Raw genomic sequence first — 115343 nt, forward strand, 5'->3', positions numbered from 1 at the left:
CGGTGGTGATTAGCATTGCTATTCTCACATTTATTTTGTGGTTTATTTTAGGGGGTGATAACGGTGTAGTACAGGGGTTGCTGGCAGCCGTAACGGTATTGGTTATTGCATGTCCCTGTGCATTGGGATTAGCTACTCCTACGGCTATAATGGTAGGCGTCGGTAAAGGGGCTGAAAACGGTATTTTAATAAAAGATGCCGAAAGCCTGGAATTAGCTAAAAAAGTGAATGCTATTGTTTTAGACAAAACAGGAACAATAACAGAAGGAAGACCGCAGGTAACAGGCATTGAATGGCTGAACAATAATGATACAACAAAAAATATTTTACTGAGCATTGAAAAACAATCAGAGCACCCATTGGCGGAAGCCGTGGTGAAACATTTGGAAGGAGTTGATACCACAACACTATCAATGTTCGATAGTATTACAGGTAAAGGGGCTAAAGCAGATTTCAATGGTGAAACATATTTTGTAGGTAATAAAAAACTACTCACAGAAAACAACATTAGTATTGCTGACCAATTACAACAGCAGGCTGATGAATGGGGAAAAAAATCCAAAACGGTAATTTGGTTTGGAAACAGCACGCACGCACTTTCTGTTATCGCTATTTCCGATAAAATTAAAGAGACATCCGTTCAGGCAATTAAAGAAATGCAGGAAATGGGAATTGAATTGTATATGCTTACTGGCGACAATGAAGCAACAGCAGAAGCGATTGCTGAACAAACAGGAATTAAACATTATCAAGCCGAAGTATTGCCACAGCATAAAGCCGATTTTGTAAAAAAATTACAGCAGCAAGGCAAAGTAGTAGCAATGGTGGGTGACGGAATTAATGACAGTACCGCATTGGCAACAGCCGATGTAAGTATTGCCATGGGTAAAGGGAGTGACATTGCTATGGACGTAGCCAAGATGACGATTATTTCGTCAGACCTTACCAAAATACCTCAGGCCATACGCCTGTCTAAACAAACTGTGGCCACCATTCAGCAAAACCTCTTTTGGGCTTTTATCTACAACCTGATTGGTATTCCTTTAGCTGCCGGAATATTGTTTCCGATCAACGGCTTTCTGTTAAACCCAATGATAGCTGGAGCTGCAATGGCCTTGAGTAGCGTAAGTGTAGTAAGTAACAGTTTAAGATTGAAATGGATGAAATAAACCAGTAAATATCACAAATCAAAAAGGGAATAGCGTAAAAAATAAAAGCAGAAAAATAAAGAAATTTGTAATACAAAAATTTATTTAAAATGAAAAATGTAGAATTGAACATACCTGGTATGCAGAGTGCACATTGCCAGACAAGGGTAAGTGACGCAATTAAAAATATAGATGGCGTAAAAGTTGAAAAGCTGGAGTCCACGAAATTATCCGCTTCTGTTGAAAGCGAGGAAATAAAAGAAGAACTGGTGGAAACTATTAAAAGAGCAGGCTACAAAGTAGAGGGCTATGACAGCGAAAAAGAGTCAGGTTCTTCAGCCAGTTGCTGCTCTAACTAGGAGTTTTAAGTTGATTTCAGGGATGATGCATCATACATTGGTCCCTGAAATTTTAAATACAGACTTATATTGCTTTAGAATTTAACGTCAATACTTAAAGCGGAAGTTATGTTATCAAAAAAATCATCCAATGACCGTTTAGAACTATTTAGCAAAGTTAAAAGCATTGCGGACCATATTATTCAGACCCGATTGGATACCGGTAATACTTTAGTTTTTGCTAAACAGATTGCCAGCGAATTGAAAGTAGATTACAACGTATTTGATAACCTGTTTTTATCTGAATATGGAATCACACTCGAAAGAGTTTATGTAATGCGGGTAGTAGAAAAAGTGAAAGAACTGTTGGTCTATACAGAACAGTCATTGAAGCAGATTGCAGGTGCATTGGGATATAATAATCCTTCTTCGCTGTCTGATATACTAAAATACAACACGGGATTTACACCCACCTATTTCAAACAAATAAGAAAAAATAAGCTGGAAATTATCAGGAAACAGCAAACTGAACAGAACGGAAATTGATGATCATTTTTGTATCATCCATGATCAACTGTTTGGCAGGTTTCGTAAATCAAATACGGCATATCATAACATTTTATTACCGCTAAAAACAGACTTTTGATTCCTTAACGTCAGGAATACTAAATATCTTTTTAAATCTATGAAATTATTAATTAAAGGCATGGTATGCGACAGGTGTATTTATGTACTTTCTGAAGAATTCCCAAAGCTTGGTGTGGAAATTTCTGATATTCGGTTAGGTGAGGTAATTCTAAAAGAAACGGATGAAATTACCATGGAAGAAGAAGTTATCAGAGTTATGCTCCAAAAGAACGGATTCGATCTGTTATACAGCAAAGATCAAAAGATTATAGAGTTGATTAAAAGTGCTGTTGAAAATGGCATACAGAAACAACTGGACACTGGTGCTGCCGTTAAATTTTCGGCATTTATCAGTAACGAATTGCATAAAGAGTATGATTCGCTGAGTGCCTTATTTTCATCTTTGGAAGGGTATACCCTCGAAAAATTTATCATTTCAAAGAAGATAGAAAAAGTAGAAGAGCTTTTAGTCTATACAGATCAGTCGCTGTCAGATATTGCTTACGCCTTGGGCTATGGCAGCCCGGCCTACCTGTCCAATCAGTTAAAAAAATATACAGGCTTTACTTCCAGCCACTATAAAAAAATAAGATATGATGGCGAACATAATTAATCATTCATAATACCTCTTATTCATTGTCATTAGACAAATTTTATAAAGTTATTTAAATAAAATCATCTTGCAGAACCCGTTCGTTATATGAGCAGGGTTTTCTGTTTTTAATAGGGTAGCCCCAAACATGATAATTGCCAACACGAATGTATGGTGATCTTTTATCATTCCTGAACCCGTAACTATTTAAAGCCGGAAATAGCAAAGCGTAAATCTTACAACTCTTACCTGTAATAGTCTGAAAACTGCGGCAGCCACGGCCTGTACCTTTGCTCTTAAGTTTTAATCGTCTGTTACATCATTAAACACAAGACCATGTTATACAAATCTAAAATACAAAAGGTAGGGATTTTAATTCCGTTATTGGGCATTTTACTGACTGCCTGTGAGAACAAGTCGGAAAAGGTTTCGACAGAAAAGGCAACAGCAAACGCAGATGCCGCCAAATTGCCGGTAGACATTATTGTAGCACAGGAAAAGCTGCTCAATCACGAAGAAGCTGTAGTGGGGACGATGCTGCCTTACAGGGAGGTTTCCATCGTTAGTGAAATCCCCCAAAAGATAACTAAAGTAGCCTTTAAAGATGGCGGCTACGTTAGCCAGGGTGCCGTACTTTATACACTGAATGATGCCGATATCAAATCCCGTTTAAAACAAATTGGTGCTGAATTGGAATTGGCAAAACTCAACAAAGAACGGATGAGCAATCTCTTGAAAACCGAAACCGTAAGACAGCAGGAATACGATGACGCATTGATGCGTTTCCGCTCCTTAGTGGCGCAACAGGATTTGCTTCGTGTTGAACTCGCCAAAACAGTAATACGTGCGCCATTTTCAGGGAAAATAGGTATTTCAAAGGTATTTCTGGGTGCTTATGTTACGCCTGGTGCTGAACTCGTAAAGCTGCAGGATCAAGGCAGTATCAAAATTAATTTTTCAGTTCCGGAAAAATACCTGCCTTTGATCCAGACTGGGAATAAAGTCAGATTTACTTCGGAGCTGTCAGACCAGGAGTATGTAGCAACCATCAGTGCTACTGAACCAAATCTTGATGCACAAGGCAGGAGTCTGCAGGTACAGGCCACAACCAATAATGCTCACGGGCATTTTCGGGCAGGACTTTCAGCAAAAGTTTATTTCCTTGCTAGTGAGAAAGGCGCAAAAGGGATTTTGGTTCTCACTGAAGCACTTGCACCTGGCGCAAAAGGGTATACTGTTTTTATCATTAAAAATGGCGTGGCAAAACCCACCGAAGTAACCATAAGTAACAGGACAGAAACCGATGCAGTTATTACCTCTGGTATTGCAGCTGGTGATAGTATCATTGTTTCAAATATGCTACGCTTAGGAGATGGTACTCCCGTAAAAGCCATTTTGTCCAAATAATTTATTTCAAATCTTAGCATTATGAGTATATCATCTTTAAGTATAAAAAAACCGGTTTTGGCCGGTGTGTTTTCACTCCTGCTCATTATTTTGGGAATAGTAGGATGGAAACAATTAGGGGTTCGCGAATTTCCGTTAACAGAACCGCCCGTAATTTCGGTCATTACGTTTTATCCTGGTGCAAGCCCGGATGTAATTGCATCGAAGCTTACCCGGCCAATGGAAGAATCTATTGCCGAAGCCAATGGAATACGTACCATTTCTTCTGAATCCAGGGAACAGGTAAGTATTATTTCGGTAGAATTTAACCGTGAAGTGGATCTTGAAGATGCACTGAATGATGTGAGAGACAAAGTTGCCAAATCCCGTAAGCAACTCCCTACCGATGTAGATCCACCCATTGTACAAAAGGCGTCTTCGCCAGACAATCTGGTAGCATTTCTTGAGGTGGAAAGTGACACCAAAGACATAAAAGAAGTAAGCCACCTTGCTTCTACGGTCATCAAAGACAAAATGCAGTCTATTCCGGGAATCAGTAATGTAGCCATTGTGGGCGAACACAAATACGCCATGCGTCTTCGCTTTGACCCCGCAAAACTTGCCTCTTACCAACTTACACCTGCAGATATTCGCAAAGCTTTGATGAGGGAGAACATTGATTTACCTGCGGGCCGGATAGAGGGAAGCAACAGTGAACTGAGCATCCGTACGATGGGCCGACTTACTTCGGTAAAAGATTTTGAAGAAATGCTCATCAGGCAGGTGGGCAGTACGGTAATTCGCCTCAAAGATATTGGCTCTGCCGAATTGGGGGAAGAAAACGAGCGTACGGCAATCATTAACGAAACAGGAAACCTAAACCGTATTGGCATTGGGGTGGCCATCCAGATACAGCGTGGTGCGAATGCCATCGAAGTGGTGGATGAGTTTTATAAGCGGTTGGAACAGCTGCGAAAAGAAGTTCCGTCTGAATACCGTTTGATAGTTGGCTTCGACTATACCAGTTCTGTACGGGAATCTATCAAAGAGGTAGAAGAAACCCTGTTTATCGCTTTCGGACTGGTGGTATTGATTATCTTTCTATTCCTTAGGGATTGGCGGTCAACCATCATTCCGGTATTAGCTATTCCGGTATCCATCATATCCGCATTTTTTATTATGTATGTAGCGGGTTTTTCCATCAATATTTTAACGCTGTTGGGATTAGTGCTTGCGATTGGATTGGTGGTAGATGATGCCATCGTTGTACTTGAAAATATTTATAAAAAGATAGAAGAAGGTATGACACCCATACAGGCTGCATTTAAAGGTTCGAAAGAAATTTATTTTGCAGTTGTTTCCACCACCATTACGTTGGCAGCCGTTTTTCTTCCGATTGTTTTCATGGGTGGAATAAGTGGGCAGCTTTTCAAAGAGTTTGCCATTGTAGTATCAGGCTCGGTAATGATTTCAGCTTTTGTGGCATTGACACTGACACCAATGTTGAGTGCTTATTTTTTAAAGAAAAAAGTAAAGCCAAGTTGGTTTTATCAGGTTACTGAACCCTTTTTTGTGCGTTTAAATAATGGATATGCCCGTTTGCTTACCACGTTTATGAAAGCCAGGTGGTTGGCCTGGATATTCTTAATAGGGACCACTGCACTCATTTATTTTGTAGGCAAAGAGCTTCCTTCAGAACTGGCGCCTGTCGAAGACCGCTCAAACATGAACCTCATAGCCGTTGCCCCGGAAGGTGTTTCTTTCGACTACATGAAAAAGCACATGACTGAAGTTGGTAAATATGTGAACGACTCTACCAACGGGCTGTATCAAACCTATTCGATGGTCGCAATTTCCTTCATCCCCGCGCCTGCACCTGTGAATGTGGCGGTACAAAGTATCTATCTCAAAGATCCTAAAGAAAGAAAGCACAGTGTCCAGGACCTGTACAATCAGTATGGAGCTGCATCAGGGCAATTCAGAGGGTTTCTTTTATTCCCTTATCTGCCGCCAACTATCGGGAGCCGATATGGTGGGGGTATGCCGATACAGTTTGTATTGCAATCGCAAAACCTCGACAGTCTGACGGCAGTGCTTCCAAAATTCCTGGCAGCGGCACGTCAAAGTAAAAAACTGATGTTTATAGATGCCGATTTAAAGATTAATAAACCGGAAGTAAAAATAAATATAGATCGTCAGAAAGCTGCCTTAATGGGTGTATCTATGGAAGAAGTAGCGCATACTTTGCAACTCTCTTTCTCCGGGCAGCGTTATGGATATTTCTTGAGGGACGACCGTCAATATGAAGTGATTGGACAATTAGATAAAGCACATAGAAATGATAAAAGTGACCTGAGTGCAATCTACGTCCGTTCGGCAACAGGCGAAATGATCCCATTGAGCAACCTGATCACCACAGAAGAAGCTGTAAGTCCTGCTGCCATTTACCGGTACGATCAATATACTTCTGCTACCGTATCAGCTGCAATGGCACCGGGAGTGAGCCTTGCTGAAGGAATACAGGAAATCGAAAGAATAAAGAAAGAAGTTTTGGGAGAAACTTTCAAAGCATCTTTAGCTGGCCAATCGAGGGATTATACAGAGAGCCAGGGCAACATCACCTTTACGCTTATTTTAGCATTGATACTTATCTATATGATTTTGGCAGCTCAGTTTGGAAACTTACGTGATCCGCTTACCATTATGCTTACCGTACCAATGGCTATAACCGGAGCTATTCTCAGCCTCTCATGGTTTGGTCAGAGTTTAAATGTATTCAGCCAAATTGGAATAATTACCCTGATAGGATTAATTACCAAAAACGGAATTCTGATTGTTGAATTTGCCAACCATCTTAAAAACACAGGACTTTCAAAACGGGAAGCAGCTATACAGGCCGCCGAGCAGCGTTTCCGTCCTATTTTAATGACGTCACTGGCGATGATATTCGGAGCATTGCCCATTGCGCTTACGCTTAACAGCCGTCAGTCATTAGGTATTGTGATTGTAGGAGGATTAGCATTCTCTGGAATACTAACCTTGTTTATCATCCCGGCTGTATATTCTTACTTATCAAGCAAAAAAGTGGAGAAAGTAGTTGTAGAAGAAGATACCGAAGAAGAGAGCAGATCAGCTGAAGTGTTATGATTCCAAATCTCAAAATAAGTAAAAAAATGAAAAAAAATATCTCATATATAGGTACAATACTGCTATTGATAAGCAGCGTAAATATACTGTATGCACAGAAGAGAACGATGTCTCTTACCGATGCTCTGGAAATGGCAAAGCAGGGAAATAAGGCTTTACAGGTACAGGTTTTAGAAGAAATTAATGCTAAAGAAAAAACCCGTGAAACAAAAGGCGCCTTACAGCCTACTATTTCGGCAAACTTTGGCTATTCCTATTATTTTGACAGGCAGGTTATATTTATGCCTGGTTCGTTCGCAGGTACCAGTAAGCCGGTGCAGGACATCGCCGTTGGCGGGAAAAATATTTATAACGGATTGATATCAGTCTATCAACCTGTTTTTACACCTGCTTTACATCATTTAACAAAGGCCTCAAAAATTAATGAAAAAATAGAAAATGAAAAGACGGGTGACCTGAAAAGTAAAGTTGCCCTTCAGGTTTCAACCCGTTATTTGGATATATTGATGATGAATAATCAATTGGGATTACTTGACCAAAGTTTGCAACGCAATTTCAAAGCACTGCAAGATTCGCGGGCCTTATTGGTGCAAGGAAAAGGCTTGAAATCTGATACGTTAAGAAGCTTTATTGCTGTAGAAAATTTGAAATCCTCTATTTCATATTTAAAAAATAACGCTGAGGTTTCAGGCATTGAATTAAAAAGGTTAATCGGACTGGATGACGCATCCGAATTAGAACTGACCGATGTCCTTGAATTGGGTATTGAAGCGGACAAGAGCGAGTTTTATCAAATTGATGAAGCATTCAAAATTGCAGTAGCCAATCGAAAAGACCTGAATATTCAAAAGTTATCTATTGATCTGCAACAAAAAAAATTAAAAGCTACGCAAGCTATGTTGTTGCCACAGCTTTCTCTAATTGGGCAATATCAGGTACAGGCACAGGCAGATGATATGAGATTTGGGGAATATTCTTTACCAAGAACTTCTTTTCTGGGCTTACAAGTGACTGTACCTATTTTTAACGGTTACCGTACCAGATCTCAGATCAGCCAGGAAAAAATTAAAGGCCAGCAAGAAGATATACGGTTAAACGATATAAAAGATAAGGTTAAAACAGAACTAGCAACCATTATAAGCAAATGGAAAGAAGCGAATACACAAATGGATATACAAGAAACAACGGTGCAATCGGCAGAGCTAAATCACCGCATGATGGAAGACCGCTTTAAAAACGGCTTAGGCTCAAGACTTGAATTGACGGATGCCGAATTGGCATTGACACAAGCAAAGATTAACTATCTGAATGCTGTATATAACCTGCGAACGCTCCATATAGAGCTGCAAAATGCACTGGGACTATTAAGCCTGTAACTATTCATCAATATTTTAAAAAATGAAAAAAAACATGGAACAATCAATAAATAAACCTGCAGCATACAGCAAACGCTGGTCGGCACTTTTCTTACTTTGTACTGCACAATTTATAGTAATTATGGATACCTCTATTATTGGGGTGGCTTTGCCGGCAATAAAGGCAGACCTGGGGTATTCGCAAAGTGGCTTGCAATGGATTTTTAATGCTTATGTTATTGCGTTTGGCGGCTTTTTACTACTTGGTGGCCGTTTGTCAGATTTGTTTGGCGCCCGCAAGGTTTTTATGTGGGGTTTTGCCATCCTTTCTGCCGCATCACTGTTGGCAGGTGTAGCTTGGTCAGAAGCAGCACTTAATACCGGAAGGGCTTTGCAGGGCCTGGGTTCTGCATTGATTGCCCCGGCAGCGCTTACTTTAGTGCTGTCCAAATTTACCGACCCGAAAGAACTCAATAAAGCATTAGGTTTTTGGGGTGCTTCTGCAGCAGCAGGTGGCTCTGCAGGTGTTTTCCTTGGTGGAGCTATTACCGAATGGCTTTCCTGGCACTGGGTATTTCTGATCAATATTCCTATAGGACTTGCTGTGCTGTTGTATAGCCGAAGCCTGTTGTTTAAAGGCAGTACCCAAAAAGGGAAAGTGGATGTTACAGGGGCCATTTTGGCAACTGCTGCACTGGTATTCGCAGTATATGGTATTGTGTCGGCTGAAGGTGCAGGATGGAAATCGCTTCAAACCATTGGGCTGTTGGCTTTATCTTTACTATTATTTGTTATATTCTTTGTCATCCAAAAACAGAAAAAGGAACCCCTGGTTCCGCTAACCATTTTCAAAGTGCCCAATCTTTCATCTGGTAATCTGGTCATGGCTTTGTTGGCTGCAGCGTGGATACCTTTATGGTTTTTCCTCAATCTGTACCTACAGCAGATGTTAAATTATTCTGCCTTCAACAGTGGGTTGGCATTACTGCCTATGACGATTGCTATCATGTTTTTGATGGTAGGTGTTACGGGCAAATTGGTAGCTAAATTGGGTTTCAAAACAAATCTTATAGCTGGGCTTGTTGTACTTGCCGCATCACTTCTCCTGTTTAGCACCATTCCTGCTGATGGAACGTTCCTGGTTAATGTATTACCTGCATCTTTGTTGGGAGCATTAGGTATGTCGTTAGCTTATATTCCGGGTACTATTGCTTCTATGTCTGGTGCAAAACCTGAAGAAACAGGGCTTGCTTCAGGATTGGTCAATACGAGTTATCAAGTAGGTTCGGCTTTGGGTCTGGCGATTATTGTTGCTATTTCTGCTGCAAAAACCAATGCTGTTAAAACAGCGGGAGCTCCAGATATGGCAGCGCTGAATGCAGGTTTTCAAACAGCATTTTTCTCGGCTGCTGTTATATGTGTAATTGCTGCAATTATTGCTTTCTTTTCTGTAAAAACACTTAAAAACTAACCAGCTGCATGGAGCGGTTTAGATATGGAAGAACTTATTTCCCAAAATGAAACAGGAATAATAATGATCCCGGATATATCCGGTTTTACAGATTTTGTTATCAATACCAATATATTTATAGGAAAATATATAACTGAAAATCTTCTGAAATCAATCATTGACAGCAATAATCTTTCATTTAAAGTTTCTGAGATCGAGGGAGATGCGGTATTGTTTTATAAATACCGCAAAATACCCTCGTTTGACGATACGCTAGCTCAGATTGTGGTAATGTACAAGAATTTCAAAAAAGAGCTAGGCAGGTTATCATTGGAGCTTACTATGGAAATTTCTTTATCATTGAAAATTATTGTGCACTATGGCTCTTTTACCCAATATACAATTGGCAGGTTTAAAAAACTTTACGGAGCTACCGTTGTAGAAGCTCATCAAATGCTCAAAAACCACATGGCAAAGTTTCCACCGTATGCTTTGTTCTCCGAAGCCTTTTTAAAAGCTAATTTCGAACAGCCTGCTCAGTCTATTATTGAATATGATAACTGCGACAACTGTATTTACCTGGCTAAAATTGGATACATCCATTACCTGTAATCTGAAACCAGGCCTTCAGTATCGTTAGCAGTACAAAATCTGCAATCAGTAAATCTTACAAATCAAAACCCAAAAACCGCAATAGAAATCGTGTTATTTGGCTCAACTTTGTATCAATAAATAATTTAAAATAAATAAAAATGGAAAATACGAATTTTCAGTTCAAAACAAACATCAATTGCAGCAGCTGCGTAGCAAAAGTAACCCCTTTTCTAAATGATGCCGAAGGGATCGGGCAATGGGAAGTGGACACTGCCAATAGAGAGAAGATCCTAACTTTGAAATCTGAAGGAATTACTGAGCAAAAAGTGATAGAAGCAGTTCAAAAGGCAGGTTTCAAAATTGAAACTATAAAATAATTAAGATGAAAAAGGTCATCAATACATTGTTGGGCGTAACGGTTTGCTTAGTCACTTTATCGGCCTGTAACAATGTAGAAAATAAAAAAAATAAAGATATGGCAACTCACGAGCATACAGACAAAGAAAGCGTTTACGCTTGCCCTATGCACCCGGAAGTAACCGGAAAACACGGGGATAAATGCCCTAAATGTGGAATGGATTTGAAAGCAGTTAATACTGAAAATGCAGTTGCGTATGAGGTGCAATTAACTACTTCGCCACAAAATGTGGAAGCAGGAAAACCAACTCAATTGACACTTGCTGTAAAGCAAAATGAAAAAAATGTAGCCTTGGATATTTCACACGAGATGAAACTGCATTTAATGGTAGTTAGTGAAGATTTAAGCTGGTTCCGCCACATCCATCCGGAAGAGCAGACTGACGGTGCGTATGCGATTACCGAAACATTCCCGAATGGTGGAAAGTATCTTCTGTTTTCTGATTTTAAACCGAGTGGTGGCGAACAGACCTTGAACAAACAGGAAATTGAAGTACAGGGAAAAAGCAGTCCGGTTAATAATGATATTTCAACCAAGTATATCTCAAAAGTTGATGGATATACCGTTACCCTTATCAATGGAAGTGATTTTAAAACCAATAAAACACAACACCTGGAAATCTCCATAGAAAAAGATGGAAAGAAATTAATCGAAAAGGATTTGCAGCAATATTTAGGAGCATCTGCCCATATAGTAATGATAGGCAAGGCAGATAAAGGATTTCTGCATATTCATCCTGTAACAGACAGCCGTTTTCCAATTTTTGCACAAACACATATCGAAAATGCGGGAGTTTACAGAATGTGGGTACAGTTTAAAATAGATGGGAAAGTGCATACCGCAGATTTTACCGTTGATGTAACCAAAGGAAAGAAAGACGAAAATGGAGAACAGACGCACGTACATCAACATTAGATTGTTTTAAAATCAGTAGAGAAATTGGTGATCATAACATGATTTTTTCTTCTTACTGAAGAATTTCCTATCAAAAGTACATTTACAAATAAAGTCAGGCACCGATAGAAATACCGGTGCTTTTTGTTTTTTTAAGGCTGGTTTTTGATGAAAAAAATCCTTCTTTTGACGTAATGCAGCCATTGTGTAGATTTCGGATAAACTGATCATGTGATTCCGCGGCAAGTTGGCCACCAGGCTTCTGGCGAAGTAAGTAATGTCATCAAAAAAATCCCACAAAACATGAATTTTGCGGGATTAATCAGCTTTTTTGATATTTGAAGAAGTAGCCAACTGCGTCAATCCTCCTGTTTTGTTTGGGAACAATTTTTCTCTCTCATCATCAGTGATATATTATAAATGATAGGGCAGGAGGATTAACTAATTTTTAAATAGTTCGCAGTTAATTGGCAATTTTATAGCCATAGAACGAGCTTACGACCACCTGATAAGTAGTTCCGCTGGTTACGGCTGCTGCTGAAGCCATGCTTACGGTTTCTCCGGCATTCAGATAGGTAATGCACGAAACATTGGTCCCTGCCAATATACCCGGACTCGATTGATAGGACTGAACCAATACATTATTGGGAGTGGTGCTGAAGTTTTTTACAAGATATAATATAGCCCATGCAAAATTGGGAGCACCGACAATCGCACCATTATCAAACTGGGTAGAGCCGTAAAACATATAATATCCACTGGTAGCGGCAGTAAACCTTCCATTGGCCGTATTCATTACATTTCCTGTATTGATGACTGTTCCTTCAGGATAGTTAATTTCGGCGTTGATATAAGGTCCGCTTACTGTAGCAGGAAGAGACTGTCTGGTTGTAGTGCTTATAGTGGAAAAAGCATAAGTGGATGCTGCTGCGGGCAGACTATTGGAGCTTGATAGTAAAATAAGTTCCCATGTCGTATTGGTAACCGTTCCCTTGCTTATGAAAAAGGCATAGTAACCCGGAGGAACACTTATAGAAGCTACTCCTGCACCGCTTTGATTGTCAATCAGCTCTGTTCCGCTGGCGGCAATAGATAATGTTGCTGTTCCTGTATTTTTGAAATGGTAGGTTCTTCCGATAAAGTTGCCGGATCCGGTTACAGCAGCAGGCAGAGTTAAGGTGCCATTACTGTTCCCGCTGTAGGCTATGTAGTAATCATTGGCATCAACAGGACCACTTGTTGTTGTGGTTTTGTAGGTGGCAGCAAATGAGCCATTGACGGTTAGTTTACTGCCCGGATCGCTGGTATTAATACCTATATTACCGGTTTGAGAATACATCACAGTATAGCTTAGAACTGCCAGTAACGGCAGTAAAAACATTTTTTTTCTCATATTTGATAAGATTAATGGATAAATTAGCGGGTAAAGAAATTTCACTTGTTGTTAATAGCCGGCATCTGTATCCGCTACAGAGAAAGCATGTTTAATGAACTGCCACAGGGATGAGGGACTTGAAGCAGTTCGGTTTTTCAGATTTATGTGTTTAGAATCATCTTGTATGTTTTTTCTTAATTTTGGAATTTCACAAAATCAAGGTAGAAAACAGGATTACCTACATTAAAACCACCTGGAATTACACCGTTGGTCTTAACAGCTAGAACAGTATAGGTTCCTGGAGTGGAAAAATATAATACCCGGTTTTGATCTCTTGGAGCCATAAAAATGGGCGTATTGGAGGTACAGTAACTTTTCCAGACATCTCCGATTCCGTTAATATAGAATGTATAATCATTACAGTCAGAATTTATGGCAATACCGCTACGGAAAAAGTACCATCCTCTCGCTGGAATAACCACCGAAATTCCTGTTGCCAGATTTCCACCTCCCGTAGATCCGGTAAAAGGATTAACCAGTGTTCCCGAATAAGATGTCCAGTTGTTGGCAAATGCTGTGGTGACCGTTGATGACCAGGTGGCTAAACCATTGGCGTCACTGGTCAGTACATAGCCTAGCTGCTGGGTGCCGTCTTTAATCTGTAATGCACCGTTATTAGTACCGTTGTCTATGACGATTTTAGAATTGGCGGATCCTGCAGGAACTGTATTGGTTCCTACCAAAATCTTTCCGGTTCCGTTGATACTCAGGTTGTTTCCTGCAGTAGCAATATTTGTTGGCTGAGATAGGGTGCCTCCTAATTTAACATCAGTGCCCGATATGGATAGACCGTTACTGGCGGTATAATTACCTGCCGAAGAACTCGCTGATACAATTTCCCAGGTAGAATTGGTCCCGGTAAGTCCTGTATTGATCAGCTGGATGCTTTGGTTGGCAGGGACTACAATGCTGGTATTTCCATTAATTGTTTCCGGTGCTGCGGAATTGAGTGTAACGGTAAAGTTTGTATTATTCTTAATAGTATACATTCGCCCCTTAAAATTTCCAACGCCATTGATGGCTGCCGGAAGGTTGAATACAGCGTTAGCAGTGCCATTGTAAGAGACATGAAAATCAGCTGAATTCAAATTGTATGATGCTGTATTTATTGCAGTGTAATTCGCCGCTATGGATCCATTAATATCTATTGTGGATCCAGGATTGGGAGTATTTATCCCTATATTGCCTGCCTGCGAAAAGACAAAGGAGGAGGCTAGTACTCCTAATATTTGTCCTAATTTTGTAATTTTCTTGATCATTTTTTTAGTTTTAAATTTTAATTCCCTGAATACAAGCTATGTATAGCATAATATATGAATAATATCGCCCCTGATTTATTAATTTCAGGTTAAGTATTTGTTGTTATATTGTAAATTTTATTATGTTATTTTTAAATAAAATGCATTCATAACGCAAAAGTATAGAAATGCTTCTACAAAAAACAATGTGTTTCGTAGAATAAAATAAAGAGTATTGTAGAAAATTTTCTACGTATAGGATTATGGGAAATCAGGTTATATAGGTTTGATATAATCTAATGAGGTCCGCTAAATTTTTCGTTTTAAGTTTGTTATGAATTCTTTTTTTATAAGTACTGATAGTAGGCATCTGGATGCTCATCTTATTTGAGATCTCTAAATTGCCGTTACCCTGCACCATTAAAATAAAGATTTCGTATTCTCTTACAGATAATTTTTTTATAGAATCCAGTGGAGACTGCTGAAGCAATTGCTGTACAATAGATGGGGGATAATAAAATCCCTCAGAAAATATTTTATTTACGGCATCTGAGATTTCCTCAGATTTGCTTAATTTACTGATGTATCCGTTGGCGCCCGCTTTTATATACTGTACGGCTACCTCTTCTTCATAGGCAGAGAATATCAGGATTTTTATGGTGGGATCCAGTGTTTTAATTTCGGAGATCATTTTTTTGTTTTTGCTTTCCGGCATATTGATATCCAAAATAACAAGATCATATTTCTTCCCGGAAATTTTTTCCAGGGCTTCCGGATAATCTTCAGCCTGGTCTATCACAACACCCTGGATTCTTGACTCTAAAATCAGGCTTGTTCCTACCAAAACAATGTCGTGATCATCAGCAATAAGAATATTCTTAGTCATCTTTTTTATTTGTTAAAATCAGTTTAAATGAAGTTCCTTTTAATTTATTTTTTTTGAAGGCAATTTTTCCTTCGATCATTTGAAGCAGCTGCAGGACAAGGTGAAGTCCCATTCCGTACTTTTGAAGCAGTAATTTTTCATTTTCAATATTATCCTGAAGTTTTGTATAATATTCTATTTTCTTTTCATCCATTCCAATACCGGTATCTGTTATCAATAGAATCACCGTATCGCCTTCCACACTGCTGTCTATTGTGATGGAGCCATTTTTTGTGAATTTTACAGAATTGTCCAGAAGATTGTGAAAAATTGCAGATAATATGTTTTTGCTGATCCATACAGACAGTGCCTTATCTACATTATTTATAATTACGGTATTATTGTTTTCTGCTATAGCATTGAAAAGTACCTTTTTTTCATCTATCAGCTTATACAGGGAATAGAGTTTTGTTTTGTTGGATCGGTGATGGGTATAAATATCCGCATATTCTTTTAAGGTAATGGTAAAATTATATAATTGATCCGAGGACTTGTAAATAGAATTCAGAATTTTTTCACTTTGCTGCCCGTTAAATTCATTTTGATTCAGGGCCTCTTTTGCTGTGAGCGCAATAAATTTTACCGGTGTTGTAATATCGTGGGTAATAGTTCCGATCAGCTTTTTTTGCTGTTCAATTTCTTTATGAAGCTTTATTTTTGTAATCTTAAGCTTTTCAACAGTATCAGAAAGGCTCTTTGTGCGGGAATTGACAATTTCTTCCAGTTCATGGTTTTTCTTTTTCAGAAAACGTAATCTCCATCTTACCACCATGTATAATAAGAACAGTATGATGGAGAAAATAAATAGTTTAAACCACACCGTCTGGTAAAAATAAGGTGGAATGATGATTTTTATTTTTTTATAAATGTATTTTCCATCATCAGAAACCAGTATTCTCACTACAAAAGTATGGTTTCCGTAGGTAAGATTTGAGAATGAAAATTTTCCGTCCTTTCCTATAGGTTCCCAGCTGTCATTAGACATGCCGCTTAGCTTAGCTTCTATAACCAGGTTGTCGGGGTTTGAATAATAGGGTATATCAATGAAAATATCAATACGGTTAGATTCCGGTTTTAGACGCAGCACTTTGTCGAAATATTTTTCTTTATTATCAATAATAGCTCTTTCTATGTAAATATTCTCAGGATAATAACTTCTTACTTTCGCCGGATCAAAAAAAACCAGGCCATCTAAGGACGGAAGTACAAATTCTCCATTTTTTAGCCTGCTGCCACAGATATTACTGCCGCCATTGAATTCATTGGTTTTGAAACCTGAATCTTTTGAAAACCGGTAATAGTTAACCCTGAACTGCCTGTTCTGAACATACTGAAGCAGCTGGCTTTCCCGAACCCTGTAAAGCCCGTTATTGGTAGGAATCCAGAAAAAGCCGTACGAATCTTCCAAAATAGTATGGGAAGAAGAAATATTGTTGTTGCCATCATAAGGCATTTTGATCAGGCGATTGTTTTTCAGCAGATAGAGGCCTTTACCTAAAGTGGTTATCCAGAAATTACCATCTTTTGATTTGATAATACTGCGGATGGATAATTCATTACCAGGATTTAAATTGAGTATTCTATTGGTCTTCAATGATACTTTGTATAAACCTTTTATCGTTCCTACCAACAGGTGATCCTCATCAAACTTCAGGAATTTGGAAGGCTGATTATTAAAAAAAAACTTTTTTTCTACCGATTTGAAAGACAGGTCTTTATAAATCATAAGGTTTCCGCTGTATTCGGTAGTTCCATCTTTTTTCTGCTGTATCTCCAGTGCGTAATATCTGTTGGCGTCAAAAAAAAAGTCTATAACGCAGAAATTTTTCTTTGTAATAGTTTCTGTGTAAGATGTTTTCTTCGGGTATATCACCAGGTCATTTGCCCTACGTGCAATAAGATTTTCCTTCTCATCATAAGCCATAAAGAAAGATGTGATGTTTTTAAAACTTTTATCCTCTACCAGTCCGTTATGGTTATAGCTCTCCCCGAAGGTTGTGATTACTGAAGACTCAGTGTAGGGGAGAGTGGCGTAAAAAACAGATTCCGGCTTTGATGAATGCCTCTGAAGGGTACTGAAATCTGAAAAACTGATGACCTGCAGTCCATTGGTGCTGCTTCCAAGATAAAGTTTTTGGTAAGATTTGTCATAATATATGCTAATTATATTCTCCGCAATATGGTCTAGCTGTGCAATTTTTGATATATTGAATTTATTTTGTTCATAAAGACACCTGTATATGCTGTTCTTATTGACTATAAAAACCTGGTTATTAATCCGACTCCAGTAAATTTTAGTATTACTATCTGTCAGTAAAGGTTCATTATAATAATCGACAACTTTTCCCTTTTCAATTTTCTGAATATTTTTTGAACGGTGATCAATAAAGAATACTGATGTGTTGAGTAAAAAGATTTGGGCGGTGTTCTTGTAGAATGTTTTGATGTTTAGATGCTCTTCTTTTTGGGAAACGGCATCCACATATTTCAGGGAGCTTTCTTTTATAAAATAAGTACCTTCTTTAAGCTGAAAATAAAGGCTCATGCCTGGTGATGTAGTATAGCTGTAATTGGACCCGTACAAAAAGTAATTGATATGGTCCTTAAATATAAAATTTGATTTTTTTTTTAATAAGTTTGTTACTACAGGAGACTTTTGGTGTATAAGAACGGTTCTTCCATAATCTGCTGTAGTATAAATGCTGTCTTTTTCGGGATGGCCATAGAAGTACATAAACCGCTGGCTGTTCAATGGAAGATTTTTATAAACCAAAAATTTCATTCCATCATACCTTACAATTCCGTTTTCAGTGGTCAGCCATATAAAGCCGTATTTGTCTTTTATAATATCTTTTACGCTGTTTTGTGGAAGACCGTTGTCTGTATTATATAACTGAATAGTATAGTGCTGGGTGTAAATAATAGAAAAAATAAAGAGAAGAACAGCAGAAGTATATTTTTTCACAAAATTTTGTTTAATTTTTTCACAAATTTATTACCAAATATGTAATAAACAAAAATAAAAGGTTTTTTCTTCATCCTTGATAAAAATGAACGAAAAATAACAGCTGTTCTATTATTTTAAGCCTGATGAAGTAGATGATGCAGGGTTTTTGTTCCCGGTACTTTATAGGTGATTAAGGACCAGGTTATAAACTTTTGTTTGAATGGTATTAAGAAATCTATACTGCCTTGAATAAAACATGTGATTTTTATATTTTGACTTGAAAATAGGATGGAAATATCCTTTTATTTACGCAAAGAATAATAATTCGAATGTTCTATTATAAGAAAGCAAAGAAAGGTGGCTAAAAAAAATGGAAATTGCCACATAAAAATAAAAAAAGTCTGTAATTCAATGATTACAGACTTTTCAAGCATTTTAACTTCTGCTTAGTGGAGAATACGGGATTCGAACCCGTGACCTTTTGACTGCCAGTCAAACGCGCTAGCCAACTGCGCCAATCCCCCTTTTTTGAAGCGGTACAAAAGTAAGTATTTAAATGATATCTGCAAATATTTTCAATAATATTTTTACAAACTTTTCTTTTATACAAATTATGCATTTGGGATTAAATATAAACTGTCACGAAATAACGCAGCCTATAACCATCAGGCATATATGATTGAGATCATAATTTATTAATGGGTTAAAAATTATTTTTGTAACTCTTATTTAGCAGATACAACCTGAATTACTTAAGTATTAGACAGTCTTAATTGTAGTCATTAATGAAATTGGAATAAGGGATTTTTAGGATGTAATTAAATCATAAGTATTTTAGATATAATCTGTTAATTGATTGAGTGATCACCATTTAAAATTTATTAATATGAAAAATTCTGCTTTAACAATTTTTGCAGTCTTTGCTTTTATAGCCTGCAAAAAAAATGAAACAACAACGGTAAGTCAGCCTGCAGACAGCATGTCAGTATCTGCTCCTTCCGATTCTCCAATGGCCGTTAACGACTCTGCAAAAACCACTAATTCCCCGTCTGCGGATTCTCTGAGTGATCAGGATAAAAAATTTGCTGATGCTGCTGCAAAAGGAGGGCTGATGGAAGTGATGATGGGACAACTGGCAGCAACCAATGCTTCCGGTGCTGCGGTAAAAACTCTGGGTGAGATGATGGTCAAGGATCATACTAAGGCCAATGATGAGCTCAAAAAATGGGCCTCAACAGCAGGTTATACACTGCCAACGGGTTTGGATGCTGAAAAGCAAAAAAAATATGACGACCTGAAAGCAAAAAAAGGGGTGGACTTTGACCGTATGTATACTGATCTGATGGTTACCGATCACAAAAAAGATATTGAAGAATTTAAAAAAGAAGGCGCCGAGGGTAAGGAAACATCATTAAAATCTTTTGCTACCAAAACCCTTCCAACGTTAGAACACCATTTAACGGAGTCTGAAAAGGCGAAAAGTACTGTTAAATAATATGTAGGCCTATGTTGAATTCTGGGTGATAAGGTAAATCTTTTATTACGGTAACAGAGTCTGGAGTAGGCCTACTATCTTTTGTGAGCGGTCACTGGTACAATAAAGCCTATGGTTTCTTTAGTAATTGGTCTTACCTGACCATAATTTCGTAATTAATATGGTTATTATATTTATGCGAAATGCAAAAGGTATTTCAATACACCAAACAATAAACTGATCAGAATAAGATAGATCATATGAAGTTTATACCGGTAAAGCAGGACAATTGAAATAATTACCCAGAGCAGTGAAAACCAGTTTATAGCTGCTACAGAAATTACCTGACCGTTGAATAAAATTTCCTCACCCAGATAAAATGCCAGGTTGACAATAACACCCACCACTGCTGCCGTTATTAATGATAACACGCTCTGTATCATTTTGTTTTTCTGCGTTTTTTCGATCAAAGGAGCTCCCATAAAAATCAGGATAAAGTTGGGTAAAAAGGTAAAATAAGAAGCGATAAGCAATCCGATAGAGCCCATTACCAAAGAACCCTCAAAATGGTTGTATCCGGCCATGAAACCAATATAGGACAGTACAATAACCAAGGGACCTGGTGTAGTTTCCGCGAGAGCAAAACCATCTATCATCTGTGCCTTACTCAGCCACATCAATTTATTGGTTACCAGGTTGGCAGCATAGGGGATAACGGTGTAGGAACCGCCAATTGTTAAGAAAGCAGCTTTGGTAAATAATAGGGATGAGCTCTGCCAAAATACCGGATCAATTAAGAAATTAGATACATATAAAAACGGAGCTAACCACAAGGTTACAAATACCAGCAGTTGTAACACGATTTTTTTTACCGATGTTTCAGAACTGCTTTGATTGGAATTCACAAAGTATACATCTTCATGAATAAGATTCTTGTTTTCTTTATTTCTTGCTTTAGGAATTAAAAGTTTGGGAAAAATCAGGTTGACAGTAATTCCTAAGATGATAATGCCAAATAAGATATAGGGCATTGAAATATGAATAAAATACGACAATAAAAAAGCCATCGATGCGGCGAAAAAATGCAGGGGAGTAAGGAGGGATTTTTGACTTACTTTCCATGTTGCAAATAAAATTATAGCCAGAACGGCGGGTTTTAATCCATTAAATACAGATGTTAACAGCGGTGTATTTCCGTAGAGTGCATATATTAAACTCAGTCCCAGTAAAATACATATTGAGGGTAAGATAAAGAATAAACCAGCTATTATGCCTCCTTTTATACCATGGAGCTTCCAGCCAATATAGATAGCCAGCTGATGAGCTTCCGGGCCGGGTAAGACCATACAGGCATTGAGGGCATGATAGAATTTGCTGGTACTGATCCATTTTTTCTTATCAACTAAAAAGGAATGCATAATCGTAATATGACCGGTGGTTCCTCCAAAACTGATCCACCCCAGGATGAACCAAAACTGTACAGCTTCTGAAAAAGGTGGTTTTGAGACTTTTTTTTCGTTTATAATTTGTTGCATTTATTTTATATTTGGGGAACATACTGAATGATTCGAAAATCGATGATCCCTTACATAATGTATAAGGCAAATCCTGATTTGGAATTATCAGGAAAGATAAACTCAAATATAAGCATTTTAGGGGAATTACGGAAGGTTTTGAGCATGGTTTTTAAGGTCCTGATTTAATCATATTGTACTGAATGTAGTGACATACAATTTGACATAAATAAAGCCTTGAAAAACCAATTTCATAAGTAACATTGTACAGAGTTATAATTTCAGAAGCCTTTGTTGAGAATGTCAGAAAAAGGCATCATGATATTTATTTTAAAATGCAAATCTTTCAATTCACAGGAAGCTGATCTTTCATTACATATCATGATTTTTTTAAGCTGTCCTCTATCGATATTCTCTTTATTTAAAGGATAAGTAAGCTGTGATTCATAGTATAGGCAATAAGTTCTGCCGAAGTTTTAGTATTTGTTTTTTTTCTAAGGTTACTTTTATGATTCTCCACCGTATTATAAGAGATAAAAAGTTTTTCTGCAATTTCCGGGCTGTTGAGGCCTTGGGCCATAAGCTTTAAGATGTCTTTCTCACGATTTGTTATATTTGGCTTTTCTGTGTCTATCTGATGTAATTGCTGATCAACATGCTTAAAATACTGAACTTCATTATCACTAAAATCTATTATGGAAAGCAGGGGCAGGTTTTGAATGATGAAATGGGAAAGATCATAAATAACGACTATAGATGCTTTTGTTTCGTAGTTATGAATAATTTGAATGGGTGACTGCAGTAATATCCAACGATAACCCCCATCCCGGGTAATCATTCTGCCGTAATGATTGAACCCGACATCTGTTTTGCCCTCTCTAAGAAACTGCAAACGGACATTGGCAGAAAATACAAATGCTGCCATGACGTATTCTCTATCTTGTGGATGAAATAGATTAATAAAAAATTCATTGCTTGAGCCCATCCAGTCTTCCTTGCTAAAAGGAGTAAATTGTTCAATATTTTCACTGGTTCTTTCTATTTCCATATTTGTTGAATTGACAATAAACCAAAAGAAGGGGCCTAGAGAAAACTTTTTAGCGTTTTCAATTGAATCTTCAAAAAAATCAAAATAGTTCGCAGGCAGTGTGCCATCTTTTTTATTGAAGTAGTCATTATACTGCTTTTCATCCATTGGATTAATATTTTTTCCCATAATATTTCCACTAATTAATATAAGTCTACTTTTTTATTGCGAAAATTATACCAGTATCCAAAGAACCAGATCCATAGTTTTTCCTGGCATACAGTTTCCTGATACTTTTTTTATTAATAATAAAACAAGCTTTGTACTGAAGTTTTTTAACTTGGGTGAGCAGTTTATAAAAGACTATTGTCCTATAAGAAACCCTTGAGAGGTGCTGCAAACCATCAAATTCTGTTATCATATTATAAGAGAAATGATTTTTGATAGGGCCCATGTATTATGCTCGATTTATTTAAAGGACGAGCAAGCTGTGATTCATAGTATAGGCAATCAGTTCTGCCGAAGTTTTAGTATTTGTTTTTTTTCTAAGGTTGCTTTTATGGTTTTCCACCGTATTGTAAGAAATAAAAAGCTTTTCTGCAATTTCCGGGCTGTTGAAGCCCTGTGCCATAAGCCTTAAGATGTCTTTCTCACGATTGGTTATATTCGGCTTTTTTGTGTCTATTTTGTGCAGACCCTGATCAATATGTTTGAAATACTGAACTTCATTGTCAGTAAAATCTATTATCGAAAGTAAGGGATGGTTTTGAATGATGAAATGAGAAAGATCATAAACGACTACCAAAGAAGCTTTTATTTCGAAGTTATGAATAATTTGAAGAGGTGATTGCAATAATATCCAGCGATACCCTCCATTCCGGTCTATCATTCTGCCATAATAATTGAATCTTATTTTGGTTTTTCCCTCTCTTAGAAGCTGTAAACGTAAAGTTGCAGAGAATACAAATGCGGCCATGATATGATGTCTGTCATTTGGATGAAAAAGATTTATGAAAAAATCAGTATCTGAATTGATCCATTCTTCCTTGCTGTAAGGGGTAAATTGCCCAATGTTTTCACTAGTTCTTTCTGTTCTCATTTTTGTATTGTTGGTAATGAACCAGAAATAGGGACCTATAGAGAAGCTTTTTGCATTATTAATTGAATCCTTAAAAAAGTCATAATAATTTTCAGGAAGATCACTGTTCTTCGCAAAGAAATCGTAAAATTGCTGTTCATCTATCGGATTGATCTTTTTTTTCATAATATTTCTGCTAATTAATATAGGTCTACTTTTTATTACGAAAATTATACCAACAATCACTTAATTCAGTTAATTATTTTTGCTGTATATAATTTTTTGATGTGTATTTTTGTGAATAATAAAAGATTTCTGTAATTGATTTTTTTAGCCGGACTGAAGCATTGCTAAAACTTATTATTTTTTGAGACTCTTCCAAAGCAGAGTGGGCCCTCAAAAGTTTTATTCAGTATCGAAAAAAAAGAATTCTATAGGCAGATGTAAGTATTTAGTGGTCACTAATTCAAATTCTGACAACTCTTAATTGTAAATTGAGTTGGAAAGTGCCGGCATATTTAATTAAAATGATAAATGAATTTAAACATAAGTACTATAATAAGTCTGCTTAAACTAATTAAAAATTGAGTCAAAAAAGCTGAGTGAAAATCTATAAGCACTTTAGTTTATTTAAGTTTAAACTGATTGAAAATAAAAAGTACACGTAAGCAAAAAATCTTTGATTTTTAAAAACTTACGTGAGCTTATTTTCACAGTCTCATTAATCTTAAGTGTTCAAGAACCTTTGTGACTTTTTGATAATGTCAAATCTTCGATTTGTAATTATAATAAAAAGTGTAGACAAGTTCAAGAAATATGATACCGATGTCATATTATGGTTTAATATCATAATCATGCACTGTATCTTCATCAAGATATAAATGCAGTCTCAGTTTAAATAGTCCGAAAAATGATTTTTTCAAAACAAAAACACACTCTCGGGTATGTATTCTTTGTACTTGATAATCGGTGAAAAAGAAATCCAGGTCATTCATTTTTTTTCCAATCAACTGGTCTTCCCGCAGCAGAATATTCTGATCCTTATCATAGAAATGATATTTTTTATTGAAATAAAATTTTTTATTTTTCATACTTAGATTTTATTATTTGCAAAGTCTTTTTATTATGCAGATTACAGAACTTGCCGAAGTCCTGTTATCTGATAAAATATATAATAATGTGTTTTTTTTTTAATTGAGCAGGAATGGGCCTTTCTTTTCGGTTCTGTTTGCCGGCCCGATTTATTGGATGAATTTTTTAGAAACTTTCTGACCGTTTTCTATAAATGTTAAAACATAAGTTCCTTTATGATAGAAGTTCAATGTAATTTCGCTGGTTTCAGACTTTCCTTGTTGAATCATTTTTCCACTGATATCATAAATTTCGTAGCTGCCAAATTTTTTAGAACCACTGTTGACAAGAATCAACGAATTAGTCTCTTGCGAATAATGAACTGCTTTGGGAAGTCTATTAATTTCAATAGTATTTAAGGTAGCCCCTGAAATTCGTACTGAATAATCTTCCGTTTGACCATTCGTTAAGTTTTCGCAGGGAGTTTTCTGATTCCTGTCCGCGATCACTCTCATCCTCAGATACGTGTCTTTTACTGCTGAAGCAGGAGGTGTAAAATTAATCACATAAGGTGACTGGCTGGGATTGATCCTGTTAGGTGAAGCACCAATCAATTCTGAATCTTCAAAAATGCCGTTATTATTATAATCAATCCAGGCCTTTATATATTGTGGAGAGCCGCCAAAACTCACCTTTAGCTCATTGAAATTAACGCTGATATCTGTAAAAACATCTTTTGTAAAGCAGTTTTGCAGGCTGTAATCCGCATAATAATGTCCATTGGAATACGTCCAAAATGCATCAGATACATTATCTATGGTGCCGAGCTGAACCCGGGTTGGGCCCATTGATTGATTTGCTGGATTAGTTATACCAGTAGGTTTACAGGCAGTAGCAATTAATATGGGTGTAGGAGAAGCAGGATCGAGAGCAGTTGCTCCTAAAGATCTGGTTAAGTTTGACCGGCGCTGCATGAACATAGCAACACCACGTTCTCTCTGCCCCGCAGTAAATTTCCTTGGCCTGGCCGTATAATTCATGACATTATACTGGATCCCCTGATAAGGTGATCCTGTACATGGATTAATGTTTGTGTTGGAAGGAAATGGCGAAACGTATAAAAGATTAGCAGTAGGCTCCGTATCACATATTTTGTCATTGCTGGTCGTACAGTTTGAATTATCAGGACAATCTGAAGCCTGTGGGGAAGACGAAATGGTAGAAGTTCCGGAAAAAACATGATCCAAGCCAAGTGCATGCCCGACTTCGTGTGCTAAAACAGATTGATTGCTAATGGTAATAGCACTTACTTTCATAAAAGTATTATAGGCACTATTGGGATTTGAAGGAGCGCCAGCCCACCCCATAACCCCGTCAGACCATTTGTTTCCATCAAAGCCAATAACCAGATACATATTAAAATAAGAGTTTTCAGGCCAGTGTGGGGCTATACTTTTTACTTCATTTTGATTAGGCCCGTTGGCCCCTGATTCTCTCATACCAGAGGCATCATATCCGGGTAGGCTACTTCCGTTATACCTTATGATTCCGTTAGTGGTGCTACATTGTGGGGTTCTTTTGGCGAGCACCAGTTTAAAAGGGATGACATTTCCGCCATCATTTCCCTGGCCTTCCGGATAATAGCCATTAGCATAGGTTGTTGCAAATATCTTGTTGCAGTTGTCTATCCATTCCTGAATCTGTGCATCAGTCCGTACGAGAGAAGCGTTGGATGGATCAGAGGACTCTATAACATGTATCACAACAGGAATTTCATAGACCTGTCCGGTATACAGCCCGTTTTTAGAGGTGGCCCCAATTTTATTAAGATATTCCTTTGCATTCATCTTCAAGAGACGGGCTTCTGCCTCTTCTCTTGATTTCCGGACTTCCGGATCTTTCCTTTCCAGTTCCTGCTGAACCCGGTCAAAGGCGCAAGATTCCTGCCCAAATATCATTATCGTGCCTAATGATAAAATAATAGTTAAAATTTTTTTCATTGTGATTTTTTTAAATAATAAGAAAATAGATATGTCCGAAACCTTTTTTGCGTGAAGGCCTGATACCAAGTAATAAAAAAGACTGCTGTCTTTAATTTTTAGAAATTTTGAAATCTCAATTTGGGAATGATTCTATTCAATGAAAATCCAGTAGCCACAGGATAAGAGGTCTTTTCCTGAAAAAGTTATTCATCATATGGGATTATCCCTGTTACAGTTTAGAGATAAATGCAATAAGGAATAAAACTACAGTAAGTATCAAACCAATGATGAATCCTGATAATAATTTATTTTTCATGTTAGTTCATTGCTGCTTTTTTGTAAGTGTTTTTTTTATGGTTTTCTATTATATGTACACCTTTCGTCTTATAGTATTGCCTTAAATAAAACAAAGCATCGGTATCCCAAACAATATGATATAAAGAAATTAGGTCACAACACTATGATAGAATGAATAAAAAATATACCGATGCGGTGTTTTATAATTTTAATTGTAGATTAAGTTTGAATAGCATAGCCATGTATCTTATTTTCAGTAAGGTTATATTTCATACTGATGAATAATCTGCTATTTGTAAATTCCTTTACTGCTTTTATTGATGCATCTTTTTCCAGGCCGCCAAAGTATTCCGACTGAGTTTAAATGCTGATGCAGTGGCTATGTTAGTCATCTTATTTTTTCTTTGATATTCCAATATTTTGGCAATGCTTTCATAATCATAGGATTTGTATTCATTATGTATATTGCCATCATGAAATATAATACGGTTAAGGGTGATAACTTCTAATGAAGATAGTTTTTCCTTTCTCAGATAATGCCTGCAATCAGAAATTTTTTCCGGAAATTTTTTCGAAATGATATCTGAAAAAATCTTCACATAATCGGGTCCTATACTTTCCATGATTTTTTTGTATTGTATGATGATATATTCTTATGATTTGTATTTTTCAAGCCACTTGTATAATGTGGTTTTCGGAATTCTATATTCTTCAATAACCTGCGCTCTGGTTTTTTCTCCGCTTTCTATAAGGTTCACAATGAAATCAATAATTTCTTTGGTATAAATATTTTTTCTGAATTTCGGCAATTCAGATTCTTTTTTTACCTGAGATTGATTTCTTGATATTTGCGGAGCGTATAAAATCAAATGCTGATTGTAAATCCTGAAAAAATCATATTCCAAAAGTTTACTCCATCTTAACAGGAGTTCAGAATCAAGACTTTTTAATGTATACATGGTATCGATTTCTTCATCTGAACATTTAAGAAAATTACAGATACGAACAATATCAATTTCAGATTCCAATACTCTTTTTTTAATAATCTGACCTATATGTATATTTTTAAAATCCATGAATCTTGATTTAAGTTATTGAATACCAATCAGGATAAGCTGTATGCCAATGAGCAGGCATCTTCCATGCAGTTTCTGTCATCTTTATCAGATTACAAGCCTCTAAAGACCTGTAACCAGATAAATATATAAAGTTGTGTTTTTAATATGATAGAAAACTCAAATGATCGTTACTTAAATTCAAAAATATAACTGAGCATAGATTGGTTTAGCTTTCCGGATCCATTTCCTCCCATAGCAATAACACTTGAAAGATCTTCTTTAAAGAGATTCACTCCAATTAAAAACTTTCTTCCTGCCCATTTAGCCGGAGAAGTAATTGTTACATAACAATTTTGAGCTTCACGATAATACGTTATATTATCACCGTCTATCATTCTTCCCTGGGCATTATTTAAACCAACATTATTAGCCATTACTGGATTGTGATACGCATTGCTATTATAGCTAAAAGTAATTCTCTCTCCTGAAACATTATATATAACAGCTGAATAAGTATCTCCGGTCATCCTTCCTATATCAATTCTAAATATATCATTTGAAGCAAAATTGCCATTTGCAGTATAACTCCCATAAAGTCGGGTTTCTGTAGGACTATATAGAGGTGGAGATGAAGAAATTGTACTACTGGTAATGCCTGGATAAATAGGTTTATACCGTCCGAAAGTCATTTTTTCGAAAGGAAGATCAGGCTGCTCACCTAGACATTCCCACTTAGGAGTAGCTGGTGTACCATTATTAACCTGAAGACAATTGTCAGTGGTATTATATATCATCAGACCTGTTGCCGGCTGAGCAATAGAATTTCTATTTTGGGTAGTCATGGTTCCCAGTAATGTTCCTTTGTTCTGGTTCGAACTGTTTCTGGGAGCTACATGTAGATTGGCAGAGGGATCCGGGCTTGATGTACCTATTCCAACTTGTCCTTTTGCCATAATTACGCTTGCTATAAGCATTACTGTAGCATTGAATTGATAAGTTTTTATAATCATTTGTAATTCAGTATATAGATTTGTATTTTATTTTAACCTTCTAACACTTACCTGTGATATGGGGCCAGAACCTGTTGAACCCGTGTTGATTGCTTTTATAGTAAGTGTTTCAGTACCATTGTTAAAATGGGGTGAAGCTCTAAAAGAATACGTTCTGTCATTTCTTAAGTTAATGGAAGTAATTAAGGTATAAGTTTGTAATCTGCCTGCTGTTGGATAACCATCATTAACCCTGGCAACCCATTGATTAGAGACATCATCCCAAAGTCCAATTACAGGTCCTAAACTACCTACGGAAGCTTTGGTATCTGTTAACTGTAAATTCATAATTATAGAATAAACCCCATTCTCCTTAACTCGAAAATTATTCCAAGTAGCAGTAGAAGTGTAAGAGTTTTCATTGTCTATAATTTCAACATTTAAATTTCCGATATATGATCCAACCGTTGGAGCACTAGTTGCAGTTATACTAAAATCATCAGACATGAGAGCCGTTATCTCCTGAGCTACAATTGTTCTTCCGTTCGTATAAATGACTGTGCCGGCTGAAGTAAGATCACTGGGACCGTTTATTGGTTGCATTTTTTGCCAAATCCCGTTTTCAAAATAATAAAACCCTACTTTGTCAATATTAACAGTTGTTCCTGTAGCTGTTCCCGTTCCTATATTATTCACATATACCAACGTAGATACAGGAACCGAAGACATACTCTGTGCTCTCTGCCGGTCAATTCGAGGGACTAAAATCCCATCTACATTAGCAGCGGATCCTGTTGGAACTTTTGCAACAACATCAAGGGTTGCCTGAGGTGTCGATGTATTGATACCTACCTGTCCGAAGATCATAGAGCTTACTAAAGTAAATGTTACAATAAGTAATTTATTATTTTTCATTTTGTATTATTTAATTGTTATTTATGCTGATGTTTAAAAAGAGAAAAACCTTTTTATTGTTTTGTATTGATACATACCCATTGGGACTGAGTGGAATTACCCTTATTCACTTTTAAACATCTTTTTTCAGTATCATAAGCTAGTAAACCATTGGCAGGCTTGGGGATGCTATTGATGTGGCTTGTGGTCATGGGGCTTAAAAGAGCGCCTTTATACTGACCTTCTAAATTTGTTGGAGCTACAGTAAGGTTGCTTGATGGATGCGGAGTTGCGGAATTGATACCGACCTGTCCGAATGCATATGAGGTGCATAAGATTACACCTGTAAGAATTAATATTTTTTTCATTTTTTCAATTGTATCATTACAAATCCTAAACGAGCCTCAGGGCTTGTTTAGGTTCATAGGTTATTGGTGTTTTTTTTTACCGAATGATACCGGTATTATCGTGAGGGCAAAGTTAGTAGATCCAAAAATTAAAACATATAGTAGATATCTATCATTTTTGCTTTTTTAATTTATTATTATGATAACAAAAACTGTATTTTGTCATAAAAATTAATTAAAAAAGCAGGACAGGACGGGGATATGGCTTCGATATATAGTGGAATGTTGTTATTAACAGAATCTTATCTAATAAGGTGGTATAGTTGAGATTTGCCCATCGCAAGGACTAGATTTACTGTCGGCTCTTTTGAGTATACTAGAAGAGCAACCAAGGTGAATATAACAGGACGGTATGTATGCTTTTGACGATCATACTTGTAAAAAGCCCATAGCTTTGTTACCCATTTGGATAGTAAAAATCCAATTTAATATAGAAGATTAAAATCATTATAATTGTATGGGACACCAAGAAATTAATTTTGTTGATAATTCCACTATTGAATTAAATAAAAGCCTTAATAACGACCATACAATATACATTTGGTTTTATCTTTTATATTAAAATGATACAAGAAGATAGCAGTGTCGTGGCTTTTTATTGATTCTTAATGGTAATAGGTGATACAGTTATTCAAAAATATTTTATCGGCTGAAGATAAAAGAGACTGTCTCACCCTTGAGACAGCCTCTACATTAAACATATAATAAAGTCTTTTTAAGCTAGTTATTGAGCATTTTTCAAAGCTTTGGCAATAATATTCATCAACATAACAGAGTTAGATACATTAGCCCGACCTCCCCATTGGCTTATAACGGGTCTCCTGCTGCTATCTAATAACCATGGATAGCTGTTACCGCTTACAGGAGCTGCACTGCCAACATACACTGACATTCCACCGTCTCCGAACCAATAGAACTCTTTTGGTTTATATTTGAACGCCACAACATTGCTACCTGAACTGGACAAAATATCAATTGAGCCAGGATTGCTGAGACTTAGATTTCTCGCAGTACACGCGTCGTTACCAAATATTTTTCCTCTCGCATCTCCAAAATCTCCAACCAATAGGTCACTTGTGCTTGAGTTGACAGCAGTACAAGTTGACCAAGTTCCAAGAGTACTTCCACCTCCTGACATGGTATTGACCAAAGTCGACGTAAATGGTCCGCTTGTTTCAGAGAACCAGAGAACGGTCCCGCCATTTTCAATGAAAATTAAAATGCTGTTGAGATCAGTTTGGTTAGCTATATTATAAGCATACCCTACAATTAGCATTTTGTATCCCGCTGTTCTTAAGTCCGTTAATCCGCCACTGGTTACAGTACGCCTTGTAACGTCCCATGTATTTACTGTTTTAACTATTCCGGAAGGTCCAAAATTATTAGGGCTGTACATTGCAATACCTAATCCTCCGTTAGTTCCTGTATCTACTGAATATGGACTTTGGCCTAAGGCCAATATTTTCATCTTTGATAAATCAAATCCAGCCAAGACGGTCATGTTTACAGTACAGGTAGATCCACCTATATTGACCATAAAACTTGCTGCTCCAGCGGTGGAAGGTGTTCCGTTTACGGTATAGGTAAGACTTCCCGTTCCATTGTTAAAGTTTCCGGCAGCAATTGTGGCGGTCAATCCACTGACTCCTGTTGATGTAATGCTTTGTGCTGTAAACGGACCACCGTTACCTGCAGAATATGGTATTGTAAATGATGCCCCATTTGCAGGAGAATTGACAACCAATGTTCCGGAATTAGTTGATCCGCCGCAGTTTAATGTGGCTTGTCCACCATTCATATTCACATTGACATTTACAGAACAGGAAGAACCGCCCATGCTAATGGCAAAACTGGCTATACCATTATTTGTAGGAGTTCCGGATATACTGAACACCAGATTTCCGGATCCGTTGTTAAAGTTTCCTGTAGATATACTGGCCGACAATCCTGTAACTCCTGTAGAATTGATATTTTGTGCGGGGTATGCTCCCCCGTTGCCGGCAGTATAGGGTACTGTAACAGACACACCATTTGCCGGCTGTCCGCTTACTAAGGTACCTGTGGAGCTTGCCCCTGTGCAGTTCAGGGTAGCAGAGCCTGTGACAGTATTAATAGGCCTGCCACAAATTTCCAGCCATTGATTCTGAGGTGCGGCAGCCCAGTAATTATAACACTTTGTGTCGGTATTATAAACCCATAACCCGTCAACAACAGAGTCTCCGGCTGTTGGTTGAATAGAGGTGATATTAGCTGTTGTAAGTCTGGGAAATAACACCCCTGTATTGTTTGTCTTAGAAACAATATCTAAAACAGTTTTTTGATGGGGTGATGATGTGTCTATCCCAACTTTTCCTCCCTGGCTGTATAAGTTTGATAATAAAAAGATACATATTAGAAATAATAATTTTTTTCCTGTCATTTTCTTGTTGTATTTAAATTTTTTTTTAACTGTATTATTTTACAAATCTTAAACAAGCCTCCGCTTGTTTATATTCATAGGTTATTTGTGTTTTTTTACCAATTGATATCGGTATTATTGATGGGCAAAGTTAGTAGGCCAGGAAATGAAAACATATAGTAGATATCTATCATTTTAGCCCTATCTGCTTGCTATTATGATCGTACAGAATAATTTTGTTTGTATTATTGCCTTGGAAAAATACAAATCGAGTAATCCGAAATAGTTCTGTTGCAAAAAGCTGAAATAACAATTCTTCGGATCTATAATAAGTAATAAGATTATCTCCTTTGAAAAACCTAATGATGGTAAGGTGATGATTGAGTATCTGAAATTTTATATAACTAACCCATAAAAACTCTGACAGTGTTCATTATACAATTATGCTTAGTGTTCATAAAAAACGGATTACTGCTGAAGATTAGTCCATTCCAATGAAAATAATCAATCCAACTATTTAATTTTTTTTTACAATATGGAAAATGAAGTAATAGACTTAAGAAGCGACACCTTAACCTTACCAACACCGGAAATGAGAAGTGTGATGAATGATGCCGTATTAGGCGATGATGTGTACAACGAAGATCCTACGGTGAATAAACTTGAAGAAAAAGTGGCAGCAATGTTCGGTATGGAAGCAGCTCTTTTTTGTCCTACCGGAACTATGACCAATCAACTGGCAATTAAAGTTCACACAAAACCCGGGGATGAAGTGATCTGTGACCAGCTTTCCCATGTTTATCTTTATGAAGGAGGAGGAATTGCCATGAATGCTTTTTCCTCTGTGCGTCCACTGGCTGGAGATTATGGAAAATTAAGTGCAGCTCTGGTTAAAGATGCTATCAATAATCCTAATGATATTCATCAGCCTGTAACAAAGCTTGTGGTATTAGAAAACACTACAAACAAAGGAGGCGGAAGTATTTATAATTTTGATGAGATAAAAAAAATAAAAAAAATATGTACTGACCATGGACTTATTTTACATTTAGACGGAGCCAGATTATTTAATGCTTTAACTGAAACTTCAGAGACTCCTAAGGAGTACGGTGAGGTGTTTGACAGCATATCCATTTGCCTGTCAAAAGGACTGGGATGCCCTGTAGGATCTGTACTTATTGGTTCTTTAGAATTCATTAAACAGGCAAGAAGAGCCAGAAAAGCAATGGGAGGAGGATGGAGACAGGCTGGAGGATTGGCAGCAGCAGGTATTTACGCTCTTGACCATCATGTTTCCCTGCTTAAAAATGACCATTTAAGAGCAAAAAAAGTAGGCAACTTATTACTTGCCTATACAGAGATTATACGCTTATATCCCGTTGAAACGAATATTGTAATAGGAGAGCTCCCCGAAGATAGAGAGGCAGTAAGTTTTGTAGCCGGAATGAAGGAAAAGAATATATTATGTTCTCCTTTTGGGAAAAACCTGGTACGATTTGTTACCCATCTTGATTTTACAGATTCTCATTTAGATATATTGGAAAGCAGATTAAGATTGTACAATACCGGTAGGACCAGCTAAAATAATACTATTAATAATGAACTGCTTTATTTTCTATTTCATCTGATATTTTAAACGGACTTTTGGATGACAGATAGGCATCCTTTCTGTCTTCTGCGGCCAAGCCACTTACCGTATTTCTAAGATTATTCTTTTGAATTTAATATAGAATAAAAACAGAAATATCTTCTAAAATTGGCTCTTCCGACACTTGATATAACGACTTTTAGGAGACACCTGATATGTTTTCTAATTGATGTATTACCACAGCATCAGGATAACATTAAAGTGTACACAATAAAGATAGCATTATTGTTTCTTGTTGATCGAAAGCTACACCCGCGGCTGTTTCGGGACATATATGGATTTCGGATCTATAGAAATAGCGGGTTTATAAAGAACTTGTTTAGACTTTTTATTTTAACCACAAACCGAAGATTTGACATAGTCAAAAGCCACAAAGTTTCTTGAACACTCAGCTTTTGTGACTCAGTTTTTAATTAGTTTAAACAAGCTTAAAAACAAAATACAAAACACAAATTATAATTAATCGCATGAAAATTTCCGTTATTATTCCTGTTTATAATGCAGAAAAATATGTTGCAAATGCAGTACATTCTGCATTGCAATTTAAAGAAGTTTATGAGGTTATCCTTATTGAAGATGGATCACCTGATAATGCACTTAAAATTTGCATTGGACTAGCTGAAAAATATGAAAGAGTAAAATTTTTTCAACATGCGGATCAGAGAAATCATGGTGCCGGAACCAGCAGAAATCTGGGGATTGAAAAATCAACGGGCGATTTTATTGCTTTCCTGGATGCTGACGACTACTTTCTACCGAATCGATTTGATGCTGAAAAAGAGCTTTTTAAAAATAAGAAAACTGAGGGAGTGTATGGTGCGCTTGGTGTACATTATTATTCTGAAAAAGCAAAAAAACAGTATTACAGGTTATTTGGTGAGAGACTTACAACAGTTTATAAAAAATATGAACCGAAGGATGTTTTTAAAGGTCAGCTTCATATGCTTGGAACCTTTGGTCTTTTCAGTATTGACACGCTTACCCTGCGAAAAGAAGCCCTGTTAAAAATGGGGTCTTTTTTCAGGCCGGGCTTACAGCTTCATGAAGATACTGAATTCCTTTTCCGCTTATCGTTTTATCTCGATCTGTATCCCGGGATTATAGATCAGGCTGTGGCTATAAGGGGAGTGCATGAAAGTAACAGAATAACAAAAGTAGACAACCGGGAAATAAATCCGGCAATATCAAAAGCGATACTCTGGAAAGAGGTTAACAATTGGATGCAAAGTGAAAAAGAGGTTTCAGAAGATATAAGAATTCATGCTAAAAGAATGCTTAGAAGTTTCGAAATTGCAAAAGCACCTCTGCTGCAAAAATGGGGAATGATAATCCGGTATTTTTTTACAGATTATCCAAGCATACGTTCAGGTCTTTATAATATTAACTTCAGGTCTAGCTTATTGTAAAATATCTAACGGCTCGTCGTTACAAGACTGAACTATTTTAACAAAGGGTTCTCCATTTCAGCAGATGGCAATAATCTAATTAATAATCTCTCCTTTATTCTTCGCTAATTTTTCCTGCCATTGCTGTAATTGCTCAGGTGTCTGTCTTTGCCAATCTGTTATTTCCCCGATGATCTTCAGCGGCTCGCTGGTACGATAGGAACGTGTAGGATTGCCGGGAAACTTTTTATTAGTGACATTGGGATCATCCTCAAAACTGCCACTAGGCTCAACAATATAGACTCGTTCAGACCCGTTGCCCCTGGCTAAAGCTGCAGCTAACCCTGCTCCGTTAACCAATGCTGTAAAGTAGATGTGATTCATTACGAGCTCCGACTGATAGTTGGAAGTACGTCCAGCTGTCAATAGATCACCTACTTCCAGATTTGCTCGTGTACCATGGTAAAAGGGACCCTTATCTGAAGGCTGGTTTACAGATGATAATGCCAATTCATGATACTTTTTTGCTTTATCAATATCGCCAAGTTCTTCATAACATTGAGCTATCTTTGAATAAAGAGCAATAAAAGCTCCTTTCACCGCATCATTATCAGCTTTTAAAGCAAACTCCAGTGCAGTTTCATACCAGCTTAATTGGTCAGGAACCCTTACCTGGCATCGCCCAATAAACCAGGCTGCAAGGAACTTTTCAAAATCGTTTGTTGCCCTGTCCCAGGCCTGTAGAAATAATTTACCTGCTTCTTCCGGATTTTCAGTTTCTTCCAGCTGTATACCTTGCATACAAAGCTGTATAACGGGATTGTTGGGGTTGAATTCCATTTTTCGATAATTATTTTTTTAAAGAACGTAAAAATCATGTTTTGCGCATATAACCTCATCGAATATCTGCAATTCTACTATTTTCCCCTGAGATATTCGCTCAGAGTATCAAGTGCTTACCGAGAGATATTGTAGTTGCTTAAGGGATGGATTGCTCACTTGACCCTTACTGAAATGAGAACGCTTTCCCAAGCAAAATTATATAAATATGGCAAATAAAAAAGTAAATGTTACGTATTTGAATTTCTTAACTTTGCATTATGAAAGAAAAGGTGACAAGAGAAGTTTCCAGATTTAATAATGAGCTTAAACTGCAAGGCTTTAAAGCATTTCAAATAGAAGAAGATGGTGCTGAGACCAGGACTTACAGTAGAAAAGAGTTTTATAAAATTTGCCTGACGACCGGCAGAAGCAAAATTCATTACGCTGACAAAACGTATGAGCAGGAAGGAACGATCCTTTTCTTTGGAAACCCGCATATTCCTTATTCCTGGGAAACTATTTCAACAACTTATGCCGGCTACACTATTCTTTTCTCTGAAGAATTTTTTAAAAACTCTGAGCGTTCGGAAAGTTTACAGCAGTCCTCATTTTTTAAAATTGGCGGAACACCCGTTTTGAAAATTACTGAGGAACAAAGATTTTTTCTCAATACCCTATTTCATAAAATGATAACAGAGCAGGAGAGTGATTATGTATTTAAAGATGAGTTGATTCGCAATTACATCAGTCTCATCATCCACGAATCTCTGAAGATGGAGCCTTCTGAAAATTACGAACAGAATAAGAATGCATCTTCAAGATTGACTTCCGTTTTCATGGAATTATTGGAAAGGCAATTTCCTATTGAAACTATCCAAAACCCACTTCAGCTACGAACTGCACAGCATTACGCCCAACATCTCAATGTACACACCAATTATCTGAACCGGGTTGTAAAAGAAGTCACAGGAAAATCTACAACATCACACATTACTGAGCGAATTATTATGGAAGCCAAGGCCCTTTTGCTGCACACCGACTGGAGTATTTCAGAAATCGCTTACGCCCTGGGATTCGACTATCCAACCTACTTCAATAATTTCTTTAAAAAATTTACAGGAACTAATCCGACTGCTTTTCGTTTGTCGGAAGTTTGATTTTCTTAATCTTTGGTTTGATAATCATTACCACTTTGCTCAAAGGAGGTATTAACTTTGTACTTGGTAATCAAATCCAAATACAATGTCAGATTCAAACAACATCTCCGATTCTACTTCTGTTCAGAAAGATATTTTTGAACGGCTTTTAGCTGGTGAAACGATATTTCCCAACGATTTACAAATAGGCAGGCTAAGAGAGGAAGCATTTGCTGTGAAAGCATTACTTATACAGATGAATAATTCTTCGGACCCGGAGGAAATTACGCAGCTATTAAGCAGGATTTTAGATAAAGAAATTCAGGATGTTGCCGTATTCACACCAATTTACATCAATTATGGCAAGCACATCAGCATTGGAAAAAATGTCTTTATTAATTTTGACTGTACTTTTTTAGCATTAGGTGGAATTACGATTGAGGATGATGTCTTAATTGGTCCAAAAGTCAGCCTTATTACCGAAAACCATCCGTTAAACCCTCAAGATAGAAAAGGACTGATTGGCAAACCTATCCTTATCAAAAAAAATGCATGGATCGGTGCCAACGCGACCATCTTACCTGGTGTAACAATCGGTGAGAATGCAGTTGTAGCAGCTGGAGCGGTGGTGTCTAAAAATGTTCCCGACAATAGCATTGTCGGTGGAATACCTGCAAAATTTCTTAAAGATATTTACTCCTAAATCAAAAATTAAGCGTCAGGCAATTGGTAACCCATATTTTCGGTTTATACACCGTCAATAATAAAAATAAAAAAATATGAAAACAGAAATTCCCAAAATAAGCGATTTTCCTACGGGTGAAGAAAATACTGAATATGCACCATATTTTACAGGTAAATCTTACCTGGCAATGCTTACTACAGAGAAGGATTTAAATGTGCCCCTTTCAAACGTAACCTTTGAACCCGGCTGTAGAAACAACTGGCATAAGCACACTGGAGGACAGATTTTAATTGTCGTAGGCGGTGAAGGATTGTATCAGGAAAAAGGAAAGCGTGCCATACATCTTAAGTCAGGAGATATTGTAGAAATTGCACCTGATGTGGAGCATTGGCACGGAGCAACGGCAAAAAGCTGGTTTTCCCATCTCGGTGTTACATGTAATCCGATAACGAATGAAAATGTCTGGCTTGAACCTGTAACTGATGAAGAATACAGTGAGGCTAATAAGCAGATTAAAAAAGGATGAAGAATTGGAAGTATATACCCACTTTTTTTGTAATCATTTTAAGCGCAACAATTATGAACGCACAAATTAAAAAAGGACTGGATAGCCGGCAGCAGAGTTTGGTGAAAATCTCTGCATTAACAGCAATAGGAAACCTGGAAGATCTTCAAATCCAATTAAATGAAGGACTGGATAATGGATTGACCATTAATGAAATAAAAGAGGAACTGGTACAATTGTATGCGTACTGTGGTTTTCCACGAAGTCTTAATGCAATTAATGCATTTAAAACGGTTGTTGAAGATCGAAAAGCCAAAGGAATAGCAGATAGTGAAGGTGAAAAAATTATTACCGAAAATAATCCACCTGATAAATATGAACAGGGAAGAAAAGTATTGGAAGTTTTAAGTAATACACCACAAATAAAGCCTGCTCCGGGATTTGGGGAATTTGCACCAAGAATTGATGCGTTTTTAAAAGAACATTTATTTGCCGATATTTTTGCAAGTGATGTTCTTACTCATCAGCAAAGAGAACTCATTACCATTGCAGCTTTATCTTCAATGAAAGGAGTAGAACCGCAATTGAAATCTCACATCGCTATGGGCAGGAATACCGGAATCACTGATGATCAACTTATTGTTTTAGCAACAGTTGTAGAGACTATAATCAACAAATAATGAATACATGAATACCATAAAATTATTATCGATAGCTGCCGTGCTTTTGTTCACCCATATTTTGGCCCAGAAAAAATCAATACCTTCAGAAATGAATACATCAAAAGAACATTATACATTTAAATTAAGCGATAAGGTAACCCGTCAAAAAATAACTTTCAAAAACCGTTATGGCATTACATTGAGTGGTGATTTATATCTGCCAAAAAGGGCAGGAAATGAAAAATTAGCAGCATTGGCTATTAGCGGACCATTTGGCGCCGTAAAGCAGCAATCATCAGGATTATATGCCAACCAGATGGCTGAACGTGGTTTTGCCGTTGTGGCATTTGATCCATCTTATACTGGCGAAAGTGGCGGCGAACCCAGAAATGTAGCTTCACCGGAAATTAATACGGAGGATTTCAGTGCTGCAGTTGACTTTTTAGGGTTACAGAAAAACATTGACAGAAATAAAATTGGGATTATTGGGATTTGTGGTTTTGGAGGATTTGCATTAAACGCCACTGCAATTGATAAACGAGTGAAAGCCGTTGCCACAACAAGTCTGTATGATATGACAAGACTGATGTCGAAAGGATACAGCGACTCTGTAACATCAGAACAACGCACTAAAACATTGGAAGATTTGGGGCAGCAACGTTGGAAAGACGCTGAAAACGGAAAGCCTGCCAATGGACCAAGAAATCTGCCGGAATCCCTGAAAGGTGATGAACCACAATTTGTAAAAGAATATTTTGACTATTACAGAACACTACGAGGCTTTCATGTAAATTCTGTGAACTCAAACGGAGCATGGTTGGTAACTAATCCGTTGTCGTTTATGAATATGCCGATATTGACTTACGTGAAAGAAATTTCGCCAAGATCTATTCTTATGATTGCCGGTGAAAACGCACATTCAAAATATTTCAGTGAAGATATATTTAAAGCAGCAAATGAACCTAAAGAATTAATGATTATTCCAAATGCAGTTCACGTAGATTTGTATGATAAAGTGGATGTGATTCCATTTGATAAATTGGAAAGTTTCTTTACAACGAATTTAAAATAGATCAATGGCAAAAATATTTGTAAAAGGTTCTGCATTGACTATATTTACTAAGTATGGACAAAGAAACTGCCAGTTACATCATCAAGTATTTTAGCAACCTCATGGCTGACGATGAAAAGTTAGCATTAAAATATCATATGTATAAAGGAAGTGGATAAGATGCAAGAGGTGATTAAGAAAGAAAATCCGCTGCCCTCCAAAAAAATATAAAAATATTCTATATAACTATTTGTTTTTCTTATCTAAATCACTATATTAGAGATAGTACCTTATAACAGTGGGAAATTTAACAAATGATAATTTATAGAACCATTAAAAATGGAAAGGAAACGAAACATTATTTAGATGTTTTAGATGTGGACGGGAAAATCTATGGATTTTTACAATTGAATCCGGAAGATGAATGGGATGAAGATCACGAGTTATTTAATGAATGTTGTGATCGTCTCAAATTGATGTATGGTAGTAGGTTCAAAAAATTTACACTTAAACATTCAAGAATTTAAAATTTATGCCTTCTCTTTGTAGACTGCCCTTAAAAAGTGTTTAACTTTTTGTGGGCAGTCTAATTGGGGCTTACTTTTGTTTATACGGATTGAAATAGCCGTTTCTATGTGCTGTAATTCTTTTAATTGATATATTTATGCTGTCAATTGTATTTTGATCTAGTAAATAACTTATACCCCTCTTGTTTTTTAGCAAGGATCCGGTTATAAATTCCGATTGAATGTAAGGGGAAACATTATTATAAATTGTAGCCCTCGTAACAAATTGAATTTTTGCTTGTCTATCTGTGTCGGCTTCTATATCTATATCGGACTTGGTAATATTACTAATCATGTATGGAGGAATTGTTGTCTTATAAATAATTTGACCTTCATATTTATCTCCACATGAATAACAGGCAAGTCCCAATATAAAGACAATTTTTTTCATTTCATAATTTTGGTCAAAGAAAGGAAAATATTATACAAAATAATTATGGGATTCCTTAAAAACTATTTGAAAACTATTTGCTTACTGTTAACCCTTTTCCTTTAAGTGCGAAGAAAAGGTTTTGGAGCTGGTGTACGTATCTCATCATCATAATTTCCCAACTTGATTATCCAGCCTTTAGACGGTTTGCATATGAAAGCTCTATGATATCTAATGTATATTCAAATTGCTCTACCTATTCATCATTCGGATTATACTTTTCTCCGTCATTATTTTCAAAGCCAAACCTAATTAGCCACTCCTCAGTTAAAGGAATAGGTATACAATAAAAGCCTTCAATTTTGTAAAGAGACATCGTGATAAGTAAGATATTTCTGAGAAAAAAAGTATTACTACAAAAAAGATCGTAGTAATACTCCAAAAAAATATATAATATCCAGACCGCATATTGGTAATAATACCATCATTGCTGATTTGTAAGTTGTAATCAGAAAATCTATAGAGAATCTTAGTGATCATCTACTTTCTGAATTGGGGTAACCTGCTGTCATTAGACAGGCTCCATTCATTTCGGAATTGATTATACTGTTTTCTTCCAGAAGTTCAGTAATCCATTACAGTCGGTACCCACGATATCAAAACTGCTAGGAATCTCATCCCATTTACTCCAATACGTAACCAGACGGGTACCTACAGGAGTTTTATCAAGCTGTTCCTTTACGTAGTCCGAATAAGCATAATATAAATCTTTCTCCGGCATCACTGTATTGTCTATTAAACATGTGGTATCTATATTTTCATAAAAAGAATTAAAAAAGTAGAAGGCATCATAATCCAAAAAGGAAATTTCATTGATATTGGCATGAATAAACTCTACATTATCGATTTTATTACGGGAAGCTATCTTTTTTGAGATCTTCGTGAGGGAAGCTCTCTGTTCAACACCGAAAAACATCCCTTTGGTAGAAGCTGCCCCCACCAGGCAAAACTTTCCGACACCGGCACCAATATCCAGTATTTTAGTATCAGGCTTCTGGGCGAGATATTCGGCGGCTATCTTTGCAACAGCAATGGGTGTCCAATGACGGCTTGCCAGCTCTTTTATATGACTTGGATAAAGTTCATTAAAAGTACTGTCTTTAACATCAATATTTAATTTGAGATCATTAAAAATCATTTGATAAGTTGAATATATTCTTTATGGGTCAAAAATTCACTGGTGCAAATATCGGCTGAAATACTCAAAAACCAATAACTATAAGGAGCTATATTAATATGTGAAGGCTTTTCGTTCAGCATGATATTGACATCTGTAATGGTAAACTCACCGGGCAAAATAAGGGGGAAAGTTTTGTGAGTTCCATAAACAAAGCCCCATGGTTCCTTTTCTCCTATTGTTTTTTCCTCCAGATTGATTTCAATAAGATTGATTTCACCAATTTCTTTCTGGGCAAAATCAGTAATTCCTATGCAGAAATCATACAATCCTATTTTTCTTAGCCATAAATGATATTTAGTATAATAAAGATTCTTAGGAATAAGCATAGGAATCAAATTTATTTTATGAATGTTGTTTTCCTGGTTATTAGAGTTTTATGAGATTATCTGCCAATTAAAGATGCATATGATTTAGCTCTCAGTAAACCTTCTGTATCAAAAATATTTTCGATTCTGATTTTGATCATCCAGCCTTCTCCATAAGGATCGGTATTCACAAGTTCCGGGTTGGCTTCCAGTTTGGGATTGATCTCCAGTATTTCACCGGGCACAGGCAGGAAAAGGTCTGATACAGTCTTTACGGCTTCCACGCTTCCAAATACTTCATGCTGTTTTAAATTTTCTCCCAGCGTCTCGATTTCAATATAGACTATATCACCTAATTCACGTTGCGCAAAATCAGTAATTCCAATGTATGCCGTATTATTTTCTAATCTCACCCATTCATGGTCCTCTGTATACAAGAGGTTTTCAGGAATCTTCATTTTTTATAATTCTTTTATTTAATTGCCGGTGTAAAAGTAGATCGTTTAGCTGAGACTTATGATGATCTAGATTGTGATAAAATTTGATTTAAATCAAATTGCATAGCTGAAAATTGCTTAATTTTGTTCTAACCTATGATTTCAAAATTTATATTCAATAATCAATACCTTTTTGACGAATTGCCGGACAGTGATAAAGAGCTGCTTCAGGGCGTAATGCAGAACAGGAATTATCGCAAAAATGAAGCGATATTTACCGATGGAACAATACCCAGTGGTATTTTTTATTTAAAAGAAGGGAAAGTAAAAAAGTATAAAGTAGATAATGAGGGGAGGGAGCAGATCATTTATATTTACAATTCAGGAGAGTTTTTTGGATATTCAGCTATTTTAAGCAATGAATGTTATGGAGACACCACGCAGACTCTTGAAAATTCAATGATCTCATTTATTTCAAAAGAAGACTTTCTCAAATTACTGGATATGTCCGTGGTATTTTCAAGATTGCTTTTAAGAAGCTTAAGCCATGAGTTCAGTGTGATGGCCAATTTGATGACGGTATTGTCACAGCGTACTGTCAGAGAGCGGGTGGCTCTGAGCCTCCTTATTTTACATAATAAATATAAAGGAAACGGAGCAGAAGACGACGTATTTATCACACTATCCCGTGCAGACTTAGCCAATATGGCCGGTACAGCAAATGAAACATTGGCACGCATACTTCATGATTTTAAAAAAGATCAGCTTATCTTGATGGAAGGCCGGAAAATACAGCTGCTCAATTTTAAAATGTTGACACAGATAGCCAATTTCATGTAAATTACTCCAAATTTTTTATTTACTATCACTCACAGACTTTGGGTGTTTTCTGATTTGATTTAAAATTACCTTAGGGAATTCAAGGTGAAAAGTCCTGTTAAAACACCCCATTTTTTCAGTTTTGCTATAGAGACCTGTTCTTTTTTTCAAAATTTCCCTTTTCCTACAATTTAGTAAGTAAACAGGAAAAATATTTCTTTTTATGAAATTTGTAAAAAAAAGAAATGGAAATTATAAAAACCGTTATTTACTGGGCGGGCTATGCCTATTATCTGTATGTTTTTGGGTATGCTTCTTTGTATAAGGTCTTTCAGAAGACTTCTATGATGCAAAGTATGAAATCTTTAGGATTTAATATTCCTTCGACAATTCTTATAGGGGTATTGGAATTATTGGGAGTTGTTATGTTGGTTGTAGGCCTATTTAAACCTCAGTTTAGAAATATAGCAGCACTGTATTTATTTCCTTTTGCCATAGGAGCTTTCACTGCTCACATGGCTCACAATGAGTACAATCATTATTACAGCTCTTTACTGATGTGTATGATTTCAGTTGTTTTACTGGTCCTCGATAAGAACTTTAAAATTATGGTCTAAGCAGCATTGTAAAAGAGCGCCTCAAAATTGAGGTAACCTTTTAGTTTACACCACGAATATGCGAACATTTTATACGTGTATTCGTGGTTTAAAATTAACAAACCGTTACAGCTTCCTTATTTTTATTCATCTGGTTTTTCGATGGCCTGATCTCCCCAACGGTCCATCAAATCAAAGATTTCTTTTAAAGACTTTCCTTTTTCTGTTAGAATGTACTCTACTTTAGGAGGAAATCCTTCATATTCAATCTTTTCTATCAGAGAATCATTTTCAAGTTCTTTTAATTTGGCACTCAATACCCGTTCGGAAATTCCAACAAGCTTTTCTTTAAGTTCAGAATACCGTAGTCTGGGGTGATTGAGCAGGTAGGCGAGGATGTTAATTTTCCATCTTCCCCCTATTATTGCTAAAGTACCGGACAGCCCACAATTGCTTTTCCAGTACATTTCGTTGTGATTATTTGTTGAATTTTCTTTTCTGGTGGTCATTGGGATAGCTGTTGGTTTATATTTGAAATCAGGTCAGGTGAAGCTGAGTGCAACTGTCTATGATAAAGCAAATGTACAAAAGGAGATTGAAGTTTTATTAAAATTTACAGATCATACAATATATGCATGTAAACGGATTAAAAAAACTTAGAAATAGCAATGACTTTGAGGTACTTAAAACAAGTACAGATGTTTCCTTCTAAAAAAAGAGCCACAACAGACATTGCGGCTCCTCATTGAAATCAATTATATAGGTATTATAGACTTTTCGAACGCGCTACTGAAATAAGATAGACAAGATGTGCAAACATACTTCGTTTCACAGATTCTATTTTTATATCCCCGGTGGTCTGATTGATGGTAGTAACCAGGTCGGTGTTACATTGTCCGGAGAATGATCCGCTTCCCAGATAATTGGCCATGTTAGGGGCTGGATAGGAAATTCTTGGATAGTCGGGAGGAATCTGGTTGGCCACAGGTGCCGTACCGAAAAATCCCTTATTGTCGATGAATCGGGCCGACCAGGTGCCTAAGAACTGCCCGTTTCCTGTATTAATTCCCTGTCCAACTACAATTTGAGTATCCACAGCATTGGTAAAACCTGCACACGAACTGTAATGGTTAACAATAACAGTACACGAAGAAGCATTATCTGAAGGCTGGAAACAATGTCCTTCATAGATAGTGGATCTTTGCTCAGCAGGAGATGTAGAAGTGTTGAGTATAGCTTTTGGAGAAAAAATTTCTTCAGGGGATAATAAGGTAAGAACTCCCTGTGCATCTGCCGAAACAATTTTTTTATCAGGATTTGCCAACCCTCGTACTCTTACCTGTCCATTTACATCTAATGTCTGAGTAGGAGTAGTTGTATTAATTCCTACCTGAGCGCTTACACTGCCATAAAATGCAAGCACTGCCACAAAAATAGTTTTTGTTTTCATGTTATTAAATTAAATCTGTCTAATTTTTCACTAAGATAGGAAATATATATAATTTAAGATATTAATTCTATAAAAATATATAATATAGTAACTTAATAGCTATATAATAATTAATTAAGGATAAATTAAACTAATGAATGAAAGATTAACTCAAAAATTCCGATCCGTGATATTGTTTGAAAAATATTTGTATTTTAGCCGAAATATGTTGTTTTTTAATAAACATATTGCCTGCTGATTAAAATTCAGACAATTTGAAGAAAAAATTAGTAGATTTGCACGAACAAAAAATAATAAATATTAAACACTATTCTTTGTCACAGGATGCTTTTTGAACAAAATGGAACAGGGAATAACAGGATTTTAGGTTATAAAACTACTGAAACTATGAAGAAACTTTTTTTACTTTTATTAACGGCGTTTTTATTTATCGGTTGTAGCTCTGATGATGACACTATCTATGATTATATAGGAACATGGTCAGGAACCTACGAGGGGAGTGATAAGGGAGTCTGGAACATTGTGGTAGATAATGCAGGAAAAGTGACAGGTACCATGCATTCCGATGTAAATGATGAAAATTACAATATTTCCGGTAATCTAAGTACTTCAGGAGATTTAAATGCAGTAGTAGGGCTTCCGTCAAAAGGAGATTTCAGAGGAACCTTAAATACGGATAAAAAAGGAAATGGAAATTGGTCCAACTCACTTCCCACCCCTGCAAAATCAGGAAGCTGGAAAGGAGATAAAAAATAAAAATAGAAAGTCTGCAGAAAGTTGCAGACTTTTTTATTTATACAAATCCCATATGGGTAATCGTATGGTCTTCTTTTTTCAGGGCCACAAAACAAATCAGAAAATCATCTTCCGAAAACTGCTTTTTAAAACTGATCTTTTGCTTATTCTCCAGAATAATATGCTCTTCAGCATATTCAGCCGTGTAATGTTCAAAATCCAATCTGATCGTCAGAATATCAGCCATATATGATGCTGAGCTTTCATCCGGAAAAAGAGTGTAATCCTGAACTTTAACTAATAATTTTTTTGTTTTCCCAAACGGAAATCCTCTGAGAAGAGCTTTTCCTTCTTCTGTTTTTAATCCTTCTTTTACAGTCCTTTTACCTCTTTCAGATAAGATGTCTAGGTCTTTAATTTCGGTCATTACCTTAGCAAACTTCTGGTAGAGGAGGGGATCTCCTGCTTCTTTAATATAGGCAGTCAAACCGGCCCGTATGATTTTTCCGACTTTAGAACAGTGCCCAAATTCCGAACTGTTCTGTCTTACTTTTTCATATGACGCTTTCTTTTTAAAAGCCGTTTTATTAAAACCGCTTTTCTTCCGAACCACATTCTTGCCGTTCAGATTATAAAAAACCAGGTCACCCACAGTTCCTTTGATCTTGATGAGACTTTCATACGTTGCCATATTATTATTGCCAAATTGAATCCAAATATAGGAATAAATAATGGGAATTTAAATTTTAACATATATTTATCATATAGTTGTAGTATAGTTATTCTATAATTAAATTATAAAATGTATATTTGTATATAATTAATTAAGTAAAAATCAGAGGAGTATGGGACCGGAATTATTTGTAAAAAAACTAAGAGTAAAGCAGCTGTCTGTTCTCATGATAGCTTCTGCTTTTGTCATTTCCTGTGGATCATCAAAAAGCGTTTCTGCCCATAAAAAATCAGGATCTAAAACAGTGACAAAATCTGAAAACCTTAGAAGACTTGATTCTAAATTTGACGGAAAAGTCCCAAGATCGGCGAATGATATTCTGAAAGATGCAGAGAAATATATTGGAACTCCCTATAAATTTGGAGGAAATACATCTTCCGGATTCGACTGTTCCGGGTTTACGGTAAAAGTGTTTGAAGAAAATTCTTTCAACCTTCCAAGAAGATCATCAGACCAGGCCGATGCCGGGAAAAATATAGACATTACCGATGTTAAGCCCGGTGATTTGTTGTTTTTTGCAACAGCAGGAGGAAGCAGGGTTTCCCACGTAGGAATTGTTCATGATATAGGACCTGATGGGGAAGTTAAGTTTATCCATGCCTCTACCTCAAAAGGAGTGATTATTTCATCCCTGAACGAAAAATATTGGAATAAAGCCTATCTCCATGCTCAAAGAGTTCTGTAATATGTACTCATTGATGTCATTAGGAATTGCTGCCTTTATACGATATATTGTTTTACCACATTGGATGTGTCCCGTGGAGCCTTAAAAAAACAATGATATCAGCTTCTTTCTGAAAGTCTCAGGAGCTGGCAAATATCTATCCTGAACAACAACCACCCAGATTTCCAAAAACGGACAGGCTATCTAACTTATAAAAAGAGGGTTGGACATATGTTCAGCCTTTAGTCAAAAGCATAAAGTTAACAGGTATTTTGCTGAACTTTTTTGTATCTTTGGCCGTATAATTTTTCAAACTAATTTAAATAAGAAGCATGTCGTTACAACAAACAATTGAAAACATTTGGGATAACAGAGATTTATTACAAAATGAAGAGAGCCAAAAAACGATAAGAGAGGTGATTTCTTTACTTGATTCCGGAGAACTTCGTGTAGCTGAACCTACAGAAAATGGATGGCAGGTAAACGAATGGGTGAAAAAAGCAGTAGTAATGTATTTCCCAATTCAGAAAATGGAAACTATTGAAGTAGGACCATTTGAATTTCATGACAAAATTCCTTTAAAGAAAAATTATGCAGAAAAAGGAGTAAGAGTTGTACCTCATGCCATTGCAAGAGAAGGATCTTTTGTAGCTTCAGGAGTAATTCTGATGCCTTCTTATGTTAATATCGGGGCTTATGTAGATTCAGGAACTATGGTAGATACCTGGGCTACAGTAGGAAGCTGTGCACAGATCGGTAAAAACGTACACTTGAGTGGTGGAGTGGGTATCGGTGGTGTATTGGAACCGTTACAAGCTGCTCCGGTAATTATTGAAGATGATTGTTTCATCGGTTCAAGATGTATCGTTGTAGAAGGTGTACATGTGGAAAAAGAAGCCGTACTGGGAGCTAATGTTGTATTGACGGCATCTACAAAAATTATTGATGTAACAGGAAATGAGCCTGTTGAAATAAAAGGAAGAGTGCCTGCACGTTCAGTAGTAATTCCTGGAAGTTACACCAAACAATATCCAGCCGGAGAATATCAGGTTCCATGTGCTCTTATTATTGGGCAGAGAAAAGAATCTACAGATAAGAAGACTTCACTTAATGATGCTTTAAGGGAAAATAATGTAGCTGTATAGTTTACAACCATAAAAAATGCCACATTGAAGGAAAAAATTTCATCATTTATACTAAACCCTAAATATATATTTGGGGTTTATATTATTACTGCCATTGCTACAGCCTTGTCAAAATATTCCAGGGGAGAGCGTGCTTACAATAACTACCTTATTTTTAAGAACGTTTTTTTTAACACCCTTAAAGAGAGAAACCTTTATCTTTCTTACCCGGAATATCTGGATGTTAATCATTATGGGGTATTCTTTAGCGCCATTATTGCTCCCTTTGCAATGCTTCCGGATTGGGCGGGTTTAATCCTGTGGAATGTAGCGAATGTGTTGGTTTTCCTACTGGCAGCAAAAAAATTACCGTTCTCAGAAAGAAATAAATCCTTTTTCTTATGGCTTTGTTTACAGGAGTTTATCACCTCCAGCCTCCACCAGCAGTTTAATGTGGCATTGGCAGGATTGATTATTCTTTCGGCAGCCCATATTTACAGAAAAGAAGAAGTGCAGTCTGCTTTATCAATCTGCATAGGTTTCTTTGTAAAAATCTATGGAATTGTAGGGCTTTCTTCATTCTTTTTCATAAAAGATAAAAAGAAATTCATACTTTCCTTTATTGTTATTTCTTTAGCATTTCTGGCTATTCCGATGTTGTATTCATCTTTCCATTTCGGTCTGCAGTCTTATGTAGACTGGTTTGTAGAATTGAAACATAAAAATATGGAAAACCAGCAGCTTGGAAACTTTCAGGATATTTCCCTGATGGGATTTGTGAGAAGAGTGCTGGGAGATGCTGCCATTCCCAATACGATATTTTTGGCTATTGGGGTTCCGCTTTTCTTTTTACCTTACCTGAGAATCAGTCAGTACAAGTATTTAGGTTTTAAACTGTCTATTTTAGCATCATCATTATTGTTTGTAGTGTTGTTCAGCTCCAGTTCTGAACCACCTACCTATATCATTGCTGTGGCAGGTGCTGTCATCTGGTTTTTGATTCAGGAAAAGAAAAGTCCGGTAGTTATTGCCATGTTGGTGTTTCTGATCCTGTTTACGTGTTTTTCAACTTCAGATTTGTTTCCAAAAACGGTAAAAGAGAATTTTATTCTGAAGTATGCCATTAAAGCTGTTCCATGTGTGGTCATATGGCTAAGACTGACCTGGGAGCTGATGACTAAAAAATATACAGATAAATTATCATACTAACTCATGAAGAAAATCTCAATTGTCATTCCTGCCCATAATGAAGAAGGTAATGTTGCCTTAGTCCATGAAAGAATCAGGGATGTTTTTTCCGGGCTGGAAAACTATCATTATGAAGTTATTTTCGTTAATGATGGGAGTAGAGACAATACCCAGCAGCGATTGGAAGAACTGTCTCAGCGGTTTGAAGAAGTGAAATATATTGAATTTTCGAGAAATTTCGGCCATCAGCCCGCTGTAAAGGCCGGGATGGATAATGCCAATGGAAATGCCGTTATTTCAATGGATGGCGATCTTCAGCACCCACCCGAACTGATTCCCGAACTGATTAAAAAATGGGAAGAAGGCTATGATATTGTATTTACTGTAAGAACATATCCCAAAGAAATATCTTTTTTTAAAAGAAAAACGTCAGACTTTTTCTATAAAATATTATCCGGCTTATCCGATGTTAATTTAACAAAAGGAGGGGGTTCAGATTTCAGGTTAATGGATGCCAATGCTGTTGAAGTAATGCGTACCTTTACCGAAGACGATTTATTCCTCAGAGGTCTCACCAGCTGGATGGGCTTCAAACAGGCCGGAATTGATTTTAAAGCAGATACCAGACTCTCCGGAGAAAGCAGCTACAATTTTAAAAAAATGCTCACTTTTGCATTTACAGGGATTACAGCTTTTAGCGTAAAACCACTGTATATAGCGGCTTATTTAGGCTTTTTATTTTCAGCACTTTCCATTGTGGGATACGGAACTTACGTCATTCATTCATTTGTGGCAAAAACGGAAATTTCAGGTTGGGCATCCTTGATTATGACGATCGTCTTTTTTGGAGGACTGCAATTGATCATTATGGGAATTATGGGAATTTACTTAGGTAAAATATTTAAACAGGTGAAAGACAGGCCTAATTATATTATTAAAAACAAAAATTTTTAGAATGGTATTATTGAGTTTTGATATCGAAGAATTTGATATGCCATTAGAGTATAAGGGTGAAATTCCCTTTGAAAAGCAGATCTCAATTTCGCAGACAGGACTGGAAAGGATATTGGATATCCTTAAAAAACATCAGGCAAAAGCTACTTTCTTTTCTACTGTGGTTTTTGCTGAGAACAGCAAACACCTTATTGAAAGATTATTAAAAGAAGGGCATGAGCTGGCTTCTCACACATGGTTTCATTCTGAATTTGAAGAAAAACACCTGAAAGAATCAAGGGAAAAACTACAGGAATTATTCTCAACAGAAGTAACGGGATTAAGAATGCCAAGGATGATGCCCGTAGACGAAAAAGCCGTTGAAAAAGCCGGATATTCTTACAATTCATCTGTTAATCCTACTTTTCTTCCGGGAAGATATAATAATTTAAAGGTATCAAGGACCTACTTCAAAGAGGGGAATGTAACCCAAATTCCAGCTTCAGTATCACCTAACTTCAGAATTCCTTTATTCTGGCTGAGTTTTCATAATTTTCCTTTGCCGTTTTATAAAAAGCTGGCTTCAAATACCTTGAAAAAAGACAAATATCTGAATGTTTATTTTCATCCGTGGGAATTTGCAGAAATTAAAGAGGAAGCATTCAAACTGCCGGGATTTACAGTGAAAAACTCTGGAAAAGATATGGTAGAAAGGTTTGATTCATTCGTGGGCTGGCTTAAAGAAAAAGGCCATCAGTTTGGTACCTTTCAGGAGTTTCAAAAACAGATACAAAGATGATATTAGCATCAGCGAAGTTTCATCATAAACAAATCCAGGCGAAAGTAACAATTGCTTGTAGCCTTATAAAAAAAATAAACAGATCCCTATGAAAATTGCCTTTGACGCAAAACGTTTTTTTCACAATACGTCCGGTTTGGGTAATTATTCCAGAGACCTTGTAAGAATACTTTCTCAATATTATCCTGATAATCAGTATATATTGCTTAATAAAAACACCTCCGAGCGGGGAAAAGATATTCTGGATCGTCCGGATGTGCGGTTTATAGAAACCTCAAAAGGAAGTCTTTCAAGGCAGCTGAAAATGGGGAAAGATGCTCAGAAACAGGGAGCTGATATTTTCCATGGCCTATCCGGTGAATTGCCCTTGAAATGGGATAAAACACCGATCACAAAAGTGGTTACGATCCATGATCTGATCTTTATGAGGTATCCTCAGTATTATTCTTTTTTTGACAGGAAAATTCACTTCTGGAAATTTAAAAAAGCAGCTGAAGCAGCCGATAAGATTATTGCGATTTCAGAACAGACCAAAAGAGATATTATCCACTATTTAAAAGTTCCGGAGACTAAAATCGAGGTGATTTACCAGGGCTGTCATAAAGCTTTTAAAGAGCAGCAGTCTGAGGAATTTATGCAGAAGGTAAAAGAAAAAATTAAACTTCCTGAAAGATTTGTTCTGAATGTGGGAACAATAGAGGAGCGAAAAAACCTTCTGAATATTGTAAAAGGAATCCACGGAACAGATATTCCTCTGGTAGTAGTGGGAAGAAAGACCAAATATTACCAAAAGATTGAACGGTTCCTGAAAAAGAACAACATGGAAAAACAAGTCCTGTTTCTGGAAGGCATTTCCATGGATGAATTGGCTGTGATCTATAAAATGGCCGATATTTTTGTATACCCAAGTTTCTTTGAAGGCTTTGGAATCCCAGTGATAGAAGCACTTTTTTCAAAAACAGTGACGGTGACCAGCAATACGAGCTGTTTGCCTGAAGCGGGAGGAAGCGATTCTGTATATATTGATCCAAATAATGCTCTCGACATTGGAGCTAAAATAAAATTTTTATGGGAAAATGAATCCGAAAGGAAACGCCGTGCAGAAAGGAGTTTCGAGTTTGTTCAGAAGTTTAATGACCAACCTATTGCTGAAGAGCTGATGAATTTTTATCAAAAAATTATCTGAAAAAACTTTGCATTTTAAAAATAAACCCTACATTTGTACCACAATTCAATACAATGAAACCCATTTTTTTAGCATTACATCATTATTATCATCATCTCTGTTAGGCGGAATTGATTGATATATGTGCATGCTAAAATCAAAAATAATAAAAACCGTCTGAGTAAATAGACGGTTTTTTTGTTTCCTGAATTCACCTCAGAAATTCCAATCAATCAGTTTTTATTTACTCGGACTCAAAAAAGACGAAATGAGTAAAATAAAAATTGCAATCCAGAAAAGCGGCCGGCTCTACGAAGAATCTTTACAGCTTCTCAAAGACTGCGGAATATTTGTCAACAACGGTAAAGACCAGCTTAAAGTTTCGGTAGATAATTTTCCGATGGAAATCATGTATCTGCGAAATTCAGACATTCCTCAGTATCTTGAAGACGGGGTAGTGGATATCGCTATCGTAGGTGAAAATCTTTTGATAGAAAAAGGAAAAGACATCCGGATCATCCAGCAGCTTGGCTTTTCCAAGTGCAGGGTTTCCCTTGCTGTTCCCAAAGAGGTGGAAACCGATGAACTCTCTTATTTTCAAGGACGAAAAATAGCAACCTCCTATCCCAATACCCTAAAGACTTTCTTAGAAAAAAAAGGAATTACTTCAGATATACACATCATTTCGGGTTCTGTAGAAATTGCACCTAACATTGGCCTGGCAGATGGGATCTGCGATATCGTAAGTTCTGGAAGCACCTTATTTAAGAATGGATTAAGAGAAACCGTCAGCCTTCTCAAATCGGAAGCAGTGCTTGCCCAAACCCCTCAACTGTCGCAGGATAAAGAAGCTATTCTCGAAAAGCTTTTATTCAGAATCAAGGCTGTTTTAAAGGCAAAGAAATCAAAGTATATCCTGATGAATGTTCCTAATGAAAAAATCGGAAAAGTAGCAGGTGTTCTGCCTGTTCTTAAAAGCCCTACGGTAATCCCTCTGGCCGAAGAAGGATGGAGCAGTATTCATTCTGTGATTGATGAAGAAAGATTTTGGGATGTTATTGACGAGCTGAAAGAAAACGGAGCCCAGGACATACTTATTATTCCAATCGATAAAATGGTCATTTAAAACACATACCTATGAAAATATACAGATATCCTAAGAAAAATATATGGGCAGATTTAGTACAACGTCCCGTTTTTGAAAGAGCAGAAATTTCAGGGCTTATTGCTGAAATATTTGAGGAAGTTGAAAAAAATGGAGATCAGGCACTTCTTGCATTTAATAAAAAATTTGATCAGGCAGAAACTGATGGTGTCATTGTTTCAGAACCGGAAATTGAAGAAGCTGCAAAGCTGGTTAGCAGTGAGTTGAAGAAAGCTATTCAGCAGGCAAAAGAAAATATCTTTCAGTTCCATGAATCGCAGAAGCAGGAAGTTCAGAAGATTGAAACAACAAAAGGAGTTGTTTGCTGGAGAGAAAATCGCGCAGTTGAAAAAATAGGGATTTATATTCCGGGAGGAACAGCTCCTTTATTCTCCACGGTTTTAATGCTTGCTATACCTGCTAATCTGGCTGGATGTAAGGAAGTTATCCTCTGCACACCACCGGATAAAAACGGAAATGTAAATCCTGCAATTCTTTATACGGCAAAACTGTGCGGAATATCCAAAGTTTTTAAAACCGGAGGAGCTCAGGCTATTGCTGCCATGACGTTAGGAACGAAGAGTATTCCAAAGGTGTATAAAATTTTTGGACCTGGAAATCAGTTTGTGGTCGCTGCCAAAGAATATGCCCAACGGTATGGGGCAGCCATTGATATGCCTGCAGGGCCAAGTGAGGTTCTTGTAATTGCGGATGAGCAAGCTGTGCCGGATTTCTGTGCTGCAGACCTGCTTTCACAGGCTGAGCACGGCAGTGACAGTCAGGTGATTTTCGTAGCTACCGACCTTAAAGTTTTCAATGAGACCATTGAGGCCATTGATCATCAAATCAAAAAATTACCAAGAAATGAAATGGCGGGAAGGGCATTGGAAAACAGTTGTTTTATTCTGGTCAATTCTTTAGATGAAGCCATTGAGTTCAGCAATCTCTATGCCCCGGAACACCTTATTTTAGCAATAAAGGATTTCAAAAAATATATTCCAATGGTCCAGAATGCAGGGTCGGTTTTCTTAGGAAATTACTCTTGTGAGAGTGCAGGAGATTACGCCAGCGGAACCAATCACACGTTGCCGACAAACGCATATGCAAGGAACTACAGCGGGGTTTCTCTGGATAGTTTTGTTAAAAAAATAACATTCCAGCATCTGTCTGAAGAAGGACTTCAGAATTTAGGGAAAACAATAGAACTCATGGCAGAAGCAGAGGGACTCTTTGCCCACAAAAATGCAGTATCAATAAGATTAAAACGATAAAATGAAAAATATGAATATAACTACTTTAGTACGGGATAATATTTTAAAGCTACAGCCTTACATCAGTTTCAGGGATCATAATGAATTTAGCAGCCCTGTGCTGCTGGATGCCAATGAAAGCCCGTTTGGAGAATTTAACCGTTACCCGGATTCTACACAGAAAAAACTTAAAAATAAATTGGCGGGTCTTAAAAAAGTATCTCCTTCACAGATTGCTGTTGGAAATGGAAGTGATGAGCTTATTGATTTGATTATTAAAGTTTTTTGCGAACCTAAAAAAGATTCGATACTCATGATGAATCCATCTTTTACCATGTATGGTTTCTATGCAGCGATCAATGAAAATAAAGTATTGAAGTTGGATCTGGATGAAAATTTTGGAATTGTAAAAGATGATTTTTTAAAAATTATACAGGAACAGCCTATCAAAATATTCTTTCTGTGCTCACCCAATAATCCAACAGGAAACAGTATAGAAGATATTGAGTTTTATATTCAGAATTTTGACGGAATTGTGGTAGTGGATGAAGCCTATATTGAGTTTTCTAAAAACAGATCAAGCGTGGAACTCCTTGATCAGTATCCTAATCTGATTGTTTTGCAGACTTTTTCTAAAGCCTGGGGTACGGCAGGAGCAAGAGTGGGAATGGCCTATGCTTCTGAAGAAATTATTAGCCTCATTAATACGGTAAAAGCACCTTATAATGTGAACTCTTTAAGCCAGCAGCTGATTTTGGAAACGGTTGATCATGAAGATAGACTCAAAGAAAACGTAAACAATATTTTAAAAGAAAGAATATGGCTTAAAGAACAGTTTAAAGAGGTGGCTTGTATCTCAAAAGTCTTTGCTACGGATGCCAATTTCTTTTTGATTGAACTGAAAAATGTAGACGGCGTTTATGACAGAATGCTGGAAAATGAAATTCTAACGAGTAAAAGAGATCCTGCAATTCCCGGATGTATCAGAATCAACATAGGAAACCGTGAAGAAAATGAAATGCTGATTACCGTTTTAAAAAATATTCAATTATGAAAAAAGTGCTTTTTATAGATCGCGACGGAACACTGATTATTGAACCTCCCACAGATTTTCAGGTGGATTCTTTGGAGAAACTTGAATTTTACCCTGGAGTGTTTCAGAACCTTTCCAAAATAGCCAATGAACTGGATTATGAACTGGTGATGGTAACCAATCAGGATGGGCTGGGAACAGAAAGTTTTCCTTTCGAAGATTTTATAAAACCTCATGAAAAAATGGTGAGAGCTTTCGAAAACGAAGGGATTTTTTTTAGTGATATTATAATAGATAAAAGCTTTGAGCATGAGAACCTGCCTACCCGGAAACCGGGTGTTGGACTACTTGGAAAATATATCTACGGAAGTTACGATCTTGAAAATTCATATGTAATTGGAGATAGAAGTAGTGATGTGCAACTGGCTGTAAATTTGGGATGTAAAGCAATTTATATTAATAATGACTTTAATGACAAATCTACGCTTACTACGACCCGGTGGGCAGAGATCTATCAGTTTTTAAAGCAGGGAATGAGAAGAGCTAAAGTATCCAGAAAGACAAATGAAACAGAGATTGAAATTGAAATCAATTTGGATGGAAGCGGAAACTCCGAAATTTCTACAGGATTACACTTTTTCGATCACATGCTGGAGCAGATTGCCAGACACGGAAATATAGATCTTACCATAAAAGTAAACGGAGATCTTAAGGTGGACGAACACCACACGATAGAAGACACCGGAATTGTATTGGGAGAAGCCGTTATAAAAGCTTTAGGTAAGAAAAAAGGAATTGAAAGATATGGATTTTTACTGCCTATGGATGATTGCCTTGCGCAAGTGGCTATAGATTTTGGAGGAAGATCCTGGCTGGTATGGGATGCAGAATTTAAAAGAGAGAAAATTGGCGATGTGCCAACAGAAATGTTCTCGCACTTTTTTAAATCTTTTACAGACGCTTCAAAATCAAATCTGAATATCAAAGCGGAAGGAACCAATGAGCACCACAAAATAGAATCTGTTTTCAAAGCATTTGCAAAGGCCGTTAAAATGGCCGTAAACCAATCTGATACCAGCTATAATTTACCTTCTACAAAAGGAAGTTTATAATCATGATAGCCATAATAAAATATAACGGAGGCAATGTAAGCTCAGTTCAAAATGCACTGAACAGGCTGAAGGTGGATTCTGTAATTACAGATGACCCGGAGCAGATTGTAAAAGCGGATAAAGTTATTTTTCCGGGGGTAGGTGAAGCTTCTTCTACTATGAAACTGCTTAAGGAGAAAGGGCTTGATATACTTATTCCAAGCCTTAAGCAGCCTGTTTTGGGAATTTGTCTGGGAATGCAGCTGATGTGTGGAGATAATGACGAAGGAGATATCCGCGGAATGGGAATTTTTAATGTGAATGTAAAACGGTTTCCCCCCGCAGATTTAGTTCCTCATATGGGCTGGAATACGGTTTCAGACCAGGCATCATCTCTTTTTTCAGGAATTGAAAAGAACAATGATGTTTATTTTGTCCACAGCTATTATTGTGAGCTGTCTGACTTTACGACTTCAGTGTGTGATTATATCCTGCCGTTCAGTTCGTCTTTGCAAAAGGATAATTTCCATGCCGTACAGTTTCACCCGGAAAAATCCGGTGGAATAGGAAGTCAAATATTAATTAACTTTATTAAGCTATAACCATGAAAATTATTCCAGCCATTGATATTATTGACGGAAAATGTGTACGTCTGTCAAAAGGAGATTACAGTACAAAAAAGATATACAACGAAAATCCTGTGGAAGTTGCCAAAGAGTTTGAAAGTTTTGGGATCAGGTTTCTTCACCTGGTAGATCTTGACGGGGCAAAATCAAAGCATATTGTCAATCAGAAAGTGTTGGAAGACATTGCCGGAGCAACCTCCCTTCATATTGATTTTGGAGGAGGGTTGAAGACTACGGAGGATATTGAAACCGCATTCAGTTCCGGAGCACAGCAGATTACATTAGGAAGCATTGCCGTTCAGGATCCTGAATTCTGTTTTGGAATGATTGAAAAATATGGTACTGAGAAAATCATCCTGGGTGCAGACTGTGACAACAGGAAGATTAAAACTTCCGGATGGCAGGATGAAAGTGATAAAGATATTATTGATTTTATTCTTCAATATCAGAACAAGGGAATTCAGAATGCCATATGTACCGATATTGCCAAGGACGGCATGCTGGAAGGTCCTTCTACAGGACTGTATATTGAGATTTTATACAAAACGGGAATACAGCTTACGGCAAGCGGTGGCATTTCGGGCATCAAAGACGTCTATAAAATGAAAGATATCGGATGTTCCGGGACTATTATCGGAAAAGCCATTTACGAGGGGAAAATAAGCTTACAACAACTTCAGAACTTTATTGAAAATGCTTAAAAAAAGAATTATCCCATGTTTGGATATTAAAGAGGGTTCAACGGTGAAAGGGGTGAACTTTGAAGGACTTCGCAATGCCGGAGATCCTGTAGAGCTGGCTGTAAAATATGAACAGGAAGGAGCTGATGAACTTGTTTTTCTGGATATTACGGCCACCATTGAAGAAAGGAAAACATTTGTAGAACTGGTAAAAAAGATAGGTAACGAACTGAGTATCCCTTTTACCGTAGGAGGTGGAATTTCTTCTGTTGAGGATGTCAGGAAGCTTCTGGAAGCAGGTGCTGATAAGATCAGTATCAATTCTTCCGCAGTTAAAAATCCACAACTCATCTCTACGCTGGCTAAAGAATTCGGCAGTCAGTGTGTAGTCGTGGCGATTGATACCCGTCTGGCAGGAAATATTGATTGGGTGCATATAAAAGGAGGGCGCGAAAAAACAGAGTGGATGACGCTGGACTGGGCGAAAGAAGCAGAGTCTTTGGGAGCCGGGGAAATCCTTTTAACCTCTATGGATGGTGATGGAACAAAAAACGGTTTTGATCTCCGGATTACAAAACTGGTTTCTGAAAATGTGGGTATTCCGGTCATTGCCTCGGGAGGAGCTGGAAATGCTGATGATTTTCTTAAAGTCTTTAATGAAACAAAAGCTACAGGAGCCTTGGCAGCCAGTGTTTTTCATTTTAATGAAATCGGAATTATGGACTTGAAAGAATTATTAAAATCTAAAAAAATTAACGTAAGATGAAAATTAAGTTTGATAAAAGCAATGGGCTTGTCCCGGTTGTTATTCAGGATCATATAACACTTCAGGTTTTAATGCTGGGGTATATGAATGAAGAAGCCTTTCAAAAAACAAAAAAAGAGGGCGTTGTTACCTTCTTTAGCCGTTCCAAAAACAGGCTCTGGACAAAAGGCGAAGAGTCCGGTAATTTTTTAACAGTAAAAGATATCAGCCTAGACTGTGATCAGGATACTATTTTAATAAAAGTGATCCCGCGGAATGTGGTCTGCCATACCGGAAGCTTCAGTTGTTTTGGAAATAAGGATCCCAAAGGATTTCTATATGAGCTTGAAGAAAAGATATCCCAAAGGATTGACAGCCGCTCAGAAGAATCTTATACCTATTCACTATACCAGCGGGGGATTAATAAAGTAGCTCAAAAAGTAGGTGAGGAAGCGGTAGAGCTGGTAATTGAGGCTAAAGATAATAATGCAGAGCTTTTTAAAAATGAAGCTGCCGACTTAATCTATCACTTCTTAATTTTACTGAAAGCCAAAGGATTTACTTTGGAAGAAATAGAAGATGTTCTCCAAAACAGAAACCGATGAAACCTTTGAAATTTTCAAAGTTTTTTTAATGATAAGCTTGTTTAAACTAATTAAAAATTTAGTGACAAAAAGCTGAGTAAAACTCTATAAACACTTTAGTTTATTTAAGTTTAAACTGGATGAAAATAAATGTACACGTAAGCAAAAAATCTTTGTTTTTTTTAAAACTTACGTGTACTTTAGAAAGCTTATTTTTTACAGCTTTATTAAACTTAAGTGTCCAAGAAACTTTGTGACTTTTGACTACGTGGAATCTTCGATTTGTGGTTAAAATAAAAGTGTAAACAGGTTCGATGTGTATGTTGATTTGAAAGACTAAACATACAAATTAAAGTATTAGCGAAAATTTACTTCATTATGTAATGATGTAGTATTGATTGGTATTGCTCAAAAGTATTTGCTTTCTGGAAAATATATCACAGCAATACAAAAACTACTTCTACGAGAAAATAAATGATGTAAAAGAGAAATAAAGTATGAAATTAAATAATTTGAATCTAAGTACAAAAGAGATTGTGAATATTGTTAAATATTCTACTATAGGGATTTTAGTACCGATGTTTATTATTGGCGCTATTTTTAATGCTTTAGGCTGGACATTTTCCACATTGAATGATGAAAAAGTTACAGGGATAAAATCATTACTAATATTCATTGTTACATTTCCCCTATATATTATATTGTTTTTTATAATACAGTTTTGTTATATATACATTGGTCTGAAAATATATAATTTTCTTGTAAAATTGTTTAGAAAATAGAGAGTAAATTGAAAATGATAAAATTCAAACAAATCTTACTGGTGATCCAGCGGGTGTGACAATAAATCTTTGGCTATTAAACATTTATTCTACAAGTAAAAAAATAATCATATAACAAAAGCCAACTTTTCATAAGTTGGCTTTGCTTTTATATTAGAAACAAGATTAATTTTACCTGTCAATCAATATATTTTTGACAAGGGTTTGATCACCTACTTTTAAAATGCCGATATACATTCCTTTTTGAAGTGTAGAAACATTGATTTTGGTTTCGTTATTTGTTTTAAGTAATGACCTTCCTACCAGATTGGTCATTTCAAAGCTGAAATTAGTGGTTGGTGATGGGAGCTCAACGTGTAAAATATCGTTAGCCGGGTTAGGGTAGATCTTTACATCTTCCAGGGGATTTGTGGGAGCCTGCTTATTGGCTGAAGCTACTGAAGCTGTAGCAAAATGTTGTAAGGCGCCTACAGTAGCTTTTCCAATATTATAAACATAAACCGGGTCTACGTTTGCAAAAGTATCTTTACTGCTATGTGGATAGGTACTTCTTATTTTTTCAAAAAAACCGGTAATCACTTCTCCTTTTCGTTCAAAAGGAATGTAATCAGTGGCTTCAGCCGGGTCAACTGCGGTTTGAAGGGGCGAATAGAGTGCTGTACAATTTCTAAGCTGCTGGGTTACAGCGGCAGAAGCTGCATTGTTGGTGGAAACTCCACCCTGATCCTCATCGCAATACACCGTATTGTTATTATTTCCCTTTACACCGCCTACCTGGTCAAGGTTGAAGACAAGTTTGATATCCAATTTGCGGACACCTCCCTGGTATACCACATTATTCACATAATGGCTGCTTCCTACCAGTCCCTGTTCTTCCCCTGAAAAGTGAATGAATTTGATAGAGTATTCTGTAGGAACGTCTTTCAATATTCTGGCAGCTTCCAGGATAATGGAAGTACCACTGCCGTTATCATTAACACCCGGACCATTAATGGTATCATAATGTCCGCAGATAATGACATATTTGTTGGGATAAAGAGTTCCTGTTTTGGTAATGATCAGGTTCTTTGAACTCGCTGATCCATACGTAAAGGAGCTTTCCACGATTTGGCTGGCAGAATATCCGTAAGAGGTATACTTGTTTTTAATCCAGGTCAGCGTATTGTTGTTTGCCTGTGAGCCGGTGGTCTTTATTCCTAAATTACCGAATTCCTGAAGATTGGCAGTAATATTGGCCTGGGTAACCATATCAGCTCTGTTTTTATAAGCCTGAATAAAAGATTGGGCTCCGATACTCTGTATGACCAATGAAGTCAATAAAAATGTTGTGATTTTTTTCATATTATATATAATGGTTTGTAAATACGAATGTAGTAAATAAATCACAATGATGTGTTTAATAATTTAAAAATATAATAAATTTTATACAGTTTTATTATGCTGAACTTATTATGTTCCTGTATGGTACTTTGTAAAATTTCATATTTAACTCAAAAAATAAGAATAATAAAAACCCTTTGAACGATTTCAAAGGGTTTTATATGCTAAAAGCTTGTATTTTGTTAGAATATGAGTGAAATTTTATCTCATGATCATAATTTTTCTTACCACAGTTTGATCAGCAGTTTTTAAAATTCCAAGATAAGCGCCATTTTCCAGGTTTGCAACATTAATTTTTGTTTCGTTGGTCGTTTTTAAAACAGAACGTCCGGGAAAATCAGTGATTTCAAAGCTGAAATTTTTTATCTTAGAATCAGGAAGATCAATATTGATGATATCTTTTACAGGATTAGGATATATTTTTATAGCTTCCAGTGGATTTTTTGAAATATTTTCCTTGGTTCCCAATAGAGTACTGGCAACAGCAAAATGTTGTAATGCTCCCACGGCAGCTTTTCCGATATTATAAATATATACAGGATCTGTATTGTTAAATGTATCGCTGGAAGTATGTGGATAACTACTTCTTATTCTTTCAAAAAAGCCGGTAATAATATATCCTTTTTGCTCAAAAGGGATATAATCTGTATCTTCAGCAGGATCTACAGCGGTTTGAAGTGGAGAATAAAGAGCAGTACAGTTTCTGAGTTCCTGAGTGACTACAGCAGATGCCGCATTATTGGCAGGGTCACCCCCTTGATCCTCATCACAATAAACAATATTGTTATTATTTCCCATCACGCCACCTACCTGGTCAAGATTAAAGACTACTTTAATATCCAGCATACGGGCACTTCCCTGGTACGCAACATTATCTGCATAATGATAGCTTCCTACAAGCCCTTGCTCTTCTCCTGAAAAATGAATGAATTTGATAGAATAGTCTGTAGGAACATCTTTCAATATTCTGGCGGCCTCCAGAATAATGGAAGTACCACTGCCATTATCATTGACTCCTGGGCCATTGATGGTATCGAAATGTCCGCAGATAATGACATATTTGTTTGGATAAACGGTTCCGGTTTTGGTGATCACCAAGTTTTTTGAATTTCCGCCTACAAAAGTAAAAGGATCTTCTGCTATCTGGCTGGCAGTATATCCATAAGAAGTATATTTACTTTTTAGCCAGTTCAGAGCATCTGTATTGGCTTGTGAACCTGTTGTTTTTATTCCATAACTGGCAAAATCCTGAAGGTTATTAATGATATTGGTTTGAGAAACAGCATCAGCACGGCCTTTATATGACTGAATAAAACTTTGCGCTCCCAGATTTTGAACAATGATTGATGTAAACAAAAAAATAGCGATTTTTTTCATTTTCTGATATATTATGTAGTAAGATGTAGTATTTTTTCAAAGTATATCCTGTTTGATATGACTTATTTTTCAATGATTATCTTTCTGGTCAGATTACCTGCGCTTGTTTTTATGGTAAGGGTATAAACACCATTTGGAAGAGCGGAAGTATCTATTTTATTCTGATTTTCAGAACTCAAGACCAGATGCCCGGTCATATCATTGATCTCAATGCTAAACTGTTTCATCTTTTCTGTTTCTACTGTGATCATATCCTTAGCGGGATTAGGATATACTCTGATATTTTGTAACGGATCCTTAGCAGGCGCTTCATTCACCTGTAAGTTATTGTTATTGCTGGTACTGGCAACAGCGAAATGTTGTAACGCACCTACAGCAGCTTTCCCTACATTGAAAACATACACAGGATCTATATTGGTCAGATTATCATCCGTACTGTGCTCATTGTTGCTTTCGGTATACTCATAAAATCCGGTAATAGTATAGCCTTTTGCTTCAAAAGGAACATAATCTGAACCGTATGTATAAGAGATAGAGGTCTGAAGAGGAGAGTAGAGGCCGGTACATACCGCAAGTTCCTGTGTTGCCGTATTAGAAGCAGCATTATTACTGGATAGTCCACCTGTATCTCTTTCGCAGGTAATCTTGTTATTTAAATTTCCTATCTGGCCTCCTACCTGGTCAATATTAAAAACCAGTTTTATATCCAGTTTTTGTATACCTCCCTGATAAGCTATAGTATTAGCATAATGGTTACTTCCTATCAGTCCCTGTTCTTCACCGGAAAAATGAATGAATTTGATAGAATATTCGGTAGGAATATCTTTTAATATTCTGGCTGCTTCTAAAAGAATGGAAGTCCCGCTGCCATTATCACTGACACCCGGTCCTACAATGGTATCATAATGCCCGCAGATAATAATGTATTTATCCGGATACACCGTACCTGTTTTGGTGATCACCAGGTTTTTAGAATTTGTACTTCCAAAGCTGAAAGGATCCTCAACCATCTGGCTTGGGGAATATCCATAAGAAAGATATTTGTTTTTAAGCCAGTTTAAAGCATCGGTATTAGCGGTTGAACCTGTGGTCTTTACTCCAAGATTGGAAAACTCCTGAAGGTTGTTACTGATATTGGCCTGAGTAACCATATCGGCTCTGTCTTTATAAGCCTGGATAAGATTTTGAGCAGCAATATTTTGCAGCGCTACAGATGTAAATAAAAAAACGGCGATTTTTTTCATTTCTTCAATCAAATTATTTTTTGATTGCTAATATACTAATTAATTATGATCCAGCATTGTTAATCTGAGTTGTTTGTTTTGTTTTTGTTGGTTATTCATTATTTATTTTGGAGTATGGTTGTATTCATGTCATTTTAAAACCATACAAAAGTTTATATCTGTAATGAAATAAAAAAATCCCGGGAGAACCCGGGATCTTATATTGATAACAAAAATAGTATTCTACATTATTTTAATTGATCTACAACAGCTTTGAAAGCTTCAGGATGATTCATTGCTAAATCTGCTAAAACTTTTCTGTTAAGCTCAATGTTGTTCTTTTTAAGAGCTCCCATAAATTGAGAGTAAGACATTCCGTGCTCTCTAGCTCCCGCGTTAATACGAGTGATCCAAAGTGCTCTGAAATTTCTCTTCTTCTCTTTTCTACCACGGTAAGCATATTGCATTGCTTTTTCTACCGCGTTTTTAGCTACAGTCCAAACGTTCTTTCTTCTACCGAAAAAACCTTTAGCTTGCTTAAAAATTTTCTTTCTGCGAGCTCTTGAAGCTACCGCATTTACTGATCTTGGCATAATTTAAATTGTTTTTTTTGAAAAGGGCGGCAACAAATGTTGCTCTTTATTAGCACCGTTTCAGGGTTAAAATGATGAATTTGTTTGAATTCTTATAAACCGAATATAGATTTATAAAAACTACTTAATTGCTAATTGACGTAGAACGCTTTTTTCGTCCACTTTAGCTACGTAAGAAGTAGTAGTAAGATTTCTCTTCTGCTTAGTTTCTTTCTTAGTTAAGATGTGGCTTTTGTAAGCATTCTTTCTTTTGATCTTACCAGAACCGGTAAGAGCAAAACGTTTCTTAGCACCTGATTTCGTTTTTAATTTTGGCATTGTCTTGCTTTTTTATTGTTTTTGTTATCAATATCTGTTTTGGTTACCCCTAAGGACATTAGGAATAATTGGGTGCAAAGATACAAAAAAAATCAATTCAAGCTTTATAATCTGTGATTTTATCGCAGTAAATAAGAAGACCGCCTCTCATGGAACGGTCTTCTTATGATATGCTCTGTTGGAAATCTACATTTTCATAGTTTCTTCCCAATATCATTAGCTCAAATTATGACTGAAAAAATGCTAATAAGTCTTTATTGATTGTTTCAGCTTCAGTAGTAGGCATCCCATGAGGAAAGCCAGGATAAGAAATTAATTTTCCATTTTTAAGCAGGGTAGCGGCTACTTTTCCTGTGGTTTCAAACGGTACAATCTGGTCATCTTCACCATGCATTACCAGAACAGGAACGTCTACACTTTTAAGGTCCTCAGTGAAATCAGTTTCAGAGAATGCTTTAACGCAGTCATAGTGTGCTTTGATAGAGCCACTCATCCCTTGTCGCCACCAGTTTCTTTGAATGCCTTCAGAAATCTTGGCTCCTTCTCTGTTATACCCATAAAAAGGGAAAGTAAGATCAATAAAAAACTGCTGTCTGTGTTTAGCTGTATTATTACGGATATCATCAAAAACAGAAATAGGAACTCCATTCGGATTATTCTCATTCTGTACCATGATCGGGGTCACTGCACTTATTAAAACAGCTTTTGCGACTCTTCCGTTACCATGCTTTGCCACATATCGGATTACTTCACCACCTCCAGTAGAATGCCCTACATGGATGACATCTTTTAAATCCAAAGCGGTAACAATTTCTGCAACATCAGAAGCATACGTATCCATATCATGCCCATAAGGGGTTTGCGCTGATCTTCCGTGGCCTCTTCTGTCGTGGGCAATCACTCTATAGCCCTGTTCTAAGAAGAAAAACATTTGAGCATCCCAGTCATCACTGGAAAGGGGCCACCCGTGATGAAAAAATACAGGCTGTCCTTTTCCCCAATCTTTGTAATAGATCTCTGTTCCGTCTTTTAAAGTAAGTGTGTTCATTGTTTATTTTTATGATTAATAATGTATTTTATTTTTAATATTCACAAATTTATATGGAAAACATCCATAATATATTGATCTAGGATAATATTTTAATTAAATATAAAAGTAAGGGAATGTATTATTAAAATATAGCTGATAATCGGGATTGTGTTATTCTTTACTTCTCTTTAATATTGACCCATTAAGAAGAATAGAATTTTGAAGTATGAAAATAATAGTATTCAGTATCTTTTGTATGTTGGCTTCAGTGATGGCTTGTACACAAGAAAAAAAAGATAATTCTCCATTAATTTCTTCAAAGAAGAAGTTCATAAACAGTGTTCCGTTCTTAACGAAGCAGAATGATTTTGTGTATGTAGATAAAGTAAGTTTGAAACCGGTCACTAATCAAAAATTCCGAAGTGCATCAGTATATACTCCCACTGGTTTTGCCGTTGTTGGAAATGAAAAAAATGAATATGCAGTCATAGACGAAAATGGAATGACAGTGTTGGATTTTTCAGCTGAAAATATTAATTTAAATGTAGTAAACGGACTTACACTGTATAAAAAAGACATTGAATATGAAAAGAAAATGCCTGCCTGGAAATGGGATTGGAATATCTTAGGAGGCGGCATCAAGAAAGAGCAAACGTATCATAAAATCGAGATTGGAGTTTTAGAAAGCAAACAGGTCTTACTTCATGAGGACATTCCATATTTGGAGGATAATTATTATCTGAATTTTGTTTCTGTAGATCAAAACCACGTTTTTTGGAATGGAAGCCTTTACGAAATCAAAAAAAACCGTTTACATACAATTGAAAATAATATTGCTGAGCTGTTAGAGAACAAACGATTTCTCAAATCTTCAAATGCAAATTTTTCAATGCATGAACTGAACCAGAAAGAAGCAACTCACAGCGGTTTGAAAGGAACTGAAACACTTTCACTTCAATTTGGTAAGGAAACCATACTACTGAAGGATGTAAATAAAGAACGCTATGAACCGGAAGTTCCTAAGCTTTTAACAGACAGCAAAACCAATGATGTTTACCCTTTTCCACAGTATGAAAAGGTATTTCCGAAAGAAATTACAAAGGCAACAGCTTCGCAAATTGATTTCATTAAAAAAGTTTCTTTGGTGTATTCTATAACCAATTCACCTTATTTTCTGTTGGGTGTTTTTAATTATGATCATGATATTTGGGCGTTTGATTGGCTGTATATCGATACCAAAGGAAATGTTACAGATTCTATTGATACCTATAATTTTAAGGTTTTGGACCAGGTTGGAAACATGGTTTGGCCCGATAGGAAAATGATTTTGCCCGATCAGTTCATTGACAAAAACTGGAAATTTGGAAAAATAAATTCTTATCAGGGCATGAATGATGCATACCTTATCCGGATTGAAAATGAAAAACAATTGAGAACCATGGGCTTGTGGGATAGTAAAACAAAGACTTGGGAGATAAAGCCTGATTACCATGATATCTCGGTGTTGGATACAGAAAAACAGATCTATGCACTTCAAAAAGAGAAAGACGGTTTGTACACTCTTTATGATAGTAAAGATAAAAAAAGTATGGGTTCAAAAGCCTATACATCCATTAATTCGGATGGGTTGGTAAGTGTTAAACTTAGTTCAGAAGAAAATATATATTACTATATTGATATTTATTCCGGAAAAGAATATAAAGAGAATTAAATAATACATTGAAAATAGTAAAATTATGATTTTTAGAAAGCTATTGCCTGTTGCCGCTTGTATTGTAAGTGTACTATCTTTTGCACAAATAAGAACAGGAGTATATTTTTCTTCAGATAAAAAATACAACGAGATTATTGAAGAACTTGGAAATCCGTTATCGGGAAATCCGGTCATGATCGTAAAATCCTTTGTCCCAAACTATGGAAGTTATGTTTGGTATCTGAATGAAAGCAAAGCTGAAAAGCCCTCTTATCTAGCCGAAAATCCAAAGGATTTACACGCGGGTATTTTTCTGGAAGATCACGGTGGACTCATTCCACAGATCACCTTTAAAGACTTTGCACAGGGGTTGGCACAACCTAAATACGTGATTAACTTCTGTGAAATTGGCGATGCAGATCATGATGGCTTTCCTGAGTTTTATCTTACTTATTTTGAAGAATCAGACGGATTGGATGCCAAACCCTTGAAAGTGATTGTGTACACCAATATTGGAGAAAAAACATTTTCAAAAGCAAAAATTACCGGTTGGATTCCGTTTCAGGAGGAAGACTTGTATCGTGAAGAAAAGGATGCGAACTTTAAATTATTGCCCAAAGTGATAAGACTGAAGGCCGAAAAGATATTGAAAGATGCCAAAAACGGAATGAACTAAAGCTCTTAAAAAAATCACCATTATCAGGGATATTTTCATCCGCCTCTCTTAATTATCTTTATTTAAAATAAAGCGGTGAAAAACCTCATGATTTTAATTTCATTTTTAGCAGTGTCTGGCTGTAATACCAATGCTCAAAAATTAAAAGTTTCTACTATTTACAGCGAACCCAAACGCGTTACAAGAGAAACTCCGGAAACAGGTAAAGCATATACGTATACAACTCGAAAGGAAGTTACGGAACGACTTGACCCCCTCATTTTCATGCTTTCAAAAAATGCTGAAACACCTAAGTTTCGCATACAGGGAAATATCAGTTCCAGTGGACATATCATTAATCAGGTGAGAAAAATTCGTTTTGAAAGGGGACCGCAAAGTGGGAATACTGTTACGCTGAAGTATTACGTGGAAATCAAAAAAGTTCCCGGGAAAGAAAGCGCTAATATAAAAGGTTATAATTATACAAAAGATGTAACCTACAAAATACCAGATGATGTTAAAATAATAAGAATAGAATTGTATGAAGACAGAATCAATGATACATCAGATGAAAAACCAAAGCTTATTGCTCAACAAACCTTTAATTTTTTTGCAAAAATTTAAATGTCTGAAAATAAAATATTTTAACACCTAGACAAATTGAAATTTTAGAAGATATTGACAAATGCCACCCAAAGTCATGTCTTTAACCTCAAAAAAGGAAAACAGCTAAAATTAATAAGAAAATAAAATGACTGATTTAATAAGAATATTCCCCGCTTACGAAGACGTATTTTATGATGATATTGAAAATCATAAAAAGTATTTCCTTCCTATTTGTTCAATTAATTTGAAACTTATTGATCCATCAGAAGATCAGTGGCTGCATATTGTTTCTGTAAAAGAAATTTATGACGGCTGTGTCGGGCAAAATAAGCCGGAATATTATACACAATTTACCAAAGCAGATATGCTTGGTTTTGATATTATTGGCGGCAAATACAAATTTGATGCAGATTGGAACTATTTTTCAGCACATACCGAGATCACTCCGGAAGATTATGGAAACAATTATTCAGATTTAGAGATTGAATACAATATGAATGAGGCAATGTATCAATTGAAAAGAGAATATTACCAAAAACACAATAAGCTTTATGATAAAGACTGTTATCGACCAGGTTTAATGGTAGATGATATTCGTCGTTTAGAGCGTTTACGCAGGCTTACGGTTGAAGATCTGGAGAAAGATGATTACTCAGAATATGCTGAGGAACGTTTGCAAAAGAAAATGTATGGTGTTTTTGATGAGCTGAATACCGATTCTCTGCCTTTAGAAGAAACTCACTTCGGAGGAGATAACCTGACTGAGAAACCTTATAAAAATAATCATACATTGATGGATTATATCGGGTGCATCGAAGGCTATGATTTCCAAAATACAGCAGCAGATCAATTGTATCTGTTTTATGACAAAGAACTTAAAAAGGCAGTAATCTGTTTGGAGTATACTTAATCCGAAACTCATTATTAAATCCCTGCAAACAGGAATGTTTCAAAAATTTACGATTTACTAATTTTAACTAATGGCACACCGTATTTATCTATACAATTACGATCAGAAAACGAATCAATCTTTCGATACTTATCTAGGTGAGTGGAATTATGAAATTCCATTACTGCTGTATCCTCTGTTGGCAGAAGATATCAAAGTGGAAGGCGTTGAGTTTTACTCTAACAAAGAACGGGGCATTGTTCACCTGCGTTATTTCTTTAATTTACTGGCCGATACCTACCAGCTGCATTACAAAAAAGCCTACTATGAACCTGTCAATACAATGTTTGAGTTCCTGGAAGCATTGCCGTATGATTCCTTCGTACTGAATGCAACAGATGTTTTCTATATGAACGAAGAAAAGCATAAAGTACAGGCAAAAGAATGGCTGGTGGAGATTCAGCAGAAAAATAAACTGTATAAAAAAGCGGTAGAAACTCAGAATCTTTCATTATTAGATTCTTTGTTTTCGCAATACGGTTACACCTCATTTCTCGATATTTTACAAACCGACTGGATTAATTATGGACTGGGTTATTTTGAAGAACTTGCTTATAAGAAAATAGCATCTTCTGTATTTGAAGAAAATGGAAAGTTGGGTCTGAAGGATGCAAAAGGTACTATTTTGGCTTCTGCCATATACGATGATATTTTTGAAGCAGACTATAATTACGGTATATCACTGATTCAAAAAGACACTTTGTTCGGTTACCTGCAGAGTGATGGGAAAGAACTGGTTCCTCCAATGTATGAACAAGCGTTCGATGTGTTCGATTTTGCGCAGGAACCCTTGGGTGAAGTAAAAGTGAATGGAAAATCTGGCATTTTAAAAGTGTATTCAAACACATGGCTTGTTCCTGCTGATTATGATACAATCGAAAGAGTGGCTTATGGATTTTTAGGGGTAGAAAAAGATGGGAAATTTGGAGTTTATGACGATGAAAGCAGACTTCTTCTTCCCGTTGACAGTGAAAACCCTTATGAATATGATTACTTTCCGGATCTGTTTTTTACCAGACAAAAAGGAACCAGCAAGCGTAGATATTACACGAAAGAAGGCAATTATCTGGGCGACTTTGTAGAAGGCAGTATCTTAAATGCCAGTAGCTGTTTCTGGATTAAGCCAAATAAATTTGACAAAAAAGGAAGGTTGATAGATGAAAAAGGCAATCTTATAATAGACGAAGCGGATCAACTGATTTTAATAGATAATTTTGAAGCACTGGCGATTCGCAAAGACAAAAACTGGAAGATCTATCACGCTTTAAAACATCAGTTTTTGTTAGAAAATGAATGTATTATCAAAGTAAAGGCAGAATCAAGTATTGGATATAAAAACAATGTGTTTACCCTGGAAGTCCAAAACGGATTAGGTCTTTTTGATGCAGACAAGGATCATTGGTTAATTGATCCTCATTCCGAAATTAAGAAGATCCATTATCTGGATCATGGGTTTTTATCGGTTCAAAAGAAAGAAGGCTATCGACTGTTTGATTTCCAAAATGGATTGTCAGCCGAATCATACGACTATATTTCTAATCCTTTGAATTATAGAGCCGATGAAGGCTTGCTGTTTCTGTATCAGGGTGAAAATATGTTGAGAATGAATGAAGACAAAAGCATTCATCCGGTAGAGATTGCCGAGTATGGATCTATTTATCTGGACCGGTATTCATTTAGGGGAAAAGATTTAGACTATTTTACGTCTTTTTATAATCGTTGGAAAAACCAGGCAGGCAATAACTCTGAGCAGTTCATGGATGTTGAAACCATTAAAAAGATGGCTTTTGACGCAAAGGAGAATCGAGATTACCATGAAGCGTTGCGCCTGTTTGAACTGTCTGCTCAAAAAGATGATATCGATAGTTGGGTAGAAATGGGTATATTACTCACCGATCCTGATATTGAATCATTGTTTGACCCACAAAAAGGCATTGTGTATTATGAAAAAGCAGCACAACAAAATCATCCTGTTGCCTGGAACAATATAGGTGCTTTGTATCACAACGGGACAGGGTATTCTTTTAATATCAAAAAAGCAATTCGGGCCTACGAGAAAGGAGCTGAGCTTGGCGATGGAATGGCGCTTGCCAATTTAGGGGATCTGTATTATTTCGGGGAGCATGTAATACAGGATTATGATAAAGCACTGGATTTTTATCAAAAGGCCGAGAAAAAATACTACTACAATTACGATAAAATTTCAGAAATCTATTATCAGTTAAGAGATTATAAAAATCTTCTGGTTTACCTGAAGAAAGATTATGATCAGTCTTATTCAGGGATCTATTACGGCATTATCTACGAACATGGTATGGGAGTAAAATCAGATTTGAAGAAAGCCATTAAATACTACGAACAGGCTAATGCTTACAGCGCTTACGAATATGCTGCCCAACGTCTGGTGTATTACTATGGTGAAGATCCGGCATTTAAAAATGATAAGAAATTTCAGAAGTGGAAATCTTTTGCTGAACAACATGGTTTCGAAATAGACTAGCAGGTATTTTGCCTATATTTACGTTCTTTACTATAATACAATTCAATAGAGATAAGGGTTTGATGTACAGGTTGTTATTTATATTCACTTTGCTTATTTGTTCTTTTTTTGCTCAGGCACAGGATGTTGTCAGCCAATTAGAGAAGGAGTATAACAATGCTTCGTACAAAACCATAGAGCAGCTGGATCTGGCTCCAAAATATGCTAAAGCCCTATTTTTACATAACTTAAAATCAAAATCCTACCAGATTTTAGAAACCAGCATTCCTATCGCAGCAAAACAAACGGACGGGAAATACGCCACCATTTTGTATGCTGTTCAGGCTATGAATTACCGGCTTGACAGTAAAGGAACTGAAGCTTTAAAAAGTCTCGACATGGCAAGGGTGTATAGCTTAAAAACAAACAGTAACGAAGCTAAAGGGTACTTTCAGTATGCAAAGGGCTGGATTCTGATCCGTAATAATAAAACGACTGATGCTGCTGCCGCTTATCTGAAAGCTATTGACTATTATGAAAATTCACCAACAACTTCTACACTGTACGGAAGATTTGCTACCGTCGTTAAAGAGTTGTCCACTATTTACTCCAACCTCAATGAATACCAACTGGAAGAAAAATACAGTAAGCAGTTTTTGTTGTTGGCATCCAAGCAAAATGACCCTAATCTTATCTTTGATGCATATATGCGGATGGGCTACGTCTATGAACAAAAATACGGACAAAATCCATCGAATGTAGAGTTGAGAAATAGGGCTGAGCAGTATTATTTGCAGACTATTAAGACTTTCAACAAAAGTAAAGAGGCTATGCTCAACAAGACTAATCTTTCCTATGCAGCTATCAATTTAGCCAATTTGTATACTGGTTTTAATAGAGATAAGGCGATGCAATATGCCCGATTAGCGAATAAGGTGAGTCTGGAAACCGGTGACGCCATTCATATCGCTTCTTCATTTGGGATTTTGGCGGAGCTGGCTGTACAGGATAAGGATTATGATTTAGCAAAGTCTTACTTTCTAAAAGCTTCTATGGAAATTGGGAAAAGCCCGGTTAGAGATCATAATATAGAATTATCTATCCTTGAATCCCTATCTCAGCTTAGCGAAGAGCAGGGCAATTACAAAGAAGCGCTGACTTACTATAAAAGTTATGTGAATAAATACAAAAGTGTTTATGATCAGGAAAAGCTGGATATCACCAAAAGACTGGAATCTCAGTTTGACAAAGAACGACAGGAACAGAAGTATATAAAGCTACAGCTGGAAAGCGATAAAAAAGCACAGCAGATTAAGTTGATCAATATATTGCGGGCACAACGTGAACAGGTGTACAACAACTTAAAATTAGTGGAGGAAAATCAACGCGAGCGACTGAAATTTTCAGAATTGGAATCGGAAAAAAAAGAACAGCAGCTTCGGTTGGCAAAGTTAGAAACCGAACAAAAGAACAAGGATATCAGCAACTTTAAAAAACTGTTGACATTCAAGGAAAAGATCAATACCTACTACATTGTTTTTATTTTCATTTTCATCGTTTTGATTATTTTATTGCTTTATGCCTATAAGCAGCGTGCAAAGTCGATGAAGCAAAGAGACGAATTGCATGCCTTAGCTATGGAAAAAGAGAAACAAAATTCAAAAATATCCACACTTACGGCATTGTTGGAAGGGCAGGAACAGGAACGTGGCCGCTTAGCCCGTGATCTTCATGATGGATTGGGTGGCCTGCTTTCAGGAACCAAACTTCAGCTATCTTCTTTAGACCCTCACCAATCCGAAAGCATAGAAAAAGAAATTTCAAAATCTATTACCCAGATTGATGGTGCTGTAGAAGAGCTGAGACGGGTAGCGCATAATTTAATGCCTGATTTATTAATGAAATACGGATTGGAAGTAGCCATTCAGGAGTTTGCTTCCCGCATGTCCAATACTTCATTAGATATCCATACCGAATTTATCAGTTACACCAATTCAATAGCAGAAGAAAAGCAGCTGATCCTATACAGAATCATTCAGGAATTGGTCAACAATGCCATAAAACATGCCTATACTTCCGAAATTATTATTCAGATCAGTGAAGAAGAAAATGTATTAAATCTTACAGTAGAAGACAACGGTAAAGGTTTTGACCCTACAAACTTAGACGTAAGAAAAACAGCAGGTTTTCATAATATAGAATCAAGAGTCCAGTTTTTAAAAGGAACGATGAACATCATCTCCGAACAAAATATTGGGACCAGTATAGAACTTCAAATTCCTATTCATTACACATGATAAAAGTAGCCATAACAGATGATCATCCACTTCTATTGGAAGGACTGAAAAATATTTTAGGAAACAGCGATACGATAGATGTTGTAGATTGTTTCAAAAGCGTTTCAGAAATGAATGCAGGCCTGGCAAAACAAGCTGTCGATATTTTGTTGCTGGACATCAATCTGGTAGATGTCAACAGTATTGAACTTATAAAACCTTTAAAGAAAAAGTATGGGACCCTCCAGATTATTATGCTTAGCGTTCATAATGAACTGCCGGTAATCAACAGTACTTTAGCGGAAGGCGCTTTGGGATACATTCAGAAAAATGCGTCAGTTTCTGAAATTCTGGAAGGTATCAATACCGTATATGCCGGTGACCGATTTTTATGCTCACAAACCAAGTCTGTTTTGGAGAAGAAATCATCAGATGGATTGCATCAGGTGCCAAAACTAACACGAAGAGAAAAGGAAATCTTAGCCGAAGCAGCAAAAGGCCTTACGACCAATCAAATGGCTGAAAAGCTTTTTATAAGCCCGCACACCGTAGAAAGTCACCGGAAGAATCTTATTGAAAAATTTCAGACCTCTAATCTTAGTTCAGCCATTAAACTGGCCATAGAATACGGATTGATTATCGAATAATACATAAGAGCCAGGAGTTTGTTTTTAGCTCCCACTGATTACACAGATTTCACAGGTGATATTGGAAAATGTTATGAATAAATACTTCTGATAAAGCAGATACTAGGTTTTCACTTCGTCAGAATCAATTTCAATTGATTCATTGCTTAGCTTACTTAAAATAATAAGTCACTAAAAATAAAATCTTTGCGTCAACAAAATAAGATGAATTTAAGCCATTAAGAAAAGTGAATATTTTAGGTAAGTTTCATCAAAATCAATTTAAGACAGAACATTATAAAACAAAAATGAATATAAATTTACGAACAGAAAGATTACATTTAAGTCTTATCTCAGCAAACGATATTGAAAACATTTTCGAATTGCAATCCTTAGAAGAAACGTCGCGGTTTAATACTTCAGAAGTTCCAAAAGACATTCAGGAAACTGAAGAAATGGTTAAAAAATGGATGATGGAAAACAATAAAGAAAAAGCCAAAAAATTCACATTCGGCATTAATTTGATTAATGAAGATACATTTATTGGATTAATTGGAATTAATTTGGGGAAAGAACATTATAAAAACGCTGAAGTTTGGTTTCAGCTCCATTATAAATTTTGGAATCAAGGGTTTGCAACAGAAAGTCTAAATAAAATACTGGATTTCGGTTTTGAAAATTTGAAACTTCATAGGATAGAAGCGGGTTGTGCCATTGAAAATATTGGCTCTATAAGTGTTTTAGAAAAAGTTGGTATGCTAAGAGAAGCACATACCCGAAAATTACTTCCTTTACAATCTGGGTGGTCAGATAATTATGGGTATGCTATTTTATCAACCGACGAAAGAAAATGAGAGAAGTACTTTCAGGTTTAAAAACTAACACGTTGGCTGTAGCAGGGTTGGAAAGGACACAGAAAGCACCGAAAAAATCTTATCAAAACTAATCTTAGTTCAGTCATTTAAACTGGCCATAGAACACGGTTTGATCATCGAATAATATATTCTAAAAGGGTAGCAAAGCTGTTGGCTAAACGTTCGCTTAAAATGAATCAATAAAATTGATTCACTGCTTTGCTTCCTTAAAATAATACGGTACTAGAAATTAAACCTTTGCGTCTATAAATTCAGCGTAAATAATCTGCATTCAATTTTTTGAAACTGATTCATATTCATACCAGCAAAAAGGTCTGCTTACATCGTAAAAGCAGACCTTTTCTATATAAATTTAAAATTAGGTGTTCAATTATTAATCTTTGAATCTCAGCACAGCCTGGAACAGATTTTTCTTTCCTATTAAATCGTACTCATCGTTATATACAGGCTCATACACGAATACATAAGCACTTCCGTCAAAATCTTTTAAATTAACAGGCTGATCCTCCATGATGTCATAAAACCTCGTAATAGTACGCGTAGCTGTCCATTGTTTTACGTTTCCTTTAGGATTTTTATCGAATCTGTGATCTTTTGCATCTGTATAATACCAATAGGATGGCGCCTCATCCATTAAAAATAGTTCTTTGTCCTTGTTATACAGTTCCTCTGCCATACCTGTATTTTGAAACCAGGGAACCTCAGTATTGAAAAGTCCCAGAGCTTCCGCATAAATATCCTTATTGGTCGTTGCTCCCACTAAAAAACCTTCAAGATTGGTAGCGGCAAACTCAAATATAAAAGGTGACTTTTTCAGATCATAAACATCATTGACCGGTTCAATTACTTTTCCGTCCTGTTTAATAACTACTTTTAACGATTGTGCAAAAGTCATTAAGCTTAGTAAAGAAAAAAGGAGGGTTAAACTTATTTTTTTCATTGTATATCTTTAAATAACTGCTGCAAAGATATTGTACTTTACCTCCATAAACACTGGCTGGTTTCAGGGGTTTTTATCTCATTCCTTTCCTAACGGGGCCAATTGCTATAGGAGTTATAATATTTTTTTTCATTTAAAGCAGGTTAGCCTTCAGCTGAATTTTTATGAAAGCCGCTTTTTGCTTTTTACCGCTAGCAGAAGCTGAATTAAGCGGATAAACTTCGGCATAAAAGGTTTCATCATCCGCCCAAAAAGCTTTTGTGCCATCGGCTATTTTGAACTTAGTAAAGTTGACATACAAAAGGTCTTCAAGATTATAACTTTGTTTCACATATTTACTGATTGCAAAATCACTTCCCACATCATTGTTTGAAACAATATAGGAAATCCAGTCTTTATTGGGAAGAACCTGCGGATAACCCGCTGTAAAGAGTTGAAAATTAACTGAAGATTTTACATTATAAAAAGAATAATACGTATCTGAAGTCCCCATTGAGCTTTCTTTGAAAACCTGTAAATACAGGTAAGGGGATACTCCTATATATTCATAGGATAAGAGTCCGTCTTCTGTAGATACATTCTCATGTTGTGTAATCAGTTTTTTTTCTGTTGTGCTATTGATGTATAGCCATTTATTACCTTCCAGGATTACATGTGGATCTTTTATTAAAACTTCATCGATTCGTTTGTTAGAGGCTGTTTTAAATTCCTCTTCAGAGACTTCTGCTATGGTACCATATGTACTGAACGATTTATTTTTTACATCCTGAGACTTTTTAAATACACTGCTTCTGATCTCATAAAGATCAACACCTTGTAAAGTCAAGTCAAATCCTGCAGTGAATTCTGATTTCAAAACAAAAGCTTCAATGCTGTTCGAAATAGTATTATTAATGCTGTAATGAATAGAGTAGAAGTCATCAAACTCTTCAAATCCATAATAATTATCCAGTTTATTGTAAGCTATTTTCAAATGTGCTGCATCTTTATCCGGAGCTATAAAAAACCTTACAGAATCCAGCCTGGTAAATAATTGAAAGGGCACATCCTGTACATTATCTACACCTTTTATCTTTTTAAAATCAGCAAATGTTATGTTTTTCTGTGTAACTTCAGCTTCCGGTTTATGCGTTTCCGATGTTTTATTCTGTGGATTACATCCCACAAAAACAACAACCATAGAGGATATAAAGAATTGAGATAAGAGTTTCATTTTCTATATTTTTCAGCCAAAGGTATCAGTATTCAGGGTGGCGGCCAACAAAACCGCTTAATACAGGGAATAAATGGCTGAAAGCAGGGATATATTGAATGGTATATTTTAAACAATTTTACAAAAGATAAATTTAAGTGTTGCAAATTATTTTATATAGATGAAAAATATAATAATCAACTGCTCAATGGTGATAGCTTTGTTCGTTTCTTGCTCACCTGCTACAGAAAAAAAAGGGGCTAAAAAAGCAGATTCTACGGAGGTAAAAGTAACTACAGTTCCTACATCTGTTCCGGTAAAGGATACCATATCACAACAAGATATGCCAAGTGATTTTTCAGCGTTAGTTCCTATTGATGTACTGAATAGCAAAAGTACAAATGTGCATGAAAAATATGGTATAGAATTCTCCGGCAACTGTTATTCATGTGACTTAGCAAGCTTATCTGTAACAAAGAATAAAATGATATGGACCAATATCTGTGATGAAAACGATACTTTTAAAATTGATGGGTTCTCATTCTCTAATGAAGGAAATAAAACCGTTTTAAAAACACCTGAAAGAACTTATACTATAATGCAAATAGATAAAGCCCCAGTTTACGAACTGGTTATAGAAGGTAAAAAGCTGGAATTAAATAATAAAAGAGTATCCAGGTATTTTACCACCAAAAAAGCATTGCCACTTTTCAAAGAACATGACTGTGGTGATTTTGAAGGATAATAAAACCACATCAATTTATTTTGAGATGAGCAGTGGATCAACGGATCAGTCTTAAAAGTTGGGGGAGAATCTTTAGTGATTCAAAAACTTACCTTTAAAATGATTTACTGGTATAAAAACACAAAATAATATAGGATCATTTTATTCGTAAGAAAGCTATACAGTTATGCATATGCTGACAAAGAATCAATGGGATTGATTTTTACCTTTGGATCATTAAAAAATACAGCATCAAATACCGTGAAATTTAAATTGCATGAGCTTTCCCAACTTTGACGATTGATCCCGATCAGCTGCCTTTTTCTATATCTCATAAAACTTATCCCTGAAAACTTTACTATAAAAAAAACCTCAAAGTAATTTGAGGTTTTTATATTAAGATAAATGACTTAATTATTTTGCTGGTTTTTTAGGACTCATCATCATAATCATCCTTTTTCCTTCAAGCTTAGGTAACTGATCTACTTTACCAACATGCTCCAGTTCCTGGGCAAGTTTTAAAAGTAAGATTTCTCCCTGATCCTTAAAGATAATCGAACGTCCTTTAAAAAATACGTAGGTTTTCAATTTTGAACCTTCTTCAAGAAACTTTTCAGCATGCTTTTTCTTAAATTCATAATCGTGATCATCCGTCTGTGGTCCAAAACGGATTTCTTTCACAACTACTTTTACTTGCTTAGCTTTTAGTTCCTTTTGTTTTTTCTTTTGCTCATATAGAAACTTCTTGTATTCTAATATTCTTGCAATGAAAGGTTCAGCCTTATCAGAAATTACTACTAAATCCAATTCCTGTTCCGCAGCAATTTGTCTTGCTTTGTCAATTGGATAAATTCCCGGCTCTACGTTATCGCCCACCAAACGAAGCTCTCTCACACGAATTTTATCGTTGATTAAGTGTAAGTCCTCTTGTACAGGACGTCTTTGTGGGCCCCTGTTGTTAAATCTTTGTGCTATTGTATTATAATTTTATTGGTTAATTACTTAATTTAATTGATTTAAATATTTAAAAACTGAAAGACCCCATTTATTTTTGAATCCTTCCATCTTTTAATTTTAAATTTATATTGCGGCTTCTTTTTTGAAGTAAGAAACGAAATCTTCCATTTTCATTACTCCAAGATCTCCTTCACCACGTCTTCTTACAGAAATTGTACCTTCATTTTCTTCATTCTCTCCTATAACAAGCATGAATGGGATCTTTTTCAATTCAGCATCACGGATCTTTTTGCCCGTCTTCTCATTTCTGTCGTCAATCTGACCGCTAATATCGTGATTTTCCAAAAATTGTGAAACTTTTTTTGCATAATCTACATACTTTTCACTGATTGGTAGAATAATAAACTGATCAGGGCTTAGCCATAACGGGAAGTCTCCTGCAGTATTTTCTAATAAAATCGCAATAAAACGTTCCATAGAACCGAAAGGAGCTCTGTGAATCATTACCGGTCTATGCTTTTCATTATCATTTCCAATGTAGTGAAGGTCAAATCTTTCCGGCAAGTTATAATCTACCTGGATCGTTCCCAGCTGCCATTTTCTTCCTAAAGCATCTTTAACCATGAAGTCAAGTTTAGGACCATAGAATGCTGCCTCACCATATTCAACAACAGTTTTAAGTCCTTTTTTCTGAGCAGCATTGATGATGGCATTTTCTGCCTTTTCCCAGTTCTCATCAGAACCGATATATTTCTCTTTGTTCTCAGGATCTCTTAATGAAACCTGGGTTACAAAATCTTCAAATCCTAAAGATTTAAATACATAAAGAGTTAAATCAATTACTTTTTCAAATTCTTCAGAAAGCTGATCCGGAGTACAGAAAAGGTGAGCATCATCCTGAGTAAATCCACGAACTCTTGTCAATCCGTGAAGCTCTCCACTTTGCTCATATCTGTAAACAGTTCCGAATTCTGCATATCTTTTAGGAAGATCTCTATAGCTCCATTGTGAAGTTTTATAAATCTCACAGTGGTGCGGGCAGTTCATAGGCTTTAATAAAAATTCTTCTCCTTCGTTAGGCGTTTTGATCGGCTGGAAGCTATCTGCGCCATATTTATCCCAGTGTCCCGAAGTTACATATAATTCTTTGGCCCCGATATGTGGAGACATTACAAATTCATAACCTCCTTTTTTCTGAGCATCACTAAGGAAGTTTTCTAATTTTCTTCTTAAAGCAGTACCTTTTGGTAACCATAACGGAAGACCGGCTCCTACTTTTTCAGAAAATGCAAAAATCCCAAGTTCTTTACCTAATTTTCTGTGATCTCTTCTTTTAGCTTCTTCTAACCTTTCAAGATATTCAGTAAGTTCTTTCTGTTTAGGGAAAGAAATTCCGTATACCCTTGTCAGCTGAGGGTTCTTTTCATTTCCTCTCCAGTATGCGCCGGCTGCATTTAAAATCTTAACAGCTTTTACAATTCCTGTGTTAGGAATGTGCCCACCACGACATAGATCCGTAAAGTTATCATGAGTCACAAAAGTGATTTCTCCATCATTAAGATTAGAGATCAATTCTACTTTATAAGGATTGTCTGCGTAGGCTTTTAAAGCTTCATCTTTAGAAACCGGGTATAGAGAGAATGTAGAACCTTTCTTGGCATTTTCAAGAACTTTCTTTTCAATCTTCTCAAAATCCTTTTCAGATAAGCTCTCATCTCCGAAATCTACATCATAATAGAATCCGCTTTCAATAGCCGGACCGATCGTCAACTTAGCATTAGGATAAAACTCAAGGATAGCCTGCGCCAAAAGGTGGGCAGAAGAATGCCAGAAAGCTTTCTTTCCAAGATCATCATTCCAGGTCAATAGCTGTACCGTAGAATCCGTGGTTATAGGTGTGGTTATTTCTACTTGTTTGTCATTAACAATTGCGGAAATGGTATTTCTAGCCAATCCCTCGCTTATAGATTTTGCCACATCTAGGGGAGTAACTGCTCCCTCGAATTCTTTGACACTACTGTCTGGAAGTGTAATTTTTATCATTGTTTACTAAGAAATTTTAAGATGCAAAAATACGCATTTTTTAGATAAAATACTACATCAGTACCTATTTAGATTGATAATTAATATAAAAATGTAAAAAGATTTCAGCCGTTTTGGATGTCTTAGTTTTACTTTCAGCAGTTCTTTGGGAGAAATTCTGCTGTTTCATGCCTGTAAACGGTATATTGAGCTTTTTTGCCTGCAAAAATATTTTTAATAAACCTATTAACATAATAGATAATGTAAATGTTGCGAACTCATTTAAAATATGACTTCCTGGTGATTATTAATAGTATTTTTAAAGGTCCGGAAATAAGAAAAAGAAGGATGGGGTATTAGTCCTCACAATGAATACATGAAAATCAAGATATAAATTTCTACTATGAATACTATAAATATCGATCTGCACTGTGATCTGTTGTATTATCTGCTCAATTCAAATGTGAGCCTTGATGATAAGGAAATTGGCTGTTCACTGCCTTATCTGAAGCAGGGAAATGTAAAACTTCAGGTGATGGCCATATATGCCGGAACCGGAGCAGGCAGTACTGGTTATGGATTACAGCAGAGTCAGTTGTTTTCGGAGCTCATTAAAAATGAGAACTTTTTCCTTTTTAATAATAACAATTATCAATCGTCTGAAAATAAAGATCGGATAGGAGTTATCGCTTCCATTGAAAATGCATCCGCTTTCTGTGATGAAAATGAAAGCCTGGATTCCGGGTTTAAAAAGCTTGAAAATATGATCCAAAATGCACAGAAAATATTGTATATAGGGATTACTCACCATTCAGAAAACCGTTTTGGAGGGGGAAACAATGCAGAAGCAGGGCTAAAAGAAGATGGAAAAGTTTTAATCGACTATATTGCTGACAGAAAAATTGCAATAGATCTGGCCCACACAAGCGATCAGCTGGCTTATGACATTTTTACCTATATAGATCAGAAGAATTATTCCATTCCTATCCTGGCAAGCCATTCCAACTACAGAAGTATTTATGAGAATAAAAGAAATCTTCCCGATGAACTGGCTAAAGAAGTGATCAGAAGAAAAGGACTTATTGGGCTTAACTTTATCAAAGATTATGTGGATCTGGAACAGCCGGAAAGATTATATGAACACATTCAATATGGGCTTGATCTTGGCGGAGCAAACAGTATTGCTTATGGAGCAGACTATTTCTATTGGAAAGATCATCCGGATACACCCCGCCACCCGTTTTTCTTTCCTGAACATTCTAATGCTTCAGTATATCCATCCATCAATAAAGAAATTGAAGAAAGATTCTCTGCCGGATTGGTAGAAAAAATAAGCCATAATAATGCTTTACATTTTATAGAAAGTATGTATAAATAATCCTGCTTTAACTAAATAACATGGATTAATTATTTCGTACCACTTGGATATAGTTTTTAAATGATTACAACTCTTCACAAAACGTAATGCCTGCTATGTTTAGATTCCTTCGGATGACAAATATGCCGTTTTAAAGACTGCATTTTTTTAAACACTTAGCTCATTTAAGTAAGTACAAAAACTACTGAATACAAGTAAGTTCACTTTAGAAGAAAATCAAAAATTTTCATAAAACTCATGTGTACTTCTCAGCAGTTTGATATTAACTAAAAAAAACTCTTAAGTGTCTAAATCTTTTGTGACTTTGTGGTTATATTTTTTCGCAGATTGAGCAGATTTTTATTATGCCTGGATTCCTGCGGAATGACAAGTACTGTTACTCTAATTGAATAAGATAATGCCTGCAAAAATTGTCATTCCGCAGGAATCTAGCTACTTAAAATTAGCTTTACAAAACGTAAATAATAGCTATGCTCAGATTCCTATGATGACAAATATGCCGTTCTAAAGACTGCATATTTTTTAAACACTTTAGCTCACTTAAGTAAGTACAAAAACTACTGAATACAAGTAAGTTCACTTTAGAATAAAATCAAAAATTTTCATAAAACTCATGTGTATTTCTCAGCAGTCTGATATTAACTAAAAAAAACTCTTAAGTGTCTAAATCTTTTGTGACTTTGTGGTTATATTTTTTTCGCAGATTGGGCAGATTTTTATTATGCCTGGATTCCTGCGGAATGACAAGTATGTTGTTCTAAAGACTGCATATTTTTTAAGCACTTTAGCCCACTTAAGTAAGTACAAAAACTACTGAATAGAAGTAAGTTCACTTTAGAAGAAAATCAAAGATTTTCATAAAACTCATATGTACTTCTCAGCAGTTTGATATTAACTAAAAAAACTCTTAAGTGTCTAAATCTTTTGTGACTTTGTGGTTATATTTTTTTCGCAGATTGGGCAGATTTTTATTATGCCTGGATTCCTGCGGAATGACAAATATGTTGTTCTAAAGACTGCATATTTTTTAAGCACTTTAGCCCACTTAAGTAAGTACAAAAATTACTGAATACAAGTAAGTTCACTTTAGAAGAAAATCAAAGATTTTCATAAAACTCATGTGTACTTCTCAGCAGTTTGATATTAACTAAAAAAATCTTAGGTGTCTAAATCTTTTGTGACTTTGTGGTTATATTTCTTTCGCAGATTGGGCAGATTTTTATTATGCCTGGATTCCTGCGGAATGACAAGTACTGTTACTCTAATTGAATAAGATAATACCTGCAAAAATTGTCATTCCGTAGGAATCCAGCTACTTAAAATTAGCTTTACAAAACGTAAATAATAGCTATGCTCAGATTCCTGTGATGACAAATATGCCGTTTTAAAGACTGCATATTTTTTAAACACTTTAGCTCACTTAAGTAAGTACAAAAATTACTGAATACAAGTAAGTTCACTTTAGAAGAAAATCAAAGATTTTCATAAAACTCATGTGTACTTCTCAGCAGTTTGATATTAACTAAAAAAATCTTAGGTGTCTAAATCTTTTGTGACTTTGCGGTTATATTTCTTTCACAGATTGGGCAGATTTTTATTATGCCTGGATTCCTGCGGAATGACAAATATGTTGTTCTAAAGACTGCATATTTTTTAAGCACTTTAGCCCACTTAAGTAAGTACAAAAATTACTGAATACAAGTAAGTTCACTTTAGAAGAAAATCAAAGATTTTCATAAAACTCATGTGTACTTCTCAGCAGTTTGATATTAACTAAAAAAATCTTAGGTGTCTAAATCTTTTGTGACTTTGTGGTTATATTTTTTTCGCAGATTGGGCAGATTTTTATTATGTCTGGATTCCTGCGGAATGACAAGTACTGTTACTCTAATTGAATAAGATAATACCTGCAAAAATTGTCATTCCGCAGGAATCCAGCTACTTAAAATTAGCTTTACAAAACGTAAATAATAGCTATGCTTAGATTCCTGTGATGACAAATATGCCGTTTTAAAGACTGCATATTTTTTAAACACTTTAGCTCACTTAAGTAAGTACAATCAGAATCTTAAGTGTCTAAATCTTTTGTGACTTTGTGGTTATATTTTTTCGCAGATTGGAATCCAAACTCTCAAAGATTGTCTTCATAAAGCTGTCTATACCATTTATTCTACTGGTTTTTCCTTTTGTATTTCACTTTTTGCTTAATAATCTCAATGACATCTACATGCTGAACTTTAGATTTTATCCATCCGTGAATATCAATGTAAAATAATGACCTTCTGTAATACTCGTTGTTAGAAAACGCTTCCAGTTTTTTATCAAAAGCTTTAAAAGCTTTTTGCTGTTGATCTAAAACCTGATTATTCAGATTTTTAAAAAATTCAATGCTTTCAAAATGGAAAACTTCAGGTTTCTTCATTTTTCTGGCAAATTTAGATGTGGAAGCAATAAATTCATCATAGTCTTCATCATTTCCTGATTCATGTTTGGCCATCAGTATTAGAATCCGGGTGTGGAATAATAAATCTTCCTGCACATTTCCTTTTGATTCTATTACCCTCATAGCGTAATCAATGGATTTTTTAAACATTTTACTTCCAAAAAACATCGCTGCCATCTTAAGATAAAGAATCATAAAGTGATGTTCATCAATTCTTTCTCTAAGTTTATCCATTTTTAATTCAATCTCAGGAATAAGTTTGGTCCCGGTGAAAAACTCGCCCTTTACAAAGTGAATATTCATCAGCGTATTATAGTGAGTCAGGAAAATAAGGGACTGAAGATTTTCGTTTTGGGCGAAGTTTTCAGCATTGACCATTCTGTTAAAGCTTTTAAAATGTTCTTCCAGGATGTCTATATTTCCATAGAGAAACAGAATTTTAAGCAGATACGTATTTCCTTTAATATACCAGACTGGATGGCTATAGATCATTTCAGGGGTTTTATGAAATAAATCTACCCATTGATAGGCATACTTCAAGGTGTATTTATAATCCTGTAAAAGCTGATTTTTCCAGACATGCGCTTTAAAGTACCAGAGTTTTTCAGTGAAATTCAGTTTTTCAAGGCTGATGTTTTTGATCTGGGAATTGAAAAATTCAAGAACCTCCTTCCTGTCCGTATCATTTTTTACATAGCCATGAGTAAGCATTTCACTGTACAGTTTCAGTGAAAGATTGGATAATTTTGTTGTATAACGATTCTGCCTGCTTATTTCCTGAGACTGCCGGATGAGCTCGTCGGCACGTCCTTCAATACTCCTTGTAATAAATTGAGATTCAATCACTTTTTCAAGGTCTATGATTTCTGAAGCTATGCTTTTTTCATCCAGTTCCAGGGCAGTTTGCTTCGTTTTGTCCAGTATTTTCAAGGCTTGTTTATAAAGCCCTTTCTGATAGAGAATATTGGCAAAATCAAGCTGTTCCCTGAGCTGAATTCTATAGTTCTGGTGGCTGGGGTTCATGCGGAGACTCACGAGGATCTGTTTGTAAAGGTGAGCCTTCAGATTGGAAAGCTGCTGTTTCGTTGAAATTTTTTTCTCGATGATAATGCTTTCATCGTACTCTTTCATCTTATCCATTTCTGAAAATAAAAGAAGAAATTTGGCATCTACATTAATACCGAGACGGTTGACATACAACTTAAACTGACGTTTTTCGGAGGTGGTCAATGACTTTACCAGGACAAACAAGAAATCTTTCTGCAATTCTGCCATTGTAAATTTTTATAATTTAAAACTTTAATTATCAAATACATACACTTGTTTGTTTCATTATTGAGTATTGTAGTTTTTACAAAATATAAACGTCTGAAAATATTTCAAGCTGTAGTTTTGAACCAAAATTAAGTAAAAAACTTCATTTATGAATTCCGAAAAAATTGAAATTTTTGATACCACACTGAGAGATGGGGAGCAGGTTCCGGGGTGTAAACTGAATACGGAACAGAAACTGATTATTGCTGAAAGGCTTGATAAGCTAGGGATTGATATCATTGAAGCGGGGTTTCCAATTTCCAGTCCCGGAGATTTTGAATCTGTTTCAGAAATTTCAAAACTCGTAAAAAATGCTAAAGTATGTGGACTCACTAGAGCCAATAAAAAAGACATTGAGGTGGCAGCTGAAGCACTGAAATTTGCTAAAAGACCGAGAATCCATACGGGAATCGGAACTTCCGAATCTCATATCAGATATAAATTCAACTCCACAAAAGAAGATATTCTGGAACGTGCTGCTGAAGCGGTAAGATATGCTAAAACTTATGTGGAAGATGTTGAATTTTATGCAGAAGACGCCGGGAGAACCGATAACGAATATCTGGCCCAGGTATGTGAAGCTGTGATCAAGGCTGGGGCTACGGTTTTGAATATTCCTGATACAACAGGGTATTGTCTGCCTGAAGAATATGGTCAGAAAATAAAATATTTGCGTGAAAATGTAAAAGGAATTGAAAAGGCAGTGTTGTCATGCCATTGTCACAATGACCTAGGATTGGCTACTGCTAATTCTATTGCCGGAGTAATGAACGGAGCACGTCAGATAGAATGTACAATCAACGGATTGGGAGAAAGAGCAGGAAATACGGCTTTGGAAGAAGTGGTGATGATTTTAAAACAGCATAAAGATCTTAATCTTCATACCGATGTCAACTCCAGAATGCTGAATGAGATGAGCCTGATGGTTTCGGACCTTATGGGCATGTCTGTACAGCCCAATAAAGCCATTGTGGGAGCTAATGCATTTGCCCACAGCTCAGGAATTCACCAGGACGGCGTGATCAAAAACAGAGAAACTTACGAAATCATTGATCCTGAGGAAGTAGGAGTGAGTACATCTTCTATTATTCTTACAGCAAGAAGCGGACGTTCGGCATTGGCTTACCGTTTTAAGCATATTGGCTTTGATGTCACTAAAAATGAACTCGATTATCTGTATCAGGAGTTTTTAAAAGTGGCAGATCTTAAAAAAGAGATTGGTAATGACGATTTAAGCCGGATTATAGAGACTTTCAACCGAAAAATAGGATAGGTTTGATTTAAAATCAAGATAAAATAAAAATGAAGAACGATAAAAAGACACTTTTTGATAAAGTTTGGGATGCCCACGTGGTGGAAACCATTCCGAACGGACCTCAGATTATTTATATTGACAAACACCTTATTCATGAAGTAACCAGCCCTCAGGCTTTTGCAGAACTGGAATCCAGAAATCTTGAAGTTTTCCGGCCGGAACAGATTGTAGCAACCGCGGACCACAACGTACCCACTCTTCATCAGGAAGAGCCGATACGGGATGAATTGTCCAGAAACCAGGTTCAGCAGCTTACCGAAAATTGCGAGAAAAATAATATAAAACTGTTCGGTCTTGGACATGAATACCAGGGAATTGTTCACATCATTGCCCCCGAATTGGGAATTACCCAGCCGGGGATGAGTATTGTTTGCGGAGACAGCCATACTTCCACGCATGGTGCTTTTGGCGCTATTGCTTTTGGAATAGGAACAAGCCAGGTTGCCCAGGTTTTTGCAAGTCAATGTCTGCTGCTTAACAAGCCCAAATCGATGAGAATTACCGTAAACGGAAGATTGAATGAAAATGTTCAGCCTAAAGATGTGATTCTTTATATTATTTCAAAAATAGGAACAGATGGGGGAACAGGATATTTCTGTGAATATGCCGGAAACGTATTTGAAGAAATGTCTATGGAGGGAAGAATGACTGTTTGCAATATGAGCATTGAAATGGGGGCCAGAGGAGGAATGATTGCCCCTGATGAAACTACCTTTGAGTATATAAAAGGAAAGGTTTTTGCTCCGGAAGGTGAAGAATGGCAAGAAAAAGTAGCGTATTGGAGAGGTTTAAAAACAGATGAAGAAGCTGTTTTTGATAAAGAACTGACATTTGAAGCTTCAGAAATCTATCCAATGATTACGTATGGAACGAATCCCGGAATGGGGATCTCAATCCGTGAGCTTATTCCTGTTCCTCAGAATGAGTCGGAAGAAAAAGCGTTACGCTATATGGGACTAAAGGCAGGGCAGGCTCCTTCCCATATTAAGGTCAGTTATGTATTCATCGGAAGCTGTACCAATGCAAGGATAGAGGATTTCCGTTCTGCAGCTCAATATATCAAAGGAAAAAGCAAATCTGAAACAGTACAGGCATTAATTGTTCCGGGTTCTCAGCAGGTGGTAAAACAGATCTATGAAGAAGGATTGGATAAAATTTTCAATGAGGCTGGATTTCAGATTCGTCAACCCGGATGTTCAGCTTGTCTGGCCATGAATGATGATAAGATTCCGGAAGGAGAATATTGTGTATCCACATCAAACAGAAACTTTGAAGGCAGGCAGGGACAAGGTTCCAGAACCATTCTTGCAAGCCCGCTTACAGCAGCTAAAGCTGCCATAGAAGGCAGGATCACTGCTTTTGAAAGTTTAAATTAAACAGATTAACAAGTACATGCAAAAATTAGTTGTTTTAAAATCCCGCGCAGTACCATTGCCGGCAGAAAATATAGATACCGATCAGATTATTCCGGCCAGATTTCTAAAAAGTATAGACAGAAAAGGTTTTGGTGAAAATCTGTTCAGAGATTGGAGGTACAGTATGCATTCAGGAGAACCTAATCCTGATTTTGTGCTGAATAATCCAAAATTCGAAGGGGAAATTTTAGTGGCAGGAAATAATTTCGGATGCGGAAGCAGCAGGGAACACGCAGCCTGGTCTTTAACGGATTATGGTTTTAAAGTCATTGTTTCCAGCTATTTTGCTGATATTTTTAAAGGAAATGCTTTAAATAATGGACTTCTTCCGGTAAAAGTTTCCGAAGACTTTTTAAAAGAAATTTTAGAAGGAATCACTGAAAATCCAAATAATGAAATTGCTATTGATGTAGAACTGCAGTCCATCAGTTTCAAAGATACAACCGAAACTTTTGAGATTGATTCTTACAAAAAAATATGCCTGTTGAACGGCTATGATGATATTGATTTTTTAATCAGCAGAAAACAGGTGATACAAGAGTTTGAACTAAAAACACAAAAGAAAAATGAGCGACAAGTATTTTAAAATTGCGGTTCTTCCCGGAGACGGAATAGGACCTGAGATCATCAAAGAAAGTATAAAAATACTGGATGTCATAGCTGAAGTCTTTCAGTATGAATTTCAGTTCGAACACGGATTGATTGGTGCTGAAGCTATTTTTAAGACCGGAGACCCTTTACCCGAAGAAACGTTGAAGATTTGCAAAAATTCTGATGCCGTTCTTTTTGGAGCGATAGGTGATCCTGTTTTCGATAATAATCCTGAAGCAAAAGTAAGACCTGAACAGGGACTTCTAAAGCTTCGTAAGGAGCTGGGTTTATTTGCGAACATCAGACCTTTGAAAACTTATTCTTCGCTGATTGACAAAAGCCCGCTTAAAAGAGAAATCATTGAAGGGGCAGATATTCAGATCTTCAGAGAATTGGTAAGCGGAATCTATTTTGGTGAAAAATTTACAGATCCTGAAGGAGCGTATGCTTATGACGTATGCAAATATAGCCGTGAAGATATTCTTCCTATTGCCCATATGGCGTTTCAGGAAGCTCAGAAAAGAAATAAAAAACTGACGCTTATTGACAAAGCCAATGTGTTGGATACATCAAGATTATGGAGAAAGATCTGTCAGGAGATTGCTTCAGAATATCCGGACGTGCAGTTGGATTATATGTTTGTAGATAATGCAGCAATGCAGCTGATTCTTAACCCTAAACAGTTTGATGTTATTGTAACTGAAAATATGTTCGGGGATATTATTTCTGATGAAGCCAGTGTGATCGGAGGATCTATCGGATTGCTTCCGTCAGCTTCCATTGGTGAGAAAAATGCATTGTTCGAACCTATCCACGGTTCTTATCCGCAGGCAAAAGGTAAGGGTATTGCCAATCCTATTGCTTCTATTCTTAGCGTTGCCATGATGTTGGATCACCTTAATTTACAGACGGCTGCAGATAAACTGAGGCAATCTGTAGAGCATGCTATTGAAAATAAGTATGTTACCATCGATCTTAATACCAAACAGTATTATTCCACAAGTGAAGTAGGAAGCTTTATTGCAGATCATATAAAATATTCCGAAAAATCTTATTACAATTTTGAAAATGTAAAAATCGGAAAGTCCACCATCGTATAGGTACAAAAAGTTCATTTAGATAGTTAGAAGAAAGGTCCTGCCTCATTAGAGACGGGACCTTTCAATTGTATTCTGTAAAAGAAGTGATAAGACCTTAATGGTTTTACTTTACTCTTTTGTATTATCCGTTTTTCCTGATTTACCTTTAGACGATTTTTGAATATCCTCTTTATCAATCTCAGGTGGATTGCTCTTTTTCGATGATGCAGGAATGTTTTGGAAATCTTCATTCTGCTTTTTGGTTTCTGCGGTATTGGCAGGTTCTTTCTTATTGCTTTTTCCTTTTGAGTCCATAGCTTGAATTTTTAGAGTCCTAGAAGACCGATCTTTCCGGTTTTATCTTCTATGGTATAATTCAAAGCCTTTGCCAAAACAAAAACATTATTAAGATTTTCCATTAATTGTTTGCGTCCCTCACTTCTCAATTGATTTTCATCAATAGATTTCATCGCAGTTTGCTTAGCTTTTTCCGTTACATTCTTAATGTCTTTTTCCGTAATCCTATTAAAAAAGGAATCGTCCAAAGATTGGATTTCAACACTGGGAGTAATTCTTATGTCTGCATCCGGAAGTTCGGTGATCACCAGCTTTTTGTTGATGGAATCTACCTCAATCTTCATCTTATTAAGATCATAAGAAACCTGTGCCGTGGTTTTGGTATAGGTAATGATGCTGTTATTTGAAACCTCTTTTCCGAATACTTCATAACCCATTTTGGTCTTCTGCATACTGGACGTATTCTGCTCCATTACCACCATCTTATTCATCTTGGAAATCTGGTTGGTCAGAATATAATAATCCGACTTCTCAGTTTTATTAGTGAGATTAAAACAGGACTTAAGCCCGAAAAACAGAAGCACCATGACCCCTGCGCCTGCTACAAATGATAAAATTGTTTTATAATTTCTCACAAATCTATTTAAAAATTTCTTTAATTACAGATGTATCATTCTTTTTCAAAATCTCTGCCAGATCTCTTTCAATATATCCTGAAGTAGGCATTTCTACAATTCTTCCAATTTCTTTTCCATATTTTTTCAAAATAATGGTAGGCACTTTCTGGATATTGTAAAGACTTTCGTCTCCCGTAGGAGATTCTTTTTTACGGTTTACCGCAATAATGGTAAGCTTAGAGTCCGGATAACCTACTTCTTCCAATATTTTCATCAGCCTTGGGATATCTCTGTGGCTGTCTTCACACCATGTTCCCATGAAAACAATAATGTCACAAGAACCCAGTCTTTCTTTTTTAAGCTCACTGATGGCTTTTGCGTCAAGAGCATATTCATCATGTTCCTTTACATACCAGTCGGCATAAGGAGCTTTCAGAAACTGTTCTTTCAGCTGATGTCCCAAAAGCATTTTACCGTCATTCTGAGTTTCAACCTCCCGGTTAACCACTACTTTTTGAGCGCTAAATTGCTGGACAGCTAAAAAGATGCTTGAAAAGGCAACAATATTCGTAATAAATTTTTTCATATGTTATTTCTCAATGATTGATTTTAAATCAGCAGGAGAGTAGTATTTGTTTTTTAATACTTTATGATCAGCCTGTCTGTAAACATTGAATTTTTCTCCAGATTTTTCATAAAAAGAGGCTACTTCCTTTTCTTTATAAAACTCAACCGTTTCCTTTGCCTGTTCTTCATTATCGCAAGCTTTAGACATATTGGAACGCTGAACTTCGTTGAATAGCTCTACAAATTTGTTGCCAAGTCCGAATTCAAGCACGGCACCACTTAAAACATACTGAAGATCACAAAGTGCATCTGCAATTTCTACAATGTCATTATCTGCAATCGCTTGTTTCAGCTCATTTAACTCTTCCTGAAGAAGCTCTACTCTAAGGTTGCATCTTTCCGGAGAAGGAATTTGTGGGGTATCTAAAATAGGGGCTTTGAAAGTAGTATGGAATTCTGCTACTTGGTTCAGACTATCAATTTTATCCATGAATTTTTTTATTTATGGCAAAGATAGAAAACGATTTGGAGATTGTAAAATGTACAGCGTAAAATGTATTAATGAAGGGGAAGAACAATATTCCATGATCATCCTTTTGAAAATATAATTTCCCAAACAAAACAGAAAAAACCCACAATTTTAGTTGTGGATTTTGTTTTAAATTCATGGTCTGTATTCAGATGTGGTTATTTTAATTCTTCATATTTCCAGATTCCTGAGATACTTAAGATCGTTAATCCCGGCTGTTTTTCACCATAGCCAAATACACAGAGGTATTTTGAATAACATGTCTGGCAGCTGGTTCCAAAATATAGGGTTGGCAGATTGTTTACCGTTAAAGGACCGAAATGTGACATTCCGGGTAAAGTTTCCTGTACCATCCCGTTTTTTAATAATTCATTTCCGGATAGTATCTGCTCATCGTGATAAAGCTGAAGGATAGGGAATCCTGATTGGTAAGGAATAATTTCCACTGTATTTTCATGATTGCAGTTACAGCATATGAATTTTACGACAGCGGAAGGAACGGTTTCATTATTAGTGAAAATATCCTTTTGAATGATGGCTTTTTTACCAATATTTATTTTTTTTGATATTGAATACATCTGAATTTATTTATTACTGAATAACGGTACCTACCAGGTTATTGTATTTCCCGCTTGGACTTTTTTTAATAGTTACTTTTATATATCCCTCTTCAGCTAATTTATTCCATGTTTTTGGATATCCTGTGGCAATATCAATGGGAATTTTCCACATGGTTTGTTTTCCATTGCCAGCCTGATTAAACCAGGGAATAATATCTGCCGTTTGGGATTTGAAAGATAGTAAATTATTCAAAACATCTATCTCATAATAGAAATCATATTTGTTTTCAGGTTGGTTTAATGCTCTTTGCGTGAAAGTATATACATATCCATTGATAATAGGGCTTGTAAAGCTGCCGCCTAAAGTAGGAACTCCCGTTCCGTCATAATTTCCTACAGCTCCGCTGTATCGGTCGAATTTTTGTCCTGCCAAAATAGGAACATTATCAACGATATTATAACCACCATTGGCAGGAGGCCATCCTCCGTTCAGACTATTAGCTTTAAACAACGCTTCCAGTTCATTCCATTTACCCTGTTTGTACAGGTCAAATGCCTGGTTTCTTATCGTTTGGTTTACAGCTCCCGGAGCATCATAAGTTAATGCAAAATCATCAGCGTTTTTGTAGAATACAATTTTAACGGGATTAGTGTCTATTACTTCATCATTGTCTGAGCTACAGGCAACCGAAAAGAAAGTAAATGATAAAAGAAAGATGTACTTCAATAAATGTTTCATATAAATAATTTTAATTATGTAAAAATTTAATAAAGTATTATTGGGATTGTATCAATGTTTCTCTGGTAAAAAATGCCTGCTTGAATGTGTCGGTAAGATCAGTGTTTTTCTAAAGGATATTTTCATGAAAAGCATTTGCTGTTAGGCTGGCTTTTAAAGATATGACAATCAGTTCCCATCAAAGAAGTGGCATTAAAGAAGCAGTATGATGAATCGTTGAAACGATTTCTCAGCTCCCTCAAATACTGGCTGGACAAACGGTACAATAATAAACAGTATTGAGTGATAAATTTAAATTAAAAAACCTGAATATTAATTATTTTATTTAATAAAAATTAATTATATGTAAATTAAATATATTGATAAATGGATTATTGAAGGATGTTTTTATTCGAATAAGATTATGGATATGTACTTAAAGAATAAAAAAAAGGCTACTCCTGTGTAGAGTAGCCTATTCCATCGCGTTATTTTAAAATTAAGGTGATTAATCCTTAATGAATCGTTTTGTTGTTTCTCCTATCTGAATCATATAGGCTCCTTTTATAAGGTTGCTTATATTGGCAGAACCTCTTTGAAGTTTTCCTGTATATACTAATTTTCCAGACATATCGAAGATTTTATATTCTTCTGTATCCGTATTGGAAACCGTCAGAACATCTTTCACCGGATTAGGGTATAGTCTCATATCGGCTGATGTTTCTTTTGGTGCTTCAGTCACGGATTTTGCTGCCGTAGCAGTTACCGAAATATTGGCATTATTCACATCAAAGAAAATATGATTGGTTCCTTTTACCATAATTCTTCCTGAAGTAGTAGAAGCATTGGGAATCGTCACGGCCTGTGAACCATCATTTGGAGTTCCTGCCAATAGGGTAGTCCAGGTATTTCCGCTGTTGGTTGACCAAAGGATATCTACATTAGCAGTGTTTACACCATTTGCGGTAGTTCCTGCCACATTCCAGGTGATGGTTTGTGTACTTCCTCCGGCATAAGAGGCTGCAGTATTCTGTGAAGTAATATTGAAAGGACCTGCAGTAGCATTAACGGTGATTTTTGCATCATCTGAATTATTCCCTGAACCTCCAGCTCTGTTATCACGAACGGTAAATCTGAAATTCAGGGTTCTTGCTACTGAAGAAAGTGCTTCGACAGTAATTTCCGAACTTGCGGTAGTGGTTGCTCCTGCTAATACGGAAGCCATTCTTGGAAAGTATCTTACCGGGGAGGCTGTGGGTGTCCATGATCTGAAATTAGGACCTGATGTTTTAGTAGCTTTGGCTGCAGAACTGGCTCCTGTCTGACTAGATGTAGCGCTATCCATCTGCTCCCAAATATAGGTAAGGATATCTCCGTTAGCATCAGTTCCTGTTCCTGTCAGCATAAACGGTGTGCTTTTAGGAATGGTATAATCTAATCCCGCGTTAGCTGTAGGAATTGTGTTTCCTGTAAGGGTATTTACAGAGCAGGTTTTAGTTTTAATATTATTGGTGATCTGCTGAATGCTTATGGCATGGAAAAAAGCATCAGAGTTCATTTGGACATCCTGGTCGGTAATTCCTGCGTATCCCATAATAGTCGAACCTGAGCCCGGTTCCATATTATTACCCGTTCTTTCACTATCATGAGACCAGGTATGGTTTCCACCAAACTGATGTCCCATTTCATGAGCTACATAATCGATATCAAAAGTATCACCTGATGGTACGCCATTCGAAGGGGAAGTATAACCGCTTCCTTTATACGCACTAGGATAGGTTGTTCCCAGGTATACATAAGTAGACATATCATTACTGCATATACAGCCGATGCAGCCTGCATTACCACCTCCGCCATCTCTTCCGAACAAATGGCCTACGTCAAAATTAGCATTACCAATAGTGGAACTTAAAGTATTCATTAATTGCAGATTCCAGTTATTCATTGCTGAAGAGGGAGAATAAGGATCTGTAGAAGCATTGGTATAAATAACTGCATCAGTATTGGCAATAAGGACCATTCTTGCTGCAAAATCTTTCTCAAAAACACCATTTACACGGGTCATCGTGTTGTTCATTGCTGCTAAAGCCTGTGCTTTTGTTCCTCCAAAATAGGAAGTGTATTCCCCTGTGGTAGACAGCGCCAGTCTAAATGTTCTCAGTGTGGAGTCATTAGCATTTCTGGCAGCAATAGTTGAAGAAGTGCCTTTTTGAGCTGCATCTAATACAGTACATTCAAATTTATTTAAGTTGTCTTTTCTGTCAGACTTCTTATAGATCACATAGGAAGATAAATCTTTAGTATAGGGCTCTATAAAAGTAGCCGATTTATCCCCATAAATTTCCATAAAAGAAAGTCCTAAGGAAGAGATGCTAAAGTAAACTGTTGAAGCAGAATCATCTATGCCTTCTCCAATATAAGACTTGATGTCCGGATACTTTGCTGCCAGTTCAGGCTCAAAGTTTGAATTTTCTGTTACCTTAAACTTTTCTATCTTTCCTTCCGCATTGGGAAAAGAAATAATAATTTGAGATTTTTCACCGGCTGCCAGCCTTTTAGGGGCGCTTGCCAGTGCATTTTTCAAACCATTGATATTTAATTGGTAAATTTTCGGACCATCTATATTGGTCATGTTTTCGAAAACTGGTGAGGCGTTTTTTTGAGATCCCTGAGTCCATAGACGATCTGTCTGTGCGAAGGAAAAACCTGATAATACAAGCATTCCCATCATCAATAATTGTTTTTTCATATAAAAGTGTAATTTTTTACGTTATGTCAAATCTAACGAAAAAACCTTTGTTAAAAATTTAATGTTATCATAGAATATCTCGATTATTGTTAATAGAAATTATAATTAAATGAAAATTATTAAATAAAATACTAAAAAAACTGAAGACCGTTCTGTACAGAACGGTCTTCACATTAATTTAATTTTAAATTACTAATTCTTAACGAATTTTTTCGTGATCTCTCCGATCTGGATCATATAAGTACCCTTGATAAGGCCGCTTACATTTACAGCACCTCTTTGAAGTTTTCCGGAATCAACTATTTTCCCTCCCAGATCAAAGATCTTATAATCTTCAGATGCTGTATTTGAAACATACAGCATGTCTCTTACGGGGTTAGGATAAAGCTTGATATCGGTGATCAGGTCTTTTGTATTGGATAAGTCTCCTTTTCCGGAAGAAACAATATTCAATGTATAATCTTCAACCTGTCCATACGTGTAAGTTTCACAAGATGAAGTAGGAATAGAGCTGTATTTCATCATGACTCTCATTCTTGTTGATCCAAGACTGGCTGTAGCCGGAATAGTAATAGATCCGGTAACAGGAGTTGTTGTAGAGCCTGCTTTAGACCATGCTAATTCTCCGCTGTCTGTAAAGTCTCCATCACCGTTATAATCTATGTATACTGCATAGGCTTCGCTGTATTTCGTAGAAGTCCAAACCGGAGTTACAGAAATGGTATATGCACTTCCTCTTGTAACATTGGTAGAAACAGAAGTGAAGTTTTCATAACCGGCAGTTCCTGTTGATGTGTTGTTGATAGTTCCGAATTTCACATTTCCGATTCTCTCATCAGCAGTATTGGATGCAGAAGAGGAACAATAAGTAACCGTTCCGCCGCCTAATGTTGTAACACTTACCGTATTACTAGAAACAGAAGCATTTCCTGCTGCGTCTTTAGCTTTAACAGAGAAAGAATATGTTGTGGATGGTGTTAATCCTGTTACGGTGTAGGTAGTAGAAGCAGAAGAACCAATTAATGAAGCACCCTGATATACGTCATAACCTGTAACAGCTACATTGTCTGTAGCTCCGGACCATGAAAGGTTTGTAGTGGTAGAAGTAGTTCCAGAAGCCGCAAGGGTAGGTGCAGTAGGCGCTACAGTATCAGGAGTACCCGAACCTGCATTTACAGTGATGTTTGCATTATTTACATCAAAGAAAATATGATTGGAACCTTTTACCATAATTCTTCCTGTACTGGTAGAAGCATTAGGAATTGTTACAGCCTGAGAACCGTCATTAGGAGTTCCTGCCAGCAGAGTAGTCCAGGTACTTCCGCTGTTGGTTGACCAAAGGATATCTACATTGGCAGTGTTTACACCGTTTGCGGTAGTTCCTGCAACATCCCATGTTATTGTCTGGGAACTGCCTCCTGTATAGGTAGTGGCTGAGTTTTGTGAAGTCACAGCAAATGGCCCTGCAGTACTGTTCACAGTAATTACAGCGTCGTCTGAATTGTTTCCTGAACCTCCGGCTCTGTTGTCACGGGCTGTAAATCTGAAGTTTAATGTTCTGGCGACTGATGAAAGGGCCTCAACCGTAATCTCTGAACCGGCTGTAGTCGTTGCTCCTGTTAAGACAGAGGCCATTCTAGGAAAATATCTCACAGGTGCCGTTGTAGGTGCCCATGATCTGAAATTAGGACCTGATGCCTTTGTGGCACTGGCTGCAGAGCTTGCTCCGGTTTGAGAAGAGGAAGCATTATCCATCTGTTCCCAGATATAAGTTAAAGCGTCTCCATCAGCATCAGTACTGGTACCTGTAAGTACAAAAGGTGTTCCTTTTGGAATGGTATAATCCAGTCCTGCATTGGCGGTAGGAATTGAATTTCCAGTACTTGTGTTTACAGAGCAGGTTTTAGCTTTAATATTATTGGTGATCTGCTGAATGCTTATGGCATGGAAGAAAGCATCGGAATGTGGCTGGATATCCTGGCTCGTAATTCCTGCATACCCCATAATGGTTGATCCCGATCCGGGTTCCATATTGGCTCCTGTTCCTTCATTGCTCATAGAGAACGTGTGATTTCCTCCGAACTGATGTCCCATTTCATGAGCTACATAATCAATATCGAAATTATCACCTGAGGGAATAGCATCTGCCGGAGAAGTATAACCGCTTCCTTTAGAACCGTTAACACAGATACAGCCGATACAGCCTGCATTTCCTCCACCTCCGGAAGCTCCGAACAAGTGTCCGATATCATAATTGGCTTCACCAATTACAGATGTTAAGGTGCTTTGTAGTTGAGAATTCCAGCTGCTCATTCCTGAGGCTGCAGAATAAGGGTCTGTAGAAGCGTTGGTGTATACTACGGCATCATTGTTGGCTATTAAAACCATTCTTGCTGCAAAATCTTTTTCAAAGACACCATTTACACGGGTCATCGTGTTGTTCATGGCTGCTATAGCCTGAGCTTTTGTTCCTCCGAAATAAGTGGTGTATTCACCCGTACACGATAATGCCAGCCTGAATGTTCTTAATTTGGCATCATCGGCATTAGGTCTTGCCGCAAGACCTGCACTGGCAGCGCCTTTTTGTGCAACATCAATTACTGAGCATTCGAACTTGCTGAGATCATCCTTTTTGTCAGATTTTCTATACACTACATAAGTGGAAAGGTCTTTGGAGTACGGCTCAATGAATACCGCAGACTTGTCACCGTAAACTTCCATTGAGGATAATCCGAGTGGAGAGATGCTGAAGTATACTGTGGATGCAGAATCGCCAAGCCCTTCTCCCACATAAGATTTAATGTCCGGATATTTTGCAGCAAGCTCAGGTGCAAAATTGGAATTTTCCCTCACTTTAAAATTTTCCATTTTCCCTTCAGAATTTGGAAAAGAAATAATGAGTTCTGATTTTTCGCCGACAGCCAGTCTTTTGGGTGCTTTTGCAAGCGCGTTCTTTAATCCGTTAATATCCAAGCTGTATACCTTTGGGTTGCTGATGCTGGATTTGTTTTCAAAAATTTCAGATGAATTTTTTCTTGAATTTTCGGACCAAAGACGATCTGTCTGTGCGAAAGAAACACCCGTAATCAGGAGCATTCCAATCAGTGTTAATTGTTTTTTCATATTAAATATTAATTTTAATTGTGGAATATCAAAGCTAATAAAAATTATATTACGAAAAATAAAAATATTTAAGAAAAATTTAGAATATCTGTTCAAAATATTATGCAATACATTAAATATGATTTAAAATTATTCGCCAATAGTGTATGAATAAAGAAAAATGACATGTACGATCGTACATGTCATTTTATTTATAAAGGTAAATTAAGTTTTACTTACATTTTATCATCAGCAGTAGGTCCGTACAGTCCGGGAACCTTATTACCGGTTGATCTTAAATAAACAACCAGTTCACCTCTGTGATGGTACAAATGATTATACAAAAAGCCTCTCACTACCTGGATTTTCGGTGAAGGGGGAAAGAGAACATTGCCGTTCATTTCCATTTTCCATTCGTTGAAATAGGTATTTTCATCAGAACCTTCCAATACTTTTTGCGCGTTAGCAACATTTTCTTCAAATTTAGCGAGAATATTTTCAGCTTTGGAAATATCCCCTTTATCATACTTATACTTGCCCATATCAAACGTATCCTGATTGAAAGTAGGGTGGTACCAGTTATAGACTTCCGCAATATGAGAGGCCAACTGACCGGTTGTCCAGTTTTTTTCAGACGGTTTCCAGTCTAAAGCGCTGTCAGGAATTGCTTTTAAAATTTTTCTGGTGTTTTCAGCTTCATGTAGAAACTCACCTAAAAGAGCCTGTTTAATCATTTGTATTGAGAGTTTAGGGTTATCTTGTAATATCTCTTCCGATAACCAGTCTCTGGATCTCAGAAGTACCTTCACCTATAGTACAAAGCTTTGAATCTCTGTAGAATTTTTCAACAGGGAAGTCTTTGGTATAACCATACCCTCCGAAGATCTGAACTGCATTGTTAGAAATTCTTACACAAGCTTCAGAAGCATACAGCTTTGCCATAGCCCCTTCTTTAGTCATTTTTTGCTTGGCATTTTTAAGAGTAGATGCTCTCTGGATAAGAAGTTCAGCAGCATCAATTTCTGTAGCCATATCAGCAAGCATAAAGTTGACAGCCTGGAAATCTGAAATGGGTTTTCCGAACTGATGTCTTTCTTTAGCATATTTTAAAGCCGCCTTATAAGCTCCTCTTGCCGTACCTAAACTTAGCGCGGCAATAGAAATTCTACCACCATCCAAAATTTTCATCGCCTGTTTGAAACCTTCACCCACTTCGCCTAAACGGTGAGAATCCGGTACACGTACGTTATCAAAAATGAGCTCTGCCGTTTCAGAGGCACGCATTCCTAATTTATTTTCTTTTTTTCCGGAACTAAAGCCAGGCATGCCTTTTTCTAAAACAAAAGCTGTAGAATTGTTTTTAGCCCCTTTTTCACCTGTTCTTGTCATTACCACGGCAATATCTCCTGAAATAGCATGGGTAATAAAGTTTTTTGCTCCACTGATAATCCACTCATCGCCGTCTTTTACAGCAGTAGTAGACATACCTCCTGAGTCTGAACCTGTATTATGTTCTGTTAATCCCCAAGCTCCGATTACTTTTCCGGAAGCCAGCTGAGGAAGCCATTTGTGTCTTTGCTCTTCATTTCCAAATTCGTAAATATGGTTGGTACAAAGAGAGTTGTGCGCCGCTACAGAAAGACCAATCGATGGATCTACCTGGGAAATTTCGTCCAGAATAGTAACATACTCATGATAACCTAAACCGGAACCGCCATACTGCTCAGGAACTACAACCCCCATAAATCCCATTTCTCCAAGTTGGTGGAATAAGTCTTTAGGGAATGTCTGGCTTTCATCCCACTCCATAATATTCGGTCGGATATTCTTCTCTGCAAATTCTCTAGCTGTCTCCGCTATCATTTTGATGTTGTCAATAGTCTCTGTATTCATATAGATAATAGTTAGTTCCCAAAGATAAATAAATTGACGGAAAGCCAAAGAAATTATTTTAACCGTGCTGCTTTAACTTCAACCTTTTAATTTTCAAATTTTTATGAATTGAAAATTAATGTTTTCGTAATAAAATATCCCCTCTTTTACCTATTTTATTTTACTATTTTAGCTTCCCAATTTTTATGGTATGAAAAAACTTCTACTTCCTATTATTTTAATTTCCTCCTATATTTCGGCACAGGCTCCCGCCGGATATTATGACGGAACCACCGGATTAACAGGCTATGCTCTGAAATCTAAGCTTCATGATATTATTTCTGAAAAGAATATCAACTGGCATTATGGTGATCTTCCAGGATATTATAATCAGACTGATCTTGATACATATTATGATCATGGTGCTTCCAATACTCAGTATATGCTGGATATTTACTCGGAAATACCTTCGGGACCGGATGCCTATGAATATACATCTGGTCAGCTGATCGCATCGTCCAGTGCAGAAGGAATGGGGTATAATAGAGAACATATGATGCCTCAGAGTACATTTAACAGTAATTATCCAATGTATTCCGATTTGTTTTATGTAATTCCAACCGATGCGAAAATTAATCAGTTAAGAAGTAATTATCCTTATGGGATTTCTACCACAGTACCGGCTAATATACTTTATACATTCACGAATACTTCTAAAATCGGACGAAGTGCTATACCCAACCTACCTTATACAGGCTATGTATATGAACCTATTGACGAATTTAAAGGAGATGTGGCCAGATCTTTATTGTATTTTGCAGTAAGGTATGAAGGCAAGCTGGGAACTTTTAAATATAATACCAATGCTAATCCTGCTTCGGACGCTAATGCACTTGACGGTACGGAAGAGAGGGCATTCGAACCTGCTTATATGGCTATGCTTCTTCAATGGAATCAGCAGGATCCTGTATCGCCAAGAGAAATTGACAGGAATAATGCGGTATATGCTATTCAGAAAAACAGAAACCCGTTTATAGATAATCCTGGTTGGGCGAATGTAATCTGGAACCAAACGCCGGACACTGTAGTGCCTCAGGCTCCATCCAATTTAACAACTACACAAACGAGTGCCTATTTTGTAAATTTAAGCTGGTCACCTAGTCCTGATGCTGATGTACTCGGCTATAAAGTATATCAAAACGGTACTTTGGTGGCTGCCACAAAAGGAACATCGGTCATCATTGATCATCTTACACCTTCTACTGTTTATAACTATACGGTAAAAGCATATGATAGTGGTTATCTTATTTCTCCGGATACTAATGTTGTTTCTGTAACAACATTGGCTTCAGATTCTTATGCTAAAGATCTTTTTGTTTCAAAATATATTGAAGGATCAACGAATAGTAATAAAGCTCTTGAAATCACCAATAAAACCGGACATCCCGTGAATTTGAGTGATTACAGATTATCCCTTCAGCTTCAGGGGAACAATAATAGCCTGTATTTTCCAGCTCCTTTTGAAATGGAAGGAACCGTTCAGGATAACGAAACATTTGTTGTTTTAAACCCTTCAGCTACTTTTTCCTGCTATACAAAAGAACAGGCAAAACTTGTAACTGCTGCTCCCCAGCTGACTTTTTATGGATATAACTATATTGAGCTGAGATATAAGTTTTCCACAGTAGATGCATTGGGAGTTGTTGGACAGAATAACTCTTCAGTATTAAAAGATGTTTCTTTATACAGAAAAACTTCTATCAATCAGCCAACGAATATATTTAATATCACTGAGTGGGATTCTTACCCGATTGATTACTGCCAGAATTTAGGTGGAACATTATCTGCCACAGAACTTATCACTGCAAATAAAGAATTTAAAATATATCCCAACCCGGTATATGATAATCTTTTTGTAAGCGGTGAAGCTGAGAAGGTGAAAACAGCTCAGATTATAGATCGTTCAGGAAAAGCGATTTATACAGAGAAAGATCCGTTCAGAAATAAAAAGAATATTTCCGTACAGACTCTTCCAACGGGTTCTTATTTCCTGAGACTTAATGATCAGGTGCATCAATTTATTAAAAAATAAAGTGCAAGAAAATTTTTATGTAAAAGGTTTTTTTTCGTTTTTGTGTAATTTTTTAATAGGACTTAAAACGTTTAAAAGTCTTATGTTTACTATATAATTGATATAAGCAGATTCACTAATAATCAATATCTATAAGTGTTTCTGCTTATATTTTTTATTTATAAGTAATTATGCTTATATTTGCAGTATGATAGCGGTCATTACCGGAGATATTATAAATTCACAGCATGCGGATACCGAAGTTTGGATTACCAAGCTTAAGAATCTTCTCGACAATTGGGGAAGCGCTCCTCAAGTATGGGAAATCTACAGAGGTGATGAATTTCAATTCAAATGCAATATCGATGACGTTTTCTGGCATTTTCTAGCCATAAAATCTATTATTAAAAGTCAGGAAAATTTAGATGTAAGAATGGCCATAGGGATTGGTGAAGAGAGTTTCTCATCTGACAAAATCACCGAATCTAATGGCTCAGCTTATGTGAATTCCGGAAGACTGCTTAACGATCTGAAGAGTGACGGCCACACCGTTGCTATTAAAACTTCCAATGATTCTGTAGACAGAGACCTGAATATTCTGTTAAAATGGTCGTCAAAAGATTTTGATAACTGGACTATGGCTACCTCAGAGATCATCCACGAAATGATCATGAACCAGGATATTACCCAGGAAGATCTTGCCAGGAAGTTTGCTATTTCACAGTCTTCGGTGAGCCAGAGACTGAAACGAGCCAATTATGAGCTTATTGTTGAAACGAACCAGTATTTCAGAAAGAAAATCTCAGAACTATAGCATGATCTTTATAAAACTCATATTGGCACATCTACTCGGAGATTTTGTTCTTCAGCCAGATTCATGGGTTGCAGATAAGGAAAACTATAAACTGAAAAGTAAGTTTTTATACTTCCATGTTCTGATTCACACTGTTATAAGCTTTGTTTTTCTTTGGGATTTACAACTTTGGTGGGTAGCCCTTCTGATTGGGGGATCTCATTTCGTAATTGATGCTGCAAAACTTAGCTTTCAAACAATTAAAACAAAGAAAACCTGGTTTTTCATAGACCAGCTGCTGCATATGATAGTGATTGCAGGAGCTTCTTTTTATTTCCGGGAATTTGATTTCAGCTTTTTAGGAAACCATGAGTTTTTAAAAATCATTATGGCGGCTCTGTTCTTAACAACCCCTGCTTCTATTTTTATCAAAATATTATTGTCATCATGGACTCCCGTTCCTGATGCACAGAATGCTATACAAACCGAATCTTTATCAAGTGCTGGAAAATATATCGGAATTTTAGAACGCCTGCTGGTTTTCACTTTTATTATGGTGAATCACTGGGAAGGTGTAGGTTTCATGGTTGCTGCCAAGTCTGTTTTCAGATTCAGTGACCTTGCACAGGCAAAACAGAGAAAACTGACAGAATATGTGCTTATAGGTACACTCCTAAGTTTTGGACTGGCTGTCTTAACAGGAATAATAATTAAATAAATCAATAAATCTAACTACAATTTAGAAAGTAAAATTATGAGTCAAAAGAAAGAAATGTTGTACGAGGGTAAAGCGAAACAAGTATTTGCTACTGATAATCCTGAAGAAGTAGTAGTACGTTTTAAAGACGATGCTACAGCATTTAACGCTCAAAAGAAAGGGCAGGTTGACCTGAAAGGGGAGATGAACAATGCTATCACAACCCTTATCTTTGAATATTTAAATGAAAAAGGGATTAAAACTCATTTCATCAAACAATTAGACGAAAGAGAGCAATTAGTAAGAAAAGTGTCTATTATTCCTTTGGAAATGGTGGTAAGAAACTACTCTGCAGGAAGTATGGCACAAAGATTAGGAGTGGAAGAAGGAATCAAGTCTCCGGTAACAATTTTTGATATCTGCTACAAAAAAGACGAATTGGGAGATCCTCTTATCAATGATCACCACGCAGTTTTCTTAGGTGCAGCTACTTATGAGGAACTTGACGAAATGTATGAACTTACTTCAGATATTAACGAAATCCTGATTGACCTGTTTGACAAAATAAATATCATCCTTGTTGATTTCAAAATCGAATTAGGTAAAACTTCAGACGGTGAAATTATCTTAGCGGACGAAATTTCTCCTGATACATGCAGACTTTGGGATAAAGACACGATGAAGAAACTGGATAAAGACAGATTCAGAAGAGACTTGGGAGAAGTTACTGAAGCTTATGTTGAGATCTACAACAGATTGAAAAATTTACTTAGTAAATAAGAGATGTTAGAAGTTAGATATTAGAAATTAGTATGAAATCACACAGGATAGAGGATCTAAAAGTTTGGAGTAAATCTATGGCTCTGGTAAAAGAAGTTTATTTAATTTCTGCTGAATTACCCATAGAAGAAAAATTTGGATCTACTTATGACTACAAACTTAGCTCCAGTTATTAATTGATTTGAACTTTATTTCTGAAACAGGAATAGTTCCTTTAAAAGAACTTTTAGCAGAAATTCAAAAAATGATATATTCATTAAAGTCAAGTTTAAAATTATAATTTGAAGTTAACTTAGACTAGATTCTAACATCTAATATCTAACTTCTAAAATAATTAGAAAAAATAGAAATGAAAAGTTTAGACATTCATAAAAGTGAATATTTAAAACAGTTTAAAGACCAAACCTACGGTAGAAATCTTTTCAGAACACAGGAAGAAGAAAGACTGGATGCTCCAAATGAGGAGTGCGGTATCTTTGGAATGTATTCAGATACTGATCTGGATACGTTTTCTCTTTCACAGTTCGGGCTTTTTGCATTACAGCACAGAGGCCAGGAAGCTTGCGGTATTTCCGTTCTTAAAGATGGAAAAATTACCAATATGAAAGATGAAGGCTTGGTTTTGGACGTTTATAAAGACATTCAGGAACCAGAGACTTTTATGGGAAATTCTGCAATCGGACATACCCGTTATACAACAGCAGGAGATAAAAAGAAATATAATTTTCAGCCATTTTTCGCAAAAAACGAATATGACCAGATTATACTTTCTATAGCACACAACGGGAACCTTACCAATGCCAGAGAATTGAAAAATGAATTGGAGGCTGAAGGGGTGGTTTTCAGAGCCACTTCAGATTCTGAGGTAATTTTAAGACTGATTCAGAAAAACCTTGATTTAGGACTTCGTGGAGCGATAAAAGCTACGATGGAAAAAATTAAAGGAGCCTATTCTGTGGTAGGGATGACCAGAAATAAATTCTTTGCCTTCAGAGATTTTAACGGTATCCGTCCTTTGGTTTTAGGAGCTATTGACGAGAGATCCTATGTGGTGGCTTCAGAATCTGTAGCATTAGATGCGGTGGGAGCTCAATACGTACGTGATATTCTTCCGGGAGAAATTATCTATACTAATGAAAATGAACCTGGAAAACTTCATTCTTATATGATGGATGAGGCTAAAGGAAAACAAAGGATATGTTCTTTCGAATATATTTATTTTGCAAGACCCGATTCTACGTTAGAAAATATCAATGTTTACGAAATCAGAGAGAAATCCGGTGAGAAAATCTGGGAACAGGCTCCTGTAGATGCTGATATTGTAATTGGAGTTCCGGATTCCGGAGTTCCGGCTGCTATTGGATTCTCAAAAGCTTCAGGGATACCTTTCCGTCCTGTATTGATTAAAAACAGATACATTGGAAGAAGTTTTATCGTTCCTACCCAGGAAATGAGAGAAAGAGTAGTTAATCTGAAGCTAAACCCGATTATTTCTGAAATTAAGGATAAAAGGGTTGTTATTATTGATGACTCTATCGTTCGTGGAACAACCTCTAAAAGGTTGGTTAAAATTTTGAAAGATGCAGGCGTAAAAGAGATTCATTTCAGAAGTGTTTCTCCACCTATTATTGCCCCATGTTATTTAGGAATTGATACGCCTTCAAAGGATGATTTAATTTCAGCTAATATGACTACGGAAGAACTTAAAAATTATTTAGGAGTAGATTCTTTAGAATTTTTAAGTACCGAAAACCTGAAAGAAATTTTAGGATCTTCTAACCACTGCTTTGGATGTTTTACAGAAGAATATCCGGTAGGAAAAGGAGAGGAGGTAGAATTATTCAATTAATTTATTGACAATAAAAATAAAGGGTCAGGTATCACAATTACCTGGCCCTTTTTATTGATATAAATGTAGCAAAAGCTTAATATTCCCGTACCATATACTCTGTAAGCAAGTTTTAATTTTGTTGGATTAAAATTTGAAGATATGAAAAGCACCTTGTGTACGGTTTTTTTTCTTGTAATGGCCCAGCTGTCTTGCGCCCAGTCTTTTGATAAGCAGGCACACCGGGGAGGAAAATCACTGTTTCCGGAAAATACAATTCCGGCTATGAAAAATGCTTTACAAATGAATGTTACCACGCTGGAAATGGATTTGGCTATCACAAGGGATAAAAAAGTAATTCTTTCCCATGATGCTTTTCTTTCCCCAGAATTGGTAACAAAGGCTGATGGAACCTATATACCCAAAGACTCCGGCTTTTATTATAAAATCTATGAAATGCCTTATGCAAAGATTCAGACATTTGATGTAGGCCTGAAAACACTGAGCAATTATCCTGACCAGAAGAAAATGGCGGCTCGGAAACCTCTTTTCTCAGAGGTTATAGAGGCATGTGAAAGCTATGCCCGGGAATTGAAGAGACCTTTGCCTTTTTACAATATAGAAACTAAAACACGCCCTTTCTCAGATCATATCTTTCATCCGGAACCAAAAGAATTTGTAGCATTAATGATGAAGATTATTACAGAGAAAAAGATCGGGGACCGGGTTATTATTCAGTCTTTTGATCCCAGAACTCTGGAGATTATTCATAAAGAATATCCTAAAATAATGACTGCCTTACTGGTAGAAAAAGTAGATGACAAAAAGCTGGAACAGCAAAGGTATTATTTCAAAAATATACCTGTAGAAAAATTCAGACTCTATCCCGATCATTTGAGTGGTGTAGCTGGAGATATGAAGTTTTTAAGCTTTACCCCTACCATTTACAGTCCGGATCAGAGTCTTGTTACCGCTGAGTTGGTGAAAGAATGTCATGCGCTGGGTATGAAGGTAATCCCATGGACTGTTAATACCAAAGAAAGACTAAAGGAGCTGAAGGGTATGGGAATAGACGGAGTGATCAGTGATGATCCCCGGATATTTGAATAAATACGTATTTATTTTACTTTTAATTTTTCAATAGAAATGGCCGGAAAAATTCCGGCCATTTTTACAATGCAGAAAACTGCATCTGGGAGTTAAAAAATTGGTTTTTTTTTAATTAAAATTTATAGTTCACACCTAACTGGAAAACTCTGTTGTTGTTTTCAGCTGCCGGTCTGCTTTTATCAATCTTAGTTAAGCTGTTTACGTATCTTGCATTGATACCGATATTAGAAGTAATATCATATCCCAGACCAAGACCTAACCCAAAGTTGAATTTGTTGATATAATCTTTATTTACATCTTCAGAGTGAGTTTCTGTTTTAGTGGTAGTAACACCTCCTGTAGTACTTGAAACTGTAGACTCTCCTTTGTTTTTTCCATTGATGAAATAACTGAATTCCGGTCCTGCTTCAATATAAAACTTATCAGTGGGTCTCATTTGAACCATTAATGGAACTGAAATATAATTCATTGTTAATTTATCCTGCCCCTTTGTCTTAATAGTAGTTGATCCTATAGTACTTTCTGTTGAATAAGCTACATCTCTTGCACCCATTTGGTTGTACAATACCTCCGGTTGGAAGCTGAATTGCTTAGAGATTGGAATATTAGCAAATACACCTGCATGAAAACCGATTTTTTGGCTATTGGCACCAAAACTTTGTTGGCTATAATACGCTGAGTTTCCACCTGCTTTAATACCAAACCTAATAGGTTGAACATCTGTTTTAAGTGGGGAGGTTGTGCTTGCAGTAGTTACAGGTTGTGTCTCTTGAGCAAAAGCCAATGTCCCGGCTGTTAACGCCAGTCCTAAAAATAACTTCTTCATAATTTTATTTTTTAATTTTACTATTTGCTTCATTATTTTGCAAAATGCTTGCCAAACTTATGAAACCCTGATTAACAAGCAGATGCGTGATGTTTTCATACTTTAAAAATACCATTTATATCCTCTTTTATGTGAAATATTTTCATATATATTTAATATTTGTGATAAATTTTAAGTTAAAATTCATACATACGTAAAATGATCCTTTACTATGAATAATATGTATGATTTGAAACAGGAAGCTGGATGTATGTCTATTTAATAAAGCTTTATGTGAATATACAAGTTTTTAGGCCGGAAGGTCAAAGTATGACGTTACAGGATGTTTATGCTGAATTTATGTGGATCGGGTTATAACTTGGGGACCATTAAATCTAAAACCTCTAGTTTGGACATTCAGAAATCTATGCTGCATTAAATAAAGTATGTGATTTTATATTTGACTTAAAAATAGGATGGAAATAGCCTTATTTCAAAGGAATGATAATTCGGATGTTCTATGGTAAGAAAGCAAAGAAAGGCGGCTTTTGTCACTAAATACGCGATATAAAAAGTTAGTTTCATCAAAATAGATTTCTAATCGTTCATTCTTGACTCACTTAAAATTAAATAAAAATAGAACTTTGTGTCAATGAGAAACTGTATGACGTAAGTTTATAGTATCCCAACTTTTGCACCAGATCCTGTGATGTGCTGCTATGCGTGGTAAGGAGAAGAATTATAAAAGTGAAAAGGTCAGACTTAAAATAAAGTCCGACCTTTTCTATTGAAATCAAAATGTATTTACTAATTATTGTATAGAAATGTATTTCCGAATATTCCTGACAATATTTGTTCAATATTGTTTTTTTAAAGTTGATACTTAAATAATATTGGGATTTTTAGTTATCAGGTTGAAAACGTGTTTTCAAATGAAATAATTATAATTCAGAAATAGTATAATGGTACAAGTGTTAAGTCTATTTGCAAATTCCTTGCCAAAATAAAAAGTCAGGTTAAATAAATAACCTGACTTCTTTATTGAATATAAAAATTTGTTAGCTATGCTGGTGCTTATTAGAATTTATAAGCTAATCCTACCTGGAATACTCCATTTTTAGAAGAGTCAGCACCGCTAGGTTTGTCTTTAAAGATATCAGATAAACCTGCAACATATCTTACATTAACTCCGATGTTAGGAGTGAAGTAATATCCTGCTCCAAGTCCAAGTCCAAAATCAAAAGTTTTAAAAGCGTCTTTAGCATCTACAGACTCAGACTTATATTTCAGCTTTGAATTAATAAGGAAACTGAACTGAGGACCTGCTTCTAAATATAGGTTAGGAAGTGCATTGTACTGGAACATTACCGGTACAGCAATATAATCTAAATTAATTTTCAAATCACTATTTCCGTCAGCTTTTGCACCCATTCCACTATATAATACTTCCGGCTGTACAGAAAAATCCTTAGCTACCGGAATATTTGCAAAAACACCACCATAAAATCCTGCTTTTGACTTCGTATCGTCGCCAGAAACACTAGAAATATTAAGACCAGCTTTTGCACCAAATCTAACTGGTGAAGAAGCTGAAGTATTAGTAGATGTTTTTTGTGCGAAAGTGAAAGTACCTGCTACAAGGGCTAGGCCTAAAAGAATCTTTTTCATAAGTATTTATTTAATAGTTTTTAAGTTTTGTTTAACATTTTGTTTATTATCAAATAGCGTGCCAAAGAACTCGAAATATTATCAGATTATTAATAATCGTTGATATAGAACCGATATTCCCCCTATTTTTTTTCTCTTTGAAAAAGGAACAAATTATTTTTTTAACAAAATTTTAGAATTTCAGATAAAAAAAGATCAGATTATAAGTAATCTGACCTTTTTTATTGATACAAAATTTGTTGAATGTGAAACTACCAGGTTATCTAAATTTATAAGCTAACCCTACCTGGAATACATTGTTTTTAACAGCATCACCAGAGTTATTTTTATAAATATCTGTAAGACCTGCTGTATACCTTGCTGTAAGTCCTAAGTTAGGTGTAAAATAATAACCTGCACCGATACCAATTCCAAAATTAAATGTCTGGAAGTCGTCTTTATCAAGCGTAGCTACCTGAGTGTTGGTATTATTATTTGTTGAATTTTTAAATTTATCCTTAGCACTTACTAAGAACCCGAATTCAGGACCTGCTTCAAGGAAAAATTCCGGAGTCGCATTATACTGGAACATTACAGGTACTGCAATATATCCTAAATTTCTTGAATATTCATTTTTGAAAGTATTTCCTCCTGCGGAGATTTCTCTTGTTACTTTTGAGCCCAAATCATTATATATAACCTCCGGCTGTACACTGAATGAACTTGCTAACGGAATATTAGCAAAAACACCTGCATTAAAACCAATTTTGGATTTTGAATCACTTAAGTCTGCTCCATTAGAAAGCGATGATACGTTCATCCCACCTTTTACCCCGAATGTTACCGGATTTGTGCTGGTAGAAGGTTGCTGTTGTGCGAACGCTAATGTACTTGCAGTTACTGCTAATCCTAAAACTAACTTTTTCATAACTTTAATTTTTTAATATTTACTCTTTCTTAATTTTAAATTTTACTACTGTCAACGTTTTCAGTTGAACGCAGAGTATCTTCCAAATTGCTTGCCAAAAATAATTTTCACTTTCAAAATACACATGAAAACCACCTGTTTTATAGTGGTTTTAAAATCTATGTATTTGATATATAGTTAGTTGAAAAATTAAATAAACATTTGTTTGAATAGTCCGTTTTTATTGAAAAACTGACTCAAAATAAAAGTTTTTTTTGTAAAAATGGCTAAAGAATGGATTATGCATCGTTCAGTTTTCTATAAAAATCTAATGATTTAAGGATGTTTTTCTGACTGCACTGATAGTCATAATTGCATGCTCCGATCTCGGAAAGCAGAGAAAAATTGATTTTACTGTCTGTATTCTTTTTGTCGTTCATTAGTAATGCAGTAATATCATTGTCTTTAAAATCACTGATATCTAAATAAGGATAGTATCTCTGGATATTTTCAATAATGGACTGGGAGTCTTCTTTAGAAATAAGATTTTCAAGATAAGCCAAATGGGATTCACAAATCATTCCCATAGCTACTGCTTCTCCATGAAG

Annotated in this window: 105 protein-coding genes and 1 tRNA gene (2 of these 106 only partly in view); 57 read left to right on the plus strand and 49 right to left on the minus strand. The window is 36.2% G+C overall.

What is annotated here, in order from left to right:
- The 11 genes from MP478_RS08930 to MP478_RS08980 all read left to right on the plus strand — a co-directional run.
- Positions 1 to 1169 carry the final stretch of a heavy metal translocating P-type ATPase gene (locus MP478_RS08930; RefSeq protein ID WP_257200240.1) on the plus strand. The gene continues 1249 nt to the left of window position 1, outside the view, so 1169 of the gene's 2418 nt are visible here — the last part of the coding sequence; its start codon lies off the left edge, out of view; the stop codon is at positions 1167 to 1169.
- A gap of 89 nt (positions 1170 to 1258) precedes the next feature.
- Complete coding sequence (locus MP478_RS08935; RefSeq protein WP_257200241.1) at positions 1259 to 1507, plus strand: heavy-metal-associated domain-containing protein; 249 nt, start codon at positions 1259 to 1261, stop codon at positions 1505 to 1507.
- Between the two features lie 108 nt (positions 1508 to 1615).
- Positions 1616 to 2032, plus strand: a complete 417-nt coding sequence (locus MP478_RS08940) for an AraC family transcriptional regulator (RefSeq protein ID WP_257200242.1) — start codon at positions 1616 to 1618, stop codon at positions 2030 to 2032.
- 139 nt (positions 2033 to 2171) lie between these two features.
- Entirely contained in the window at positions 2172 to 2726 is a 555-nt protein-coding gene (locus MP478_RS08945) for an AraC family transcriptional regulator (RefSeq protein ID WP_257191860.1), read from the plus strand.
- Positions 2727 to 3041: 315 nt separating this feature from the next.
- Positions 3042 to 4112, plus strand: coding sequence for an efflux RND transporter periplasmic adaptor subunit (locus tag MP478_RS08950; protein ID WP_257200243.1), 1071 nt, complete (start codon positions 3042 to 3044; stop codon positions 4110 to 4112).
- A gap of 21 nt (positions 4113 to 4133) precedes the next feature.
- Positions 4134 to 7238, plus strand: coding sequence for an efflux RND transporter permease subunit (locus tag MP478_RS08955; RefSeq protein ID WP_257200244.1), 3105 nt, complete (start codon positions 4134 to 4136; stop codon positions 7236 to 7238).
- Positions 7239 to 7264: 26 nt separating this feature from the next.
- Positions 7265 to 8614: a TolC family protein gene (locus MP478_RS08960; RefSeq protein ID WP_257200245.1), complete on the plus strand. Its 1350-nt coding sequence runs from the start codon at positions 7265 to 7267 to the stop codon at positions 8612 to 8614.
- A gap of 22 nt (positions 8615 to 8636) precedes the next feature.
- Positions 8637 to 10064, plus strand: coding sequence for an MFS transporter (locus MP478_RS08965; RefSeq protein WP_257200246.1), 1428 nt, complete (start codon positions 8637 to 8639; stop codon positions 10062 to 10064).
- Between the two features lie 24 nt (positions 10065 to 10088).
- The gene (locus MP478_RS08970) at positions 10089 to 10655 is read left to right on the plus strand and encodes a DUF2652 domain-containing protein (RefSeq protein WP_257200247.1); all 567 of its coding nucleotides are present in this window, start codon (positions 10089 to 10091) and stop codon (positions 10653 to 10655) included.
- Between the two features lie 140 nt (positions 10656 to 10795).
- On the plus strand, positions 10796 to 11014 hold the full coding sequence (locus MP478_RS08975; protein WP_230036613.1) for a heavy-metal-associated domain-containing protein: 219 nt from the start codon (positions 10796 to 10798) through the stop codon (positions 11012 to 11014).
- A gap of 5 nt (positions 11015 to 11019) precedes the next feature.
- A complete protein-coding gene (locus tag MP478_RS08980; protein ID WP_257200248.1) occupies positions 11020 to 11970 on the plus strand; it encodes a heavy metal-binding domain-containing protein in 951 nt (316 codons plus the stop codon).
- A 442-nt stretch (positions 11971 to 12412) separates the two neighbouring features.
- On the opposite strand, the gene MP478_RS08985 is transcribed toward MP478_RS08980, so the two are convergent.
- The 5 genes from MP478_RS08985 to MP478_RS09005 all read right to left on the minus strand — a co-directional run bounded on the left by MP478_RS08985 (position 12413) and on the right by MP478_RS09005 (position 19018).
- Positions 12413 to 13342, minus strand: coding sequence for a hypothetical protein (locus MP478_RS08985; RefSeq protein WP_257200249.1), 930 nt, complete (start codon positions 13340 to 13342; stop codon positions 12413 to 12415).
- A gap of 176 nt (positions 13343 to 13518) precedes the next feature.
- Positions 13519 to 14643: a hypothetical protein gene (locus MP478_RS08990; protein ID WP_257200250.1), complete on the minus strand. Its 1125-nt coding sequence runs from the start codon at positions 14641 to 14643 to the stop codon at positions 13519 to 13521.
- A gap of 250 nt (positions 14644 to 14893) precedes the next feature.
- A complete protein-coding gene (locus MP478_RS08995) occupies positions 14894 to 15508 on the minus strand; it encodes a response regulator transcription factor (protein WP_257200251.1) in 615 nt (204 codons plus the stop codon).
- On the minus strand, positions 15501 to 18512 hold the full coding sequence (locus MP478_RS09000; protein ID WP_257200252.1) for an ATP-binding protein: 3012 nt from the start codon (positions 18510 to 18512) through the stop codon (positions 15501 to 15503). The genes MP478_RS08995 and MP478_RS09000 overlap by 8 nt, the downstream gene beginning before the upstream one ends.
- A gap of 432 nt (positions 18513 to 18944) precedes the next feature.
- A tRNA-Ala gene (locus MP478_RS09005) sits at positions 18945 to 19018 on the minus strand.
- Positions 19019 to 19380: 362 nt separating this feature from the next.
- Here MP478_RS09005 and MP478_RS09010 point away from each other — a divergent pair.
- On the plus strand, positions 19381 to 19989 hold the full coding sequence (locus MP478_RS09010) for a DUF4142 domain-containing protein (RefSeq protein ID WP_257191874.1): 609 nt from the start codon (positions 19381 to 19383) through the stop codon (positions 19987 to 19989).
- A gap of 173 nt (positions 19990 to 20162) precedes the next feature.
- On the opposite strand, the gene chrA is transcribed toward MP478_RS09010, so the two are convergent.
- The 11 genes from chrA to MP478_RS09065 all read right to left on the minus strand — a co-directional run bounded on the left by chrA (position 20163) and on the right by MP478_RS09065 (position 32704).
- Positions 20163 to 21503 carry a chromate efflux transporter gene (gene chrA / locus MP478_RS09015; protein ID WP_257200253.1) on the minus strand — a complete coding sequence of 447 codons (1341 nt, stop codon included), beginning with the start codon at positions 21501 to 21503 and terminating at the stop codon, positions 20163 to 20165.
- A 400-nt stretch (positions 21504 to 21903) separates the two neighbouring features.
- On the minus strand, positions 21904 to 22677 hold the full coding sequence (locus MP478_RS09020; RefSeq protein ID WP_257200254.1) for a LuxR C-terminal-related transcriptional regulator: 774 nt from the start codon (positions 22675 to 22677) through the stop codon (positions 21904 to 21906).
- Between the two features lie 304 nt (positions 22678 to 22981).
- On the minus strand, positions 22982 to 23773 hold the full coding sequence (locus MP478_RS09025) for a LuxR C-terminal-related transcriptional regulator (protein ID WP_257200255.1): 792 nt from the start codon (positions 23771 to 23773) through the stop codon (positions 22982 to 22984).
- Between the two features lie 647 nt (positions 23774 to 24420).
- A complete protein-coding gene (locus MP478_RS09030) occupies positions 24421 to 24678 on the minus strand; it encodes a hypothetical protein (RefSeq protein ID WP_257200256.1) in 258 nt (85 codons plus the stop codon).
- Positions 24679 to 24828: 150 nt separating this feature from the next.
- Complete coding sequence (locus tag MP478_RS09035; protein WP_257200257.1) at positions 24829 to 26658, minus strand: zinc-dependent metalloprotease; 1830 nt, start codon at positions 26656 to 26658, stop codon at positions 24829 to 24831.
- Positions 26659 to 27251: 593 nt separating this feature from the next.
- Positions 27252 to 27560: a helix-turn-helix domain-containing protein gene (locus MP478_RS09040; protein ID WP_257191880.1), complete on the minus strand. Its 309-nt coding sequence runs from the start codon at positions 27558 to 27560 to the stop codon at positions 27252 to 27254.
- A 30-nt stretch (positions 27561 to 27590) separates the two neighbouring features.
- Positions 27591 to 28013, minus strand: a complete 423-nt coding sequence (locus MP478_RS09045; RefSeq protein WP_257191941.1) for a helix-turn-helix domain-containing protein — start codon at positions 28011 to 28013, stop codon at positions 27591 to 27593.
- Positions 28014 to 28183: 170 nt separating this feature from the next.
- Entirely contained in the window at positions 28184 to 29005 is an 822-nt protein-coding gene (locus MP478_RS09050) for a hypothetical protein (RefSeq protein ID WP_257200258.1), read from the minus strand.
- Between the two features lie 27 nt (positions 29006 to 29032).
- Positions 29033 to 29899, minus strand: coding sequence for a hypothetical protein (locus tag MP478_RS09055; protein WP_257200259.1), 867 nt, complete (start codon positions 29897 to 29899; stop codon positions 29033 to 29035).
- Between the two features lie 53 nt (positions 29900 to 29952).
- Positions 29953 to 30246 (minus strand): hypothetical protein, encoded by a 294-nt coding sequence (locus MP478_RS09060; RefSeq protein ID WP_257200260.1) that lies wholly within the window; start codon positions 30244 to 30246, stop codon positions 29953 to 29955.
- A 763-nt stretch (positions 30247 to 31009) separates the two neighbouring features.
- A complete protein-coding gene (locus MP478_RS09065) occupies positions 31010 to 32704 on the minus strand; it encodes a hypothetical protein (RefSeq protein ID WP_257200261.1) in 1695 nt (564 codons plus the stop codon).
- A 514-nt stretch (positions 32705 to 33218) separates the two neighbouring features.
- Here MP478_RS09065 and MP478_RS09070 point away from each other — a divergent pair.
- Positions 33219 to 34265, plus strand: coding sequence for a low specificity L-threonine aldolase (locus tag MP478_RS09070; protein ID WP_257200262.1), 1047 nt, complete (start codon positions 33219 to 33221; stop codon positions 34263 to 34265).
- Positions 34266 to 34798: 533 nt separating this feature from the next.
- Positions 34799 to 35737 carry a glycosyltransferase family 2 protein gene (locus MP478_RS09075; RefSeq protein WP_257191884.1) on the plus strand — a complete coding sequence of 313 codons (939 nt, stop codon included), beginning with the start codon at positions 34799 to 34801 and terminating at the stop codon, positions 35735 to 35737.
- A 75-nt stretch (positions 35738 to 35812) separates the two neighbouring features.
- Here the strand turns inward: MP478_RS09075 and arr are convergent, their stop codons facing one another.
- Positions 35813 to 36226 carry an NAD(+)--rifampin ADP-ribosyltransferase gene (arr, locus tag MP478_RS22580; protein ID WP_373691694.1) on the minus strand — a complete coding sequence of 138 codons (414 nt, stop codon included), beginning with the start codon at positions 36224 to 36226 and terminating at the stop codon, positions 35813 to 35815.
- Between the two features lie 590 nt (positions 36227 to 36816).
- On the opposite strand from arr, the gene MP478_RS09085 reads away from it, so the two are divergent.
- The 5 genes from MP478_RS09085 to MP478_RS09105 all read left to right on the plus strand — a co-directional run bounded on the left by MP478_RS09085 (position 36817) and on the right by MP478_RS09105 (position 40598).
- Entirely contained in the window at positions 36817 to 37695 is an 879-nt protein-coding gene (locus MP478_RS09085; protein WP_257200264.1) for an AraC family transcriptional regulator, read from the plus strand.
- Positions 37696 to 37780: 85 nt separating this feature from the next.
- Positions 37781 to 38377, plus strand: coding sequence for a DapH/DapD/GlmU-related protein (locus MP478_RS09090; RefSeq protein ID WP_257200265.1), 597 nt, complete (start codon positions 37781 to 37783; stop codon positions 38375 to 38377).
- 76 nt (positions 38378 to 38453) lie between these two features.
- Entirely contained in the window at positions 38454 to 38885 is a 432-nt protein-coding gene (locus tag MP478_RS09095) for a cupin domain-containing protein (protein WP_230036563.1), read from the plus strand.
- A gap of 53 nt (positions 38886 to 38938) precedes the next feature.
- Positions 38939 to 39544 carry a carboxymuconolactone decarboxylase family protein gene (locus MP478_RS09100; protein ID WP_257200266.1) on the plus strand — a complete coding sequence of 202 codons (606 nt, stop codon included), beginning with the start codon at positions 38939 to 38941 and terminating at the stop codon, positions 39542 to 39544.
- Positions 39545 to 39551: 7 nt separating this feature from the next.
- On the plus strand, positions 39552 to 40598 hold the full coding sequence (locus tag MP478_RS09105; protein ID WP_257200267.1) for an alpha/beta hydrolase: 1047 nt from the start codon (positions 39552 to 39554) through the stop codon (positions 40596 to 40598).
- A 576-nt stretch (positions 40599 to 41174) separates the two neighbouring features.
- Here the strand turns inward: MP478_RS09105 and MP478_RS09110 are convergent.
- The 4 genes from MP478_RS09110 to gcvH all read right to left on the minus strand — a co-directional run bounded on the left by MP478_RS09110 (position 41175) and on the right by gcvH (position 43516).
- Positions 41175 to 41534 carry a hypothetical protein gene (locus MP478_RS09110; RefSeq protein ID WP_257200268.1) on the minus strand — a complete coding sequence of 120 codons (360 nt, stop codon included), beginning with the start codon at positions 41532 to 41534 and terminating at the stop codon, positions 41175 to 41177.
- A 580-nt stretch (positions 41535 to 42114) separates the two neighbouring features.
- Positions 42115 to 42711 carry a class I SAM-dependent methyltransferase gene (locus MP478_RS09115; RefSeq protein WP_230036553.1) on the minus strand — a complete coding sequence of 199 codons (597 nt, stop codon included), beginning with the start codon at positions 42709 to 42711 and terminating at the stop codon, positions 42115 to 42117.
- Positions 42708 to 43079, minus strand: coding sequence for a glycine cleavage system protein H (locus MP478_RS09120; protein ID WP_257191892.1), 372 nt, complete (start codon positions 43077 to 43079; stop codon positions 42708 to 42710). The genes MP478_RS09115 and MP478_RS09120 overlap by 4 nt, the downstream gene beginning before the upstream one ends.
- Before the next feature lie 56 nt (positions 43080 to 43135).
- Positions 43136 to 43516: a glycine cleavage system protein GcvH gene (gene gcvH, locus MP478_RS09125; RefSeq protein ID WP_230036549.1), complete on the minus strand. Its 381-nt coding sequence runs from the start codon at positions 43514 to 43516 to the stop codon at positions 43136 to 43138.
- A gap of 135 nt (positions 43517 to 43651) precedes the next feature.
- Between gcvH and MP478_RS09130 the strand changes: the two genes are divergently transcribed.
- Both MP478_RS09130 and MP478_RS09135 read left to right on the plus strand, forming a co-directional pair.
- The gene (locus MP478_RS09130) at positions 43652 to 44335 is read left to right on the plus strand and encodes a Crp/Fnr family transcriptional regulator (RefSeq protein WP_257200269.1); all 684 of its coding nucleotides are present in this window, start codon (positions 43652 to 43654) and stop codon (positions 44333 to 44335) included.
- Positions 44336 to 44559: 224 nt separating this feature from the next.
- Entirely contained in the window at positions 44560 to 44931 is a 372-nt protein-coding gene (locus MP478_RS09135) for a DoxX family protein (protein ID WP_257191895.1), read from the plus strand.
- A 122-nt stretch (positions 44932 to 45053) separates the two neighbouring features.
- Here the strand turns inward: MP478_RS09135 and MP478_RS09140 are convergent, their stop codons facing one another.
- Together MP478_RS09140 and MP478_RS09145 are read right to left on the minus strand one after the other, a co-directional pair.
- Complete coding sequence (locus MP478_RS09140; RefSeq protein WP_257200270.1) at positions 45054 to 45419, minus strand: helix-turn-helix domain-containing protein; 366 nt, start codon at positions 45417 to 45419, stop codon at positions 45054 to 45056.
- A 257-nt stretch (positions 45420 to 45676) separates the two neighbouring features.
- Positions 45677 to 46360, minus strand: coding sequence for a hypothetical protein (locus MP478_RS09145; RefSeq protein WP_257191897.1), 684 nt, complete (start codon positions 46358 to 46360; stop codon positions 45677 to 45679).
- A 387-nt stretch (positions 46361 to 46747) separates the two neighbouring features.
- Here MP478_RS09145 and MP478_RS09150 point away from each other — a divergent pair, with 387 nt between their 5' ends.
- The gene (locus tag MP478_RS09150) at positions 46748 to 47116 is read left to right on the plus strand and encodes a hypothetical protein (RefSeq protein WP_257191899.1); all 369 of its coding nucleotides are present in this window, start codon (positions 46748 to 46750) and stop codon (positions 47114 to 47116) included.
- 37 nt (positions 47117 to 47153) lie between these two features.
- Here the strand turns inward: MP478_RS09150 and MP478_RS09155 are convergent, their stop codons facing one another.
- Positions 47154 to 47786, minus strand: coding sequence for a hypothetical protein (locus MP478_RS09155; protein ID WP_257191900.1), 633 nt, complete (start codon positions 47784 to 47786; stop codon positions 47154 to 47156).
- Positions 47787 to 47940: 154 nt separating this feature from the next.
- Between MP478_RS09155 and MP478_RS09160 the strand changes: the two genes are divergently transcribed.
- The 14 genes from MP478_RS09160 (at position 47941) to hisIE (ending at position 60875) form a co-directional block, all read left to right on the plus strand.
- Positions 47941 to 48513 (plus strand): C40 family peptidase, encoded by a 573-nt coding sequence (locus tag MP478_RS09160; protein WP_257200271.1) that lies wholly within the window; start codon positions 47941 to 47943, stop codon positions 48511 to 48513.
- A 311-nt stretch (positions 48514 to 48824) separates the two neighbouring features.
- Complete coding sequence (locus tag MP478_RS09165) at positions 48825 to 49637, plus strand: 2,3,4,5-tetrahydropyridine-2,6-dicarboxylate N-succinyltransferase (RefSeq protein ID WP_257191905.1); 813 nt, start codon at positions 48825 to 48827, stop codon at positions 49635 to 49637.
- A gap of 24 nt (positions 49638 to 49661) precedes the next feature.
- Positions 49662 to 50825 (plus strand): glycosyltransferase family 87 protein, encoded by a 1164-nt coding sequence (locus MP478_RS09170; RefSeq protein ID WP_257191906.1) that lies wholly within the window; start codon positions 49662 to 49664, stop codon positions 50823 to 50825.
- A 3-nt stretch (positions 50826 to 50828) separates the two neighbouring features.
- Positions 50829 to 51758 (plus strand): glycosyltransferase family 2 protein, encoded by a 930-nt coding sequence (locus MP478_RS09175; RefSeq protein ID WP_257200272.1) that lies wholly within the window; start codon positions 50829 to 50831, stop codon positions 51756 to 51758.
- Position 51759: 1 nt separating this feature from the next.
- Positions 51760 to 52536, plus strand: coding sequence for a polysaccharide deacetylase family protein (locus MP478_RS09180; protein ID WP_257200273.1), 777 nt, complete (start codon positions 51760 to 51762; stop codon positions 52534 to 52536).
- 88 nt (positions 52537 to 52624) lie between these two features.
- Complete coding sequence (locus tag MP478_RS09185; RefSeq protein ID WP_257200274.1) at positions 52625 to 53722, plus strand: glycosyltransferase family 1 protein; 1098 nt, start codon at positions 52625 to 52627, stop codon at positions 53720 to 53722.
- A 247-nt stretch (positions 53723 to 53969) separates the two neighbouring features.
- Positions 53970 to 54827: an ATP phosphoribosyltransferase gene (gene hisG / locus MP478_RS09190; protein ID WP_230036523.1), complete on the plus strand. Its 858-nt coding sequence runs from the start codon at positions 53970 to 53972 to the stop codon at positions 54825 to 54827.
- An 11-nt stretch (positions 54828 to 54838) separates the two neighbouring features.
- Positions 54839 to 56116 (plus strand): histidinol dehydrogenase, encoded by a 1278-nt coding sequence (gene hisD / locus MP478_RS09195; RefSeq protein WP_257200275.1) that lies wholly within the window; start codon positions 54839 to 54841, stop codon positions 56114 to 56116.
- A 10-nt stretch (positions 56117 to 56126) separates the two neighbouring features.
- Complete coding sequence (gene hisC / locus MP478_RS09200; RefSeq protein WP_257200276.1) at positions 56127 to 57149, plus strand: histidinol-phosphate transaminase; 1023 nt, start codon at positions 56127 to 56129, stop codon at positions 57147 to 57149.
- Positions 57146 to 58240, plus strand: coding sequence for a bifunctional histidinol-phosphatase/imidazoleglycerol-phosphate dehydratase HisB (hisB, locus tag MP478_RS09205; RefSeq protein WP_257200277.1), 1095 nt, complete (start codon positions 57146 to 57148; stop codon positions 58238 to 58240). Before hisC ends, hisB begins: the two co-directional genes overlap by 4 nt.
- A 2-nt stretch (positions 58241 to 58242) precedes the next feature.
- The gene (gene hisH, locus MP478_RS09210; protein ID WP_257200278.1) at positions 58243 to 58821 is read left to right on the plus strand and encodes an imidazole glycerol phosphate synthase subunit HisH; all 579 of its coding nucleotides are present in this window, start codon (positions 58243 to 58245) and stop codon (positions 58819 to 58821) included.
- A gap of 2 nt (positions 58822 to 58823) precedes the next feature.
- Positions 58824 to 59546 (plus strand): 1-(5-phosphoribosyl)-5-[(5-phosphoribosylamino)methylideneamino]imidazole-4-carboxamide isomerase, encoded by a 723-nt coding sequence (gene hisA, locus MP478_RS09215; protein WP_257200279.1) that lies wholly within the window; start codon positions 58824 to 58826, stop codon positions 59544 to 59546.
- The gene (hisF, locus tag MP478_RS09220) at positions 59539 to 60291 is read left to right on the plus strand and encodes an imidazole glycerol phosphate synthase subunit HisF (RefSeq protein WP_257200280.1); all 753 of its coding nucleotides are present in this window, start codon (positions 59539 to 59541) and stop codon (positions 60289 to 60291) included. Before hisA ends, hisF begins: the two co-directional genes overlap by 8 nt.
- Positions 60288 to 60875: a bifunctional phosphoribosyl-AMP cyclohydrolase/phosphoribosyl-ATP diphosphatase HisIE gene (hisIE, locus tag MP478_RS09225; RefSeq protein ID WP_257200281.1), complete on the plus strand. Its 588-nt coding sequence runs from the start codon at positions 60288 to 60290 to the stop codon at positions 60873 to 60875. Before hisF ends, hisIE begins: the two co-directional genes overlap by 4 nt.
- A 932-nt stretch (positions 60876 to 61807) precedes the next feature.
- Here hisIE and MP478_RS09230 read toward each other — a convergent pair.
- From MP478_RS09230 to MP478_RS09255, 6 genes are all read right to left on the minus strand, one after another.
- Positions 61808 to 62977, minus strand: a complete 1170-nt coding sequence (locus tag MP478_RS09230) for a M28 family peptidase (protein WP_257200282.1) — start codon at positions 62975 to 62977, stop codon at positions 61808 to 61810.
- A gap of 240 nt (positions 62978 to 63217) precedes the next feature.
- Positions 63218 to 64393, minus strand: coding sequence for a M28 family peptidase (locus tag MP478_RS09235; RefSeq protein ID WP_257200283.1), 1176 nt, complete (start codon positions 64391 to 64393; stop codon positions 63218 to 63220).
- A 62-nt stretch (positions 64394 to 64455) separates the two neighbouring features.
- Positions 64456 to 65637 (minus strand): M28 family peptidase, encoded by a 1182-nt coding sequence (locus tag MP478_RS09240; protein WP_257200284.1) that lies wholly within the window; start codon positions 65635 to 65637, stop codon positions 64456 to 64458.
- Positions 65638 to 65864: 227 nt separating this feature from the next.
- Entirely contained in the window at positions 65865 to 66209 is a 345-nt protein-coding gene (gene rplT, locus MP478_RS09245; RefSeq protein WP_230036500.1) for a 50S ribosomal protein L20, read from the minus strand.
- Between the two features lie 120 nt (positions 66210 to 66329).
- A complete protein-coding gene (rpmI, locus tag MP478_RS09250; RefSeq protein WP_230036498.1) occupies positions 66330 to 66527 on the minus strand; it encodes a 50S ribosomal protein L35 in 198 nt (65 codons plus the stop codon).
- A 226-nt stretch (positions 66528 to 66753) separates the two neighbouring features.
- Entirely contained in the window at positions 66754 to 67575 is an 822-nt protein-coding gene (locus MP478_RS09255) for an alpha/beta fold hydrolase (RefSeq protein ID WP_257200285.1), read from the minus strand.
- 208 nt (positions 67576 to 67783) lie between these two features.
- On the opposite strand from MP478_RS09255, the gene MP478_RS09260 reads away from it, so the two are divergent.
- From MP478_RS09260 to MP478_RS09295, 8 genes are all read left to right on the plus strand, one after another.
- Complete coding sequence (locus MP478_RS09260) at positions 67784 to 69268, plus strand: hypothetical protein (RefSeq protein WP_257200286.1); 1485 nt, start codon at positions 67784 to 67786, stop codon at positions 69266 to 69268.
- Positions 69269 to 69293: 25 nt separating this feature from the next.
- A complete protein-coding gene (locus MP478_RS09265) occupies positions 69294 to 69926 on the plus strand; it encodes a hypothetical protein (RefSeq protein WP_257200287.1) in 633 nt (210 codons plus the stop codon).
- Between the two features lie 87 nt (positions 69927 to 70013).
- Positions 70014 to 70529, plus strand: coding sequence for a hypothetical protein (locus MP478_RS09270; RefSeq protein WP_257200288.1), 516 nt, complete (start codon positions 70014 to 70016; stop codon positions 70527 to 70529).
- A gap of 127 nt (positions 70530 to 70656) precedes the next feature.
- Positions 70657 to 71421: a hypothetical protein gene (locus MP478_RS09275; RefSeq protein WP_257200289.1), complete on the plus strand. Its 765-nt coding sequence runs from the start codon at positions 70657 to 70659 to the stop codon at positions 71419 to 71421.
- A 70-nt stretch (positions 71422 to 71491) separates the two neighbouring features.
- On the plus strand, positions 71492 to 73960 hold the full coding sequence (locus tag MP478_RS09280; protein ID WP_257200290.1) for a tetratricopeptide repeat protein: 2469 nt from the start codon (positions 71492 to 71494) through the stop codon (positions 73958 to 73960).
- Between the two features lie 62 nt (positions 73961 to 74022).
- Positions 74023 to 76236 carry an ATP-binding protein gene (locus MP478_RS09285; RefSeq protein ID WP_257200291.1) on the plus strand — a complete coding sequence of 738 codons (2214 nt, stop codon included), beginning with the start codon at positions 74023 to 74025 and terminating at the stop codon, positions 76234 to 76236.
- Positions 76233 to 76862, plus strand: a complete 630-nt coding sequence (locus MP478_RS09290) for a response regulator transcription factor (RefSeq protein WP_257200292.1) — start codon at positions 76233 to 76235, stop codon at positions 76860 to 76862. The genes MP478_RS09285 and MP478_RS09290 overlap by 4 nt, the downstream gene beginning before the upstream one ends.
- A gap of 227 nt (positions 76863 to 77089) precedes the next feature.
- Positions 77090 to 77695 carry a GNAT family N-acetyltransferase gene (locus tag MP478_RS09295; RefSeq protein ID WP_257200293.1) on the plus strand — a complete coding sequence of 202 codons (606 nt, stop codon included), beginning with the start codon at positions 77090 to 77092 and terminating at the stop codon, positions 77693 to 77695.
- 394 nt (positions 77696 to 78089) lie between these two features.
- Here the strand turns inward: MP478_RS09295 and MP478_RS09300 are convergent, their stop codons facing one another.
- Both MP478_RS09300 and MP478_RS09305 read right to left on the minus strand, forming a co-directional pair.
- The gene (locus MP478_RS09300) at positions 78090 to 78656 is read right to left on the minus strand and encodes a hypothetical protein (protein ID WP_257200294.1); all 567 of its coding nucleotides are present in this window, start codon (positions 78654 to 78656) and stop codon (positions 78090 to 78092) included.
- 133 nt (positions 78657 to 78789) lie between these two features.
- Positions 78790 to 79869: a resolvase gene (locus MP478_RS09305; protein WP_257200295.1), complete on the minus strand. Its 1080-nt coding sequence runs from the start codon at positions 79867 to 79869 to the stop codon at positions 78790 to 78792.
- Positions 79870 to 80029: 160 nt separating this feature from the next.
- On the opposite strand from MP478_RS09305, the gene MP478_RS09310 reads away from it, so the two are divergent.
- Positions 80030 to 80593, plus strand: a complete 564-nt coding sequence (locus MP478_RS09310) for a hypothetical protein (RefSeq protein WP_257200296.1) — start codon at positions 80030 to 80032, stop codon at positions 80591 to 80593.
- A gap of 393 nt (positions 80594 to 80986) precedes the next feature.
- On the opposite strand, the gene infC is transcribed toward MP478_RS09310, so the two are convergent.
- Together infC and thrS are read right to left on the minus strand one after the other, a co-directional pair.
- Entirely contained in the window at positions 80987 to 81547 is a 561-nt protein-coding gene (gene infC, locus MP478_RS09315; RefSeq protein ID WP_076352026.1) for a translation initiation factor IF-3, read from the minus strand.
- Between the two features lie 105 nt (positions 81548 to 81652).
- Positions 81653 to 83572 carry a threonine--tRNA ligase gene (gene thrS / locus MP478_RS09320; protein WP_257200297.1) on the minus strand — a complete coding sequence of 640 codons (1920 nt, stop codon included), beginning with the start codon at positions 83570 to 83572 and terminating at the stop codon, positions 81653 to 81655.
- 382 nt (positions 83573 to 83954) lie between these two features.
- Here thrS and MP478_RS09325 point away from each other — a divergent pair, with 382 nt between their 5' ends.
- A complete protein-coding gene (locus MP478_RS09325) occupies positions 83955 to 84929 on the plus strand; it encodes a dipeptidase (RefSeq protein ID WP_257200298.1) in 975 nt (324 codons plus the stop codon).
- Between the two features lie 2170 nt (positions 84930 to 87099).
- On the opposite strand, the gene MP478_RS09330 is transcribed toward MP478_RS09325, so the two are convergent.
- Positions 87100 to 88647 (minus strand): hypothetical protein, encoded by a 1548-nt coding sequence (locus MP478_RS09330; protein WP_257200299.1) that lies wholly within the window; start codon positions 88645 to 88647, stop codon positions 87100 to 87102.
- Between the two features lie 148 nt (positions 88648 to 88795).
- Between MP478_RS09330 and MP478_RS09335 the strand changes: the two genes are divergently transcribed.
- Genes MP478_RS09335 through leuB form a run of 4 tightly spaced genes read left to right on the plus strand, consistent with a single transcriptional unit; the run spans position 88796 to position 93107 of the window.
- Positions 88796 to 89959 carry a 2-isopropylmalate synthase gene (locus tag MP478_RS09335; protein WP_257200300.1) on the plus strand — a complete coding sequence of 388 codons (1164 nt, stop codon included), beginning with the start codon at positions 88796 to 88798 and terminating at the stop codon, positions 89957 to 89959.
- A gap of 29 nt (positions 89960 to 89988) precedes the next feature.
- Positions 89989 to 91377: a 3-isopropylmalate dehydratase large subunit gene (leuC, locus tag MP478_RS09340; protein ID WP_230036459.1), complete on the plus strand. Its 1389-nt coding sequence runs from the start codon at positions 89989 to 89991 to the stop codon at positions 91375 to 91377.
- Positions 91378 to 91393: 16 nt separating this feature from the next.
- Positions 91394 to 92002 carry a 3-isopropylmalate dehydratase small subunit gene (gene leuD, locus MP478_RS09345; RefSeq protein WP_257200301.1) on the plus strand — a complete coding sequence of 203 codons (609 nt, stop codon included), beginning with the start codon at positions 91394 to 91396 and terminating at the stop codon, positions 92000 to 92002.
- Positions 91983 to 93107, plus strand: a complete 1125-nt coding sequence (gene leuB, locus MP478_RS09350) for a 3-isopropylmalate dehydrogenase (RefSeq protein ID WP_230036455.1) — start codon at positions 91983 to 91985, stop codon at positions 93105 to 93107. The genes leuD and leuB overlap by 20 nt, the downstream gene beginning before the upstream one ends.
- Positions 93108 to 93215: 108 nt before the next feature.
- Here the strand turns inward: leuB and MP478_RS09355 are convergent, their stop codons facing one another.
- The 10 genes from MP478_RS09355 to MP478_RS09400 all read right to left on the minus strand — a co-directional run bounded on the left by MP478_RS09355 (position 93216) and on the right by MP478_RS09400 (position 104118).
- Positions 93216 to 93401: a hypothetical protein gene (locus tag MP478_RS09355; protein ID WP_257188660.1), complete on the minus strand. Its 186-nt coding sequence runs from the start codon at positions 93399 to 93401 to the stop codon at positions 93216 to 93218.
- Between the two features lie 11 nt (positions 93402 to 93412).
- On the minus strand, positions 93413 to 94018 hold the full coding sequence (locus MP478_RS09360; protein ID WP_257200302.1) for a DUF4230 domain-containing protein: 606 nt from the start codon (positions 94016 to 94018) through the stop codon (positions 93413 to 93415).
- Positions 94019 to 94022: 4 nt separating this feature from the next.
- Positions 94023 to 94586, minus strand: a complete 564-nt coding sequence (locus tag MP478_RS09365; RefSeq protein WP_257200303.1) for a thioredoxin family protein — start codon at positions 94584 to 94586, stop codon at positions 94023 to 94025.
- 3 nt (positions 94587 to 94589) lie between these two features.
- Entirely contained in the window at positions 94590 to 95057 is a 468-nt protein-coding gene (locus tag MP478_RS09370) for a nucleoside triphosphate pyrophosphohydrolase family protein (RefSeq protein WP_230036447.1), read from the minus strand.
- Positions 95058 to 95254: 197 nt separating this feature from the next.
- Positions 95255 to 95674 carry a hypothetical protein gene (locus MP478_RS09375; RefSeq protein ID WP_230036445.1) on the minus strand — a complete coding sequence of 140 codons (420 nt, stop codon included), beginning with the start codon at positions 95672 to 95674 and terminating at the stop codon, positions 95255 to 95257.
- Between the two features lie 13 nt (positions 95675 to 95687).
- Positions 95688 to 96395 carry a TNT domain-containing protein gene (locus MP478_RS09380; RefSeq protein ID WP_230036444.1) on the minus strand — a complete coding sequence of 236 codons (708 nt, stop codon included), beginning with the start codon at positions 96393 to 96395 and terminating at the stop codon, positions 95688 to 95690.
- A 487-nt stretch (positions 96396 to 96882) separates the two neighbouring features.
- On the minus strand, positions 96883 to 99123 hold the full coding sequence (locus MP478_RS09385; protein WP_257200304.1) for a reprolysin-like metallopeptidase: 2241 nt from the start codon (positions 99121 to 99123) through the stop codon (positions 96883 to 96885).
- Between the two features lie 192 nt (positions 99124 to 99315).
- Complete coding sequence (locus MP478_RS09390; protein WP_257200305.1) at positions 99316 to 102246, minus strand: reprolysin-like metallopeptidase; 2931 nt, start codon at positions 102244 to 102246, stop codon at positions 99316 to 99318.
- Between the two features lie 215 nt (positions 102247 to 102461).
- Positions 102462 to 102959: a DinB family protein gene (locus MP478_RS09395; protein WP_230036438.1), complete on the minus strand. Its 498-nt coding sequence runs from the start codon at positions 102957 to 102959 to the stop codon at positions 102462 to 102464.
- A gap of 19 nt (positions 102960 to 102978) precedes the next feature.
- Positions 102979 to 104118, minus strand: a complete 1140-nt coding sequence (locus MP478_RS09400; protein WP_047492802.1) for an acyl-CoA dehydrogenase family protein — start codon at positions 104116 to 104118, stop codon at positions 102979 to 102981.
- Positions 104119 to 104308: 190 nt separating this feature from the next.
- On the opposite strand from MP478_RS09400, the gene MP478_RS09405 reads away from it, so the two are divergent.
- From MP478_RS09405 to MP478_RS09435, 7 genes are all read left to right on the plus strand, one after another.
- Positions 104309 to 106189, plus strand: coding sequence for an endonuclease (locus MP478_RS09405; protein ID WP_257200306.1), 1881 nt, complete (start codon positions 104309 to 104311; stop codon positions 106187 to 106189).
- 187 nt (positions 106190 to 106376) lie between these two features.
- Positions 106377 to 106982, plus strand: coding sequence for a SatD family protein (locus tag MP478_RS09410; protein ID WP_257188667.1), 606 nt, complete (start codon positions 106377 to 106379; stop codon positions 106980 to 106982).
- A gap of 1 nt (position 106983) precedes the next feature.
- Entirely contained in the window at positions 106984 to 107679 is a 696-nt protein-coding gene (locus MP478_RS09415; RefSeq protein ID WP_257189046.1) for a DUF3307 domain-containing protein, read from the plus strand.
- A gap of 36 nt (positions 107680 to 107715) precedes the next feature.
- Positions 107716 to 108438 (plus strand): phosphoribosylaminoimidazolesuccinocarboxamide synthase, encoded by a 723-nt coding sequence (gene purC / locus MP478_RS09420; RefSeq protein ID WP_230036430.1) that lies wholly within the window; start codon positions 107716 to 107718, stop codon positions 108436 to 108438.
- Positions 108439 to 108470: 32 nt separating this feature from the next.
- Positions 108471 to 108614 carry a four helix bundle protein gene (locus MP478_RS09425; protein WP_257200307.1) on the plus strand — a complete coding sequence of 48 codons (144 nt, stop codon included), beginning with the start codon at positions 108471 to 108473 and terminating at the stop codon, positions 108612 to 108614.
- A 173-nt stretch (positions 108615 to 108787) separates the two neighbouring features.
- Entirely contained in the window at positions 108788 to 110287 is a 1500-nt protein-coding gene (gene purF / locus MP478_RS09430; RefSeq protein WP_257200308.1) for an amidophosphoribosyltransferase, read from the plus strand.
- 141 nt (positions 110288 to 110428) lie between these two features.
- Complete coding sequence (locus tag MP478_RS09435) at positions 110429 to 111376, plus strand: glycerophosphodiester phosphodiesterase family protein (protein ID WP_257200309.1); 948 nt, start codon at positions 110429 to 110431, stop codon at positions 111374 to 111376.
- 112 nt (positions 111377 to 111488) lie between these two features.
- Here the strand turns inward: MP478_RS09435 and MP478_RS09440 are convergent, their stop codons facing one another.
- The 4 genes from MP478_RS09440 to aroB form a co-directional block, all read right to left on the minus strand.
- The gene (locus MP478_RS09440) at positions 111489 to 112202 is read right to left on the minus strand and encodes a porin family protein (protein WP_257188670.1); all 714 of its coding nucleotides are present in this window, start codon (positions 112200 to 112202) and stop codon (positions 111489 to 111491) included.
- A 1056-nt stretch (positions 112203 to 113258) separates the two neighbouring features.
- Entirely contained in the window at positions 113259 to 113849 is a 591-nt protein-coding gene (locus tag MP478_RS09445) for a porin family protein (protein WP_257200310.1), read from the minus strand.
- A 259-nt stretch (positions 113850 to 114108) separates the two neighbouring features.
- Positions 114109 to 114756 (minus strand): porin family protein, encoded by a 648-nt coding sequence (locus tag MP478_RS09450; protein ID WP_230036420.1) that lies wholly within the window; start codon positions 114754 to 114756, stop codon positions 114109 to 114111.
- 278 nt (positions 114757 to 115034) lie between these two features.
- Positions 115035 to 115343: the end of a 3-dehydroquinate synthase gene (aroB, locus tag MP478_RS09455; RefSeq protein ID WP_257200311.1), read on the minus strand. It continues 738 nt past the right edge of the window; 309 of the gene's 1047 nt are visible here — the last part of the coding sequence; the start codon falls outside the window, past its right edge; its stop codon occupies positions 115035 to 115037.

The organism is Chryseobacterium sp. WG14 (genome assembly GCF_024586945.1).
GTDB lineage: Bacteria > Bacteroidota > Bacteroidia > Flavobacteriales > Weeksellaceae > Chryseobacterium.

Excerpts from the sequence above, each read along its gene's own strand:
- MP478_RS08960 (WP_257200245.1), top strand. The coding sequence starts at position 7,265 with ATGAAAAAAAATATCTCATATATAGGTACAATACTGCTATTGATAAGC.
- MP478_RS09260 (WP_257200286.1), top strand. The coding sequence starts at position 67,784 with ATGAAAATAATAGTATTCAGTATCTTTTGTATGTTGGCTTCAGTGATG.
- MP478_RS09310 (WP_257200296.1), top strand. The coding sequence starts at position 80,030 with ATGAAAAATATAATAATCAACTGCTCAATGGTGATAGCTTTGTTCGTT.
- MP478_RS09235 (WP_257200283.1), bottom strand. The coding sequence starts at position 64,393 with ATGAAAAAAATCGCTATTTTTTTGTTTACATCAATCATTGTTCAAAAT.
- MP478_RS09010 (WP_257191874.1), top strand. The coding sequence starts at position 19,381 with ATGAAAAATTCTGCTTTAACAATTTTTGCAGTCTTTGCTTTTATAGCC.
- hisD (WP_257200275.1), top strand. The coding sequence starts at position 54,839 with ATGAAAATATACAGATATCCTAAGAAAAATATATGGGCAGATTTAGTA.
- MP478_RS09175 (WP_257200272.1), top strand. The coding sequence starts at position 50,829 with ATGAAGAAAATCTCAATTGTCATTCCTGCCCATAATGAAGAAGGTAAT.
- MP478_RS08990 (WP_257200250.1), bottom strand. The coding sequence starts at position 14,643 with ATGATCAAGAAAATTACAAAATTAGGACAAATATTAGGAGTACTAGCC.
- MP478_RS09385 (WP_257200304.1), bottom strand. The coding sequence starts at position 99,123 with ATGAAAAAACAATTATTGATGATGGGAATGCTTGTATTATCAGGTTTT.
- MP478_RS09110 (WP_257200268.1), bottom strand. The coding sequence starts at position 41,534 with ATGAAAAAAATTGTCTTTATATTGGGACTTGCCTGTTATTCATGTGGA.
- leuB (WP_230036455.1), top strand. The coding sequence starts at position 91,983 with ATGAGCGACAAGTATTTTAAAATTGCGGTTCTTCCCGGAGACGGAATA.
- MP478_RS08955 (WP_257200244.1), top strand. The coding sequence starts at position 4,134 with ATGAGTATATCATCTTTAAGTATAAAAAAACCGGTTTTGGCCGGTGTG.
- MP478_RS09050 (WP_257200258.1), bottom strand. The coding sequence starts at position 29,005 with ATGATTATAAAAACTTATCAATTCAATGCTACAGTAATGCTTATAGCA.
- MP478_RS09285 (WP_257200291.1), top strand. The coding sequence starts at position 74,023 with ATGTACAGGTTGTTATTTATATTCACTTTGCTTATTTGTTCTTTTTTT.
- MP478_RS09450 (WP_230036420.1), bottom strand. The coding sequence starts at position 114,756 with ATGAAAAAGTTAGTTTTAGGATTAGCAGTAACTGCAAGTACATTAGCG.
- MP478_RS09085 (WP_257200264.1), top strand. The coding sequence starts at position 36,817 with ATGAAAGAAAAGGTGACAAGAGAAGTTTCCAGATTTAATAATGAGCTT.
- MP478_RS09100 (WP_257200266.1), top strand. The coding sequence starts at position 38,939 with ATGAACGCACAAATTAAAAAAGGACTGGATAGCCGGCAGCAGAGTTTG.
- MP478_RS09265 (WP_257200287.1), top strand. The coding sequence starts at position 69,294 with ATGATTTTTAGAAAGCTATTGCCTGTTGCCGCTTGTATTGTAAGTGTA.
- rplT (WP_230036500.1), bottom strand. The coding sequence starts at position 66,209 with ATGCCAAGATCAGTAAATGCGGTAGCTTCAAGAGCTCGCAGAAAGAAA.
- hisA (WP_257200279.1), top strand. The coding sequence starts at position 58,824 with ATGAAAATTATTCCAGCCATTGATATTATTGACGGAAAATGTGTACGT.
- MP478_RS09240 (WP_257200284.1), bottom strand. The coding sequence starts at position 65,637 with ATGAAAAAAATCGCCGTTTTTTTATTTACATCTGTAGCGCTGCAAAAT.
- MP478_RS09355 (WP_257188660.1), bottom strand. The coding sequence starts at position 93,401 with ATGGACTCAAAAGGAAAAAGCAATAAGAAAGAACCTGCCAATACCGCA.
- MP478_RS09405 (WP_257200306.1), top strand. The coding sequence starts at position 104,309 with ATGAAAAAACTTCTACTTCCTATTATTTTAATTTCCTCCTATATTTCG.
- MP478_RS09365 (WP_257200303.1), bottom strand. The coding sequence starts at position 94,586 with ATGAAAAAATTTATTACGAATATTGTTGCCTTTTCAAGCATCTTTTTA.
- MP478_RS09090 (WP_257200265.1), top strand. The coding sequence starts at position 37,781 with ATGTCAGATTCAAACAACATCTCCGATTCTACTTCTGTTCAGAAAGAT.
- MP478_RS08980 (WP_257200248.1), top strand. The coding sequence starts at position 11,020 with ATGAAAAAGGTCATCAATACATTGTTGGGCGTAACGGTTTGCTTAGTC.
- MP478_RS09165 (WP_257191905.1), top strand. The coding sequence starts at position 48,825 with ATGTCGTTACAACAAACAATTGAAAACATTTGGGATAACAGAGATTTA.
- MP478_RS09435 (WP_257200309.1), top strand. The coding sequence starts at position 110,429 with ATGAAAAGCACCTTGTGTACGGTTTTTTTTCTTGTAATGGCCCAGCTG.
- MP478_RS09415 (WP_257189046.1), top strand. The coding sequence starts at position 106,984 with ATGATCTTTATAAAACTCATATTGGCACATCTACTCGGAGATTTTGTT.
- MP478_RS09135 (WP_257191895.1), top strand. The coding sequence starts at position 44,560 with ATGGAAATTATAAAAACCGTTATTTACTGGGCGGGCTATGCCTATTAT.
- MP478_RS09445 (WP_257200310.1), bottom strand. The coding sequence starts at position 113,849 with ATGAAAAAGATTCTTTTAGGCCTAGCCCTTGTAGCAGGTACTTTCACT.
- MP478_RS09055 (WP_257200259.1), bottom strand. The coding sequence starts at position 29,899 with ATGAAAAATAATAAATTACTTATTGTAACATTTACTTTAGTAAGCTCT.
- MP478_RS09030 (WP_257200256.1), bottom strand. The coding sequence starts at position 24,678 with ATGAAAAATAAAAAATTTTATTTCAATAAAAAATATCATTTCTATGAT.
- MP478_RS09035 (WP_257200257.1), bottom strand. The coding sequence starts at position 26,658 with ATGAAAAAAATTTTAACTATTATTTTATCATTAGGCACGATAATGATA.
- MP478_RS08985 (WP_257200249.1), bottom strand. The coding sequence starts at position 13,342 with ATGAGAAAAAAAATGTTTTTACTGCCGTTACTGGCAGTTCTAAGCTAT.
- MP478_RS09390 (WP_257200305.1), bottom strand. The coding sequence starts at position 102,246 with ATGAAAAAACAATTAACACTGATTGGAATGCTCCTGATTACGGGTGTT.
- leuD (WP_257200301.1), top strand. The coding sequence starts at position 91,394 with ATGCAAAAATTAGTTGTTTTAAAATCCCGCGCAGTACCATTGCCGGCA.
- MP478_RS09270 (WP_257200288.1), top strand. The coding sequence starts at position 70,014 with ATGATTTTAATTTCATTTTTAGCAGTGTCTGGCTGTAATACCAATGCT.
- MP478_RS09425 (WP_257200307.1), top strand. The coding sequence starts at position 108,471 with ATGAAATCACACAGGATAGAGGATCTAAAAGTTTGGAGTAAATCTATG.
- MP478_RS08970 (WP_257200247.1), top strand. The coding sequence starts at position 10,089 with ATGGAAGAACTTATTTCCCAAAATGAAACAGGAATAATAATGATCCCG.
- MP478_RS09155 (WP_257191900.1), bottom strand. The coding sequence starts at position 47,786 with ATGGCAACGTATGAAAGTCTCATCAAGATCAAAGGAACTGTGGGTGAC.
- MP478_RS09095 (WP_230036563.1), top strand. The coding sequence starts at position 38,454 with ATGAAAACAGAAATTCCCAAAATAAGCGATTTTCCTACGGGTGAAGAA.
- MP478_RS09230 (WP_257200282.1), bottom strand. The coding sequence starts at position 62,977 with ATGAAAAAAATCACAACATTTTTATTGACTTCATTGGTCATACAGAGT.
- MP478_RS09370 (WP_230036447.1), bottom strand. The coding sequence starts at position 95,057 with ATGGATAAAATTGATAGTCTGAACCAAGTAGCAGAATTCCATACTACT.
- MP478_RS09075 (WP_257191884.1), top strand. The coding sequence starts at position 34,799 with ATGAAAATTTCCGTTATTATTCCTGTTTATAATGCAGAAAAATATGTT.
- MP478_RS09160 (WP_257200271.1), top strand. The coding sequence starts at position 47,941 with ATGGGACCGGAATTATTTGTAAAAAAACTAAGAGTAAAGCAGCTGTCT.
- hisB (WP_257200277.1), top strand. The coding sequence starts at position 57,146 with ATGAAAAAAGTGCTTTTTATAGATCGCGACGGAACACTGATTATTGAA.
- MP478_RS08950 (WP_257200243.1), top strand. The coding sequence starts at position 3,042 with ATGTTATACAAATCTAAAATACAAAAGGTAGGGATTTTAATTCCGTTA.
- MP478_RS09145 (WP_257191897.1), bottom strand. The coding sequence starts at position 46,360 with ATGAAAACAAAAACTATTTTTGTGGCAGTGCTTGCATTTTATGGCAGT.
- MP478_RS09045 (WP_257191941.1), bottom strand. The coding sequence starts at position 28,013 with ATGGATTTTAAAAATATACATATAGGTCAGATTATTAAAAAAAGAGTA.
- MP478_RS09060 (WP_257200260.1), bottom strand. The coding sequence starts at position 30,246 with ATGAAAAAAATATTAATTCTTACAGGTGTAATCTTATGCACCTCATAT.
- MP478_RS09290 (WP_257200292.1), top strand. The coding sequence starts at position 76,233 with ATGATAAAAGTAGCCATAACAGATGATCATCCACTTCTATTGGAAGGA.
- MP478_RS09400 (WP_047492802.1), bottom strand. The coding sequence starts at position 104,118 with ATGAATACAGAGACTATTGACAACATCAAAATGATAGCGGAGACAGCT.
- MP478_RS08940 (WP_257200242.1), top strand. The coding sequence starts at position 1,616 with ATGTTATCAAAAAAATCATCCAATGACCGTTTAGAACTATTTAGCAAA.
- MP478_RS09440 (WP_257188670.1), bottom strand. The coding sequence starts at position 112,202 with ATGAAGAAGTTATTTTTAGGACTGGCGTTAACAGCCGGGACATTGGCT.
- MP478_RS09140 (WP_257200270.1), bottom strand. The coding sequence starts at position 45,419 with ATGACCACCAGAAAAGAAAATTCAACAAATAATCACAACGAAATGTAC.
- MP478_RS09025 (WP_257200255.1), bottom strand. The coding sequence starts at position 23,773 with ATGAAAAAAAAGATCAATCCGATAGATGAACAGCAATTTTACGATTTC.
- MP478_RS09130 (WP_257200269.1), top strand. The coding sequence starts at position 43,652 with ATGATTTCAAAATTTATATTCAATAATCAATACCTTTTTGACGAATTG.
- MP478_RS09150 (WP_257191899.1), top strand. The coding sequence starts at position 46,748 with ATGAAGAAACTTTTTTTACTTTTATTAACGGCGTTTTTATTTATCGGT.
- gcvH (WP_230036549.1), bottom strand. The coding sequence starts at position 43,516 with ATGAAGATTCCTGAAAACCTCTTGTATACAGAGGACCATGAATGGGTG.
- MP478_RS09185 (WP_257200274.1), top strand. The coding sequence starts at position 52,625 with ATGAAAATTGCCTTTGACGCAAAACGTTTTTTTCACAATACGTCCGGT.
- purC (WP_230036430.1), top strand. The coding sequence starts at position 107,716 with ATGAGTCAAAAGAAAGAAATGTTGTACGAGGGTAAAGCGAAACAAGTA.
- MP478_RS09395 (WP_230036438.1), bottom strand. The coding sequence starts at position 102,959 with ATGATTAAACAGGCTCTTTTAGGTGAGTTTCTACATGAAGCTGAAAAC.
- MP478_RS09070 (WP_257200262.1), top strand. The coding sequence starts at position 33,219 with ATGGAAAATGAAGTAATAGACTTAAGAAGCGACACCTTAACCTTACCA.
- MP478_RS09335 (WP_257200300.1), top strand. The coding sequence starts at position 88,796 with ATGAATTCCGAAAAAATTGAAATTTTTGATACCACACTGAGAGATGGG.
- hisF (WP_257200280.1), top strand. The coding sequence starts at position 59,539 with ATGCTTAAAAAAAGAATTATCCCATGTTTGGATATTAAAGAGGGTTCA.
- MP478_RS09380 (WP_230036444.1), bottom strand. The coding sequence starts at position 96,395 with ATGAAACATTTATTGAAGTACATCTTTCTTTTATCATTTACTTTCTTT.
- MP478_RS09020 (WP_257200254.1), bottom strand. The coding sequence starts at position 22,677 with ATGGATGAAAAGCAGTATAATGACTACTTCAATAAAAAAGATGGCACA.
- MP478_RS09330 (WP_257200299.1), bottom strand. The coding sequence starts at position 88,647 with ATGGCAGAATTGCAGAAAGATTTCTTGTTTGTCCTGGTAAAGTCATTG.
- MP478_RS09255 (WP_257200285.1), bottom strand. The coding sequence starts at position 67,575 with ATGAACACACTTACTTTAAAAGACGGAACAGAGATCTATTACAAAGAT.
- MP478_RS08935 (WP_257200241.1), top strand. The coding sequence starts at position 1,259 with ATGAAAAATGTAGAATTGAACATACCTGGTATGCAGAGTGCACATTGC.
- purF (WP_257200308.1), top strand. The coding sequence starts at position 108,788 with ATGAAAAGTTTAGACATTCATAAAAGTGAATATTTAAAACAGTTTAAA.
- MP478_RS09375 (WP_230036445.1), bottom strand. The coding sequence starts at position 95,674 with ATGTATTCAATATCAAAAAAAATAAATATTGGTAAAAAAGCCATCATT.
- hisC (WP_257200276.1), top strand. The coding sequence starts at position 56,127 with ATGAATATAACTACTTTAGTACGGGATAATATTTTAAAGCTACAGCCT.
- MP478_RS08975 (WP_230036613.1), top strand. The coding sequence starts at position 10,796 with ATGGAAAATACGAATTTTCAGTTCAAAACAAACATCAATTGCAGCAGC.
- MP478_RS09325 (WP_257200298.1), top strand. The coding sequence starts at position 83,955 with ATGAATACTATAAATATCGATCTGCACTGTGATCTGTTGTATTATCTG.
- MP478_RS08995 (WP_257200251.1), bottom strand. The coding sequence starts at position 15,508 with ATGACTAAGAATATTCTTATTGCTGATGATCACGACATTGTTTTGGTA.
- hisH (WP_257200278.1), top strand. The coding sequence starts at position 58,243 with ATGATAGCCATAATAAAATATAACGGAGGCAATGTAAGCTCAGTTCAA.
- hisG (WP_230036523.1), top strand. The coding sequence starts at position 53,970 with ATGAGTAAAATAAAAATTGCAATCCAGAAAAGCGGCCGGCTCTACGAA.
- MP478_RS08965 (WP_257200246.1), top strand. The coding sequence starts at position 8,637 with ATGAAAAAAAACATGGAACAATCAATAAATAAACCTGCAGCATACAGC.
- MP478_RS09300 (WP_257200294.1), bottom strand. The coding sequence starts at position 78,656 with ATGAAAAAAATAAGTTTAACCCTCCTTTTTTCTTTACTAAGCTTAATG.
- MP478_RS09180 (WP_257200273.1), top strand. The coding sequence starts at position 51,760 with ATGGTATTATTGAGTTTTGATATCGAAGAATTTGATATGCCATTAGAG.
- MP478_RS09275 (WP_257200289.1), top strand. The coding sequence starts at position 70,657 with ATGACTGATTTAATAAGAATATTCCCCGCTTACGAAGACGTATTTTAT.
- thrS (WP_257200297.1), bottom strand. The coding sequence starts at position 83,572 with ATGATAAAAATTACACTTCCAGACAGTAGTGTCAAAGAATTCGAGGGA.
- MP478_RS09410 (WP_257188667.1), top strand. The coding sequence starts at position 106,377 with ATGATAGCGGTCATTACCGGAGATATTATAAATTCACAGCATGCGGAT.
- MP478_RS09280 (WP_257200290.1), top strand. The coding sequence starts at position 71,492 with ATGGCACACCGTATTTATCTATACAATTACGATCAGAAAACGAATCAA.
- MP478_RS08945 (WP_257191860.1), top strand. The coding sequence starts at position 2,172 with ATGAAATTATTAATTAAAGGCATGGTATGCGACAGGTGTATTTATGTA.
- MP478_RS09065 (WP_257200261.1), bottom strand. The coding sequence starts at position 32,704 with ATGACAGGAAAAAAATTATTATTTCTAATATGTATCTTTTTATTATCA.
- hisIE (WP_257200281.1), top strand. The coding sequence starts at position 60,288 with ATGAAAATTAAGTTTGATAAAAGCAATGGGCTTGTCCCGGTTGTTATT.
- leuC (WP_230036459.1), top strand. The coding sequence starts at position 89,989 with ATGAAGAACGATAAAAAGACACTTTTTGATAAAGTTTGGGATGCCCAC.
- MP478_RS09120 (WP_257191892.1), bottom strand. The coding sequence starts at position 43,079 with ATGCTTATTCCTAAGAATCTTTATTATACTAAATATCATTTATGGCTA.
- MP478_RS09305 (WP_257200295.1), bottom strand. The coding sequence starts at position 79,869 with ATGAAACTCTTATCTCAATTCTTTATATCCTCTATGGTTGTTGTTTTT.
- chrA (WP_257200253.1), bottom strand. The coding sequence starts at position 21,503 with ATGCAACAAATTATAAACGAAAAAAAAGTCTCAAAACCACCTTTTTCA.
- MP478_RS09040 (WP_257191880.1), bottom strand. The coding sequence starts at position 27,560 with ATGGAAAGTATAGGACCCGATTATGTGAAGATTTTTTCAGATATCATT.
- MP478_RS09115 (WP_230036553.1), bottom strand. The coding sequence starts at position 42,711 with ATGATTTTTAATGATCTCAAATTAAATATTGATGTTAAAGACAGTACT.
- MP478_RS09105 (WP_257200267.1), top strand. The coding sequence starts at position 39,552 with ATGAATACCATAAAATTATTATCGATAGCTGCCGTGCTTTTGTTCACC.
- rpmI (WP_230036498.1), bottom strand. The coding sequence starts at position 66,527 with ATGCCAAAATTAAAAACGAAATCAGGTGCTAAGAAACGTTTTGCTCTT.